Annotated in this window: 94 protein-coding genes, 6 tRNA genes, 1 other RNA gene and 1 pseudogene (2 of these 102 only partly in view); 75 read left to right on the top strand and 27 right to left on the bottom strand. The window is 68.0% G+C overall.

From position 1 onward, the window contains the following. Positions 1–517 carry the 3' portion of an NUDIX hydrolase gene (locus tag KZ686_RS13690; RefSeq protein WP_265632629.1) on the top strand. The gene continues 380 nt to the left of window position 1, outside the view, so only the last 517 of its 897 coding nucleotides appear in the window; its start codon lies off the left edge, out of view; the stop codon is at positions 515–517. Between the two features lie 84 nt (positions 518–601). Then, positions 602–1468, top strand: coding sequence for a formyltetrahydrofolate deformylase (gene purU / locus KZ686_RS13685; RefSeq protein ID WP_149319792.1), 867 nt, complete (start codon positions 602–604; stop codon positions 1466–1468). 61 nt (positions 1469–1529) lie between these two features. Here purU and KZ686_RS13680 read toward each other — a convergent pair whose 3' ends face one another. After that, positions 1530–2297, bottom strand: a complete 768-nt coding sequence (locus KZ686_RS13680) for a DeoR/GlpR family DNA-binding transcription regulator (protein ID WP_149319793.1) — start codon at positions 2295–2297, stop codon at positions 1530–1532. A 207-nt stretch (positions 2298–2504) separates the two neighbouring features. Here KZ686_RS13680 and KZ686_RS13675 point away from each other — a divergent pair, with 207 nt between their 5' ends. The 7 genes from KZ686_RS13675 (at position 2505) to waaC (ending at position 10194) form a co-directional block, all read left to right on the top strand. Then, positions 2505–3716 (top strand): ABC transporter ATP-binding protein, encoded by a 1212-nt coding sequence (locus tag KZ686_RS13675; protein ID WP_150082662.1) that lies wholly within the window; start codon positions 2505–2507, stop codon positions 3714–3716. 4 nt (positions 3717–3720) lie between these two features. Further along, positions 3721–4887, top strand: a complete 1167-nt coding sequence (locus KZ686_RS13670; protein ID WP_265632628.1) for an ABC transporter ATP-binding protein — start codon at positions 3721–3723, stop codon at positions 4885–4887. After that, positions 4884–5765 (top strand): carbohydrate ABC transporter permease, encoded by an 882-nt coding sequence (locus KZ686_RS13665; protein ID WP_023265145.1) that lies wholly within the window; start codon positions 4884–4886, stop codon positions 5763–5765. Before KZ686_RS13670 ends, KZ686_RS13665 begins: the two co-directional genes overlap by 4 nt. Beyond that, positions 5758–6579 carry a carbohydrate ABC transporter permease gene (locus KZ686_RS13660; RefSeq protein ID WP_149319796.1) on the top strand — a complete coding sequence of 274 codons (822 nt, stop codon included), beginning with the start codon at positions 5758–5760 and terminating at the stop codon, positions 6577–6579. Before KZ686_RS13665 ends, KZ686_RS13660 begins: the two co-directional genes overlap by 8 nt. Before the next feature lie 27 nt (positions 6580–6606). Beyond that, positions 6607–6915 carry a DUF2160 domain-containing protein gene (locus KZ686_RS13655; protein ID WP_174107149.1) on the top strand — a complete coding sequence of 103 codons (309 nt, stop codon included), beginning with the start codon at positions 6607–6609 and terminating at the stop codon, positions 6913–6915. Between the two features lie 193 nt (positions 6916–7108). Next, positions 7109–8860 carry an ABC transporter substrate-binding protein gene (locus KZ686_RS13650; protein ID WP_223819522.1) on the top strand — a complete coding sequence of 584 codons (1752 nt, stop codon included), beginning with the start codon at positions 7109–7111 and terminating at the stop codon, positions 8858–8860. 350 nt (positions 8861–9210) lie between these two features. After that, positions 9211–10194, top strand: coding sequence for a lipopolysaccharide heptosyltransferase I (gene waaC / locus KZ686_RS13645; protein ID WP_265632627.1), 984 nt, complete (start codon positions 9211–9213; stop codon positions 10192–10194). A 167-nt stretch (positions 10195–10361) separates the two neighbouring features. Here waaC and KZ686_RS13640 read toward each other — a convergent pair whose 3' ends face one another. Both KZ686_RS13640 and KZ686_RS13635 read right to left on the bottom strand, forming a co-directional pair. Beyond that, positions 10362–10568, bottom strand: coding sequence for a hypothetical protein (locus KZ686_RS13640; RefSeq protein WP_149319798.1), 207 nt, complete (start codon positions 10566–10568; stop codon positions 10362–10364). A 195-nt stretch (positions 10569–10763) separates the two neighbouring features. Further along, a complete protein-coding gene (locus tag KZ686_RS13635; protein ID WP_149319799.1) occupies positions 10764–11510 on the bottom strand; it encodes a hypothetical protein in 747 nt (248 codons plus the stop codon). 216 nt (positions 11511–11726) lie between these two features. Between KZ686_RS13635 and KZ686_RS13630 the strand changes: the two genes are divergently transcribed. Next, positions 11727–12296: a DUF1801 domain-containing protein gene (locus KZ686_RS13630; protein ID WP_322784870.1), complete on the top strand. Its 570-nt coding sequence runs from the start codon at positions 11727–11729 to the stop codon at positions 12294–12296. A gap of 211 nt (positions 12297–12507) precedes the next feature. Here the strand turns inward: KZ686_RS13630 and KZ686_RS13625 are convergent. From KZ686_RS13625 to KZ686_RS13610, 4 genes are all read right to left on the bottom strand, one after another. Continuing rightward, positions 12508–12582, bottom strand: a tRNA-Val gene (locus KZ686_RS13625). A 139-nt stretch (positions 12583–12721) separates the two neighbouring features. Next, positions 12722–13447, bottom strand: coding sequence for a DNA polymerase III subunit epsilon (gene dnaQ / locus KZ686_RS13620; RefSeq protein ID WP_149319817.1), 726 nt, complete (start codon positions 13445–13447; stop codon positions 12722–12724). Positions 13448–13457: 10 nt separating this feature from the next. Then, on the bottom strand, positions 13458–13907 hold the full coding sequence (rnhA, locus tag KZ686_RS13615; RefSeq protein WP_149319818.1) for a ribonuclease HI: 450 nt from the start codon (positions 13905–13907) through the stop codon (positions 13458–13460). A gap of 141 nt (positions 13908–14048) precedes the next feature. Beyond that, the gene (locus KZ686_RS13610) at positions 14049–14852 is read right to left on the bottom strand and encodes a class I SAM-dependent methyltransferase (RefSeq protein WP_149319819.1); all 804 of its coding nucleotides are present in this window, start codon (positions 14850–14852) and stop codon (positions 14049–14051) included. A gap of 10 nt (positions 14853–14862) precedes the next feature. Between KZ686_RS13610 and gloB the strand changes: the two genes are divergently transcribed. The 15 genes and pseudogenes from gloB to KZ686_RS13535 all read left to right on the top strand — a co-directional run bounded on the left by gloB (position 14863) and on the right by KZ686_RS13535 (position 35024). Next, positions 14863–15663 (top strand): hydroxyacylglutathione hydrolase, encoded by an 801-nt coding sequence (gene gloB, locus KZ686_RS13605; protein WP_265632626.1) that lies wholly within the window; start codon positions 14863–14865, stop codon positions 15661–15663. Between the two features lie 127 nt (positions 15664–15790). Further along, positions 15791–17461: a transglycosylase SLT domain-containing protein gene (locus tag KZ686_RS13600; RefSeq protein WP_265632625.1), complete on the top strand. Its 1671-nt coding sequence runs from the start codon at positions 15791–15793 to the stop codon at positions 17459–17461. Between the two features lie 237 nt (positions 17462–17698). Beyond that, entirely contained in the window at positions 17699–19591 is a 1893-nt protein-coding gene (locus KZ686_RS13595) for a propionate--CoA ligase (RefSeq protein ID WP_149319822.1), read from the top strand. Between the two features lie 271 nt (positions 19592–19862). Continuing rightward, complete coding sequence (locus KZ686_RS13590) at positions 19863–22232, top strand: bifunctional salicylyl-CoA 5-hydroxylase/oxidoreductase (protein WP_150082656.1); 2370 nt, start codon at positions 19863–19865, stop codon at positions 22230–22232. Beyond that, positions 22229–23035, top strand: coding sequence for an SDR family NAD(P)-dependent oxidoreductase (locus KZ686_RS13585; protein ID WP_265632624.1), 807 nt, complete (start codon positions 22229–22231; stop codon positions 23033–23035). The genes KZ686_RS13590 and KZ686_RS13585 overlap by 4 nt, the downstream gene beginning before the upstream one ends. 118 nt (positions 23036–23153) lie before the next feature. Further along, a complete protein-coding gene (locus KZ686_RS13580; RefSeq protein WP_226107620.1) occupies positions 23154–24005 on the top strand; it encodes an enoyl-CoA hydratase family protein in 852 nt (283 codons plus the stop codon). A gap of 38 nt (positions 24006–24043) precedes the next feature. Further along, complete coding sequence (locus KZ686_RS13575; protein WP_265632623.1) at positions 24044–25264, top strand: acyl-CoA dehydrogenase family protein; 1221 nt, start codon at positions 24044–24046, stop codon at positions 25262–25264. 44 nt (positions 25265–25308) lie between these two features. After that, positions 25309–26979 carry an AMP-binding protein gene (locus tag KZ686_RS13570; RefSeq protein ID WP_265632622.1) on the top strand — a complete coding sequence of 557 codons (1671 nt, stop codon included), beginning with the start codon at positions 25309–25311 and terminating at the stop codon, positions 26977–26979. Then, positions 26976–27404, top strand: a pseudogene (locus tag KZ686_RS13565) (acyl-CoA thioesterase); the annotation flags it as partial. The gene KZ686_RS13570 and the pseudogene KZ686_RS13565, both read left to right, overlap by 4 nt. Positions 27405–27677: 273 nt before the next feature. Next, the gene (locus KZ686_RS13560) at positions 27678–28100 is read left to right on the top strand and encodes a RidA family protein (RefSeq protein ID WP_149319873.1); all 423 of its coding nucleotides are present in this window, start codon (positions 27678–27680) and stop codon (positions 28098–28100) included. A 351-nt stretch (positions 28101–28451) separates the two neighbouring features. Then, a complete protein-coding gene (gene carA / locus KZ686_RS13555; protein WP_064576072.1) occupies positions 28452–29588 on the top strand; it encodes a glutamine-hydrolyzing carbamoyl-phosphate synthase small subunit in 1137 nt (378 codons plus the stop codon). Positions 29589–29670: 82 nt separating this feature from the next. Further along, on the top strand, positions 29671–30387 hold the full coding sequence (gene leuE, locus KZ686_RS13550; protein ID WP_265632620.1) for a leucine efflux protein LeuE: 717 nt from the start codon (positions 29671–29673) through the stop codon (positions 30385–30387). A 67-nt stretch (positions 30388–30454) separates the two neighbouring features. Next, positions 30455–33703 (top strand): carbamoyl-phosphate synthase large subunit, encoded by a 3249-nt coding sequence (gene carB / locus KZ686_RS13545; RefSeq protein WP_149319830.1) that lies wholly within the window; start codon positions 30455–30457, stop codon positions 33701–33703. Between the two features lie 303 nt (positions 33704–34006). After that, positions 34007–34483, top strand: a complete 477-nt coding sequence (gene greA, locus KZ686_RS13540) for a transcription elongation factor GreA (protein ID WP_149319831.1) — start codon at positions 34007–34009, stop codon at positions 34481–34483. A 67-nt stretch (positions 34484–34550) separates the two neighbouring features. Next, positions 34551–35024: a DUF4149 domain-containing protein gene (locus KZ686_RS13535; RefSeq protein ID WP_149319874.1), complete on the top strand. Its 474-nt coding sequence runs from the start codon at positions 34551–34553 to the stop codon at positions 35022–35024. A 67-nt stretch (positions 35025–35091) separates the two neighbouring features. Here the strand turns inward: KZ686_RS13535 and KZ686_RS13530 are convergent, their stop codons facing one another. Next, the gene (locus KZ686_RS13530; protein ID WP_149319832.1) at positions 35092–35592 is read right to left on the bottom strand and encodes a YhbY family RNA-binding protein; all 501 of its coding nucleotides are present in this window, start codon (positions 35590–35592) and stop codon (positions 35092–35094) included. A gap of 148 nt (positions 35593–35740) precedes the next feature. Here KZ686_RS13530 and KZ686_RS13525 point away from each other — a divergent pair, with 148 nt between their 5' ends. The 11 genes from KZ686_RS13525 (at position 35741) to phoR (ending at position 48360) form a co-directional block, all read left to right on the top strand. After that, entirely contained in the window at positions 35741–36406 is a 666-nt protein-coding gene (locus tag KZ686_RS13525; RefSeq protein WP_149319833.1) for an RlmE family RNA methyltransferase, read from the top strand. A 250-nt stretch (positions 36407–36656) separates the two neighbouring features. Further along, positions 36657–38540 carry an ATP-dependent zinc metalloprotease FtsH gene (gene ftsH, locus KZ686_RS13520; RefSeq protein ID WP_006576612.1) on the top strand — a complete coding sequence of 628 codons (1884 nt, stop codon included), beginning with the start codon at positions 36657–36659 and terminating at the stop codon, positions 38538–38540. A gap of 211 nt (positions 38541–38751) precedes the next feature. Further along, positions 38752–39618: a dihydropteroate synthase gene (gene folP, locus KZ686_RS13515; RefSeq protein ID WP_265632619.1), complete on the top strand. Its 867-nt coding sequence runs from the start codon at positions 38752–38754 to the stop codon at positions 39616–39618. Positions 39619–39703: 85 nt separating this feature from the next. Beyond that, complete coding sequence (glmM, locus tag KZ686_RS13510) at positions 39704–41047, top strand: phosphoglucosamine mutase (RefSeq protein WP_149319835.1); 1344 nt, start codon at positions 39704–39706, stop codon at positions 41045–41047. A 296-nt stretch (positions 41048–41343) separates the two neighbouring features. After that, positions 41344–42375: a phosphate ABC transporter substrate-binding protein PstS gene (gene pstS, locus KZ686_RS13505; protein WP_149319836.1), complete on the top strand. Its 1032-nt coding sequence runs from the start codon at positions 41344–41346 to the stop codon at positions 42373–42375. Positions 42376–42470: 95 nt separating this feature from the next. Beyond that, positions 42471–43436: a phosphate ABC transporter permease PstC gene (gene pstC, locus KZ686_RS13500; protein WP_149319837.1), complete on the top strand. Its 966-nt coding sequence runs from the start codon at positions 42471–42473 to the stop codon at positions 43434–43436. After that, positions 43433–44344: a phosphate ABC transporter permease PstA gene (gene pstA / locus KZ686_RS13495; protein ID WP_149319838.1), complete on the top strand. Its 912-nt coding sequence runs from the start codon at positions 43433–43435 to the stop codon at positions 44342–44344. Before pstC ends, pstA begins: the two co-directional genes overlap by 4 nt. Positions 44345–44393: 49 nt before the next feature. Next, on the top strand, positions 44394–45182 hold the full coding sequence (gene pstB, locus KZ686_RS13490) for a phosphate ABC transporter ATP-binding protein PstB (protein ID WP_006576607.1): 789 nt from the start codon (positions 44394–44396) through the stop codon (positions 45180–45182). 74 nt (positions 45183–45256) lie between these two features. Next, positions 45257–45961 (top strand): phosphate signaling complex protein PhoU, encoded by a 705-nt coding sequence (gene phoU, locus KZ686_RS13485; RefSeq protein WP_006576606.1) that lies wholly within the window; start codon positions 45257–45259, stop codon positions 45959–45961. 180 nt (positions 45962–46141) lie between these two features. Continuing rightward, the gene (gene phoB / locus KZ686_RS13480; protein WP_149319839.1) at positions 46142–46849 is read left to right on the top strand and encodes a phosphate regulon transcriptional regulator PhoB; all 708 of its coding nucleotides are present in this window, start codon (positions 46142–46144) and stop codon (positions 46847–46849) included. Positions 46850–47040: 191 nt separating this feature from the next. Then, positions 47041–48360 (top strand): phosphate regulon sensor histidine kinase PhoR, encoded by a 1320-nt coding sequence (gene phoR / locus KZ686_RS13475; protein WP_149319840.1) that lies wholly within the window; start codon positions 47041–47043, stop codon positions 48358–48360. A 92-nt stretch (positions 48361–48452) separates the two neighbouring features. On the opposite strand, the gene ppk1 is transcribed toward phoR, so the two are convergent. Beyond that, entirely contained in the window at positions 48453–50570 is a 2118-nt protein-coding gene (gene ppk1 / locus KZ686_RS13470) for a polyphosphate kinase 1 (protein ID WP_149319841.1), read from the bottom strand. Positions 50571–50700: 130 nt separating this feature from the next. On the opposite strand from ppk1, the gene ppx reads away from it, so the two are divergent. Beyond that, positions 50701–52233: an exopolyphosphatase gene (gene ppx, locus KZ686_RS13465; RefSeq protein WP_149319842.1), complete on the top strand. Its 1533-nt coding sequence runs from the start codon at positions 50701–50703 to the stop codon at positions 52231–52233. Between the two features lie 169 nt (positions 52234–52402). On the opposite strand, the gene KZ686_RS13460 is transcribed toward ppx, so the two are convergent. From KZ686_RS13460 to fabI, 6 genes are all read right to left on the bottom strand, one after another. Beyond that, positions 52403–53239 carry a GNAT family N-acetyltransferase gene (locus KZ686_RS13460; protein WP_149319843.1) on the bottom strand — a complete coding sequence of 279 codons (837 nt, stop codon included), beginning with the start codon at positions 53237–53239 and terminating at the stop codon, positions 52403–52405. Between the two features lie 335 nt (positions 53240–53574). Beyond that, positions 53575–54051, bottom strand: a complete 477-nt coding sequence (locus KZ686_RS13455) for a SixA phosphatase family protein (protein ID WP_149319844.1) — start codon at positions 54049–54051, stop codon at positions 53575–53577. 677 nt (positions 54052–54728) lie between these two features. Continuing rightward, positions 54729–54950, bottom strand: coding sequence for a translation initiation factor IF-1 (gene infA, locus KZ686_RS13450; RefSeq protein WP_006578938.1), 222 nt, complete (start codon positions 54948–54950; stop codon positions 54729–54731). Positions 54951–55199: 249 nt separating this feature from the next. Beyond that, positions 55200–55276 (bottom strand) — tRNA-Arg (locus KZ686_RS13445). 51 nt (positions 55277–55327) lie between these two features. After that, positions 55328–55404, bottom strand: a tRNA-Pro gene (locus KZ686_RS13440). 107 nt (positions 55405–55511) lie between these two features. After that, entirely contained in the window at positions 55512–56300 is a 789-nt protein-coding gene (fabI, locus tag KZ686_RS13435) for an enoyl-ACP reductase FabI (RefSeq protein ID WP_006578939.1), read from the bottom strand. A 373-nt stretch (positions 56301–56673) separates the two neighbouring features. Between fabI and KZ686_RS13430 the strand changes: the two genes are divergently transcribed. From KZ686_RS13430 to KZ686_RS13410, 5 genes are all read left to right on the top strand, one after another. Further along, positions 56674–58563: an extracellular solute-binding protein gene (locus KZ686_RS13430; RefSeq protein ID WP_322784869.1), complete on the top strand. Its 1890-nt coding sequence runs from the start codon at positions 56674–56676 to the stop codon at positions 58561–58563. A gap of 46 nt (positions 58564–58609) precedes the next feature. Then, positions 58610–59659 carry a microcin C ABC transporter permease YejB gene (locus KZ686_RS13425; RefSeq protein WP_149319846.1) on the top strand — a complete coding sequence of 350 codons (1050 nt, stop codon included), beginning with the start codon at positions 58610–58612 and terminating at the stop codon, positions 59657–59659. Next, positions 59656–60858, top strand: coding sequence for an ABC transporter permease (locus KZ686_RS13420; RefSeq protein ID WP_149319847.1), 1203 nt, complete (start codon positions 59656–59658; stop codon positions 60856–60858). The genes KZ686_RS13425 and KZ686_RS13420 overlap by 4 nt, the downstream gene beginning before the upstream one ends. A 17-nt stretch (positions 60859–60875) precedes the next feature. Then, entirely contained in the window at positions 60876–62573 is a 1698-nt protein-coding gene (locus tag KZ686_RS13415; RefSeq protein WP_226107690.1) for an ABC transporter ATP-binding protein, read from the top strand. Between the two features lie 378 nt (positions 62574–62951). Further along, entirely contained in the window at positions 62952–63632 is a 681-nt protein-coding gene (locus KZ686_RS13410) for a C40 family peptidase (RefSeq protein WP_149319848.1), read from the top strand. A gap of 211 nt (positions 63633–63843) precedes the next feature. On the opposite strand, the gene KZ686_RS13405 is transcribed toward KZ686_RS13410, so the two are convergent. Beyond that, the gene (locus tag KZ686_RS13405; RefSeq protein WP_265632617.1) at positions 63844–64782 is read right to left on the bottom strand and encodes a patatin-like phospholipase family protein; all 939 of its coding nucleotides are present in this window, start codon (positions 64780–64782) and stop codon (positions 63844–63846) included. A 306-nt stretch (positions 64783–65088) separates the two neighbouring features. Between KZ686_RS13405 and gltX the strand changes: the two genes are divergently transcribed. The 4 genes from gltX to KZ686_RS13385 all read left to right on the top strand — a co-directional run bounded on the left by gltX (position 65089) and on the right by KZ686_RS13385 (position 67219). Then, entirely contained in the window at positions 65089–66495 is a 1407-nt protein-coding gene (gltX, locus tag KZ686_RS13400) for a glutamate--tRNA ligase (RefSeq protein WP_226107637.1), read from the top strand. 316 nt (positions 66496–66811) lie between these two features. After that, a tRNA-Ala gene (locus KZ686_RS13395) sits at positions 66812–66887 on the top strand. Between the two features lie 102 nt (positions 66888–66989). Then, positions 66990–67065: transfer RNA gene (locus KZ686_RS13390), tRNA-Glu, on the top strand. A gap of 77 nt (positions 67066–67142) precedes the next feature. Beyond that, positions 67143–67219: transfer RNA gene (locus KZ686_RS13385), tRNA-Asp, on the top strand. 151 nt (positions 67220–67370) lie between these two features. Here the strand turns inward: KZ686_RS13385 and KZ686_RS13380 are convergent. From KZ686_RS13380 to KZ686_RS13350, 7 genes are all read right to left on the bottom strand, one after another. After that, complete coding sequence (locus KZ686_RS13380) at positions 67371–68720, bottom strand: MATE family efflux transporter (protein WP_150082644.1); 1350 nt, start codon at positions 68718–68720, stop codon at positions 67371–67373. 139 nt (positions 68721–68859) lie between these two features. Continuing rightward, a complete protein-coding gene (locus tag KZ686_RS13375; protein ID WP_149319852.1) occupies positions 68860–70641 on the bottom strand; it encodes an ArnT family glycosyltransferase in 1782 nt (593 codons plus the stop codon). A gap of 291 nt (positions 70642–70932) precedes the next feature. Beyond that, a complete protein-coding gene (locus tag KZ686_RS13370; protein ID WP_149319853.1) occupies positions 70933–71196 on the bottom strand; it encodes a type B 50S ribosomal protein L31 in 264 nt (87 codons plus the stop codon). Positions 71197–71389: 193 nt separating this feature from the next. Further along, positions 71390–72241, bottom strand: coding sequence for a M90 family metallopeptidase (locus tag KZ686_RS13365; protein ID WP_149319854.1), 852 nt, complete (start codon positions 72239–72241; stop codon positions 71390–71392). Positions 72242–72400: 159 nt separating this feature from the next. Then, positions 72401–73663 carry a transcription termination factor Rho gene (gene rho, locus KZ686_RS13360; protein ID WP_006578219.1) on the bottom strand — a complete coding sequence of 421 codons (1263 nt, stop codon included), beginning with the start codon at positions 73661–73663 and terminating at the stop codon, positions 72401–72403. A 202-nt stretch (positions 73664–73865) separates the two neighbouring features. Beyond that, positions 73866–74192, bottom strand: a complete 327-nt coding sequence (gene trxA, locus KZ686_RS13355; RefSeq protein ID WP_006578220.1) for a thioredoxin TrxA — start codon at positions 74190–74192, stop codon at positions 73866–73868. 31 nt (positions 74193–74223) lie between these two features. Continuing rightward, positions 74224–74559 (bottom strand): hypothetical protein, encoded by a 336-nt coding sequence (locus KZ686_RS13350; RefSeq protein ID WP_265632615.1) that lies wholly within the window; start codon positions 74557–74559, stop codon positions 74224–74226. A 341-nt stretch (positions 74560–74900) separates the two neighbouring features. Here KZ686_RS13350 and KZ686_RS13345 point away from each other — a divergent pair, with 341 nt between their 5' ends. The 3 genes from KZ686_RS13345 to KZ686_RS13335 all read left to right on the top strand — a co-directional run bounded on the left by KZ686_RS13345 (position 74901) and on the right by KZ686_RS13335 (position 82360). Next, positions 74901–75215 carry a hypothetical protein gene (locus KZ686_RS13345; protein ID WP_370639541.1) on the top strand — a complete coding sequence of 105 codons (315 nt, stop codon included), beginning with the start codon at positions 74901–74903 and terminating at the stop codon, positions 75213–75215. A gap of 144 nt (positions 75216–75359) precedes the next feature. Beyond that, positions 75360–78725: a PD-(D/E)XK nuclease family protein gene (locus KZ686_RS13340; protein WP_265632614.1), complete on the top strand. Its 3366-nt coding sequence runs from the start codon at positions 75360–75362 to the stop codon at positions 78723–78725. Further along, positions 78722–82360: a UvrD-helicase domain-containing protein gene (locus KZ686_RS13335; RefSeq protein ID WP_265632613.1), complete on the top strand. Its 3639-nt coding sequence runs from the start codon at positions 78722–78724 to the stop codon at positions 82358–82360. Before KZ686_RS13340 ends, KZ686_RS13335 begins: the two co-directional genes overlap by 4 nt. A gap of 195 nt (positions 82361–82555) precedes the next feature. Here the strand turns inward: KZ686_RS13335 and ffs are convergent. Beyond that, an RNA gene (gene ffs, locus KZ686_RS13330) (signal recognition particle sRNA small type) lies at positions 82556–82654 on the bottom strand. Positions 82655–82917: 263 nt separating this feature from the next. On the opposite strand from ffs, the gene KZ686_RS13325 reads away from it, so the two are divergent. The 11 genes from KZ686_RS13325 (at position 82918) to KZ686_RS13275 (ending at position 96882) form a co-directional block, all read left to right on the top strand. After that, entirely contained in the window at positions 82918–85440 is a 2523-nt protein-coding gene (locus tag KZ686_RS13325; protein WP_265632612.1) for an adenosylcobalamin-dependent ribonucleoside-diphosphate reductase, read from the top strand. Between the two features lie 99 nt (positions 85441–85539). Next, positions 85540–88080, top strand: coding sequence for a DNA polymerase III subunit gamma/tau (locus tag KZ686_RS13320; protein WP_265632611.1), 2541 nt, complete (start codon positions 85540–85542; stop codon positions 88078–88080). Positions 88081–88179: 99 nt separating this feature from the next. Continuing rightward, complete coding sequence (locus KZ686_RS13315) at positions 88180–88512, top strand: YbaB/EbfC family nucleoid-associated protein (RefSeq protein ID WP_265632610.1); 333 nt, start codon at positions 88180–88182, stop codon at positions 88510–88512. Positions 88513–88540: 28 nt separating this feature from the next. Then, a complete protein-coding gene (gene recR, locus KZ686_RS13310) occupies positions 88541–89155 on the top strand; it encodes a recombination mediator RecR (protein WP_149319859.1) in 615 nt (204 codons plus the stop codon). A 49-nt stretch (positions 89156–89204) separates the two neighbouring features. Further along, on the top strand, positions 89205–90110 hold the full coding sequence (locus tag KZ686_RS13305; protein WP_053822073.1) for a LysR family transcriptional regulator: 906 nt from the start codon (positions 89205–89207) through the stop codon (positions 90108–90110). 227 nt (positions 90111–90337) lie between these two features. Next, positions 90338–91534, top strand: a complete 1197-nt coding sequence (locus KZ686_RS13300) for a CaiB/BaiF CoA transferase family protein (protein WP_149319860.1) — start codon at positions 90338–90340, stop codon at positions 91532–91534. Next, a complete protein-coding gene (locus KZ686_RS13295; RefSeq protein ID WP_265632609.1) occupies positions 91531–92523 on the top strand; it encodes a hydroxymethylglutaryl-CoA lyase in 993 nt (330 codons plus the stop codon). Before KZ686_RS13300 ends, KZ686_RS13295 begins: the two co-directional genes overlap by 4 nt. Before the next feature lie 162 nt (positions 92524–92685). Further along, entirely contained in the window at positions 92686–93714 is a 1029-nt protein-coding gene (locus tag KZ686_RS13290) for a Bug family tripartite tricarboxylate transporter substrate binding protein (protein WP_149319861.1), read from the top strand. Between the two features lie 179 nt (positions 93715–93893). After that, complete coding sequence (locus KZ686_RS13285) at positions 93894–94940, top strand: ABC transporter substrate-binding protein (protein WP_149319862.1); 1047 nt, start codon at positions 93894–93896, stop codon at positions 94938–94940. 195 nt (positions 94941–95135) lie between these two features. Next, positions 95136–95948, top strand: a complete 813-nt coding sequence (locus KZ686_RS13280; protein WP_265632608.1) for an ABC transporter ATP-binding protein — start codon at positions 95136–95138, stop codon at positions 95946–95948. 142 nt (positions 95949–96090) lie between these two features. Continuing rightward, positions 96091–96882, top strand: coding sequence for an ABC transporter permease (locus KZ686_RS13275; protein ID WP_149319864.1), 792 nt, complete (start codon positions 96091–96093; stop codon positions 96880–96882). 60 nt (positions 96883–96942) lie between these two features. Here the strand turns inward: KZ686_RS13275 and KZ686_RS13270 are convergent, their stop codons facing one another. Next, on the bottom strand, positions 96943–97917 hold the full coding sequence (locus KZ686_RS13270) for an NADPH:quinone oxidoreductase family protein (RefSeq protein ID WP_149319865.1): 975 nt from the start codon (positions 97915–97917) through the stop codon (positions 96943–96945). 253 nt (positions 97918–98170) lie between these two features. Here KZ686_RS13270 and surE point away from each other — a divergent pair, with 253 nt between their 5' ends. From surE to KZ686_RS13245, 5 genes are read left to right on the top strand one after another with little or no spacing between them, the layout of a single operon-like run. Next, complete coding sequence (gene surE / locus KZ686_RS13265) at positions 98171–98923, top strand: 5'/3'-nucleotidase SurE (protein ID WP_053822067.1); 753 nt, start codon at positions 98171–98173, stop codon at positions 98921–98923. Between the two features lie 45 nt (positions 98924–98968). Further along, positions 98969–99895 (top strand): protein-L-isoaspartate(D-aspartate) O-methyltransferase, encoded by a 927-nt coding sequence (locus KZ686_RS13260; protein ID WP_265632607.1) that lies wholly within the window; start codon positions 98969–98971, stop codon positions 99893–99895. Positions 99896–99903: 8 nt separating this feature from the next. Then, positions 99904–100764, top strand: a complete 861-nt coding sequence (locus tag KZ686_RS13255) for a peptidoglycan DD-metalloendopeptidase family protein (protein ID WP_149319172.1) — start codon at positions 99904–99906, stop codon at positions 100762–100764. A gap of 6 nt (positions 100765–100770) precedes the next feature. Continuing rightward, positions 100771–101937 carry an RNA polymerase sigma factor RpoS gene (rpoS, locus tag KZ686_RS13250; RefSeq protein ID WP_149319171.1) on the top strand — a complete coding sequence of 389 codons (1167 nt, stop codon included), beginning with the start codon at positions 100771–100773 and terminating at the stop codon, positions 101935–101937. Further along, positions 101934–102776, top strand: a complete 843-nt coding sequence (locus KZ686_RS13245) for a 3'-5' exonuclease (RefSeq protein WP_150084092.1) — start codon at positions 101934–101936, stop codon at positions 102774–102776. Before rpoS ends, KZ686_RS13245 begins: the two co-directional genes overlap by 4 nt. A gap of 69 nt (positions 102777–102845) precedes the next feature. Here KZ686_RS13245 and KZ686_RS13240 read toward each other — a convergent pair whose 3' ends face one another. Further along, positions 102846–103706, bottom strand: coding sequence for an endonuclease/exonuclease/phosphatase family protein (locus tag KZ686_RS13240; RefSeq protein ID WP_149319169.1), 861 nt, complete (start codon positions 103704–103706; stop codon positions 102846–102848). A gap of 70 nt (positions 103707–103776) precedes the next feature. Here KZ686_RS13240 and rlmD point away from each other — a divergent pair, with 70 nt between their 5' ends. Next, on the top strand, positions 103777–105294 hold the full coding sequence (gene rlmD / locus KZ686_RS13235; protein ID WP_370639583.1) for a 23S rRNA (uracil(1939)-C(5))-methyltransferase RlmD: 1518 nt from the start codon (positions 103777–103779) through the stop codon (positions 105292–105294). A gap of 188 nt (positions 105295–105482) precedes the next feature. On the opposite strand, the gene KZ686_RS13230 is transcribed toward rlmD, so the two are convergent. Beyond that, positions 105483–106187, bottom strand: a complete 705-nt coding sequence (locus KZ686_RS13230) for a Bax inhibitor-1/YccA family protein (protein WP_149319167.1) — start codon at positions 106185–106187, stop codon at positions 105483–105485. A gap of 336 nt (positions 106188–106523) precedes the next feature. Here KZ686_RS13230 and ndk point away from each other — a divergent pair, with 336 nt between their 5' ends. From ndk to der, 9 genes are all read left to right on the top strand, one after another. Further along, positions 106524–106949, top strand: a complete 426-nt coding sequence (ndk, locus tag KZ686_RS13225) for a nucleoside-diphosphate kinase (RefSeq protein WP_149319166.1) — start codon at positions 106524–106526, stop codon at positions 106947–106949. A gap of 54 nt (positions 106950–107003) precedes the next feature. After that, positions 107004–108152 (top strand): 23S rRNA (adenine(2503)-C(2))-methyltransferase RlmN, encoded by a 1149-nt coding sequence (gene rlmN / locus KZ686_RS13220; RefSeq protein ID WP_265632606.1) that lies wholly within the window; start codon positions 107004–107006, stop codon positions 108150–108152. Beyond that, on the top strand, positions 108149–109012 hold the full coding sequence (locus KZ686_RS13215; protein ID WP_226108657.1) for a tetratricopeptide repeat protein: 864 nt from the start codon (positions 108149–108151) through the stop codon (positions 109010–109012). Before rlmN ends, KZ686_RS13215 begins: the two co-directional genes overlap by 4 nt. After that, complete coding sequence (locus tag KZ686_RS13210; RefSeq protein WP_265632605.1) at positions 109005–110021, top strand: RodZ domain-containing protein; 1017 nt, start codon at positions 109005–109007, stop codon at positions 110019–110021. The genes KZ686_RS13215 and KZ686_RS13210 overlap by 8 nt, the downstream gene beginning before the upstream one ends. Before the next feature lie 64 nt (positions 110022–110085). Further along, on the top strand, positions 110086–111372 hold the full coding sequence (gene ispG / locus KZ686_RS13205) for a flavodoxin-dependent (E)-4-hydroxy-3-methylbut-2-enyl-diphosphate synthase (protein ID WP_265632604.1): 1287 nt from the start codon (positions 110086–110088) through the stop codon (positions 111370–111372). 64 nt (positions 111373–111436) lie between these two features. Then, positions 111437–112828, top strand: coding sequence for a histidine--tRNA ligase (gene hisS / locus KZ686_RS13200; protein ID WP_149319162.1), 1392 nt, complete (start codon positions 111437–111439; stop codon positions 112826–112828). Between the two features lie 65 nt (positions 112829–112893). Then, positions 112894–113526 carry a YfgM family protein gene (locus KZ686_RS13195; RefSeq protein WP_149319161.1) on the top strand — a complete coding sequence of 211 codons (633 nt, stop codon included), beginning with the start codon at positions 112894–112896 and terminating at the stop codon, positions 113524–113526. Between the two features lie 113 nt (positions 113527–113639). After that, positions 113640–114809: an outer membrane protein assembly factor BamB gene (gene bamB / locus KZ686_RS13190; protein WP_407648548.1), complete on the top strand. Its 1170-nt coding sequence runs from the start codon at positions 113640–113642 to the stop codon at positions 114807–114809. A gap of 275 nt (positions 114810–115084) precedes the next feature. Beyond that, on the top strand, positions 115085–115343 hold the 5' end (the start) of the coding sequence (gene der / locus KZ686_RS13185) for a ribosome biogenesis GTPase Der (RefSeq protein WP_226108660.1). Its footprint extends 1085 nt past the window's final position; only the first 259 of its 1344 coding nucleotides appear in the window; it begins with the start codon at positions 115085–115087; its stop codon lies beyond the right edge, outside the window.

Here is a 115343-nt window from a genome sequence, read left to right as displayed (position 1 = left end):
GGCCTTCGCGACGATCGAACGCGCCGCCGCGCGCTATTTCGGGCTGCTGACCTTCGCCTCGCACATGAACGGCATCGTGGCCGGGCAGCGCGCGCTGTGGATCGCCCGGCGAAGCGAGAGCAAGGCGGTCGATCCCGGCATGTGGGACAACCTGGTCGCCGGCGGCATGCCCCACGGCAGCGACCCGCTGGCGACGCTGGTGCGCGAATGCGACGAGGAATCGGGCATTGCGCCGTGGCTCGCGGCCCAGGCGCAGGCCCATGGCGAGGTGCAGGTGCTGCGCGAAATCGACGAGGGCGTGCAGTGGGAAACGGTCTATCTGTACGACCTGGAACTGCCGGCCGACTTCGTGCCGCACAACCGCGACGGCGAGGTCGCCGAGCACCGGCTGGTGGGGCCGGACGCCGCCCTTGCTATCATGGCGGATGGCGCGATGACGCTCGATGCCACGCTGGTGACGCTCTGTGCGCTGCGCCGGCGCGGCTGGGCGCCGCCGGTACCGGGCTTCGCCGCCTAGCGCGATCTCGCCGTACCGGACCCCGTACGAGGCCCTGCAAGGCGGCCGGCCCGCCGGACGCGCCCCCTCCAGAGAACACCAACGATGAGCAATCCAGGCTTTATTCTGACCATTTCGTGCCCCGATCAGCCGGGCATCGTGCACGCCGTTTCGGGACTGCTGTTCCAGCACGGCTGCAATATCGTCGATTCGGACCAGTACGGTGACGAGTACACCGGCCGCTTCTTCATGCGCGTGCATTTCACCGCGGCCCCGGGCGGTCCGGAGCTGGGCACGCTCAAGAGCGCGTTCGCGCCGGTCGGCGAGCAGTTCTCGATGCAGTGGGAGCTGTTCGATGCCGCGATTAAGCCGCGCGTGATGATCATGGTGTCGCGCATCGGCCATTGCCTGAACGACCTGCTGTTCCGCGCCAAGAGCGGGCAGCTGCCGGTCGAGATCGCCGCGATCGTGTCGAACCACCGCGATTTCTACCAGCTGGCCGCGTCCTACGACATTCCGTTCTTCCATCTGCCGCTGATGAACGCATCGGCCGAACAGAAGGCCGCGCAGGAGGCCAAGGTGTTCGAGGTGGTGCAGGACCAGAAGATCGACCTGGTCGTGCTGGCGCGCTACATGCAGGTGCTGTCGAACGACCTGTGCCGCAAGCTCGAGGGCCGCGCGATCAATATCCATCACTCCTTCCTGCCCAGCTTCAAGGGCGCCAAGCCCTACTACCAGGCGCATGATCGCGGGGTCAAGCTGATCGGCGCGACGGCCCACTACGTGACCGCCGACCTCGACGAGGGCCCGATCATCGAGCAGGAGATCGAGCGCGTGGACCACAGCATGGACCCGGACCAGCTGACCGCGGTCGGCCGCGACGTCGAGTGCGTGGCGCTGGCCCGCGCGGTCAAGTGGCATGCGGAACATCGCATCCTGCTGAACGGGCACAAGACGGTCGTCTTCAAGTAAGCACGGCCCTGCCCCTCTCCCCCGAGCGGAAGAGGGGCAGGGCGCAGGCCGGGCTCCGGCCTTATTCCCCCGCCACCACACACTTCACCCCGCTGTCCGCAACGATCTGCTCGAACGGCGCCCGCAAGGGCTCGTCGGTGAAGAGCCGGTCGATCTGCGACAGGTGCGCCAGCTCGACCATCGCCTGCCGGTTGAATTTGGTCGCGTCGGCGGCCAGCCAGACCTCGCGCGAATGCTCGATGATCGTGCGCGCGACCTTGACCTCGCGGAAATCGAAATCGCGCAGCGTGCCGTCGGCCTCGATCCCCGAGATGCCGATCAGCCCGATATCGACCTTGAACTGGCCGATGAACTCGACCGTGGCCTCGCCGACGATGCCGCGGTCGCGCGAACGCAGCACGCCGCCCGCGACGATGACCTCGCAGTCCTGGTTGTCGGCCAGGATATTGGCGACGTGCAGATTGTTGGTGATCACGCGCAGGCCGCGGTGATGCACCAGCGCGCGTGCGATCTCCTCGACCGTGGTGCCGATGTTCAGGATCAGCGAACAGCCCTCGGGCACCGCGGCGGCCACCGCGCGCGCAATGCGCGCCTTGCCTTCGGCATTGAGCAACTGGCGCTGGCGATAGGCGATGTTCTCGGTGGTCGAGCCATCCATCCGCACGCCGCCGTGAAAGCGCGCCAGCATGCCGTTCTCCGCCAGCAGATTGACGTCGCGCCGGACCGTTTGCAGGGTCACGCCGAACTTGCGTGCTAGCTCTTCGATGGAGGCGAAACCCTGGCTGCGGACTTCTTCCAGAAGAGCGGTCTGGCGGGGATTGAGCGTCATGCCGGGATTCTAGTTCAAACAAAAACGAAAACAAATGACGCATTGCACTATTGTTTTTTGTTCGCTTCTTTACTAAAACGAGCAGGCAAGCAATCGATGCGCGCCGGTGTTCCCTTTTGCGTCCCGTTCTGTGTCCGCTGATCCCGCGACCTTCCTTCGGGCCGAACGATGCCGCGCGCCGGGCAGCAGAACCCTGACGGAGACCGGATGCAGCTCAGACTGGAAGGCATCGCGCAGCAGGCAGGTTCGCAGGTCCATCTCTATCCGATGTCGCTGGCGCCGGTCCCGGGCGCGGTGACGATCCTGCTCGGGGCGACGCAGGCGGGCAAGACATCGCTGATGCGGGTAATGGCCGGGCTCGACCGCCCCAGCGCGGGGCGCGTGCTGGTCGACGACGCAGACGTGACCGGCATGCCGGTACGCCAGCGCAATGTGTCGATGGTCTACCAGCAGTTCATCAATTACCCGTCGCTGACCGTGTTCGACAACATCGCCTCGCCGCTGCGGCTGCGCGGCGCCGCGGAGATCGACCGGCAGGTGCGCGCACTGGCCGCGCGGCTGCACATCGACCATCTGCTCGAGCGCCATCCCGCCGAGCTGTCCGGCGGCCAGCAGCAGCGCGTTGCGCTGGCGCGGGCGCTGGCCAAGGGCGCGCCGCTGATGCTGCTGGACGAGCCGCTGGTCAACCTCGACTACAAGCTGCGCGAGGAACTGCGGGAGGAACTGGCCCAGTTGTTCGCGCAGGGCGACGCCACCGTGATCTACGCGACCACCGAGCCGGCCGAGGCGCTGCTGCTCGGCGGCCATACCGCGGTGCTCGATGCCGGCGAGCTGCTGCAATACGGGCCGACGGCCGAGGTCTTCCACTATCCCGACTCGCTGCGCGTGGCGCGCGCGTTCAGCGATCCGCCGATGAACCTGATCGCGGGCGAATGGCGCGACGGCGCCGTGCATCTGCCGGACGGCATCGAGGTGGCGCTGCGGCCCGATGACGGCGCCATCAGCAGCGCCATTAGCGGCAACGGCGCAGTCGGCGGCCCCGCCGATCGTGCCGGCGATGCGCTGCAAGGCTATGCCGGGCCGGTCACCGTCGGCGTGCGCGCCGGCACGCTGTGGCTCGATGGCGTCTCCGACCGGCACGACGAGCTCGCCGTCGGCGTGCCTCGCGCGCGCGAAGGCGTGCCGCTGCCGGGCCGCGTCGCGCTGGCCGAGCTGTCCGGCTCCGATACCTTCGTGCACGTCGACACCGCGGTCGGCAACCTGGTGGCACAGGTGCCCGGCGTGCTGGAACTGGCGCTCGGCGAGACGGTGACGCTGCGCCTCGATCCGTCCCAGCTCTATCTGTTCGATGCGCAGGGCCGCTGCGTTCGCGCACCGCGCCGCCAGCATCTGCGGCGCGGCAACGGGCAGGGGAACTGAGGCCATGGCCCGCATCGACCTGGACCTGGCCCACGCCTACGGGCCCAATCCGCGCAGCGACGAGGACTATGCGCTGCTGCCGCTGCGCTTTACTTTCGACGACGGCGGCGCCTATGCGTTGCTCGGACCGTCGGGCTGCGGCAAGACCACGCTGCTGAACTGCATCTCGGGACTGCTGCGGCCGTCGCAGGGCACCGTGTCGTTCGACGGGCGCGACGTCACCGGCGACTCGCCGCAGGCGCGCAATATCGCGCAGGTGTTCCAGTTCCCGGTGATCTACGACACCATGACCGTCGGGCAGAACCTGGCCTTCCCGCTGCGCAACCGCGGCGTGCCGGCGGCCCAGGTGCGCGAGCGGGTGGGGCAGGTGGCCGAGATGCTGGACCTGTCGGCCGTGCTCGACCGCCAGGCCAGCGGGCTGTCGGCCGATGCCAAGCAGAAGATCTCGCTGGGGCGCGGGCTGGTGCGGCACGATGTCGCCGCCATCCTGTTCGACGAGCCGTTGACGGTGATCGACCCGCACCTCAAATGGCAGCTGCGGCGCAAGCTCAAGCAGATCCACCGCGAATTCCATCTGACGCTGATCTACGTCACGCACGACCAGACCGAGGCGCTGACCTTCGCCGACCAGGTGGTGGTGATGTCGCGCGGCAAGGCGGTGCAGGTCGGCACCGCGGACGCGCTGTTCGAGCGGCCCGCGCATACGTTCGTGGGGCATTTCATCGGCTCCCCCGGCATGAACTTCCTGCCGGCGCGCTGGCGCGACGGCTGGATCGAACTGGCCGGACGACGCTATGCGCCGCCGGCGGACGAGGCCATCGCGCAGCGGCTGCAGGCGGCCGGCGCGTTCAAGATCGGCGTGCGGCCCGAATACCTGCGCCTCGCCCGGCCCGACGACGAACAGGCGGTGCCCGCGGTGATCGAGCGCGCGCAGGACATCGGCACCTACTGGATCGCGGCCGCGCGGCTGCAGGACCACGCTGGCGGCGCAGGCGTCGAGGGAACCGATGGCATCGTTGGCACCAATGGCATCGTTGGCGCCGATGGTTCCCCGCTGCTGCGCGCCCGGCTCGGCGACGAGGCCGCCGCGCTGCGGCCCGGGGAGACCGCGTGGTTCTCGGTCTTCCACCGCCATACCTGCTATTACGTCGACGAGGAGCTGGTCCGATGAAGCCGATCAACCAGAAGGCGTGGCTGCTGGTGTTGCCGGTGGTCGTCTGCGTCGCGTTCTCGGCGATCCTGCCCTTGATGACCATCGTCAACTACTCGGTGCAGGACATCATCTCGCCGGAGCGGCGCGTGTTCGTCGGCACCGAATGGTTCCGCGCGGTGCTGCGCGATGGCGAACTGCACGACGCGCTGCTGCGGCAGCTGGGGTTCTCGCTGGCGGTGCTGCTGGTCGAGATTCCGCTGGGCATCCTGCTGGCGCTGTCGATGCCGGCGCGCGGCTGGAAGGCGTCGGCCGTGCTGGTGATCGTGGCGCTGTCGCTGCTGATTCCGTGGAACGTGGTCGGCACCATCTGGCAGATCTTCGGCCGCACCGACATCGGCCTGCTCGGCGCCGCGCTGGCGGGTCTGGGCTTCGATTACAACTACACCGGCAACGCGCTGGACGCGTGGCTGACGGTGCTGGTGATGGACGTCTGGCACTGGACGCCGCTGGTCGGGCTGCTGTGCTACGCCGGCCTGCGCGCGATTCCCGACGCCTACTACCAGGCCGCGCAGATCGACGGCGCCTCGCGCTGGGCGGTATTCCGCCATATCCAGCTGCCCAAGCTGCGCGGCGTGCTGATGATCGCGGTGCTGCTGCGCTTCATGGACAGCTTCATGATCTACACCGAGCCCTTCGTGCTGACCGGCGGCGGCCCCGGCAACGCCACCACCTTCCTGTCGCAATACCTGACGCAGAAGGCAGTGGGGCAGTTCGACCTCGGCCCGGCCGCGGCGTTCTCGATCGTCTATTTCCTGATCATCCTGCTGCTGTGTTTCGTGCTCTACAACTGGATGCAGCGCGCGGGCACGGTCGCCGAGGAGGTTCCCCATGCATGACCCGGCCTCGCGCGGCGGCTGGTGGCGCGCCGCCTTCCTGCTGGTCTATCTGCTCTTTGCGATCCTGCCGATCTACTGGATGCTCAACATGTCGTTCAAGACCAACGACGAGATCCTGTCGACGCTGTCGCTGTGGCCGGCGCAGTTCACGCTGGAGCACTACCGCACCATCTTCACCGATTCGTCCTGGTACTCGGGTTATATCAACTCGCTGATCTATGTCGCGCTGAACACCGTGATTTCGGTCACCGTGGCGCTGCCCGCCGCGTATGCGTTCTCGCGCTACCAGTTCATCGGCGACAAGCACGTGTTCTTCTGGCTGCTGACCAACCGGATGACGCCGCCGGCGGTGTTCCTGCTGCCGTTCTTCCAGCTCTATACCAGCGTCGGGCTGATGGACACGCACCTGGGCGTCGCGCTCGCGCACCTGGTGTTCAACGTGCCGCTGGCGGTGTGGATCCTGGAGGGCTTCATGTCCGGCGTGCCGCGCGAGATCGACGAGACCGCCTATGTCGACGGGTATTCGTTCCCGCGCTTCTTCCTGACGATCTTCCTGCCGCTGATCAAGGCCGGCGTCGGCGTCGCGGCGTTCTTCTGCTTCATGTTCAGCTGGGTCGAGCTGCTGCTGGCGCGCACGCTGACCTCGGTCGACGCCAAGCCGATCGTGGCGACGATGACGCGCACGGTGTCCGCCTCCGGCATGGACTGGGGCGTGCTGGCCGCGGCGGGCGTGCTGACCATCGTGCCCGGCGGCATCGTGATCTGGTTCGTGCGGCACTACATCGCGAAGGGCTTCGCGATGGGCCGCGTCTGAGCGGGGGTGGCGATGGAAACGACGGCCATGTTCGGCTGGATGGTGTGGACCACGCCGGTCGCGGTGTTCTTCGTTTGCGTGGTGCTGATGCTGATCGGCATGACGATCTGGGAGCTGCGCTCGCCGACGCGCCTGCGCAAGGGCTGGCTACCGATCGCCACCACGCGCGGCGACCGGCTGTTCATCGGCCTGATGTGCGCAGCGTGGATCAACCTTGCATGGGTGGGCCTGGGCGAGGCGATGATGAACTGGTTCTCGCTGCCGGAGGAGCCGTCGGTGTGGATCAGCTTCGTGCTGTCGATGGCGGTGCTGGCGCTGGTGATGCGCAAGGGGTGAGCCCGCGGGCGGATTTTCCGGGCGGATGTCCGGCTTGTATTGCCGAGGTTCAGAGGTGCATTGGGTGCTTGGGTGATTTGGGTGAATTGGGTGATTTGGGTGATTTTGGTTGGTATTCGCAGGTAGCGCGGCTCAATCCTTCCCCGGCCGCGACCCGCAACGCTATCGGGAAGGACCATTCGAGGAGACATCGATGACAGCGCTGAAGCAACGGGCAAGGCTTGCGGTGAAGCTGGTGGCGGTGGCCGCCGCGCTCGCCTGCGGCCATGCCGCCTGGGCGGGAGAGGCCGAGGCGAAGAAGTGGATCGACAACGAATTCCAGCCCTCGTCGCTGGCGAAGGACAAGCAGCTGGCCGAGATGAAGTGGTTCATCGACGCGGCCGCCAAGCTCAAGGCCAAGGGCGTGACGCAGGTCAACGTGGTGTCCGAGACCATCACCACGCACGAGTACGAGGCCAAGACGCTGGCGCGCGCCTTCGAGGAGATCACCGGCATCAAGGTCAATCACGACCTGATCCAGGAAGGCGACGTGGTCGAGAAGCTGCAGACATCGATGCAGTCGGGCAAGTCAATCTACGACGGCTGGATCTCCGATTCGGACCTGATCGGCACGCACTATCGCTATGGCGCGATCCTGCCGCTGACCGACTACATGAACGGCGCCGGCAAGGAATTCACCAATCCGGATCTCGACATCAAGGACTTCATCGGCACCAAGTTCACCACCGCGCCGGACGGCAAGCTGTATCAGCTGCCGGACCAGCAGTTCGCCAACCTCTACTGGTTCCGCGCCGACTGGTTCGCGCGCAAGGACCTGCAGGAGAAGTTCAAGGCCAAGTACGGCTATGACCTTGGCGTGCCGACCAACTGGTCCGCTTACGAGGACATCGCCAACTTCTTCACCAACGACGTCAAGGAGATCGACGGCAAGAAGGTCTACGGCCATATGGACTATGGCAAGAAGGATCCGTCGCTGGGCTGGCGCTTCACCGATGCGTGGCTGTCGATGGCCGGCACCGCCGACAAGGGACTGCCCAACGGCATGCCGGTCGACGAGTGGGGCATCCGCGTGGCCGCGGACAAGTGCACGCCGGTCGGCGCCTCGGTCGCGCGCGGCGGCGCCACCAACAGCCCGGCGGCGGTCTACGCGCTGACCAAGTACGTCGACTGGATGAAGAAGTACGCGCCGCCGCAGGCGATGGGCATGACCTTCTCCGAGGCCGGCCCGGTGCCGGCGCAGGGGCAGGTCGCGCAGCAGATCTTCTGGTACACCGCCTTCACCGCCGACATGACCAAGAAGGGGCTGCCGGTGGTCAACGCCGACGGCTCGCCGAAGTGGCGCATGGCGCCGTCGCCATATGGCCCGTACTGGAAGCAGGGCATGCAGAACGGCTACCAGGACGTGGGCTCGTGGACCTTCTTCAAGAAGACCGATCCGAACCGCCTGGCGGGCGCGTGGCTCTACGCGCAGTTCGTGACCTCGAAGACGGTGTCGCTGAAGAAGTCGCTGACCGGGCTGACGTTCATCCGCGACAGCGACATCAACCACGAGTACCTGACCAAGAACGCGGCCAAGTATGGGGGGCTGATCGAGTTCTACCGCAGCCCGGCACGCGTGGCGTGGACGCCGACCGGCACCAACGTCCCCGACTATCCGAAGCTCGCGCAGCTGTGGTGGAAGAACGTTGCCACGGCGGTGACCGGCGAGAAGACCCCGCAGGCCGCGATGGACAGCCTGGCCGAGGAGATGGATCAGGTGATGGCGCGGCTGCAGCGCGCGGGCATGGCGACCTGCGCGCCGAAGCTCAACCCCAAGGGCGATGCGGCCAAGTGGCTGTCGGATGAACACGCGCCGTGGAAGAAGCTGGCCAACGAGAAGCCGAAGGGCGAGACGATCGCCTACGAGAAGCTGCTGCAGGCCTGGAAGGAGGGCAAGGTGCGGTGAGATGGCGCCGGACGGGCCGCTTGGCTCATCTGGCCGAACTGTCTCGTCGGATTCGTCTGGCCACCTGGGTGGCGGGCCGGGCTAGCTGGTTTGGGCGGGCTCGGCTCGGGTGGGCTGGGCTTGGGTGGGCTGGGCCTGACCTGGTTGGCCTGGCCGGTTCGGCCCGGTCTTGCCGATGTCGTTCTCCCCTCTCCCGCCCGCGGGAGAGGGGCCTGGGGAGAGGGCAGCCGCTCGCCTTCCCCCCGGTCCAATTTCCCCGTTACGTCCCGAAACGTTGACCCGCCAGCCTCTGGTGCATACTACGGCCTTCGCAAAACTCAGCCCCGCGGCGAAGGCCCGTTCCTGCACCCATGAAGCGCATCCTGGTTATCAAGATCACCTCCCTCGGCGATATGGCACACACGCTGCCGCTGATCTGGGATCTGCGGCACGCCTATCCCGAGGCCAAGATCGACTGGGTCGCCGATGCCTCCTGCGCCGATATTCCCCGCTGGACGGTCGGCGTCGACCGCGTGATTTCGCCCCCGCTGCGCGGCTACAAGAAGTCGAAGCAATGGAAGGACCTGCGCGCGATCTTCGCCGCGGTGCGCGAACTGCGCCGTGAAAAGTACGACGTGGTGCTGGACGTGCATGGCGTCTACAAGAGTGCCATCGTCGGCTGGCTGGCCCGCACGCGCCGCCGCTTCGGCTACGCCGCCAAACACCTGGGCGAAGCCCGCGCCGAGATGTTCTACACCGACATCTTCGCGCCGCACGGCGATGCCACTGCCCGCCACAAGATGCGCCTGGTCGCCGCCAAGGCGCTTGGCTACGAACTCGACCCGAAGGAACACTACGAACTGCGCATCCCGGCTCCGGCCGCGCCGCTCAATACCGACGGCGTACCGCGCGCGATGCTGTTCCACGCGACCTCGCTCGAGATCAAGAAATGGCCGCCCGAACGCTGGATGGCGGTCGGCCGCGAACTGACCGCCCGCGGGTACCGCGTGCAACTGCCCTGGGGCTCGCCGGCGGAAAAGCAGCAATCCGAAGTGCTGGCGCGCGGCATCCCGGACGCCGAGGTACTGCCGAAGATGACGATCACCGAATGCGCGCAGCGCGTCGCCGCCGCGGACCTGGTAATCGGCACCGACACCGGCTTCGTCCACCTCGCCCATGCACTGGGCAAGCCGTCGGTGATGCTGTTCACCGCGACGTCGCGCGAGCACTTCGGCATTTCGGAGCCCGGCCGGGCGGTGTCCATCGGCAATGAAGGCGTGGTGCCGGACGTGCCGGAGGTGATCGGGGCCATCGATCAGGTGACCGGCAGGGTGGGATCACCGGCAGCTGTTTGACGGTAGTGCGGGCCTCCCGGACGGGTTTGCCTCAGCCAGTCCCTAACAGTCTTTCTATCAGTTGTTTGGTCAGGTTACCCGGTCCCATGCCGACAAGGTCGCTGCCATCTTCGACCAGCTTGCCGAACACGTAGCTGTATTGCCCACGCGGGCTTGGCGCTCTCGGGTCAATTTCCGCCACGGCTGGTGTCCTCGTCGACCATGGCTTGCGCCTGTTCAAAGCTCCGGTTGATATCGTGTTCCGTCATGGCGCGGATCGTCCTGACGTAGGGAAGGAGTATTGGCGGAACCGGACTCGATCGATACGACGAGTCTCGGAGCTTTGCATTGACGCGCAGGATCAGCGCTGGAGGGAAATAGCCGGATCTGGTCACGATCGCCTCGTCTTGGTTGAGGTCTGAAACGGTGGCCAGTGTGGCGGTACGGTCGCAATCGGGCTATCGGAAAACCGAGCGGACACTCAAAAAGCGGCGACACAGAGTTTAACGGCGTCCATTTGGGACGGCTTGCGTCCCACGGCGTATGCCATGCCGCCACGGCATATAGCGGCGGCATGGCGTGTCATCACGTTATCGCGTACCCACAAACAGCACGCCCGCCGACCGGTCCGAAGTCGTGCCGGCGGCGATCAGGCCGCGGTCTTCCGCGCTGTAATACGCGACGCCGCTCATTTTCTGCCCCGGGCGGGCACAGGGCGACGGACCGAACGTCACGGTGATGTCGTAGGCGTTGCCACGCGCGCGCGGCTTGGCCACGCCTTCGATGCGGCAGCCGGACGCGCCCGCGCCGCTGATCGTGCCCGAAGTGGCCACCGTAATGGTCGCCGACTCGCCGCCCTCCGGAATCACCGACGTACCGGTGTAGGTGCCGGCCAGCGTCGCCAGCGACGGCGTCAGTTCGTAGTTCTTGTCGTAGGTGCTGGTAAAGGTCGCGGTCTGGCCCGTTGCCGGATAGCGGACGGTGCCGTTCAGGTTCCCCTTGGTCGCGTAGGTGCCGTTGACCGCCACGTCGAAGATGCCGCGCGACGACACGCTGAAATCCTTGCCGTCGTTCGACGTGAAGCTGCCATTGGCGGCATTCAGCTTGCCCTGGACCACGCCGAGCGAGACCGGCGCCAACGAGGTGTAGATCATGTAGTAGGTGCCATCGTCGAGCACGAGGCCGGCGATGTCCTGGTTCGCCGAAGTCTTGCCCGTGTACAGGCCTTCCGCAGGGGAGGTGGCCGGCTGCGGAGCCGGGCCGTCATCGTCTCCGCCGCCACCGCCGCAAGCGGCGAGCGCCAGTGCCAGGGAGGCAATCAGCAGGGTCTTGTTCATGGATTTCTCGAAGGGTGTCTTTGTTTTTTATCGGGATGGCGCCCCGGCATTGCACCGGGGCGCGGCAATCTTAGAGGCAGGCCGCGGTGGCCGCTATTCCCGATTGGTGGGGGGGGCGCTGGACCTTCGAGCGGCGCTGGGTTGTTGGGGGCAGACGTTTGACCTAGGATCGGACCGGTTCAGTGCCGGACGCGCGTCGCGCTGGGAGGGAAGACGATGGCAAACAAGACATCCACGAAAGCGGGGAAGGCCGGGGAGAAAATCGACGTGAAGACCGAGGTGACGGCCGCGGTGAAGACCACGGCGAAGGCCGCGGCGAAGCCGGCCGCGAAACCGGCAGCAAAGGCGGCCGGGAAACCCACAGCAAAATCGCCGCCCGACGGAAAGCCGGTCCTGCTGTCGGGCGGCAATCCTCAAATCCCGAAGGGCGACGGCGATGGCCCGGTGCAGGCCTACATCGCTGCCATGCCCGGCTGGAAGCGCGACCTCGGGCGACGACTCGACGCGCTGATCGTGCGCACCGTGCCGGACGTGCGCAAGGCAGTGAAATGGAATTCGCCGTTCTATGGCGTGGAGGGGCAGGGCTGGTTTCTCAGCTTCCATTGCTTCACGCGATACGTGAAGGTGGCCTTTTTCAAGGGATCGTCGCTGCGCCCGCTGCCGCCCGGCGAATCGAAGGACCCGAATACCCGATATCTCGACATTTACGAAGCCGACGAGATCGACGAGAAGCAGGTAGGCGACTGGATACGGCAGGCGGCGGAATTGCCGGGGTGGGTGCCGTAACCCGGCGATTTGGGCGCTGCGACCGCGCGGTGCCACGGCTTTCGTTGCGTGGCCCATCGGTCAAGTGAGGATCGGAGTCCAGGTCGCAATGGCAAATTGCGGCATCGGACCGATTGCAGGGGAGAGGGTAGAAGGGGGGCAGAAATCGCAGGATCGTGCGCCCCGACCCCGGAAATGAGAAAAGCCAGCGCAAGGCTGGCTTTTCGTATTCTGGTGGGTGGTACAGGGATTGAACCTGTGACCCCTGCCGTGTGAAGGCAGTGCTCTACCGCTGAGCTAACCACCCCTGCCGCTGCGCTTGAACTGCCGTGCAGCAGAGAAAGCGAGATTATGTCAGGACCTTTGTATCTTGTAAAGCCCTTCGGCGAATTTTTTGCGTTGCGGCGCTGCCTCCGACCCTGCCTGCGGCCCGTGGCGGCAGGGCGTCATGCCGCCTCTTCCAGCGGCGGCGCCTCCTGCCATACCGTCTTGCCGCCGCTGGCCTTGTCGAGGTCCTTGAGCACCGCGGCGTGGGCCGCCAGTTCGTCCTCGCTCGGCTCCAGCACCGGCAGGCGCAGCGCGGACAGGTCGGCGGTGGCGACCGCGGCCGGGCCGGCGCCCGCGCTGGCGTCCATCATGTCGATCACCAGCGAGTTCTGGCCGCGCGTCATCGCCAGGTAGACCTCGGCCAGCAGCTCCGCGTCCAGCAGTGCGCCATGCAGGGTGCGGTGCGCGTTGCTGACGCCCAGGCGTTCGCACAGGGCGTCGAGCGAGTTGCGCTTGCCGGGGAACATCTGGCGCGCTTCGAGCAGCGTATCGATCACGCTGCCGACATGCTTGCGGAACGGCGGCAGGCCGAGCCGCTGGAATTCCATGTCGAGGAAGCCCAGGTCGAACGCGGCGTTGTGGATGATCAGCTCGGCGTCCTGGACGAAATCGCGGATCTCGTGGACGACCTCGGCGAACTTGGGTTTGTCCGCCAGGAATTCCACCGTCAGGCCGTGCACCGCAATCGCGCCGGCGTCGATGTCGCGCTCCGGGTTGATATAGAAATGCAGGTTGCGTCCGGTCAGCCGCCGGTTGACCAGCTCGACGCAGCCGATTTCGATCAGCCGGTCGCCGGTGGCGGCGTTCAGGCCCGTGGTTTCGGTGTCCAGTACGATTTGTCGCATGGCGGGCATTCTACTCAACCTGGGCGCCGGTGAGGGAGGCGACACCGCGATTGGCCAGCGCGTCGGCCCGTTCATTGCCCGGGTGACCGTTGTGGCCGCGCACCCAGTGCCAGGTGACGTCGTGCTCGGCGGCAGCGGCGTCGAGCGCCTGCCACAGGTCGGCGTTCTTGACGGGTTTCTTCTCGGCGGTCTTCCAGCCGCGCGCCTTCCAGCCGCGGATCCATTCGGAGATGCCTTTCTGCACGTATTGCGAATCGGTCCAGACCTGCACCTTGCACGGCCGCTTCAGCGCGCGCAGCGCCTCGATGACGGCGGTCAGCTCCATCCGGTTGTTGGTGGTATTGGCCTCGCCGCCGAACAGCTCCTTGACGTGGCCATTGGCGACGAGCACGGCGCCCCAGCCGCCGGGGCCGGGATTGCCTTTGCAGGCGCCATCGGAATAGATCGTGACTTCTTGCATCGATGAAGGTTGGGAACCGGTGCGGCGGGACGGCGCCGCGGGCCGGGCGTCCGCCGGGGCGGACAAGGTTGGATTCAGTGCCGGGCCGGCACGGGCTCGGCAGCGGGCGGGGCGGGGCCGCGGCGCTGGCCCCGACTTTCGTTACTTCTCTTCGCCGGGCGCCTTGCCGTGCGTGCCGTTGGGCGTGGCGACCGGGGCCGCCACCGGCGCCAGTGCGGCCTTGGGCGTCTTCCAGGCCGGCCCGACCAGGCGGATGTTGCGCACGCGCTTGACCGCCGACAGCATATAGACCGCGCCGAAGATTGGCCACCAGCGATCGCCGGCCTTCTCCATGAACGCGGCGCGCTGCAGCCAGCGGTCGGTGCGGTAGGGCGGACAATAGCAGCCGAAGCGGCCGCGGATGATATCGAAGCCGAGCAGCTTGAGCCAGTCCTTGATGCGAACGAAGCCGATCGACTGGGCGTCGGTCGGCAGGAAGGGATCGGCGCCGAGCCGGTTCAGGCCCTGGCGCGCGCCCCACAGGCTCATCGGATTGAAGCAGGACACCACCACGCGCCCCTCGGGCATCAGCACGCGCGAGACCTCGCGCAGTACCTCGTGGGGATCCTCGGAGAATTCGAGCACGTGGGGCAGCGTGACCAGGTCGAGGCTCTGCGTATCGAAGGGCAGCTCGTCGAAGCGGCACAGCACCTGGGCACCGGGGGCGCTGCCCGTCTCCGCGGCGCGCGGGCCGTGCGGGCCGCTGCGGGCGTCCAGCGCCAGGCCGCCGAACGGCATGCGGTTCTCGCGCAGGGTGTCCAGCACCGGCATGCCGAGCTGGATCGCGTGATAGCCGAAGATGTCGGCCACGGTGCGGTCGTACTGGCCTTCCTCCCAGCGCAGCATGTACTGGCCGGGCGGGGAGGCCAGCCAGTTTTCCCAATCTATAATCGGACGCTTGGACATAGGAGCACGCATGTTGAGGGTGGAGCCGATCCCCGCTTTCCAGGATAACTATATCTGGGCGATCGACGACGGTCATGCCGCCGCCGTGGTCGATCCCGGCGAGGCCGCGCCGGTGCTGGCCTATCTGGCGCGGGCGGGGCTGGTCCTGGGCGCCATTGTAATCACCCACCACCACGGCGATCACCAGGGCGGGGTGGCGGACCTGCTGGCGGCCTGGCCGGCGGGACCCGACGGCGAGCCTGTGCCGGTGATCGGACCCGCCGCCGAGCGCATCGGCCATCGTACCCGCGCGGTGCGCGAGGGCGACGAGGTCGAGCTGAAGGCGCCGGCGCTGCGGCTGCGGGTGCTCGAGGTGCCCGGCCATACCGCGGGACATATCGCCTACACCGGCGAGCTGCCCGGCATCGGCCCGGTGGTGTTCTGCGGGGACACGATGTTCGCCAGCGGCTGCGGGCGGCTGTTCGAGGGGACGCCGGCGCAGATGCTGGCGTCGCTGGACAAGCTGGCCGCGCTGCCCGACGCGACCCGCGTCTATTGCGCTCACGAGTATACGCGCAGCAATGTCCGCTTCGCCCGCGCGGTGGAGCCGGACAACGCCGCGCTGGCCGCCTGGGAGGCGCGCGTCGAGGCGCTGCGCGCCGCCGGCGAGCCGACCGTGCCGACCACCGTCGGCCACGAGCGCGCGGTCAATCCCTTCCTGCGCTCGCGCGAGCCCGCCGTGCGCCGGGCACTGGCCGGGCAGGGCGCGCAGGCGGGCGACGATGCCGCGGCGTTCGGCGCGCTGCGGGCCTGGAAGGACGGCTTTCGCTGACCGACATCCCGCCCATCCATCCGCGCCACCGCTGAGCGCCCCCGCGGAATGCGGAAAATCCGATTGACGCACGAGCCGCTTTGTCTTTAGCATCAGCCAATTTTTAGCGTCACGATCCGAGAAATTGATGAGAATTGGTCGATACCTGGCGGCCGTAGCCTGTGCGGCGCTGCTGGCGGCATGTGCCAGCACGCCCGTCCCGCCTGATGAAGCCGGCACGGCCGGCTCGCCGACCGCCCTGGCCTCCGCCACCAAGCCCAAATCCGGCCTTCCCCCCACCGATCCGCTCAATTCGATCCACCTGCCGCCGACCATCGCGCGCGATACCGCGCCGATCAACGTCGACGAGGACAGGATCGACTGGACGCTGGGCCAGTCGCAGGACATCTGGGTGCGCATCCGTCGCGGCTTTTCGATGCCGGACCTGGAAGGCACGCTGGTCGAGGACCGCACGCAGTGGTATGCGGCGCGGCCCGACTATATGGAGCGGATGATCGCGCGGTCGAGCAAATACCTGTACCACATCGTCGCCGAGCTCGAACGCCGCAACATGCCGACCGAGCTGGCGCTGCTGCCGTTCGTCGAGAGCGCGTTCAATCCGGAGGCGGTGTCGAGCGCGAAGGCGGCGGGCATGTGGCAGTTCATTCCGAGTACCGGCAAGAGCTACAACCTGAAGCAGAACATGTTCCGCGACGAGCGCCGCGACGTGCTCGCCTCGACCGAAGCGGCGCTGGACTACCTGAGCCGGCTGCACGACATGTTCGGCGACTGGCATCTGGCGCTGGCGGCGTACAACTGGGGCGAGGGCGCGGTGTCGCGGGCGATCGCGCGCAACGAGGCGCGCGGGCTGCCGACCGACTACGCCAGCCTGACGATGCCCAACGAGACGCGCTACTACGTGCCGAAGCTGCAGGCGGTCAAGAACATCGTCAGCAATCCGGCCTCGTATGGCGTCACGCTGCCGCCGATTCCGGACCACCCGTACTTCGTCACGGTAACCACTTCGCGCGACATCGACGTGACGCTGGCCGCCAAGCTGGCCAACATGCCGCTGGAGGAATTCCGCGCGCTCAATCCGTCGTTCAACAAGCCGGTGATCCTGGGCGCGTCGAACCCGCAGATCCTGCTGCCGTTCGAGAACGCCGAGCGCTTCCAGTACAACCTGAACACCTATCGCGGCGGCCTGTCGAGCTGGACCGCGGTGACGGTGGACGGCCGCGAGCGCGTCGAATCGCTGGCGGCGCGGCTGAACGTCGATCCGGACACGCTGCGCGAGATCAACCGGATTCCGAAGGGGATGCGGCTCAAGCCCGGCTCGACCGTGATGATCCCCCGCTCCGGACGCCATACCCAGGACATCAGCGCCACGCTGGCGGAGAACGCGATCCTGGCGATGGAGCCGGACCTGCCCGAAGCGCGCCGGCTGGTGGTGCGCGCCGGCAAGCGCGATACGGTGGCCTCGGTGGCGCGCCGCTATGGCGTGTCGGTCAGCCAGGTGCGCGCCTGGAACAAGCTGTCCGGCTCCAAGCTGGTGGCCGGGCAGAGCCTGGTGCTCAACGTGCCGGTCAAGCGCGCGCGGGCCATCGCCGAGCGCGACGACGAGGTACGGGTGATCCGCGTGTCGGGCAAGGGCAGCCGCGTGAGCGCCCGCCAGCGGGTGGTGGTCGAACCGCACGGCAAGGCGGTGCGGGCGTCGTCCAGGGCGTCCGCCAAGGCCAGCGCCAAGGCGTCCGGCAGCCGCGCCAGCGCCAAGGCCAGCGCCGCACCGAAGGCCAAGGCGAAGGGCAGGGCGCGCTGAGGCGCGGCACCGCAGCAGGCACCGGCGCAGTCGACAGCGGCGCCGAAGACACGGGAAAGGGCATGCCGAGGGGCGTGCCCTTTTTCTTTGGTGACCCAAGCCGTCCGCATCAGCCGGATCAGTCGGACCAGCCGGCCCCGCGCGTGACCTTGTGGACATTGCGGATGGCGAAGCCGGTGCCGGTGGTGGCAAACTGGCGGTCCAACGATAACCGCCGCCCCAGCGGAGGAGACAGCAATGACCACCACCCGCGCCGTGCACGCGCGCTCCCTCGTCGATCCCGACGCCTTCTGGGCCGAACAGGCCCGCCGCATCGACTGGCAGACCCCCTGCGAACAGGTACTCGACTACAGCCGGCCGCCGTTTGCGCGCTGGTTCGTCGGCGGCCGCACCAATCTCTGCCATAACGCGGTAGACCGGCACCTGGCCAAGCGCGCCGAGCAGCCGGCACTGGTCCATGTCTCCACCGAAACCGACCAGCGCCGCAGCTACAGCTATCGCGAGCTGCACGCCGAGGTCAACCGCATGGCGGCGGTGCTGCTGGCGCTGGGGGTGCGCCAGGGCGACCGCGTGCTGATCTACATGCCGATGATCCCCGAGGCGGTGTTCGCGATGCTGGCCTGCACGCGCATCGGCGCGGTGCACTCGGTGGTGTTCGGCGGCTTTGCCTCGGTCAGCCTGGCGGCCCGCATCGACGACGCGCGGCCGCGCGTGGTGGTCAGCGCCGACGCCGGCTCGCGCGGCGGCAAGGTCGTGCCCTACAAGCCGCTGCTCGACGAGGCGCTGCGCTTGGCGCAGAACCCGCCCGAGAAGGTGCTGCTGGTCGACCGCGGGCTCGCGCCGATGGAGCGCACCCCTGGCCGCGACGAGGACTACCTGGCCTGGCGCGAGCGCGTCGGCGGGACGCAGGTGCCGTGCGAATGGCTGGAGTCGAGCGCGCCGTCGTACATCCTCTACACGTCGGGTACCACCGGCAAGCCCAAGGGCGTGCAGCGCGATACCGGCGGCTATGCCGTCGCGCTGGCCACGTCGATGGAATACATCTTCTGCGGCAAGCCCGGCGACACGATGTTTTGCACCTCGGACATCGGCTGGGTCGTCGGCCACAGCTATATCGTCTACGGCCCGCTGCTGGCCGGCATGACGACGGTGCTGTACGAGGGCACGCCGGTGCGGCCTGATGCCGGCATCCTGTGGCAGCTGGTCGAGCAGTATCGCGTCAACGTGATGTTCAGCGCGCCGACCGCGATCCGCGTGCTGAAGAAGCAGGACCCGGCCTGGCTGACCCGCTACGACCTGTCGAGCCTGCGCATGCTGTTCCTGGCAGGCGAGCCGCTGGACGAGCCGACCGCGAGCTGGATCCAGTCGGCCATCGGCAAGCCGGTGGTCGACAACTACTGGCAGACCGAGACCGGCTGGCCGATCATCGCCCTGCAGCACGGCATCGAGGCGCTGCCCGCCAAGCTGGGTTCGCCGGGGCTGCCGGTGTACGGCTACGACGTGCGCATCGTGGACGAGCAGACCGGCGCCGAATGCGCGCCGGGGCAGAAGGGCGTGGTGGCGATCGAGGGGCCGCTGCCGCCGGGCTGCATGAGCACGGTCTGGGGCGACGACGAGCGTTTCGTCAAGACCTACTGGTCCGGCTTTCCCGATCGCCAGCGCTACTCGACCTTCGACTGGGGCGTGCGCGACGAGGACGGCTACCTGTTCATCCTCGGGCGCACCGACGACGTGCTGAACGTCGCCGGCCACCGACTGGGGACGCGCGAGATCGAGGAAAGCATCGCCTCGCATCCGGCGGTGGCCGAGGTCGCCGTGGTGGGCATCGCCGATCCGCTGAAGGGGCAGGTTGCGCTGGCCGTCTGCATCCTGCGCGATGCGGGACGCGCCGCCACGCCGCAGGACCGCATGGCGCTCGAAGGCGAGATCATGCAGACCGTGGACCGGCAACTCGGCGCGGTCGCGCGGCCGTCTCGCGTGGTGTTCGTCGGCGCCTTGCCGAAGACGCGCTCCGGCAAGCTGCTGCGCCGCGCGATCCAGGCGGTGGCGGAAGGGCGCGATCCCGGCGACCTGACGACCATCGAGGACCCGTCCGCGTTGGCGCAGTTCCGGGAGGCGCTGCAGGGCTGAGCGCCCGCCGGCGAGCGGCGCCCACGGCCATGCCGGTGGTGCCGCTTGCCAAGCGGTCATCCTCGCCCTATTATTTTAGATATAAAATATTTAGGGCTGTATTGATTGCGGCACAGGCGGCACAGGATGACGGCGCCGCGCCGGCACATCCACGGCGGCAGAGGTGATCAGCCGCGACCGGTGGCCATCCATGGCGGTCAGGGGCGAACGGTCGCGATCCGTGGCGAACGGTGGCGAGCGGTAGCGACCCGGCGCCGCGAGGAGACGACAGATGCGAGTACTGTGTATTGGCGGCGGACCGGCCGGCCTCTACTTCGGCCTGCTGATGAAGCGGCAGGATCCGCGCCACGAGGTGGTGGTGGTCGAGCGCAACCGGCCCTACGACACCTTCGGCTGGGGCGTGGTGTTCTCGGACGCCACCATGGACAACCTGCGCGAGGCCGACCCTGAGAGCGCGCGCGAGATCGACGCGGCCTTCAATCACTGGGACGACATCGACATCCACTTCCGCGGCCGCACGATGCGCTCCAGCGGGCACGGCTTCATCGGCATCGGCCGCAAGCGCCTGCTGAACATCCTGCAGGCGCGCTGCGAGGCGCTGGGCGTGGAACTGGTGTTCGAGACCGACGTGCAGGACGACCAGGCGCTGGCCGAGACATACCGCGCCGACCTGGTGATCGCCTCGGACGGCGTCAACAGCCGCGTGCGCACCCGCTACGCCGGGACCTTCGCGCCGGACATCGATACGCGCCAGTGCCGCTTCGTCTGGCTCGGCACCAAAAAGCGCTTCGACGCCTTTACCTTCGCCTTCGAACAGACCGAGCACGGCTGGTTCCAGGCGCACGCCTACCGCTTCGACGACGATACGTCGACCTTTATCGTCGAGACGCCGGAACGCGTCTGGCGCGCCGCCGGCATCGAGCAGATGGACCAGCAGCAGGGCATCGCCTACTGCGAGCGGCTGTTCGCAAAATATCTCGATGGCCAGCCCTTGATCAGCAACGCCACCCACCTGCGCGGCTCGGCCAACTGGATCCGCTTCAACCGCGTGATCTGCAACACCTGGGTCCACTGGAACACGCTGGCCGGCGGCCGCCGCGTGCCGGTGGTGCTGATGGGCGATGCCGCCCACACCGCGCATTTCTCGATCGGCTCGGGCACCAAGCTGGCGCTCGAGGATGCGATCGATCTGGCCAGCAATCTGCGCGGCATGACGGAGCCCGGTCCGGACGCGCTCGACGAGGCGCTGCGCCGCTACGAGGCCACCCGCAGCGTCGAGGTGCTGAAGATCCAGAACGCCGCGCGCAATTCCACCGAATGGTTCGAGCACGTCGAGCGTTATGCGGGCCTGGCGCCCGAGCAGTTCGCCTATTCGCTGCTGACGCGCTCGCAGCGCATCTCGCACGAGAACCTGCGGCTGCGCGATCGCACCTATGTCGAGGACTACGAGCGCTGGCTGGCGCGGCAGGCCGGCGTGCCCGAGGAAAGCCTGCGCGCGCATGACGGTGCGCTGCCGCCGATGTTCACGCCTTACCGCGTGCGCGGCCTGACGCTGAAGAACCGCGTGGTGGTGTCGCCGATGGCGATGTATTGCTGCGTCGACGGCGTGCCCGGCGACTTCCATCTGGTGCATCTGGGCGCGCGCGCCCAGGGCGGCGCCGGCCTGGTGATGGCCGAGATGACCTGCGTCTCGCCCGATGCGCGCATCACGCCGGGATGCCCGGGTTTGTGGAACGACGTGCAGCGCGACGCCTGGCGGCGCATCGTCGAGTTCGTGCATGCAGGCACGGGGCTCGCCGGCGGCGCGCGCATCGGCATGCAGCTCGGCCATGCCGGCCGCAAGGGGTCGACGCAGCTGGGCTGGCAGGCGATGGACCATCCGCTGCCCGAGGGCAACTGGCCGCTGGTCTCGGCCTCGCCGCTGCCCTACCTGCCCGGCATCTCGCAGGTGCCGCGCGCGATGACGCGCGAGGACATGGACCGCGTGCGCGACGATTTCGTTGCCGCGGCGCGGCGCGCGGCGGAGGCGGGCTTCGACTGGCTGGAGCTGCATTGCGCGCACGGCTATCTGCTGTCGTCGTTCATCTCGCCGCTGACCAACCGGCGTGAAGACGAGTACGGCGGATCGCTGGCCAACCGGCTGCGCTATCCGCTCGAGGTGTTCGCCGCGGTGCGCGAGGTATGGCCGTCGCAGCGGCCGATGTCGGTCCGCATTTCCGCGCACGACTGGGTCGAGGGCGGCATCACGCCCGACGACGCGGTCGAGATCGCGCGGGCCTTCAAGGCGGCCGGCGCGGACCTGATCGACTGCTCGTCGGGCCAGGTCAGCCCCGAACAAACGCCGGTCTATGGGCGCATGTACCAGACGCCGTTCGCGGACCGCATCCGCAACGAGGCGGGCATTCCGACGATCGCCGTGGGCGCGATCTCCGAGGCGGATCACGTCGACAGCATCATCGCCGCGGGCCGCGCCGACCTGTGCGCGATCGCCAGGCCGCATCTGGCCGATCCCGCCTGGACGCTGCATCAGGCCGCGCAGCTGGGCTATCGCCCGGTCGACTGGCCGGTGCAGTACCAGGCCGGCAAGCGGCAGCTGGAGACCAACCTCGAACGCGCCGCGGCGCTGGCGGGGGCGCGATGAGCGGCGATCGTTCGTCCTTGCCGCTGCACGGGCGGCACGCGCTGGTCACCGGCGGCGCGCGCGGCATCGGAGCGTCGATTGCCGGTCGGCTGCTGGCCGACGGCGCCAGCGTGACACTGCTGGGCCGCGACGGCGATGCGCTGGCGCGCGCGGTGGAGAGGCTTGGGCAGGACCATCCCGGTGCACGGCTGCATCGAGTCCAGGCGGACGTCGCCGATGCCGACAGCGTGGCGCGGGCGTTCGACGCGGCCGCCCGGGCGCTGGGTCCGATCGGCCTGCTGGTCAACAACGCCGGCCAGGCGCACAGCGCGCCGTTCGCAAAAACCGACGTGGCGCTGTGGCGCCGCATGCTGGACGTGAACCTGACCGGTACCTTCCTGTGCACGCAGGCCGCGCTGCCGGCAATGCGGGACGCGGGCTGGGGCCGCGTGGTCAATGTCGCGAGCACGGCCGCGCTGACCGGCTATGCCTATGTGACGGCCTACTGCGCCGCCAAGCACGGCGTGCTGGGGCTGACGCGCGCGCTGGCGCTCGAGCTGGCGCGCAGCGGCGTCACGGTCAATGCGGTCTGTCCCGGCTATACCGATACCGACATCGTGCGCGAGGCAGTGGCCAATATCGTGAGCAAGACCGGCCGCACGGAAGAGCAGGCGCGCGCCGAACTGGCCGGCCGCAATCCGCAGCGTCGGCTGGTGGATCCCGATGAAGTGGCCGACGCGGTGGCGTGGCTGTGCCGGCCGTCCGCGAGCGCGATCACGGGCCAGGCCATCGCGGTGGCCGGCGGCGAGGTAATGGCGGGGTGAACCGGCTTTCCGCGGCGGCGAGCGACGAACCCAAGCACCGGGACCTCGGCAGCGATACATCGACACACACCGACACACCGACTCACCGACACATCGACACATCGACGAGAGAACGCAGATGAACGAGATCGCACTGGACATGCGCCACCACAAGCGCGGCTTCGCGGACTTCGCGCCGCGCCACTTCCTGTGGTCGGTATCCGATGACGGCAAGGTCGGCACCGTGACGCTGAACCGCCCCGAGCGCAAGAACCCGCTGACCTTCGACGCCTACGCGGAACTGCGCGATCTGTTCCGCGCGCTGGTCTATGCGAACGACATCAAGGCGGTGGTGGTGCAGGGCGCAGGCGGCAATTTCTGCTCGGGCGGCGACGTGCACGAGATCATCGGCCCGCTGACGAAGATGGCGATGCCCGAGCTGCTGGATTTCACGCGCATGACCGGCGACCTCGTCAAGGCGATGCGGGCGTGTCCGCAACCGATCATCGCGGCGGTCGACGGCGTCTGCGCTGGCGCGGGCGCGATGATCGCGCTGGCCTCGGACATGCGGCTGGCGACCGAATCGGCGCGTACCGCCTTCCTGTTCGTGCGCGTGGGCCTGGCCGGTGCCGACATGGGCGCCTGCACGCTGCTGCCGCGCATGATCGGCCAGGGACGCGCCAGCGAGCTGCTGTACACGGGCCGCGCGATGAGCGCGCAGGAAGGGCTGCAGTGGGGCTTCTTCAATGCGCTGCACGCGCCGGAACGCCTGCGCGACGAGGCCGCCGCGCTGGCCGCGCAACTGGCCGCGGGCCCGACCTTCGCGCATGGCGTCACCAAGAAGCTGCTGCACCAGGAATGGAACATGGGGCTGGACGAGGCGATCGAGGCCGAGGCGCAGGCCCAGGCGATCTGCATGCAGACCGGCGACTTCCGCCGCGCCTACGAGGCATTCGTCGCCAAGGCGAAGCCCGTGTTCGAAGGCAACTGAGTGAAGGTGACTCAGTGAAGGCAACCGAGGGAACTGACATGACCGGCTGGCAAGACGATCTGGCGCTGCCTTTCTTCGACGACGCGCACCGCACGCTGGCGCGCGAGCTGGACGCCTGGTGCGCGCGCTCGTTGTCCGCGCAGCCGCATGCGCCCGGCGCCGATGTCGACGCGGACTGCCGCGCGCTCGTGCGCCAGCTCGGCGAAGCCGGCTGGCTGCGCTACTGCGTGCCGCGCGCCCATGGCGGGGCGCTCGACCAGCTCGATTCGCGCGCGCTGTGCCTGCTGCGCGAGACGCTGGCGCGCCATGACGGGCTGGCCGACTTCGCTTTCGCGATGCAGGGCCTGGGCTCGGGCGCGATCACGCTGGCGGGCGACGAGACGCTGCGCCAGCGCTATCTGCCGCGCGTGGCGCGCGGCGAGGCGATCGCGGCCTTCGCGCTGTCCGAACCGGAGGCCGGTTCCGACGTCGCCGCGATGCAGTGCAGCGCGACGCTGGACGGCGACCACTACGTGCTCGACGGCACCAAGACGTGGATCTCGAACGGCGGCATCGCCGATTTCTACTGCGTGTTCGCGCGCACCGGCGAGGCACCCGGCGCGCGCGGCATCACGGCCTTCGTCGTCGATGCCGATACGCCGGGCCTGCGGATCGCCGAGCGCATCGACGTGATGGCGCCGCATCCGTTGGCCACGCTGCGTTTCGAGGGCTGCCGCGTGCCGGTCTCGCAGCGGCTGGGCGAGCCGGGGCAGGGCTTCAAGCTGGCAATGATGACGCTGGACATCTTCCGCGCCTCGGTCGCGGCCGCCGCGCTTGGCTTCGGCCGCGCGGCGCTCGATGAAGCGATCGCGCGGGCCACCGCGCGCCCGATGTTCGGCGGCAAGCTGGCCGACCTGCAGCTGACGCAGGCCGCGCTCGGCGAGATGGCGACCGCGCTCGACGCGGCCGCGCTGCTGACCTGGCGTGCGGCGTGGCTGCGCGATACCGGCGCGGGCCGCAGTCAGGGCGGCACCCAAGGCGGCGCTCCGGTCCGCACGACCCGCGAGGCCGCGATGGCCAAGATGACCGCGACCGAGAACGCGCAGATGGTGATCGATCGCGCGGTGCAGCTGTTCGGCGGACTTGGCGTGCGCATCGGCAGCCGGGTCGAGAGCCTGTACCGTGAGATCCGCTCGCTGCGCATCTACGAGGGCGCCACCGAAGTGCAGAAGCTGATCGTCGCGCGCGAAACGCTGGCCGCGCGGCAACCGCGGTCCTGACCGCGCGCTCCACAGAACGAGCGCCGCCCATCAAGGAGACAGCCATGGCGAGCACAGCCCACATCGATACCTTCGCCCAGGACCGCCTGCCGCCGCGCGAGGCCTGGCCGCAGTTCCTGTTCAACGACGACACGCGCTATCCCGAGCGGTTCAACGCGGCGGTGGAACTGGTCGATCGCCATGTGCGCGAGGGCCGCGGCGAACGGATCGCGATCCGCTATCCCGATGCCGGCAGCGCCGGCGGGTTCGCCACCGTCAGCTATGCCGAGCTGGCCGCGCTGACCAACCGCATCGCGCGCGTGCTGACCGAGGACATGGGACTGGTGCCCGGCAACCGCATCCTGCTGCGTGGGCCCAACAACCTGATGATGGCCGCGAGCCTGCTGGCGACGCTGAAGGCCGGCCTGATCGCGGTGCCGACGATGCCGCTGCTGCGCGCGCGCGAACTGAAGCAGGTGATCGATCGCGCCGAGGTGGGCGCCGCGCTGTGCGATGCGCGGCTGCGCGACGAGCTGGACGCGAACATGCGCGAGGGCGGCGAGTTCCACTGTCCGACGATGCGGCAGGTGCTGTGCTTCAACGGCAGCGGGCCGGGCTCGCTCGAGGCGGCGCTGGAAGGCAAGCCCGACGATTTCGCCGGCTGCGATACCGCCAGCGACGACATCTGCCTGATCGCCTTTACCAGTGGCACCACCGGCCAGCCCAAGGGCACCGTGCATTTCCATCGCGACGTGCTGGCGATGTGCGACCTGTTCCCGCGCCATGTGCTTAAACCCACGGCCGACGACGTGTTCTGTGGCACGCCGCCGCTGGCCTTCACCTTCGGCCTGGGCGGGCTGCTGTGCTTCCCGCTGCGGGCCGGCGCCTCGACGGTGCTGGCCGAGAAGCTGACGCCGGAGACGCTGCTGGCGCTGATCCAGGACGCGCGCGCGACCATCGTCTTCACCGCGCCGACCTTCTATCGCCAGATGGCCGCGGCGGCGGGGCGCTACGACCTGTCGAGCCTGAAGAAAAGCGTGTCGGCCGGCGAGGCGCTGCCCGACGCCACGCGCCAGAGCTGGAAGGCGGCGACCGGCATCGAGATGATCGACGGCATCGGCGGCACCGAGATGATGCACATCTTCATCTCCAGCGCCGGCGACGAGGTGCGCCCGGGGGCGATCGGCAAGGTGGTGCCCGGCTATGTCGCGCGCATCGTCGACGAGAACATGCAGACGCTGCCGCCCGGCGTGCCCGGCAAGCTGGCGGTGCAGGGGCCGACCGGCTGCCGCTATCTGGACGATCCGCGCCAGGCCAACTACGTACGCGACGGCTGGAACCTGCCCGGCGATACCTTCGTGATGGACGCCGACGGCTACTACTTCTACCAGGCGCGTTCGGACGACATGATTGTCTCCGCCGGCTACAACATCGCCGGTCCCGAGGTCGAGGCCGCGCTGATGCAGCACGAAGCGGTGGCCGAGTGCGGCGTGGTCGGCGCGCCCGATGACGGGCGCGGCCAGGTGGTGGCCGCCTATGTAGTGCTGCGACCCGGCTTCCACGGCGACGATGCGATGCGCGTCACGCTGCAGGAGCACGTCAAGCGGCAGATCGCGCCGTACAAGTATCCGCGCCGCATCCACTTCGTCGACGCGCTGCCGCGCACCGAGACCGGCAAGCTGCAGCGTTTCCGGCTGCGGCAGATGGCCGAGCAGAACGGGACGCCGGCGTCATGACGGCAGCCGCGAGCTTTCGCAACACGGTGCGGGTGCGCTTCAAGGACTGCGACGCCGCCGGCATCGTGTTCTTTCCGCGCTATTTCGAGATGCTGAACGATCTGGTCGAAGACTGGTTTCGCGAGGCGCTCGACTGGCCGTTCGAGCGCATGCACGGCGCCGACCATGCCGGCGTGCCGACCGCGGACCTGCAGTGCCGCTTCGTCGCGCCGAGCCGGATGGGCGAGGTGCTGACGCGCGAGCTGGCGGTGACGCGGCTGGGCAGTTCCAGCTGCACGCTGCGGGTGCGTTTTCTCGGCGCGGAACCCGAAGGGCGGGCGGACCTGCGCGTCGAATTCAGTCAGCGCCTGGTCTGCGTCGATACGGCCCGCATGGCGCCGCGGCCCTTTCCCGCGCCGGTGCGCGAGGCGATGGCCCGCTTCGTCGACGAAGCGGCCGAAGCCGCATCGGCCACAGCGACCGCAACGGGCAGCTCGGCCAAATCGGCCACATCGGCTACATCGGCCACATCGGCCGCTTCGACCACAGCGCGCAGTTCGGCCGCAGAGGGCACCTCCGCCGCTTCGGCCATCTCGGCCTCTACTTCATCGAATTCCTGACGAGTCCAAGCTATGAACGATATCGTGGCGCCTGCCGCCAAATCCTCAACCAGTGCGAACACCGCGAAGACCGCCACCGCCGCCGAGCGGGGCGAGCCGATGGCCGTGCTGCAGCCCCCGGGCTGGGCCGCGCCGCGCGGCTATGCCAACGGCATCCTGACCGAATTCCAGGCCGGCAGCCGGCTGATCTTCGTCGGCGGCCAGATCGGCTGGAACGGCCAGTGCGAATTCGAAAGCGACGACTTCGCCGAGCAGACGGCCCAGGCGCTGCGCAATGTGGTCGCGATCCTGGAGCAGGGCGGCGCGCGGCCCGAGCATATCGCCCGAATGACCTGGTATGTGAAGGACAAGGCGGAATATGTCGCCGCCTATCCCGCCATCGGCAAACACTATCGCCAGATCATCGGGCGCCACTTTCCGGCCATGACCGCGGTCGAGGTCGCGGACCTGATCGAACCGCGCGCCCGGGTCGAGATCGAAGTGACAGCCGTGGTGCCGCCGACCGTGCCCGCGACAGCGTGATACTGGCGCTCGCATCACGTAACCGGGGGAGGGAAATCCCTCCCCCGGCATACGCAAGTCCTTGAAAACTTGAGAAATTGGCCGGCGTGAGGTAGAATCCGAAAGTTTCGCTTTCAGAACCCTTCACCCTAGCGCCAACCGCATTCCACCTTCCGCCGCCCTGACCGCTGCCCTGCGGATTCGCCCCGGAGCGCCGTGCCGATCGCCGTCGACACCTTCGCCGCCCCCACGCCGAATCCCGCGCAGCCGGCCCGACAGCCCCGGCTCGCCGCCGGTGCGCTCGCCGTCAGATTCGGGGCACGAGGCGTCGAGAGAGGTCGGTCACGGGGTGAATCCAGCAGGAGCCTACCCGTGTTACCGTCTTTTCCGCCCGCCATCCTTGCGCTAGCAGACGGCACGGTCTTTCGTGGCTATTCCATCGGCGCATCCGGCCATACCATCGGCGAAGTGGTGTTCAACACCGCGCTGACCGGTTACCAGGAAATCCTCACCGACCCGAGCTATTCGCGGCAGATCGTTACGCTGACGTATCCGCATATCGGCAATGTCGGCGTCAATTCCGAGGATGTCGAAGCCACCAAAGTCCATGCCGCCGGCCTGATCATCAAGGATCTGCCGCTGCTCGCCTCGAACTTCCGCAAGCAGCACACGCTGCCGCACTACCTGAAGCAGGAGAAGGTGCCCGCCATTGCCGGCATCGACACCCGCAAGCTGACCCGCATCCTGCGCGAGAAGGGTGCGCAGAACGGCTGCATCCTGGCCGGCGAGGACAACGCGCAGAAGGCCATCGACCTGGCGCGCTCGTTCCCGGGCCTGGCCGGCATGGACCTGGCCAAGGTCGTGTCGGTCAAGGAGCCGTACGAGTGGAACCAGACCGAGTGGGCGCTGGAACGAGGCTACGGCAAGCTGGAGAACCCGCGTTTCCACGTGGTCGCGTTCGACTACGGCGTCAAGTTCAACATCCTGCGGATGCTGGCCCAGCGCGGCTGCCGCATCACGGTGCTGCCGGCCCAGTCGACCGCCGCCGACGCGCTGGCCTACAAGCCGGACGGCATCTTCCTGGCCAATGGCCCGGGCGATCCCGAGCCGTGCGACTACGCGATCCGCGCCACGCAGGAATTCCTGCAGCGCGGCATCCCGACCTTCGGCATCTGCCTGGGCCACCAGATCATGGGCCTGGCCGTCGGTGCGAAGACCGTCAAGATGCCGACCGGCCACCACGGCGCCAACCATCCGGTCAAGGACCTGGATGACGGCCGCGTGGTGATCACCTCGCAGAACCACGGCTTTGCGGTCGACGCCGCGACGCTGCCGGCCAACGCGCGCGTGACCCACGTCTCGCTGTTCGACGGCACGCTGCAGGGCTTCGCGCTGAACGACAAGCCGGCCTTCTGCTTCCAGGGGCACCCGGAAGCGTCGCCCGGCCCGCACGACGTGGCCTATCTGTTCGACCGCTTCACGAAGCTGATGGAGGAGGCCCGCCAGTAAGGCGGACCTCGACATCAAGACCGGACGAGACGCGGACGAGACGCTGACAAGACGCGGACGAGACGACGACAGGATCGCGACCATGAACGCCCTGATGCACGCCACCTTCGGCATTACCGATTTCTGGACCTACCTGCTGGGCACGATCTTCATCGTGCTGCTGCCGGGGCCGAATTCGATGTACGTGCTGTCGGTCGCCGCGCAGCGGGGCGTGCGCGCCGGCTATCGCGGCGCCTGCGGCGTGTTCCTCGGCGACGCCATCCTGATGGTGCTGTCGGCGGCCGGCGTGGCCTCGCTGCTCAAGGCCAGCCCCGGGCTGTTCTACGTGATCAAGTACATCGGCGCCGCCTATCTGGCGTGGATCGGCTTCCAGATGCTGCGCGGCGCGCTGCGCAGCTGGACCGGCCACGGCAAGGGCGCGCAAGCCGCGGCGGCGGAGCAGTGCGAGGCTGCGGGGCAGGGCGAGGGCCAGGGACCGGTGCAGGCCACCGACCCGACCAACCCCTTCCGCAAGGCGCTGCTGATCAGCCTGCTGAACCCCAAGGCCATCCTGTTCTTCGTCTCGTTCTTCATCCAGTTCGTCGATCCGCAGTTCGCCTATCCGGTGCTGTCGTTCGCCGCGCTGGGGCTGGTCTGCCAGGTCTGCAGCTTCGCCTACCTGACCGCCATCATCTTCGTCGGCGCGAAGCTGGCCGAGGCCTTCCGCCGCCGGCGCAGGCTGTCGGCCGGCATGGCGAGCGGCGTGGGCGCGATGTTTATCGGCTTCGGCGCCAAGCTGGCGACGGCCACCCTGAACTGAATATTGATATCCGGCGCGGTGCGCCTGCTCCCAGCGAGCGCGGACCGGCCGACAAAGAGAGCGTGCAATGCCAAAACGCACAGACATCCAGAGCATCCTGATCATCGGCGCGGGCCCCATCATCATCGGCCAGGCCTGCGAGTTCGACTATTCCGGCGCGCAGGCGTGCAAGGCGCTGCGCGAGGAAGGCTTCAAGGTCATCCTGGTCAATTCGAACCCGGCGACCATCATGACCGACCCGAACACCGCCGATGTGACCTACATCGAGCCCATCACGTGGGAAGTGGTCGAGCGCATCATCGCCAAGGAGCGTCCCGATGCGATCCTGCCGACCATGGGCGGCCAGACCGCGCTGAACTGCGCGCTGGATCTGCACCGCCACGGCGTGCTCGACAAGTACAAGGTCGAGCTGATCGGCGCCTCGCCCGAGGCGATCGACAAGGCCGAGGACCGCCAGAAGTTCAAGGACGCGATGACCAGGATCGGTCTTGGTTCGGCCAAGTCCGGCATCGCCCACTCGATGGAAGAGGCGCTGGCCGTGCAGTCGCAGATCGCGCGCGAGACCAACACCAGCGGCTATCCGATCGTGATCCGCCCCTCCTTCACCTTGGGCGGCACCGGCGGCGGCATCGCCTACAACCGCGAGGAATTCGAGGAGATCTGCAAGCGCGGCCTGGACCTGTCGCCGACGCGCGAGCTGCTGATCGAGGAATCGCTGCTGGGTTGGAAAGAGTATGAGATGGAAGTGGTCCGCGACAAGAAGGACAACTGCATCATCGTCTGCTCGATCGAGAACCTGGACCCGATGGGTATCCACACCGGCGACTCGATCACCGTCGCCCCGGCGCAGACCCTGACCGACAAGGAATACCAGCTGCTGCGCAACGCCTCGCTGGCGGTGCTGCGCGAGATCGGCGTCGATACCGGCGGCTCCAACGTGCAGTTCTCGATCAATCCAAAGGATGGCCGGATGATCGTGATCGAGATGAACCCGCGTGTGTCGCGTTCGTCCGCGCTGGCCTCGAAGGCCACCGGCTTCCCGATCGCCAAGGTCGCCGCCAAGCTGGCGGTCGGCTACACGCTGGACGAGCTGAAGAACGAGATCACCGGCGGCCAGACCCCGGCATCGTTCGAGCCGTCGATCGACTACGTGGTCACCAAGGTGCCGCGCTTCGCCTTCGAGAAATTCCCGCAGGCCGACAGCCACCTGACCACGCAGATGAAGTCGGTGGGCGAGGTGATGGCGATGGGCCGCACCTTCCAGGAATCGTTCCAGAAGGCGCTGCGCGGCCTCGAGGTCGGCGTCGACGGGCTGGACGAGAAGTCGACCGACCGCGACGAGATCGTCGAGGAGATCGGCGAGGCGGGCCCGGACCGGATCTGGTACGTCGGCGATGCGTTCCGCCTGGGCATGTCGCTCGAGGAGGTGTACGCCGAGACCGATATCGACCCGTGGTTCCTCGCCCAGATCGAGGACATCGTCAAGACCGAGGCCCAGGTCAAGGCCCGCACGCTGGACAGCCTGTCGGCCGCCGAGCTGCGCTACCTGAAGCAGAAGGGCTTCTCCGACCGGCGCCTGGCCAAGCTGATGAAGACCGACGCCAAGGCCGTGCGCCAGGCGCGCCTGGCCAGCAACGTGCGCCCGGTCTACAAGCGCGTCGACACCTGCGCGGCGGAATTCGCCACCAACACCGCCTACATGTACTCGACCTACGAGGCCGAGCACGGCGAGTGCGAGGCCAACCCGACCGACAAGCGCAAGATCATGGTGCTGGGCGGCGGCCCGAACCGGATCGGCCAGGGCATCGAGTTCGACTACTGCTGCGTGCACGCGGCGCTCGCGCTGCGCGAGGATGGCTACGAGACCATCATGGTCAACTGCAACCCGGAGACCGTGTCGACCGACTACGACACCTCCGACCGCCTGTACTTCGAGCCGCTGACGCTCGAGGACGTGCTGGAGATCGTCGACAAGGAAAAGCCGGTCGGCGTGATCGTGCAGTACGGCGGCCAGACCCCGCTGAAGCTGGCGCTGGATCTGGAGGCCAACGGCGTGCCCATCATCGGCACGAGCCCCGACATGATCGACGCGGCCGAGGATCGCGAGCGCTTCCAGAAGCTGCTGCAGGAACTCGGCCTGCGCCAGCCGCCGAACCGTACCGCACGCGCCGAGGACGAGGCGCTGAAGCTGGCCGAGGAAATCGGCTACCCGCTGGTGGTGCGCCCCTCGTACGTGCTGGGCGGCCGCGCGATGGAGATCGTCCATGAGCCGCGCGACCTCGAGCGCTACATGCGCGAGGCGGTCAAGGTGTCGAACGACTCGCCGGTGCTGCTCGATCGCTTCCTCAACGATGCGATCGAGTGCGACGTCGATGCGCTGTGCGATGGCAAGCGCGTCTTCATCGGCGGCGTGATGGAGCATATCGAGCAGGCGGGCGTCCACTCGGGCGATTCGGCGTGCTCGCTGCCGCCGTACTCGCTGTCGCAGGCGACCGTCGACGAACTGAAGCGCCAGACCGCCGCGATGGCCAAGGCGCTGAACGTGGTCGGCCTGATGAACGTCCAGTTCGCGATCCAGCAGAAGGACGGTCAGGACATCGTCTACGTGCTCGAAGTGAACCCGCGCGCCTCGCGCACGGTGCCGTACGTGTCGAAGGCCACCGGCCTGTCGCTGGCCAAGATCGCCGCGCGCTGCATGGCCGGCCAGTCGCTGGACGAGCAGGGCATTGGCGACGAGGTGGTGCCGCCGTACTACAGCGTCAAGGAAGCGGTGTTCCCCTTCAACAAGTTCCCTGGCGTCGATCCGGTGCTCGGACCCGAGATGCGTTCGACCGGCGAGGTGATGGGCGTGGGCAAGACCTTCGGCGAGGCCCTGTTCAAGAGCCAGCTGGCGGCCGGTTCGCGCCTGCCGGAACGCGGCACCGTGCTGCTGACCGTCAAGGACAGCGACAAGCCGCACGCGGTCAGCGTCGCCCGCATGCTGCACGACATGGGCTACCCGCTGGTGGCGACCCGCGGCACCGCGTCCGCGATCGAGGCGGCCGGCATTCCGGTGCGCGTGGTCAACAAGGTCAAGGACGGCCGTCCGCATATCGTCGACATGCTGAAGAACGGCGAGCTGGCGCTGGTGTTCACCACGGTCGACGAGACCCGCACCGCGATCGCCGATTCGCGCTCGATCCGGATCTCGGCGCTGGCCAACCGCGTGCCGTACTACACGACCATTGCCGGTGCCCGCGCCGCGGTCGAGGGCCTGAAGCAGATGCAGAATCTGGAGGTCTACGACCTGCAGGGCCTGCACGCTTCGCTGGCCTGATCACGGTCCCGGCCGAGCCCAGGTTCAGCTGACGGGACCGGATGCGCCGGACCCCTGCGTCCGCCGGTGTTGATGCCGGCGGACGTCTTGTCCTAAACTAACGGGAATTTCGGCGGCCTGCCGGCCGAAAAAGAAGCAATACGAAGCAATATCCGGTATTGCAACGGTATCGCAACGCATTACCGAATATTCCCTGGTAGTCACCAACGAACCTAAAAGCCGCGGTTGAGCGGAGGTGTGCCGGCAAAACCGCTGCGTACATCGCCCGCTGCGCTGCGGCTCATTTTTTTGCCTGACGAAGACATGAGCACCATTCCGATTACCAAGCGCGGCGCAGAACTCCTGAAAGCGGAGCTGCAACGCCTGAAGGCCGTCGAACGTCCCGCGGTGATCAATGCCATCGCCGAGGCGCGCGCGCAGGGCGATCTGTCGGAAAACGCGGAATACGACGCAGCCAAGGAAAAGCAGGCCTTTATCGAGGGCCGCATCCAGGAAGTGGAGGCCAAGCTGTCGGCCGCGCAGATCATCGATCCCACCCAGCTCGACACCGATGGCCGTATCGTGTTCGGCGCCACCGTCGACCTGGAAGACCTGGAGTCGGGCAAGTCGGTCCGCTATCAGATCGTCGGCGAGGACGAAGCCGATCTCGACAGCGGCAAGATCTCCGTCAGCTCGCCGATCGCGCGGGCGCTGATCGGCAAGTTCGAGGGCGATGTCGCAACCGTGCTGGCCCCCGGGGGCGAGCGCGAGTACGAAGTCATCACCGTCCGCTACATCTGAGGCGGCGCGCGCCGTGGTCTCGCCGTCCTCCCCGCTGCCGGGCCCGGCGTCCGCCGGCCAGCCGCTGCTGCCCCACCGGCTGTTCCTGCTGCTGACGGTGATCTGGGCCGGCAGCCTCTGGACGATCGGCTATCTGGTCGCTCCCACGCTGTTTGCCGTGCTGCCGAGCCGCGAAATGGCCGGCATGCTGGCGGGGCAGCTGTTCCGCACCGAGGCCGTGCTCGGCGTGGTGATCGGCGTGCTGCAGCTGGTGCTGTGCAACGTGATGATCCGGCGCGGCGCCACGCGCTACCGGGCGCTGCGCTGGCTGGTGCTCGGCATGCTGTGCTGCGTGCTGATTGGGTATTTCGGGCTGCAGCCCTTCATGGAGAGCCTGCGGCACAAGGCGCAGGCGATGGGGCTCGGCGTGTCCGAGTCGCCGTTCCGCGCGCGCTTCGGCATGCTGCACGGCATCTCGAGCGCCTTCTATCTGCTGCAGAGCGTGCTGGCGCTGGTGCTGGTCTGGCGTCTCGCCGGCCGGCGCACCGTGGCGGAGGACTGAAGGGACTTCCCCGCTGGGCGGTTTTTTTGCCCCTCTCCGCTTGCGGGAGAGGGGTGCACGGCACCGATCAGCCCAGCGACTTCTTTTTCTGGCTGGCCTGGCGGCTGCGGGCGCGCTTGACGTTGCCGCCGGCGGTCACGCGCTCGTTGCCGAGCACGCGCACCTCGTTGCGGGTCGGGCGGCCGCCCGGCTTGGCGGCGGGCTTGCGAACCGTGACGGTGCGCGGTGCCGCGCCGCGGCGAGCCGGCGCCATGCGGCCGAGGTCCTGCGGCTGGTTCTCCTTGAGCCGCGCGGGGCCGGGACGCCAGACCACCAGCAGCTTGCCGATGTGCTGGATCGGGGCGGCGCCGAGTTCATCGCAAATGGCTTCGTAGATGGCGATGCGGGTGTCGCGCTCGTCGCCGAACACGCGGATCTTGATCAGGTCGTGGGCCGCAAGGCTGCGGTCGATCTCGGCCAGGACGGCACGGGTCAGCCCCTCGGCGCCGATCATCACGACCGGGTTCAGGCCGTGGGCACGGGAGCGGAGTTCGGAGCGCTGGGCGGGATTCAATTGAAGGGCAGGCATAGTCAGGCAGGAATAGGGGCGACGCCGGTAAAGGCGGATGCGAAGTCGGCTGGAAATGCGGCCGGTAGGGCCTCTTACGTCGCAAGGGCGTCGCAACGGCGCGTATTATCCGTCAAACCGTCACGGTCTGGCGGCGAAATCACGAGAAATGGCCAAGAACAAGTTCAGGCAGTCGTGGCTGCACGACCATATCAACGATCCCTACGTCAAGCTGGCGCAGCGCGAGGGCTATCGCGCGCGCGCGGCCTACAAGCTCAAGGAGATCGACGAGCAGGACAAGCTGATCCAGCCGGGGCAGGTCATCGTCGACCTGGGCGCGGCGCCGGGCAGCTGGAGCCAGTATGTGCGCAACAAGCTGGCGGCCTCGCCCCGGGCGCGGGAAGGGCATATCGACGGGGCGGTGGTCGCGATCGACCTGCTGCCGATGGAGCCGGTCGCCGACGTGACCTTCATCCAGGGCGACTTCCGCGAGGAGGCGGTGTTCCGCCAGCTCGAGCAGATCGTGCTGGAGGCCTCCGGCGGCAACAAGATCGACCTTGTTTTGTCCGATATGGCCCCCAATTTGTCCGGTGTGGCCTCGGCCGATGCGGCGCGCATCGAATATCTGTGCGACCTGGCGCTCGAATTCGCCCAGGCCCATCTGAAACCCGATGGCGCGTTGCTGGTAAAGTGCTTCCACGGCAGCGGCTACAGCCAGATCGTCGAAAAGTTCAAGCGCCAGTTCAAGGTGGTCGCCAAGCGCAAGCCGAAGGCCTCGCGGGACAAGTCCTCCGAAACCTTCATTCTGGGGCGCCACCTGAAGTCGCCGGGCTGAAGTCGCCCGGCTGCGTGGCGGAAGCCGCCGGACCGCCCGGCACGGGGGCCGGGCACTGCCCATGGACCCGAAGCCGGGCACCATTTGAGCCGTTGCCGGTCTGAGTGTCGTCCCGCATTGGCCTACGGGCTGTCGGCCGCTGGCGCTATCGCTATCGGTCCGATAGGGACGCTTTTCGCCCCCCGGGGCGGCGCTGCATTACAATGCAATGCAGCTATCGTTGGCAAGGCATTCGCAAAGGAGTTCGGCCTTGAATAACAACCTGTTTCAAAAGGCGGCAATCTGGCTCGTGATCGCGCTGGTGTTGTTTACCGTCTTCAAGCAGTTCGACAAGCCCCGTGCGCAGGAAAGCGTCACCTATTCGCAGTTCATGGATGACGCCAAGAACGGCAAGGTGAGCCGCGTCGACGTACAGGGCCGAAACCTCGTGGTGACGCCCAAGGAAGGGCAGAAATACACCATCATCTCGCCGGGCGACATCTGGATGGTCGGCGACCTGATGAAATACGGCGTCCAGGTGACCGGCAAGGCCGATGACGAGCCCAATGTGCTGGTCCAGGCCCTGTACTACCTCGGACCGACCCTGCTGATCATCGTGTTCTGGTTCTACATGATGCGGCAGATGCAGGGTGGCGGGAAAGGCGGCGCCTTCTCGTTCGGCAAGTCGCGTGCGCGCCTGATCGACGAGAACCAGAACGCGGTCACCTTCCAGGACGTCGCCGGGTGCGACGAGGCCAAGGAAGAAGTGGTCGAGCTGGTCGACTTCCTGAAGGACCCGCAGAAGTTCCAGAAGCTGGGCGGACGCATTCCGCGCGGCGTGCTGCTGGTCGGCCCTCCGGGTACCGGCAAGACGCTGCTGGCGCGCGCCATCGCCGGCGAGGCCAAGGTCCCGTTCTTCAGCATCTCCGGTTCGGACTTCGTCGAAATGTTCGTCGGCGTCGGCGCGGCCCGCGTGCGCGACATGTTCGAGAACGCCAAGAAGCAGGCCCCCTGCATCGTGTTCATCGATGAAATCGACGCGGTCGGCCGCCATCGCGGCGCCGGCATGGGCGGCGGCAACGACGAGCGCGAGCAGACGCTGAACCAGATGCTGGTCGAGATGGACGGCTTCGAGGCCAACTCGGGCGTGATCGTGATCGCCGCGACCAACCGTGCGGACGTGCTGGACAAGGCCCTGCTGCGTCCGGGCCGCTTCGACCGCCAGGTCTTCGTCGGCCTGCCGGACATCCGCGGCCGCGAGCAGATCCTGAAGGTCCATATGCGCAAGGTGCCGATCGGCAACGATGTCGACGCGTCGGTGATCGCGCGCGGCACGCCGGGCTTCTCCGGCGCCGACCTGGCCAACCTGGTCAACGAGGCCGCGCTGTTCGCCGCCCGCCGCAACAAGCGCGTGGTCGACATGCAGGACTTCGAGGACGCGAAGGACAAGATCTACATGGGTCCGGAGCGCAAGTCCACGGTGATGCGCGAAGAGGAACGCAAGGCGACCGCGTACCACGAGTCGGGTCATGCGGTGGTGGCCAAGCTGCTGCCCAAGGCCGACCCGGTGCACAAGGTCACGATCATGCCGCGCGGCTGGGCACTGGGCGTGACCTGGCAGCTGCCGGAGCATGACAAGTACTCGAAGTACAAGGACAACATGCTCGACGAGATCGCCATTCTGTTCGGCGGTCGCGCCGCGGAAGAGGTGTTCCTCAACGCGATGAGCACCGGGGCGTCCAACGACTTCGAGCGCGCCACCAAGATCGCGCGCGACATGGTGACCCGCTTCGGCATGAGCGACACGCTGGGCACGATGGTCTATGTCGACACGGAGCAGGAAGGCCTGTTCGGCAAGATGTCGTCCAAGTCGGTGTCCGAAGTCACGCAGCAGAAGGTCGACGGCGAGATCCGCCGCATCCTCGACGAGCAGTACGCGCTGGCCAAGCGCCTGCTGGAAGAGAATCGCGACAAGGTCGAGGCCATGACCGCCGCGCTGATGGAATGGGAAACCATCGATGCCGACCAGGTCAACGACATCATGGCTGGCAAGCCGCCGCGTCCGCCGCGCGGCATGCCGGGCGCCAGCGGTGGCGGCACGCCGCCGTCGGGCGGCTCGCCGGTGACGCCGTCGAACGCGCCGGCCGCGGCCTGATCCGGGACCGTCCGGGACTGTCCAGTCAAAGGATGATGGCAGCGCTGCGCGTCACGCGCTGAGCCTCGCAAAGCCGGTGCCCCAGGGCACCGGCTTTTTTCGTCCCGACTGTCGTGCCGGCTTTGGTCCCGGCTTTCGTCCCGACTTTCCGCGCCACGTGCCTCGCCCGACGTCCCCGCATATTCCTTCCCCGCTTATTCAGGACCGCAACTTGTCGACCTCGTATTTCCAGTGCGGGCGCTATCGCTTTGCACGCGACCGCCGCCCCCTGGTCATGGGCATTCTCAACGTGACGCCGGACTCGTTCTCCGACGGCGGCCAGCATGCGAGCCGCGACGCGGCGCTGCGGCATGCCGAGCAGATGATCGCCGAGGGCGTGGACATCATCGATATCGGCGGCGAATCGAGCCGGCCCGGCTCGGCGTCGCTTCCGCTGGAGCAGGAGCTGGCGCGCGTGCTGCCCGTCGTCGAGGCGCTGCGCGACTGTGGCAAGCCGCTGTCGATCGATACCTACAAGCCCGAGACCATGCGCGCCGCGCTGGCGGCCGGCGCCGACCTGATCAACGACATCTGGGGCCTGCGCATGCCGGGCGCGCTCGAGGCCGTGGCGGCAGCCGAGGCGGGCAATGCGGGACTATGCGTGATGCACATGCAGCGCGACCCGCAGACGATGCAGGAGGCCCCGCACTACGACGACGTGGTCGGCGAGGTCCGCGATTTCCTGCGCGAGCGGGTCGATGCGCTGCGCGCGGCCGGCATCGACGACAGCCGCATCGTGCTCGACCCGGGCTTTGGCTTCGGCAAGACCGCGGATCATAATCTGCGCCTGCTCGGCGAACTGCCGCAGCTGGCCGTCGATGGCCTGCCGCTGCTGGCAGGGCTGTCGCGCAAATCGACGCTCGGCGCGATCCTTGGCGGACGGCCGCCGCGGGAGCGCGTCGCGGCCAGCATCGCCGCGGCTGTGTGCGCGGCCGAACGCGGCGCCTATATCGTGCGCGTGCACGATGTGCAGGCGTCGGTCGATGCGATCAAGACCTGGTGGGCCGTGCGGCAACAGCGCGTGGATGCCGCGGCCTGAGCCCGGGCACTGCATCGCCGCAACACCGCGAACCCCCTCACAACGCAAACACCTGAACCCGAATCAGAACAGGGAGAACGATCGGATGACACGTAAATATTTCGGCACCGATGGCGTGCGCGGCAGGGTCGGCGAGGCGCCGATCACGCCGGACTTCGTGATGCGGCTCGGCTATGCGGCCGGACGCGTGCTGGCGCTTGGCCAGCCGAGCGCGCAGGGCAAGCCCACGGTGCTGATCGGCAAGGACACGCGGATCTCCGGCTACATGCTGGAGGCCGCGCTGGAGGCGGGCTTTACCGCGGCCGGCGTCCATGTGCTGCTGACCGGTCCGCTGCCGACACCGGGCATCGCCTATCTGACCCGCGCGCTGCGCCTGGCTGCCGGCGTCGTCATTTCGGCCAGCCACAATCCGTATCACGACAACGGCATCAAGTTCTTCTCGGCCACCGGCGACAAGCTGCCCGACGAGGTCGAACTGGCGATCGAGGCCGAGCTCGAGGCGCCGATGCATTGCGTGCCGTCCGACCAGCTGGGCCGCGCCCGCCGGATCGACGATGCGGCAGGCCGCTACATCGAGTTCTGCAAGAGCACCTTCCCGTACGACCGGGACCTGCACGGCCTGAAGCTGGTGGTCGACTGCGCGCATGGCGCCGCGTACCACATCGCGCCCCACGTGTTCCACGAGCTGGGCGCCGACGTGGTGTCGATCGGCAACCAGCCCAATGGCCGCAACATCAATGACGGCTACGGCGCCACCGCGCCCGACAAGCTGGTCGAGGCCGTCAAGGCCCAGGGCGCGGACCTTGGCCTGGCCTTCGACGGCGACGCCGACCGGCTGCAGGTGGTCGACGCCGACGGCCGGCTCTACAACGGCGACGAGCTGCTGTACGCGATCGTGCAGGACCGCATCGCCTGCGGACAAAGCGTCCCCGGCGTGGTCGGCACGCTGATGACCAATATGGCGGTCGAACTGGCCCTGCAACGCCAGGGCGTCCAATTCGTACGGGCCAAGGTTGGCGACCGCTACGTGCTTGAAGAGCTGGGCAAGCGCGGCTGGACGCTGGGCGGCGAGGGCTCCGGCCACTTGTTGTGCCTGGATCGTCACTCGACGGGCGACGGTATCGTGTCGGGGCTGCAGGTGCTGGCGGCGCTGCGCCGCAGCGGCAAGACGCTGGCCCAGCTGCTCGACGGCGTGTCGCTGTTCCCGCAGACGCTGATCAATGTGCGCGTGCAGAAGGGCTTCGACTGGCAGAACCATGCCGGCCTGCAGGCCGCGCGCGCCGAGATCGAGCCGGCGCTGGCCGGCAAGGGCCGGGTGCTGATCCGTGCCTCCGGCACGGAGCCGGTGGTGCGGGTGATGGTCGAGGCCGAGCAGGCCGAGACCGCCGAGCAGGCGGCCCGCAAGCTGGCCGACGCGCTGGCGACCTGACACGGCGCAAGGCAGTCAGCCGCCATGGAACGCCCGGCCTCGGCCGGGCGTTTTCCTTTGGCCCCCAGCCCGCACTCAACCGCCAGCGACCCACCCCCCGGTCACCTCCGCGGTCCTCCCTCCCAGGCACCCCAGTCACCCGCATCCGCTCCAGCTACCCCCAGCCGACGCCCCCTCGCTTGCCTTAAATGTCTCTTCAGAGAAATTTTCGCGATGTCATGGAACTGTCATAGAGGCCGCATACAGTTCGGGATGTCAAAAAACTGACATTCCCAACCATGTTCTCTGGAGGACATATGAAGCTGGTCAAGACTGCCGTTGCGGGCATCGTTTCGATGGTGGTAGCAGGCTCCGCATTCGCGGCAGAAATTACCGGTGCAGGCGCTTCCTTCCCGGCGCCCGTCTATTCCAAGTGGGCCGACGCATACCAAAAAGCTACGGGTAACAAGGTCAACTATCAATCGATCGGCTCGTCCGGCGGCATCAAGCAGATCAACGCCAAGACGGTCGATTTCGGCGCCTCGGACGCCCCGCTGAAGGACGAGGAACTGGCCAAGCAAGGCCTGGTGCAGTTCCCGACGGTGATCGGCGGCGTGGTGCCCGTGGTCAACCTGCAAGGCATCAAGCCGGGCGAACTGACCATCACCGGCGAAGTGCTGGCCAACATCTACCTGGGCAAGATCAAGAAGTGGGACGATCCGGCGATCAAGGCGCTGAACCCCAACGCCAAGCTGCCGAGCCAGGACATCCTGCCGGTGCGCCGCGCCGACGGTTCGGGCACCACCTTCATCTTCACCAACTACCTGTCGAAGGTCAGCGCTGACTGGAAGAGCTCGGTGGGCGAAGGCACCTCGGTCAACTGGCCGGGCGGCGGCACGGGCGGCAAGGGCAACGAGGGCGTGGCCGCCTTCGTGCAGCGCCTGAACGGTGCGATCGGCTATGTCGAGTACGCCTACGCCAAGCAGAACAAGATGACCCACGTGAAGATGAAGAACGTCGCGGGCGCGGTCGTCGAGCCGAGTGACGACGCCTTCAAGGCTGCCGCCGCCGGCGCCGACTGGAGCAAGTCGTACTACCAGATCCTGACCAACCAGCAGGGCAAGGACGCCTGGCCGATCGCCGGCGCGACCTTCATCCTGGTGCACAAGAACCAGGAAAAGCCGGCGCAGGGCGCGGAAGTGCTGAAGTTCTTCGACTGGGCCTACAAGAGCGGCGCCAGCATGGCGAGCGAACTGGACTACGTGCCGATGCCCGAGTCGGTCGTCAACCAGATCCGCGCGACCTGGAAGAGCAGCATCAAGGACGCCTCGGGCAAGGGCCTGTACTGATCGTCTGTCGATGCGAAGGGAGGGCGTAGTCGGCCCTCTCCCCAAGCCCTTCTCCCGCATGCGGGGGAGGGGCGCAAACCGGAATACTCCCTGCCATGGCGACCACGTCCGATCTTCCCGCCGTACGCGCACCCGGCCGCACCGGTGACATCCTGTTCGGTGGCCTGACCCGCGGCGCCGCCATCATCACGCTGATGCTGCTGGGCGGCATCATCGTCTCGCTCGCCATCAGCGCCTGGCCTTCGATCCAGGCCTTCGGCTTCAAATTCCTGTGGACCGCGCAGTGGGATCCCCCCGCGGATATCTACGGCGCGCTGGTGCCGATCTACGGCACGGTGGTGACCTCGCTGATCGCGCTGATCATCGCGGTGCCGGTCAGCTTCGGCATCGCGCTCTTTCTGACCGAGCTCTCGCCCGCATGGCTGCGCCGCCCGCTGGGCACGGCGATCGAGCTGCTGGCCGCGGTGCCGTCGATCGTCTACGGCATGTGGGGCCTGCTGGTATTTGCGCCGCTGTTCGGCGAATACTTCCAGAAGCCGCTGGCCGCCACGGTGGGCCAACTGCCGCTGATCGGGCCGCTGTTCCAGGGCGCGCCGCTGGGCATCGGCCTGCTGTGCGCGGGCGTGATCTTGGCCATCATGATCATTCCGTACATCGCCTCGGTGATGCGCGACGTGTTCGAGGTCACCCCGGTGCTGCTCAAGGAGTCCGCCTACGGCGTGGGCTGCACCACCTGGGAGGTGATGTGGAACGTCGTGCTGCCCTATACCCGCGCCGGCGTGATCGGCGGCGTGATGCTCGGCCTGGGCCGCGCGCTGGGCGAGACCATGGCGGTCACCTTCGTGATCGGCAACACCAACCTGCTGGACAACGCCTCGCTGTTCTCGCCGGGCAACAGCATCACGTCCGCGCTGGCGAACGAGTTCGCCGAGGCCGGTCCCGGCCTGCATACCGCCGCGCTGATGGAGCTCGGCCTGATCCTGTTCTTCATCACCTTCGTGGTGCTGGCGCTGTCCAAACTGCTGCTGCTGCGCCTGTCGCGCAATGAGGGCAAGAAATGAATTCGACCAGCCAAGCGACCATGTCGACCTCGTCGATCCCGGCCGTCCACGCCGATGCCAACGAGGTGCGCGAGCGCCTGCAGGCACGGCGCAAGCGCATGAACGTCTACGCGCTGGCGGCCTCGCTGGCGGCGATGACCTTCGGCCTGTTCTGGCTCGCGTGGATCCTGTGGACCACGATCTCGCTGGGCATCGGCGGCCTGTCGATCGACCTGTTCACGCAGATGACGCCGGCGCCGAACACCGCCGGCGGAGGCCTTGCCAACGCCATCTTCGGCAGTTTCGTGATGGTGGGCCTGGCCACCGTGCTGGGCACGCCGCTGGGCATCCTGGCCGGCATCTATCTGGCCGAGTACGGCCAGAAGTCGGCGCTGGCCAGCTTCATCCGCTTCATCAACGACATCCTGCTGTCGGCGCCGTCGATCGTGATCGGCCTGTTCGTCTACGCGCTGGTGGTGGCCCGGATGGGGCATTTCTCGGCCTGGGCCGGCATCTGCTCGCTGGCGCTGCTGCAGATTCCGATCGTCGTGCGCACCACCGAGAACATGCTGAACCTGGTGCCCAATGCGCTACGCGAGGCCGCCTTCGCGCTCGGCACGCCGAAATGGAAGATGGTGCTGTCGATCACCGTCAAGGCCTCGTACGCGGGCATCATCACCGGCGTGCTGCTGGCGGTGGCCCGGATCGCCGGCGAAACCGCGCCGCTGCTGTTCACCGCGCTGTCGAACCAGTTCTGGAGCACGGACCTGAACAAGCCGATGGCCAACCTGCCGGTGACGATCTTCCGCTTTGCCATGAGCCCGTTCACCGAATGGCAGCAGCTGGCCTGGGCCGGCGTGTTCCTGATCACGATCGGCGTCCTGGCGCTGAACATCCTGGCGCGCGTGCTGTTCAAGAAGAGCCAGTGAGCCAAACCGCGCAGCCTGCGAAACCACGAATCTACCTGCGAGACCCAGCATGACTTCGACCGTCATCGACATCCCCGACAGCGTCCGCGCCAAGATCGACGTGCGCAACCTGAACTTCTACTACGGACAGTTCCACGCGCTGAAGAACATCAACATGTCGATCCCGGACCGCAAGGTCACGGCCTTCATCGGTCCCTCGGGCTGCGGCAAATCGACCCTGCTGCGCACGCTGAACAAGATGTACGCGCTCTATCCCGAGCAGCGTGCCGAGGGCGAGATCAACATGGACGGCGAGAACCTGCTGACCAGCCGCAAGGACATCGCGCTGCTGCGCGCCAAGGTCGGCATGGTGTTCCAGAAGCCGACGCCGTTCCCGATGTCGATCTACGACAATATCGCCTTCGGCGTGCGGCTGTTCGAGAAGCTGTCGCGCTCGGAGATGGACGACCGCGTCGAGTGGGCGCTGTCGAAGGCCGCGCTGTGGAACGAGGCCAAGGACAAGCTGCACCAGTCGGGCTACAGCCTGTCCGGCGGCCAGCAGCAGCGGTTGTGCATCGCGCGCGGCATTGCGATCCGCCCCGAGGTGCTGCTGCTCGACGAGCCGTGCTCGGCGCTGGACCCGATCTCGACCGGCCGCATCGAGGAACTGATCGCCGAACTGAAGGACGAGTACACGGTGGTGATCGTGACCCATAATATGCAGCAGGCCGCGCGTTGCTCGGACTTCACCGCCTATATGTACCTGGGCGAGCTGATCGAGTTCGGCGAGACGGAGAAGATCTTCATCAAGCCGCACCGCAAGGAAACCGAGGACTACATCACCGGCCGTTTCGGCTGAGCACCAAGGCAGCCCGTCCAAGCAACGCCCGCCGTGCCGCGCGACGCGCCAGCATCCGCGGCCAGGAGAACATGATGACCGACAAGCACCTGTCGACCCAATTCGACGCCGACCTCAACGCGATCAATACCAAGCTGCTGCAGATGGGCGGCCTGGTCGAGGCGCAGATCGATACCGCGATGAAGGCGCTGGCCGATTTCGACGCCACGCTGGCCGAGCAGGTCATCGAGCGCGAGAACCAGATCAATGCGCTGGAGATCGAGATCGACGCCGACTGCGGCAATATCATCGCGCGCCGGCAGCCGACCGCGCGCGACCTGCGCCTGGTGATGGCCATCTCGAAGACCATCACCAACCTGGAGCGCGCCGGCGACGAGGCGGAGAAGATCGCCAAGCGCACCAAGCACATCATGGAAGAGACCGGCGCGCAGGGCATCAACTACGCCGAGGTCAAGCTGGCCGGCGACCTGGCGATCGCGCTGCTGCGCAAGTCGCTCGATGCCTTCGCCCGCCTCGATACGGTCGCGGCCGCGCGCATCGTCAAGGAAGACAAGGCGATCGACGACGAATTCCGTGCCTTCGTGCGCAAGCTGATCACCTACATGATGGAAGACCCGCGCACGATCTCGGTCGCGCTGGACTTCCTGTTCATCGCCAAGGCGGTCGAGCGCATCGGCGACCATGCCAAGAACATCGCCGAGTTCATCATCTATATCGTCAAGGGCACCGACGTTCGCCATACCTCGCGCGAGGACATGGAAAAGGAAGCGCTGAGCTGATCGGGCCGCACCGGTCGAACGACGCCGCGGTACCTGCCCGTTGTTCAGCTGCCCGGTCGGTACCTGGCCGTTGCGAGGCGCTTGCCGTACATGGCTCGCTGTATTTCGTCCGCTGTATATCGCCATCTCGCTGTTCCATCTGCCAATACCTGAACCTGCCAGAGAGCGGAGAACTCATTCATGCCTAGCAGTATTCTGGTCGTCGAAGACGAACCGGCCATCGCCGAACTGATCGCCGTCAACCTGCAGCACGCGGGGCACTATCCGATTCGTGCCTACAACGCCGAGCAGGCGCTGTCGCTGATGAGCGATGTGTTGCCTGATCTGGTCCTGCTCGACTGGATGCTGCCGGGCAAGTCGGGCGCGGTGTTCGCCAAGGAGCTGCGCAACAACGAACGCACCAAGCAGATCCCGATCATCATGCTGACCGCGCGCAGCGAGGAGCAGGACAAGGTCATGGGGCTGGAAGCCGGCGCCGACGACTACGTGACCAAGCCGTTCTCGCCGAAGGAGCTGCTGGCGCGCATCAAGGCGGTGCTGCGCCGGCGCGCGCCGCAGCTGACCGACGACGTGGTGGCGATCAACGGCCTGCGGCTGGATCCCGCCACGCATCGCGTCACCGGCGAAGACGAATCCGGCCCGATCAAGCTCGAGCTTGGCCCGACCGAATTCCGCCTGCTGCATTTCCTGATGACGCATCCGGAGCGGGTGCACAGCCGCTCGCAGCTGCTCGACCAGGTCTGGGGCGACCACGTCTTCGTCGAGGAGCGCACCGTCGACGTGCATATCAAGCGCCTGCGCGCGGCGCTGGCCCCCGGGGGCTACAGCGCGATGATCGAGACCGTTCGCGGCAGCGGCTACCGCCTGGCCCGTTCGCCGGGGCAGTGAGCGGCCGGCCTCGCGCGGTTTGCCGCGCGGTTGGCGGCCCGGGCGAGGCGGCTTTTCTGTCGCCGCGCGGTTGCCTCGCCGTTGCGTCGCCGTTCCATTTTTCGTGGCACACTGCGGCCCATCCCGCCTGCGGCGGCCGGACCTGATCTCCACCGACGCCGTTCCCCGCCAGGCTGCCATCGCACGATCTCATGAATGTCATCTGGGCCCGATCCGCGGCCGTCCTGATCCTGCTGGCCATCGCCGCCGCGCTGCTCGCCGTCTTCGTCGGCGTGACCGCCGCGCTGGCGCTGACCACCGGCGCGCTGCTCGCGCTGCTTGTCTTTTATCTGTATCAGATCAACCGGCTGTGGAAGGTGCTCGACGCGCCGGCCTACGGCGAGATTCCGAGCGCGGTCGGGCTGTGGGGCGAGGTCTATTATCGGCTGCACCGGCTGGTCAAGCGCTGGCGCATGCAGGTGCTGCAGGTCGAGCAGCAGCACACGCGCTTCATCCAGGCCATCCAGGCTTCGCCCAACGGCGTGCTGATGCTGGACGACGCCGACCAGATCGAGTGGTGCAACGCCGTGGCCGAGCTGCATTTCGGCCTCAGCGCACGGCGCGACGCGCGCCAGCGCATCACGCACCTGATCCGGCGCCCGGAGTTTGTGCAGTACCTGATGTTGCAACGTTTCGACGAACCCTTGCAGATGCGCGACATGGGCGAACACAAGCAGAGCGTGCTGGCGGTGCAGGTGCTGCCCTATGGCGACAATCGCAAGCTGGTGCTGACGCAGGACATCACCAAGCTCGAGAACACCGAGTCGATGCGGCGCGATTTCGTCGCCAACGTCTCGCATGAACTGAAGACGCCGCTGACGGTGCTGACGGGCTTTCTGGAGACCGTGCGCGACCTGCCGGTCTCGGACGAGGATCGTCGGCGCTATGTCGACATGATGATGACGCAGGCCATGCGCATGCAGCATATCGTCGAGGACCTGCTGGCGCTGGCCAAGCTCGAGAGCGACATGCAGCCGCCCAGCCAGGATCCGGTCGATATCGGCGCGCTGGTGCACCACCTGGTGCATGACGCGCAGGGGCTGTCGCAGGGCCGGCACGAGATCACCGCCGACATCGACCGGGCGGTCGGCATCCGCGGCAACGAAACCGAGTTGCTGTCGGCGCTGGGCAATCTGGTGTCGAACGCGGTGCGCTACACGCCCGACGGCGGCCGCATCGGCATCGGGCTGTGCTATCGCGACGGCCATGCGGTGTTCTCGGTCAGCGATACGGGCCTGGGCATCGCCGCCGAACACATTCCGCGGCTGACCGAGCGCTTCTATCGCGTCGACCGCAGCCGCTCGCGCGATACCGGCGGCACCGGCCTGGGCCTGGCGATCGTCAAGCACGTGCTGTCGCGCCACCACGCCGAACTGCGCATCAGCAGCGAGGTGGGGAAGGGCAGTGTGTTCCGGGTGGTGTTCCCCGTCGATCGCAGCATTCACCAGCCGGGCGCGCGGCACGCGGCGTAGAGGCGGATCTCGGGTTGATTGGCGGACGAGGTACCGCCTTTCCTGCACGCCTTTCTCTTCAGCAGGAACCAGCAGGAAAGGCCGTGTGGCCCTCAGGCGAACATCCCCAGCAACTCCATCTGGCTGACCCGCCGTTCCTTCCCCTTGCCCGTCTGCTGGACATAGCTGCCGTCCGGCTGCATGACCCAGGCCGAGCCGTTGTCGCGCAGATGGACCAGCAGCCCTTCCTGGATCACGCGCGTCTTCAACGTCTTGTCGAGGATCGGGAAGGCGACCTCGACGCGGCGGAACAGGTTGCGGTCCATCCAGTCGGCGCTCGACAGATACAGCAGCTCGGTGCCGCCGGCCAGGAAGTAGTTGACGCGATGGTGTTCGAGGAAGCGGCCGACGATGGATCGCACCGTGATGTTTTCGGACAGTCCCGGCACGCCGGGCCGCAGCGCGCAGACGCCGCGCACGATCAGATCGATCTGCACGCCGGCGCGCGAAGCCTTGTACAGCTCCTCGATCACCGACGGCTCCAGCAGTGCGTTCATCTTGGCGATGATGCGCGCCGGCTTGCCGGCCCGCGCGTTGCGCGCCTCGGCCCGGATATGTTCGACCAGATTGCTCTGCATCGTGAACGGTGACTGCCACAGGTGCTTGAGCTTGATCGAGCCGGCCGTGCCGGTCAGCAGCTGGAACACGTGATGCACGTCCTCGCACACTTCCTCGTTGGCGGTCAGCAGCCCGAAGTCGGTGTACAGCCGCGCGGTGCGCGGATGATAGTTGCCGGTGCCCAGATGCACATAGCGGCGCAGCTTGGTCTGCTTGCTCTTCGGACCGGCAGGCTCGCGCCGCACGATCAGCAGCATCTTGGCGTGGCACTTGTGGCCGACCACGCCGTAGATCACGTGCGCGCCGGCTGATTCGAGGCGCTCGGCCCAGTTGATATTGGTTTCCTCGTCGAAGCGCGCCAGCAGCTCCAGCACGACGGTCACATCCTTGCCGTTGCGCACCGCGGTCATCAGCGCTTCCATCACCAGCGAATCGTTGCCGGTGCGGTAGACGGTCTGCTTGATCGCGACCACGTCCGGATCGTTGGCCGCCAGCTGCAGCAGGTCCAGCACCGAGCTGAAGCTCTCGTACGGATGGTGCAGCAGCACGTCGCGCTGGCGGATCACGTCGAACATCGGCGTGCCGCCGCTGAACGCCTTCACTGCGGCGGGGACGTGCGGCGGATATTTGAGGGCAGGGCGGTCGACCATGTCGGGGATCGACATCAGCCGCACCAGATTGACCGGCCCGCTGACGCGATACAGGTCCTGCTCGCCGAGCGCGAACTCGGTCAGCAGCCGCCGCGTCAGCGCCGGCGGCGTTTCGGCCGCGACCTCCAGCCGCACCGCGTCGCCGTAGTGGCGCGTCGGCAGTTCGCCCTGCAGCGCCTCGCGCAGATCGGTGATCTCGTCTTCGGAGACGAACAGGTCCGAATTGCGCGTGACGCGGAACTGATAGCAGCCGTCGACCTCGATCGCCGGGAACAGCTCGTGCACGAAGCCCTGCATGAACGAGGACAGCAGCACGAAGCCGTACGGATAGCCCGACAGCGACTGCGGCATTCGCACCACGCGCGGCAGCGCGCGCGGGGCCTGCACGATCGCCAGGTCCGCCTCGCGGCCGAATGCGTCCTTGCCGGACAGCTCGACGACGAAGTTCAGGCTCTTGTTCGAAACACGCGGGAAGGGATGGGCCGGATCGAGCGCGATCGGCGTCAGCACCGGACCGATCTCGCGCACGAAGAAGTCGCGCGCCCAGTCGCGCTGCGCGTCGTTCCAGACCGTGGTCATATGGAAGAACACGCCCTCGCGCTCCAGCAGGGGGAAGAGCACGTCCTGCAGCATGGCATACTGCGCTGCAACGAGGCGCTGTGTCCGCTCGGTGATCGACTGGTAGGTCTGCTGGAACGACAGGCCGTCCGGGGTCAGGCCGGACGGGTTGTCGCGCATCTGCTCCTTGAGCCCGGCCATCCGGATCTCGAAGAACTCGTCGAGATTGCTCGACACGATGCAGATGAACTTCAGGCGCTCGAGCAGCGGCACCGCCGGGTCCGCTGCCTGGGCCAACACACGGGAGTTGAATTCCAGGATGCCGAGTTCGCGATTGAGCAGCGTACCGGGCGGGGTCGTCGACATGGGCATGACCTTCTTTGGGCGATGCGGCGACTTTTCCATAGAATCGTGTCAACTTGATGACAACGTGATTTTGTCATGACACCGACACGGCCAGGACATATTCTTCGTGCCTCGCGCGGCCGGCGATGAACGGAATGCCGCCGGTCCGTGTTTCCAGACTGCTATGACGATGAACAATACTCCACGCCTGCTCGCCGCCGTCGATATGGGCTCCAACAGCTTCCGGCTGATGATCGGCCGGGTGGACGAGATCCAGACCGCGACCGGTCCGGTCAGCCAGATCTTCCAGGTCGATGCGCTGCGCGAGCCGGTGCGCCTCGCCGCGGGCCTGACCGCCGACAAGTACCTGGACCAGCCGGCGCGGCGCCGCGGCGTCGAGGCGCTGCGGCGCTTTGGCGACCGCCTGCGCGAATTCTCGCCGGACCAGGTGCGCGCCGTCGCCACCAATACGCTGCGCGTGGCCAAGAACGCATCCGAATTCCTGATCGAGGCGGAGAACGCGCTGGGCTTTCCGATCGAGGTGATCGCCGGCCGCGAGGAAGCCCGGCTGATCTATCTGGGCGCGTCGCACGATGCGCCGGCCTGCGCCGGCAATCGGCTGGTGGTCGATATCGGCGGCGGCTCGACCGAATTCATCATCGGCCATGGCTACTCGGCCAAGCTGATGGAGTCGCTCTATATCGGCTGCGTTTCGCACAGCCGGCAGTTCTTCCCCAGCGGCAATGTCGACGAATACGCGATGAAGCAGGCCGAGCTGGCGGCGCGCCGCGAGATCCAGGTGCTGGTGCGCCAGTACCGCAGCGCGGGCTGGCAGCAGGCGGTCGGCTCGTCGGGCACGGCGCGCGCACTGGCCGAGCTGATCGAGCTGAACGGCATGAACGACAACGCGCAGGAGCACGGCATCACGCGGGAAGGGCTGGAGCGGCTCAAGCGCGCGCTGATCAAGGCGGAGAACACCAACCGCGTGCGGCTGGTCGGATTGAAGCCGGACCGCATCCCCGTGCTGCCCGGCGGGCTGTCGATCATGCTCGGCGTGTTTGCCGAGCTCGATATCGACCGCATGGACGTCACCGACGGCGCGCTGCGCCTGGGCGTGCTGTACGACCTGCTCGGCCGCAGCCATCACGAGGACATGCGCACGGTGACGGTGGATCAGTTCATGCGCCGCTACGGCGTCGACCGTGCCCAGGCCGCGCGCGTGCGCCAGGCCGCGCAGCGGCTGCTGGCCCAGTTTCCCGATCCGGCCAACGAACGGCGCGAGGACAATCTGGCGCTGCTGGGCTGGGCCGCGAGCCTGCACGAAATCGGCATGTCGATCGCGCACAGCAGCTACCACAAGCATTCGGCCTATATCGCCACCCATGCGGACATGCCGGGCTTTTCCAAGACCGACCAGGCGCGGCTCGCCACGCTGCTGCTCGGCCATGCCGGCAAGCTCGGCAAGCTGTCGGGGCGTGGCCGCTTTCTCGACTGGCGCATGCTGTTCAGCCTGCGCCTGGCCTTCGTGCTGTGCCGGCGGCGTGCCGATGTCGAACTGCCGGAGATCAGGGTCAGCCAGCGCGCCGACGCGCTGGAAGAGGGCTTCGAGGTGCGGCTGCCGAAGGCGTGGGTCGAGACCAATCCGCTGGTCGAATACAGCCTCGGCAAGGAAGCCGACGAATGGGAGCGGATCGGGATCCGCTACAAGGTGGTGTACGTCTGAAGGAAGGGGGCCAACCGCCGTCGGCGGACGCGTACAGGCTGCGCCGGTGTTCTACGTCTTCCGCTTGCGGGCGAGGGCCGGACAGTGCCTCTGTTGGCCCATGGCCTGCGGGAGAGGAGGCGAGAGGAGACAGCGCGCGACTGGCGCGCCGCCTCAACCCCTCAACCTCTTAGCGCTGCAGCCCGAGGAAATGCCGCGCGTAACGCGGATTCATGTCCCCGACGCGCAGCAGCGTGAGGAAATCCGCCACGTTGAAGTCCGGATCCCAGGCCGGCATGCCGCAGATGCGTGCGCCCAGGCGCAGATAGCCCTTGATCAGCGCCGGCGGCTCGACTTCCAGGTCCTGGTTCAGCTCGTGCACCGGCAACGGCAGCCGCGGAAACGCGTGGTATTCGATCGGCGCCAGATAATCGCGCGCGAACACGCGGCTCAGGCTCGCGGCGATATGGCCGCCATCGTTGATCGGCACGCTCGCGCAGCCGAGCATCGACTCGATGCCCCAGCGCTGCAGGTACTCGCCCAGCCCGCCCCACAGCGCCATGATGACGCTGCCGGTGCGGTAGTCGCGATGCACGCACGAGCGGCCCAGTTCGACCATCTTCGGCTTCAGATGCGCCAGCCGGACCAGGTCGAATTCCGATTCGGCGTACAGGCAGCCGATGCGCTTGGCCTGGTGCGGCGGCAGCACGCGGTAGGTACCCACGACCTTCAGCGTGGCGAGGTCGCGCACGATCAGGTGGTCGCAGTAGGCATCGAACATGTCGATGTCGAGCTCGGGCGACGAGGTCGACAGGCGCGCGCCCATCTCCTCGGCAAATACCTTGTAGCGCAGGCGCTGCGCTTCGACTACTTCGTCCTGGTGGCGCGCCCACGCCACGCTGAGAGCAGGCGCTGCATCTTGCTGCGCAACGGATTGGCGATGAAGACGCCTCCGGCCCGGATGGCCCGCCAGGCCATTGGGCAAGGAATCGAAGAGCGGCTGGGTAGGCGTCGGGAGGTCTCGCATCAGATGTCCTTTCGATGACAACATGGCTGCGAAACAATGTAGAGGGGAGCGGTGACAGAGCCGTGAACCGGCGATGACGGTTGCGTGACCGTGCTGCCGTGGCAGATGAGGGCGTGGCGGCATGAACCTGTCGCGACAGAGGACGTCGCGGCATGAGGACGTCGCGGCATGAGGGCGTCGCGGCATGAAGGCGTCGCGGCATGAGGGCGTCGCGGCATGAGGGCGTCGCGGCATGAGGGCGTCGCGTCGCGGCATGAAGGCGTCGCGACATGAAGGCGTCGCGACATGACGGCGTGGCGACGATCACCTCGCCACGCAGCGCCGCCGGACGAAGGTCACAGGAATTCGGGATTGATCACCGCGCGCAGCACGACCTGGTCCTCGTGCTCGCGCGTGCGGGCCGTCAGCCACCAGATGCCGCTCTTGCGGATGCTCCAGCTGATCTCCGTGCCGGCGAGCAGCAGAGCCGCGAGCCGGCCGATCCAGGGCTGATGGCCGACCACGACCGTGGTACCGGCCGCATGCGGCCAGTCGATCGCCGCCAGCACGTCGGTGACATCGCTGTCTGGCGCCAGCGCGGGCACCACCAGCGCGTCGGCGCGCAGCGCCGCGGCGGTTTCGCGGCTGCGCTGCGCGGGGCTGCACAACAGCCGCGCATCGGGCGGCAGATGCGCCCGCAGCCAGGCGGCCGAGGCTTCGGCCTGCTTGCGGCCGCGGCGGGTCAGGGCACGTTGCAGGTCCGCGGCGCGGCCCATGCCGGCAACATCGGGGAGCGCTTCCGCTTCGGCGTGGCGCCACAGGATCAGGTTCATTGCTGGAGATCGGCACGGCGCGAATGCCGTGCGGTGGTCGTTCGTGTTGGAACTCCGGAGACCGGTAGCGGCTCCGTCTGGATCGATTCGACTGGGGTGTCGGGCCTGCGTTCGACGCGGCGTCCGGTCCGTGGTGTCGGCGCCGTCTTCCGGTGCGTGGCCGGCCAGTCGATGCCGCGGTCAGTATCGCGCACCGACATGGCGTGGGCAATGCGCCGCCATGCCGGTGACAGGATCATGTCACCGGGCGACGCGGGAGTATCGGCGGCGTCGATGACAGCAAGATGACGGTCCCGCGACGGTCACAATGCGTGTCGTGACGGGACGACCGGCAACGAGACGACCGGCAAGGGGTAAGGGAAGAGCGACGCCGGGGCGACCAGCAATGAAGAGAGCGGCGACGGGGCGACCGGCAAAGGGGCGACCGAAGGCGAGGCCCGTGTCGAACTTCAGGGGGAGGGCGGCGCGGTCGATGCCAGTGCACCGGCACCTCGAAGGGGTGCGGCGAGGCATCTTCCCGCCAGACGCGCGAATGCCACCGTCGCGGTCATTCGGATCGAGTGACCGCGTGCAAGCTGCGCTGGGTGGGAGGCACGACGCGGCCAGGCGACGAGCAGAATCGCGTCGTCGCCGCGACGCCGAACAGGAGCGAAACCGTTGGACCGGGCGGTCCGGTATCAGCTCTTGTGACGGAAGTTGATGCGACCCTTGGTCAGGTCGTAGGGCGACATTTCCAGCGTCACGCGGTCGCCGGCCAGAATACGGATCCGGTGCTTCTGCATCTTGCCCGATGCGTAGGCCCAGATTTCCACGCCGTTTTCCAGCAGCACGCGATAGCGGTTGTCGGGCAGCGCTTCCGAAACGACGCCGCCGAATTCAATGAGTTCTTCCTTAGCCAAGCTTCCTTCCTTTGTGGCTCCATGATGGGCAGCCGGACGGCCGCCTTTGCGGATGCGCGATTATAGCACGAACGCACCTGCAGCATTTTGGGTTCCCGGCGCCTGCCTTTAGTTCCCGTACGCGGGCGGGAACCGGCGAAACGTGGCGTCGGCGCGGCAGGCTTTGTGAACCGGCGGCGATAAAAGCAGAGGGGAAATCGGGCGGAATAGTCTCCGCCTGGGAGTGCCTTTGCCGCCACCAAAGAGGTGTGGCCCGCCCTGCACGATTCGAACGTGCGACCGCTCGCTTAGAAGGCGAGTGCTCTATCCAACTGAGCTAAGGGCGGTCGGAAGAGAAAAAGGGTTAGCCGGCCGTGGCCTGCTAACCCTTGTCGTTCTGGTCGGGGCGACATGATTCGAACATGCGACCCTCTGATCCCAAATCAGATGCGCTACCAGGCTGCGCTACGCCCCGAAGCCGCGCATTGTATCCGTCGGCACTGCGGCGGTCAAACGCGATCGGCGGTGCACAGACAGCCCGGTTATCCGTCCCTGTTCGCCCCTGTTCGGCCCTCTACGACCTTACTCGCCTTCCGGCAGGCTGGCGCCGACGATATTGAAGCCCGCGTCGACGTACGTGATCTCGCCGGTCACGCCGCTCGACAGGTCCGACAGCAGGAAGGCCGCGACGTTGCCGACTTCCTCGATGGTGACGTTGCGGCGCAGCGGGGCGGCTTCCTCGAAGTGGCCGAGCAGCTTGCCGAAGCCCTTGATGCCCGAGGCGGCCAGCGTCTTGATCGGGCCGGCCGAGATGCCGTTGGCGCGGATGCCGCGCGGGCCGACCGAGGCGGCCAGGTAGCGCACGCTGGCTTCCAGCGACGCCTTGGCCAGGCCCATCGTGTTGTAGTTGGGCACCACGCGTTCGCTGCCCAGATAGGTCAGCGTCAGCAGCGAGGCCTTGTCCGACAGCAGCGGCAGCGCGGCCTTGGCGAGCGCCGGGAAGCTGTAGGCCGAGATGTCGTGGGCGACGCGGAACGCCTCGCGCGACAGGCCGTCGAGGAAGTCGCCGGCGATCGCCTCGCGCGGGGCGAAGCCGATCGAATGGACCAGGCCGTCGAGCTTGTCCCAGCGCTGGCCGAGCGCGGCGAAGGTGGCGGCGATCTGCTCGTCGCTCGACACATCGCATTCGAATACCAGATCGCTGCCGAATTCCTTGGCAAAGTCCTGGATACGGTCCTTGAAGCGCTCGCCGACATAGGTGAAGGCCAGTTCCGCGCCTTCGCGCTTGCAGGCCGACGCGATGCCGTAGGCGATCGAGCGGTTCGACAGCAAGCCGGTGATCAGGATCCGCTTACCTGCCAGAAATCCCATAAGTTCTCCATGGTGGTCTTGTGATGCGCGTTCGCGGCGCGCCGGCGTGGGGCACGCTGCCGGGCACGGTTCGTGCTGAGCCTCGCCGGGCCGCAGGGCCGGATGACCGACCCGCTTGCCGTACCGGATCGCCGATGGCGAGCGGGCAGGCCCGTTGCGGCCGCGGCCACGCCGCGTACTGGAATGTCCGGATGGCTGGAACGCCGCCGAACGAAGGTAAAATTGTCGCACAACTTGGCCCGGGCACCGACCGCGGCCGTACTTGGCAAGCGAAGTTCTGGGGGAGGGCATCGACCGGATGCAAAGGCAAGCAGCAGGGCCGTTTTCGGCATGGCATCGTATCCGGGCGCGGACTCGCACCGGCCTGGTCCAGATGCTGGCACGGTCCGCCGCAGCCGCCCTGGTGGCCGCGCTGTTGCCGACGATGCCGACCACGGCATGGGCCGCGCACGGCTTCGCGCTGCACGGCGACCTGAAGTACCCGCCCGACTTCCACCATTTCGACTACGTCAATCCCGATGCCCCCCGCGGCGGCACGCTGACGTTGGCGAATCCGGACCGGCGCACCAGCTTCGACAAGTTCAACCCGTTCACGCTGAAGGGCGTCGCCGCGCCGGGCCTGACCTCGCTGATGTTCGAGTCGCTGCTGATCGGCAGCGCCGACGAGACCGCCAGCGCCTACGGCCTGCTGGCCGAAGACGTCACGGTGGCCCCCGACGAGCTGTCGGTGACCTTCCGCATCCATCCGCAGGCGCGCTTCCACAACGGCGATCCGGTGCTGGCCAGCGACGTCAAGTATTCCTTCGACATGCTGATGAGCAAGGCCTCGAGCCCCGGCTATCGCAGCATGTGCGCCGACGTCAAATCGCTGACCGTGATCGACGACCGGACGGTGCGCTACGACTTCAAGCAGCGCAACGGCGAGCTGCCGCTGATCGTCGGCTCGCTGCCGGTGTTCTCGCGCAAATGGACGGCCAAGGTGCCGTTCGAGAAGCTGACCTTCGAGACGCCCGTCACCAGCGGTCCCTATCTGATCGAGCGCTACGACGCCGGCCGCGGCATCATCTACAAGCGCAATCCGAACTACTGGGGCAAGGACCTGGCGGTGCGGCGCGGCACCTTCAACTTCGACCGCGTGGTGTACCGCCTCTACAAGGACGAGACCGCGCGGTTGGAGGCCTTCAAGGCCGGCGAATTCGACGCCATCGTCGAGTACCGCTCCAAGAGCTGGGCCAAGAGCTATGTCGGCAAGCGCTTCGCCAACGGCGAGCTGATGAAGACCGAATTCCCGCACCGCAATGGCGCGGGCATGCAGGGCTTCGTGATGAACATGCGCAAGCCGCTGTTCCAGGACGTGCGCGTGCGCCAGGCGCTGATCCTCGCGCTGGATTTCGAATGGCTGAACCGGCAGCTGTTCTACGGCGCCTACAAGCGCCTCGACAGCTGGTTCTCCAACAGCGAACTGGCCGCCAGCGCAACCTTCGACGGCCGTCCCGGCCCCGGCGAGCTGGCCTTGCTGGAGCCGCTGCGCGACCAGCTGGCGCCCGAGGTATTCGGTCCCATTGTCACGCAGCCGACCACCGAGCCGCCGCGCTCGCTGCGCGACAACCTGCGCGAAGCGCGCCGGCTACTGGCGCAGGCGGGCTGGACCTACAGCGACGGCGCGCTGCGCAACGCCAGGGGCGAGCCCTTCGTGTTCGAGTTCCTCGACGACGGCGGCGCGATGAGCCGCGTCATCACGACCTATGTACGCAACCTGGAGAAGCTCGGCATCCAGGTCCATCAGCGCACCACCGACTTCGCGCTGTACCAGAAGCGGCTGGAAGACTTCGACTTCGACGTGGTGTCGATCCGCTTCCCCGATTCGCAGAGCCCGGGCAACGAACTGCGCGATCGCTTCACCAGCGAGGCGGCCTCGATGCCGGGCTCGGACAATCTGTTCGGGCTGAAATCGCCCGCGGTCGACAAGCTGGTCGACCAGGTGCTGCGCGCGCATACGCGCAAGGACCTGATCAATGCGTCGCGCGCGCTCGACCGCGTGCTGATGCACGGCTACTACGTGGTGCCGAACTGGTACAGCGCCTCGCATCGCGTGGCCTACCGGCGCGAGCTGGTCTATCCGCAGCGGCTGCCGTACTACTACACGGCCGAGGGCTGGGTGCTGAGCAGCTGGTGGCGCAGCGATGTGCCCGCTGCGCAGGCGAAGGCGGCCCAGGCGACGGCGGCCGAAGCGAAGCCAGGCCCGGCCAAGGCGGCGCGCTGAGCGCGGCGATGGCCGCGACTGGCGCCAAAGGACAACAGGAAACGGCATGCTGGCCTATCTGCTCAAACGCGTTCTGCTGATGATCCCGACGCTGATCGGCGTCATCACGCTGACCTTCGTCGTGATCCAGTTCGTGCCCGGCGGCCCGGTCGAGCAGATGATGATGGAGCTCAAGGGCCGCGGGGGCGGCGGCGAGGCCAGCGGCGGCGGTGCCGAATATCGCGGCCGACGCGGCGTCGACCCCGAGAAGATCAAGGAGATCCAGGCGCTGTACGGCTTCGACAAGCCGCCGCTGGAGCGCTACTGGATGATGCTCAAGCGCTTTGCGCAGTTCGATCTGGGCCAGAGCTACTTCCAGCACCGCAGCGTGTGGGAGCTGGTCAAGTCCAAGCTGCCGGTCTCGGTCAGCCTGGGCCTGTGGACCTTCTTCCTGACCTATCTGATATCGGTGCCGCTCGGCATCGCCAAGGCGATCCGGGCGGGCAGCCGCTTCGACGTGGTGACCAGCATGATCGTGCTGGTCGGCTACGCGATCCCGGGCTTCGTGCTGGGCGTGCTGCTGCTGGTGCTGTTCGGCGGCGGCACCTTCGTGCAGTGGTTCCCGCTGCGCGGCCTGACCTCGGACAACTGGGAGCAGCTGTCATTGATGGGCAAGGTGATGGACTATCTGTGGCACCTGGTGCTGCCGATCACCGCGTCCGTGGTCGGCAGCTTCGCCGTGGTGACGATGCTGACCAAGAACGCGTTCCTGGAAGAGGTGCGCAAGCAGTATGTGCTGACCGCGCGCGCCAAGGGCCTGTCGGAGCGGCGCGTGCTGTGGAAGCATATCTTCCGCAATGCGCTGATCCCGCTGGTGACGGGCTTCCCGGCGGCCTTCATCGGCGCCTTCTTCACCGGCTCGCTGCTGATCGAGACGCTGTTCTCGCTCGACGGGCTGGGCCTGCTGTCCTACGAGGCGGTGCTGCGCCGCGACTATCCGGTCGTGCTGGGCACGCTGTACCTGTTCACGCTGATCGGCCTGGTGACCCGGCTGATCTCCGATGTCTGCTACGTGCTGGTCGACCCCCGCATCCATTTCGAGGCCATGCCGCGATGATCCCGCGTTGGCAAACTCCTTTCCGCTCGACCCCGCGGCCGCCGCGCCTGGACCGGCTGCCGTCCTCGCTGTCGCCGCGCCAGCGCGCCTGGCAGCGCTTCCGCCGCAACCGGCTCGGCTACTGGAGCCTGATCGCCTTCGTCGTGCTGTTCGTGCTCAGCATGTTCGCCGAGGTGCTGTCGAGCGACCGCCCGCTGGTGGTCAAGTACCGCGGCGAGTGGTATTTCCCGATCGTGCAGACCTATGCCGAGACGACCTTCGACGGCGACTTCCCGACCCCGACCGACTATCTCGATCCCTTCATCCGCCAGCGCATCACCAGCAACGGCAACTGGGCCATCTATCCGCCCAACCGCTATTCGTACGACACGCTGAACTACTTCGCCAAGGAGCCGAATCCCGCGCCGCCGTCGTCGGAGAACTGGCTCGGCACCGACGACCGCGGCCGCGACGTGCTGGCGCGGCTGATCTACGGCTTCCGCGTGTCGGTGCTGTTCGGCCTGGCGCTGACCGTGATCGGCGTGGTGATCGGCACCATCACCGGCGCGCTGATGGGCTTCTTCGGCGGGCGCTTCGACCTGATCTCGCAGCGCGCGATCGAGATCTGGAGCTCGATGCCCGAGCTGTATCTGCTGATCATCTTCGCGTCGATCTTCGAGCCGAGCCTGGCGCTGCTGATCATCCTGCTGTCGCTGTTCGGCTGGATGGGTTTGTCGGACTATGTGCGCGCCGAGTTCTACCGCAACCGCTCGCTCGACTACGTCAAGGCGGCGCGCGCGCTGGGCCTGTCCAATGTGCAGATCATGTGGCGCCATATCCTGCCCAACAGCCTGACGCCGGTGATCACCTTCCTGCCGTTCCGCATGAGCGCCGCGATCCTGGCGCTGACGAGCCTGGACTTCCTTGGCCTGGGCGTGCCGCCGACCACGCCGAGCCTGGGCGAGCTGCTGGCGCAGGGCAAGGCCAATCTGGACGCGTGGTGGATCTCGCTGTCGACCTTCGGCGTGCTGGTGGTCACGCTGCTGCTGCTGACCTTCATGGGCGACGCGCTGCGCGATGCCTTCGATACGCGGCTGGGCCTGGCGGCGCTGCGCGGCCGGGTCGAACCCAAGCTGCCCGACCCCTCGGCGGGATCGGCGGGCGGACCGGCGGCGGACGCCGCGGCGGCGGGGCAGTCCGCCGCGGGAGCGCGCCCATGAACGACCTTCCGATCACGATGCCGCCGCAGCCCGTGGGCGCACCGCCGGACGCCGCCGACCCGGCGCTGATCCGCGTCGACCGCCTGTCGGTGACCTTCGGGGACGGCCCGGAGGCGACCCGCGCGGTGCGCGATGTCAGTTTCTCGCTGCGACCCGGCGAACGCTTCGCGCTGGTCGGCGAGTCCGGCTCCGGCAAGACCGTGACCGCGCTGTCGATGCTGCGGCTGGTCGAGGATGCGCGCTACCAGGGCGCGATCCACTTCGAGGGGCGCGACCTGCTGCGCGTGCCCGACCGGGAGATCCGCGCGATCCGCGGCAGCGACATCGCGATGATCTTCCAGGAGCCGATGACCGCGCTGAACCCGCTCTATACCGTCGGCAACCAGATCGTCGAGACGCTGGAGCTGCACGAGGGGCTGGACAAGCGCGCCGCGCGCGATCGCGCGATCGCGCTGCTCGAGCGTACCGGCATCGAAGAGGCCGCGCACCGCTTCGACAGTTTCCCGCACCAGCTGTCGGGCGGCCAGCGCCAGCGCGCGATGATCGCGATGGCGCTGGCCTGCCGGCCGAAGCTGCTGCTGGCCGACGAGCCGACCACCGCGCTCGACGTCACCATCCGCGTGCAGATCCTCGAGTTGCTGCGCGACCTGCAGGCCGAGTTCGGCATGGCGGTGATGCTGATCACGCACGACCTGAACATGGTGCGCGCGTTCGCCCAGCGTATCGGCGTGATGGAGCAGGGCGTGCTGGTCGAGATCGGCGAGACCGCCGAGGTCTTCGCCAACCCGCGCCATCCGTATACGCAGCGGCTGATCGACAGCCGCCCCCGGCGCGACGTGGTGCCGGTGCTGCCGCTGGCGCCGACCCTGCTGAGCGCGCGTGGACTTGACGTCAACTACACGCGCAAGCGGCGCGGGCTGGCGGGCTGGTTCGGGCGCGACGTGGTGCGCGCCGTCAAGGAGGTCGATTTCGATCTGCGCGAGGGCGAGACGCTGGGCATCGTCGGGGAGTCCGGCTCGGGCAAGACCACGCTGGCCCATGCCGTGCTGGCCTTGCAGCGCAAGAGCGGTGGCCAGATCCAGTTCCTCGGCCGCAGCCTGGACCAGGTCAAGCGGGCCGAGCGAGCGTCGCTGCGGGCCCGGCTGCAGGTGGTGTTCCAGGACCCGTTCGGCTCGCTGTCGCCGCGCATGACGATCGAGCAGATCGTCGGCGAAGGCCTGGCGCTGCATCAGCCCGGTCTGTCGCGCGAGGCGATGCGTGAGCGCGTGATCGAGGCGCTGCGCGAAGTCGGGCTGGACCGGACCGCGCTGGGACGCTATCCGCATGAATTCTCCGGCGGACAGCGCCAGCGCATCGCCATCGCGCGCGTGCTGATCCTCAAGCCGCAGGTGGTGGTGCTCGACGAACCGACCTCCGCGCTCGACGTATCGATCCAGCAGCAGGTGCTGGCGCTGCTGGCGCAGCTGCAGCGCAAGTACAACCTCAGCTACCTGTTTATCAGCCACGATCTGGCCGTGATCCGGGCGATGGCGCACCGGGTCATCGTGATGAAGGGCGGCGAGGTGGTCGAGGCGGGCGAAACCGAGGCGGTGCTGGGCGCACCGCAGCATGCCTACACGCGCAAGTTGATGCGGGCCGCCCAGCTCGGCATGGATTCGGTGCTGGGGCGGGGCCTGGAACCGCGTCCTGGAGACGTGGGCGGCTGGCCGGGTTGATCCCGCCGATGTCTCCGCTCCATGTCCGCGCTCATGTCCGATATTGCGGTCAATCGGAAGAATTAGCGTGCAAGTCCCTCGCTATTCCGTTGATTACATGGCGATTTCGGCCGATTTTGTAACGAACTTTGACATCGCTGGCGTGACCTTATACCATCCCGCGAGAACTTGATGTGTGGGTGGTTTGCACGCCGCACGTCTCCTAGCGGATGCATGCACGCCGTGCCCCGACGCCGTTGTCGGGATGATTCGGTGCCGACATCCGCCCTCAGCAGTTTTTCCACATAGTCATCTCCGATCCACACGACGATGGATTGCCGCGTCGCGTGAGGGATCGTGTGATTTGAACCATCCGAACCGGAACCAACGGGAGAACCCATGCAGCGAACGGTGCTTCATTCCCTGGCGCGTGCCGCCATCGGACTGACCCTGGCATGCGGCGCGGCCTTGTCGAATGGAGCCCTGGCTGACACGGTGTTCAAGGAACCCGGCGCGGAGCTGAGCGTCGAGGCCCCGCAGCAGTCCGAGCCGAGGAAGGGCCTGCTGTCGTCGATGATGAATTCGACGAGCCATGTCGCCAACAAGGCCGGCGACCTGGTGATGAACGCGCTGGGCCTGATCGGTGTCCGTTATCGCTTCGGCGGCAACACGCCGGAATCGGGCCTGGACTGCAGCGGCTTCGTCCGCTACGTCTTCAATGACACCTTCGGCTTCATGCTGCCGCGGCGCTCGGTCGAGATCAGCCGCGTCGGCACCAACGTCGCCGCGCACGAGCTGCGCCCGGGCGATCTGGTGTTCTTCAACACGATGCGCCACGCGTTCTCGCATGTGGGCATCTATATTGGCGACAACAAGTTCGTGCACGCGCCGTCGACCGGCAGCAAGATCCGCGTCGACGACATGCGTTCGGCCTACTGGGTCACGCGCTACAACGGCGCGCGCCGCATCGACGATATGCCCGAGCGCGACAACGGCGCGGCAGGCGGCATCGGCGGCATGGTCGAGACGCTCAAGCGCTTCGATCCGAACGCCAGCGGACGCACGTTCTACGGCGGCTGAGCGGCGAGGGCGCCGCGTGGCGCCGATCGGTGCGACACGGTGTCGAATCGGCGCCAATCCGTGCCAATCCGTGCCAATCCGTGCCGATCGCCATGCAACAAAAAGGACTGCCTCGGCAGTCCTTTTTGTTTGCCTCGTTTGTTTGCGCGGTAGTTCCTTGCGCCCGCCTTGTCTACTTCCGCGCCTGCTTCCCGCCGCCTACTTCCGCCGCCTACTTGCCCGCAATCGGAGCGACCGGCTGCAGCCGCGCCTGCGCCAGCTTCTCGCGCAGCGCGGGCAGGGCGGCGACGGCGGCCTTCTCGCCGGCCAGGATCGCGCGGTTGCGCGCGCCGAAGTCGCTGCCGCTCATGTCGGGCAGATCGGGACGGATCACCACGTCGGCGCGCGCCAGCGCGAGCCGGTTGATCGATTGCCCCATGATCGCCGTGGTCTGCAGCAGCACGCCGCTCTGGCCGGCATTGTTCTGGCTGGCCGGATCGGCCGAGATATTGACCGCGATGACGAAGTCCGCGCCCATGCTGCGTGCCGAATCCACCGGCACCGGCTCGACCAGGCCGCCGTCGACATAGTCGTGCCCCTGGATCGACACCGGCTGGAACACGCCCGGCACGCTGCTGGAGGCGCGCACCGCCTGTCCGGTGTTGCCGCGCCGGAACAGGATCGCGCGGCCCGTCTTCAGGTCGGTGGCGACGATGCCCAGCGGGATCTTCATTGCCTCGATCGGCCGGTTGTCCACCAGCCGGTTCACATAGTTCTGCAGCGCCTCGCCCTTGAGCCAGCCGCCGAAGCGCGTGCCGAACGGCAGCGCCCAGTCGGCGATGGTGGCCTCGTCCATCTTCAGCGCATGCTTGTTCAGCTCGAAGCCGTCCATGCCGGAGGCGTACAGCGCGGCGACCACGGCGCCGGCGCTGGTGCCGGTGACCAGGTCGGGGCGGATGCCGTGCGCTTCCAGCGTCTTGATCACGCCGATATGGGCGAAGCCGCGCGCGGCGCCACCGCCCAGCGCCAGGCCGATGCGGATGGGCCGCGGCGGCGGCGTGATCGCGGACGGTTCGGCGGGAGTGTCAGGCTTGGGGCCCAGGCTGCAGGCCGCCAGCAGGGACGCCGCGGTGGCGCCCGCCGCCGCGCTCAGGAAGGTACGTCGTTGCATGCGGGAAATGAAAGGGTCGGGCGGGAGGTCGGTCCGCCGGTCCGCCGGTCCGCCGGTTCGTCGGTTCTTAAGCGAGCCACCGGCGCCATTCGAGGGCGGGCCCGGCGGGGCAGCGGTTCGGACGGGGCGATAGCATAAACGATTCCGCCGCGCGGCCTGCGGAACGGGCAGGGGTGACAGATATGCCTGCCGGGGGTGACAGGGGCCTTTGCTACAATAACCCGCTCCGAATCGTCGGCCCCGCCTGTTGCTGCGCGGGCCTTTTTGTTTGCCGAGTTTCCGCGGTATTCCCCCTGTTTCCCGTCTATGACCACACGCGTCCGCACCCGCTTCGCCCCGAGCCCGACCGGCTTCATCCACCTGGGCAATATCCGCTCCGCGCTGTATCCGTGGGCCTTCGCCCGTCGCATGAAGGGCGATTTCATCCTGCGCATCGAGGACACCGACGTCGAACGCTCGTCGCAGGAAGCGGTCGACGTGATCCTCGAAAGCATGGAGTGGCTGGGCCTGGACATCGACGAGGGCCCGTTCTACCAGATGCAGCGGATGGACCGCTACCGCGAGGTGGTCCGGCAGATGCTCGACGCGGGTCTGGCCTACCACTGCTATATGAGCACCGAGGAGCTGGACGCGCTGCGCGAGGAGCAACGCGCGCGCGGCGAGAAGCCGCGCTACAACGGCTTCTGGCGGCCCGAGCCGGGCAAGGTCCTGCCGACGCCGCCGGCCGGCGTCGATCCGGTGGTCCGCTTCAGGAATCCGATCGGCGGCAGCGTGGTGTGGGACGACGCGGTCAAGGGCCGCATCGAGATCTCGAACGACGAGCTCGACGACCTGGTGATCGCGCGGCCGGACGGCACGCCGACCTACAACTTTTGCGTGGTGATCGACGACCTCGACATGAAGATCACCCATGTGATCCGCGGCGACGACCACGTCAACAACACGCCGCGCCAGATCAACATCATCCGCGCGCTGGGCGGCACGCCGCCGGTCTACGCGCACCTGCCGACCGTGCTGAACGAGCACGGCGAGAAGATGAGCAAGCGCCATGGCGCGATGGCGGTGACCGCCTATCGCGACGAAGGCTATCTGCCCGAGGCGGTGCTGAACTATCTGGCGCGGCTGGGCTGGGCACATGGCGACGCCGAGATCTTCTCGCGCGATCAGTTCGTGGAGTGGTTCGACCTCGAACACCTCGGCAAGTCGCCGGCGCAGTACAACCCCGAGAAGCTGGCCTGGCTGAACAACCACTACATCAAGGTCGGCGACAACGAGCGGCTGGCCGAGCTGACCCGACCCTTCATCGAGCAGCTGGGTGGCAAGGTGGAAGGCGCCGACCTGGTGGGCGTGGTGGCGCTGGTCAAGGATCGCGCCAATACGCTCAAGGAGGTCGCGCAGACCGCGCTGCTGTTCTATCGCGGCGAGCCGCAGCCCGATCCGGCGCTGAAGGCAGAGCACCTGACCGCCGAGATCGTGCCGGCCGTGCGCGCGCTGGCCGAGCGCCTTGCTGGCCTGGCCGAATGGCGCCGCGAGGCGATCTCTGCGGAGTTCAAGGCGGTGCTGGCCGAGTTCGGCCTGAAGATGCCGAAGCTGGCGATGCCGGTGCGGCTGCTGGTAGTCGGCCAGCTGCAGACCCCGAGCATCGACGCGGTGCTGGAACTGATCGGCCGCGATACGGTGCTGCGCCGGCTGCAGGCCGGTGTGGGTGCCTGATTCAGCAAAAAAAGTTGCGGCAGGGGCTTGCGCTTTTGCCGCGACTTGCGCATAATCTCTTTCTCCCTGCAGCGCGGTTCAACACCAAGCGGGCATCACGGCAGTACCGCGGCGGTAACGGCGGCGAATATCCGAAGCGATATCGACGACAAACCGAAGCAGTAAAAAAGTGAAATAGGGGCTTGCAAAAAAGCAAGGCTGTTATATAATCTTGGCTTCGCTGGAAACGACAAGATAATCGCTTCGGTAAAACGAAGGATAATCTGGAAACGAGAGACGAAACGCCGGTGGCAATAACGGCGGCAGCAGTACTTATGGGGCTATAGCTCAGCTGGGAGAGCGCTTGCATGGCATGCAAGAGGTCAGCGGTTCGATCCCGCTTAGCTCCACCAAAATTCCAGCGGTAACATCAGCAGCACGGTGTTATCCGTTTCCGCAAAGCGGCTCGCCGCGATGCGCGAAACAAGACGGAACGTGTTGAAAAACAGGTTTCTGTCCCCTTCGTCTAGAGGCCTAGGACATCACCCTTTCACGGTGAGTACAGGGGTTCGAATCCCCTAGGGGACGCCAGATAATGGGCGTAATCAAACGTCCAGATTATCGGTAAAGCCTGCACCTCGGTGCGGCAATATCGATAAGCCGACTAAGGAGTGGTAGTTCAGTCGGTTAGAATACCGGCCTGTCACGCCGGGGGTCGCGGGTTCGAGTCCCGTCCACTCCGCCAAAACTCAACCCGCATGGTTAACGCCATGCGGGTTTTTCTTTTTGGTTTTCCTTTTTGGCGCGGGATTTTGCCGCCCGATTTGTCCGGGCGGAAGGGCGGAAGGGCGGAGCGCCGCGAGTGCCGTGGGGTTCGACCTCTGGTCTCAACCCCCTCAGCTGCGCTCCTCGCTGATCCGAATGAAATAGAACACCAGCAGCGCCCCGGCAATCGCCAGGCTCAGGCTGTTGGCCAGCCAGAAACCGGCGGCGCCGTGCGTGAACGCCGGCATCCCGTCGATCAGCCCGAAACCCAGCACATAGCCGCCGCCCAGGCCGATTCCCCACAGCGACACCGCGTAGATCACGGTCGGCACCAGCGCGATCTTGTAGGCGCGCAGCACGAAGGCCGTGGTCACCTGCACGGCGTCGAAGGCCTGATAAAGCGCGACGAAGGTCACCAGCGGCAGCGCGGCCTGTACTACCGCCGCATCGCTGGCATAGGCCCGCAGCACCGGCGCGCGCAGCAGCCATAGCGTTGCCCCGACCGCCAGCGCCAGTGCCGCCGCCAGCCGGATGCCGCGCCAGCCGACGCGACGCGCGCCGGCGCGGTCGCGCGCGCCGACCGCCTGCGCCACCAGCGTCGAGGTGGCAATGCCCAGCGACAGCGGCAGCATATAGGCCACCGCGCCGAGGTTGGCGATGATCTGGTGGCCGGCCAGCGTCACCGTGCCCAGCCGCGTGATGAAGACCGACATCAGCGTGAACGAGGTGATCTCGATCAGATAGGTCAGCCCCATCGGCACGCCCAGCCGCAGCAACGCCCACAGATGCGAACGCATCGGCCAGCTCCACGCGGCGAAGATGCCCAGCGGGCGATAGGCGCCGCCATGGCGCAGGATCAGCGCGCCGGACAGGCACCACATCCAGCTGATCAGCGTCGACGCCAGCGCGCAGCCCGGCCCGCCCATCGGCGCCAGGCCCAGCCCGCCATGGATGAACCACGCGTTGAGCGGTATCTTGACCGCCAGCCCCAGCAATTGCAGCAGCGTCACCATGATCGGCCGCGACAGCGCATTGTTCAGCGCCGAATAGATGCGAAAGCCCAGCGCCGCGGGCAGGCCGAACGCCTGCAGATGCAGGTAGGCGGTGGCCTTGTCGACCAGTTCGGGCGGCGCCTTGGCGAACGCCAGCAGCGGGCCCGGAAAACTGAGCAGCAGCATGCCCGGCACGGCCAGCGCCAGCCCCAGCCACGCGGCCTGGCGCACCTCGACGCCGATCTCGGCGTGGCGGCCCGCGCCATAGAGCTGGCCGGCGATCGGCGCCAGCGCCTGCAGCACCCCCATCAGGCTGATGTAGACCGTCACGTAGATCGAGCCGCCCAGCCCGACCGCGGCCAGGTCGGTGGCCGAGGCGCGGCCTGCCATGATGGTGTCGATCACGCTGAAGGCGATCACGGCCAGCTGGCCCACCAGCACGGGGCCGGCCAGCGCGGCGATGCGGCGAAGGTCCTGGGTCAGGGTCATGGTCGTTCGAGGGCGCGGGCCGGGCGATGGCGGGACTGTTGCGCGAGGGCGCCGGGAGAGGCGGAGCAAGGGCAGGCAGCGCAGGCAGGGCTGGCAGGCGAGGAAGCGCCGGCTGCCCCGCGCTGCCAGCAACCGCCGATCAAGGCTGCCGCGGCAGCCGGCGCGTGCTCTTGCGCGGCGGCGGCGCTGGCGGCTTTTCGATCAGCTGGTACATGCGGAAGCGTTCATCGCGGTCCGAGGGGCGGCGGCCTTCCCAGATCAGCCGCCATTCGAAGCGCGAGATGCTGGACGGCTCGCCGTAGTCGACCGGGTCGTGCCGCAGCAGCACGTCGCAGCCGTCCTCCGGGCCGCCGAAGCGGAAATGCCCGAAGAACGCGAACGAGGCCAGCTGCGCGTCGCCCATGCGGATCGGCTGCACGCACTCGTAGGTGGTCGGCAGCGCCATCGAGGCGGCCTCGGCCACATCGCGGTAGGTCTTGCCGTAGTTGATCGACGGCAGCCACAACGTCATCGCCATCACCCACATCAGCGTGGTGCCGGCGGCCGAGATCACCACCGGGCGCCAGATCTGCTTGGGCGCGCGCGACAGCCGCCAGCGCACCACCAGCACCCAGGCCGCGGTCGCCGCGAGCGCGAACAGCACCGCGCTGGCCGAGAACACATGCAGGTAGCCGGGCAGCTGCTTGAAGATGTTGTTGGCGATCCGCGGCGGCCAGCCGGTCGTCTTGGCCAGCCACATGAACCAGACGGTGCCGCCGAAGATCGTGAAGAACAGCAGCGCGAACCAGTCGATCGCGTTGATGGTCGCGCGCGTCAGCGTCGGCAGGCCGAAGGCCGCCAGCACCGCCATCGGCGGCAGCAGCAGGATGAACTGCACGTCGCCGGGCTGGCGCAGCATCAGCAGCAGCACGAACAGCGGCAGCAGCAGCGCCAGCGGCAACGCGACATGGGGACCGCGCCGCATGCCGGCCCAGCTCAGCCAGGACCAGATCGCGATCGGCCACACCGGCCACGAGAACAGGAAGAAGTTGCGGGCGACGAAGCCGATCGCGAAGCCGTTCGGCCAGCTGTAGGTACGCCGGTCGTAGCGCGACCATTCGCGGATGAAGGCGACCGCCTCGTCGCGATGCGCGGCGCCGAAATAGGTCGCCGCCATCCACGCCGCGACCATCGCCAGCGCGATCGGCAGGGCGATCGTCAGCACGCGCCGCAGTGGCAGCGGCTTGCAGACCAGCGCGCCGATCAGGATCGCGGCAAACAGCACCAGCGGCAGGATCGGCCCGCTGGCCAGCGTCAGCGCGCCCAGGCCGGCGCCCAGCCACAGCGCGCCCTGGGTCGGCATGTCGAGGCTGCGCACCAGGCCGTACAGGCTCATCGCGACGAAGCAGACCTGGCCGACCTGCGGCGTGGTCTCGTGGCCGCGCATGGCCAGGCCGACGCAGGCCAGGAAGATCAGCAGCGCGCCATCGGCCAGCGTGCGGCCGTAGTCGCGCGCATTGGGCTGGCCGCCGAAGGCGAAGGCGAAGGGCTGCACCTCGGCACGGCGTCCGAGCAGATAGGTCGCGTACCAGATGAAGGCACAGGTCGCGAAATAGAACAGCGCGGTGGCGAGCCGCGCGGCATCGGGCGCGCCAAGCCACCCGCCGGCCAGGCGGATCATCGTCGCGCCGACCCAGAACACCAGCGGGCCGTCCTGCCCGTAGGGCCGGCCGGCGATATTGGGCATCAGCCAGTCGTGCAGCCCGCCGATGGCCAGCTGCCACATCACGCCGAAGCCGGCGGCGTCCTCGTTCTTCCACGGGTCGCGGCCGAACAGGCCGACGGCGCCGTAGATGATGCAGATCGCCAGCAGCAGGGCGCGGGGCAGAGCCCCGGTGGCGGCGGCGGTCAGGTGGACGCGGGAGGCTTTGACGGGACTCATCGATCGGTCAGCGGACTGGGCGGCGTGGATTGGCGCCGGCTTGGGCGTCGGTTTTGGCGTCGGCTTGAGCGCCGGCCCGGGCGCCGGGCTCGCACCGGACTGGGCGGGCGCGGTCGACGGCGTGCATCGGAAAGACGACCGCGCTGCGCCAGACGCGTTGCAAAAGCAAAGAGGCAGCCTGGGCTGCCTCTTTTAACACAATGTGCACCGGTTCCTGCAGGAAGGCGCGCATCGGACGGCGGCAGAAGGCATGCGGGATGCGCTGCCGGCGCCGTCTCTGGTCCAGCCGGATTACTTCGCGGCCTTGCCCAGCTTGCTGCCGAACTTCTGGCGGAACTTCTCGACGCGGCCAGCCGTGTCCATGATCTTCTGGGTGCCGGTGTAGAACGGGTGCGATTCCGACGACACTTCGATCTTGGCCAGCGGGTATTCCTTGCCATCCTTCCAGGTGATCGTTTCCTTGGTCTGGATGGTCGAGCGGGTCAGGAAGCTGAAGTCGCACGACACGTCGACGAACACGACTTCGCGGTAATTCGGGTGAATGCCTTCTTTCATGGTGTTTCCTTGCAGGTTGGGTAGCCAGTCCGCGGCCGCCATTGCTGTTGCGCTTGCTGTTGCGATCGCTGGCGGCGAGCGAACCACTTGCCGGTGACGGACAAACGCGGATTATGGCAGAGAAACAAGGACTTGGGCAAGGTGCAACAAGCAGCGCGCCGTTGCGCCGTAGTGCTGCTTTATGCCTCATATATCACATCGACGCGGGATCCTGCCGGTAGAACGTCTTCAACAGCCCGTACAGCACCGGCCAATGCCGCGAAAGCCCTGCCGGCTCGACGAAAAACGCCTCGGAAGCGACCGCAAAGAACTCGCCCGGCGTCTCGGCGCCATAGGGATCGATCACACGCATCGGCGCCGGCAGGCGGTCCGGCTCGTCCCAGGCGGCGTCGGGCACCGCGTCGCAGGCGTCGGCAAAGCGCTGGTACTCGGCGTCGAAGGTCTGCCCCCACTGGCTTCGCTGCACGCCGGCATGCAGCGCGCGCGAGAAGGGCGGCACGCCATCGGCCTCGCCATCCAGCATGTCGAGCTTGTGGGCGAACTCGTGGATCACCACGTTGTAGGTGTCGTCGGGCTGGTCCGCGGCGGCGTCCAGTCCCGCGCCCGGCAGACTGGCGTCGGGCCAGGACAGGATCACCGGGCCGTGCTCCCATGCCTCGCCGCTGGCCTCTTCGACCACGCCATGCACCAGGCCGATCTCGTCCTCGACGGTTCGCCGGATGATGAATTCGCCGGGATACAGCACGATGCCGTGCCAGCCGCGATACCACTCCAGGCCCAGCCGCAGGATCGGCACGCAGGCCTGCGCCGCGACGCTGACCACCATCTCGTCGGTCAGCACCAGCTCATGCGCGGTCGAATATTCCTTGTCGGCGATGAACAGCGTGGCCAGCTCGCGCAGCGCCGCCAGATCGTCGCTGCCGTAGCGCTGCAGGAAGGGCAGCGAAGATACGGTCTGCCGCCACAGCGCGTCGTCGATCGCGTAGCGGCGCAGCTTGCGCTGGCGCGAGCGGGCATGCAGCAGTCTGGCGAGGCGGGCGAGCATGGCGGCAATCGGTTCAGTCGGTGAATACGGGCAGCGTGGCTGAATACGGCGAGGTGTGAATACGGGCAGCGTGGCGCGGACGGAAAAAAGGCGCGCCGTGGCGCGCCTTGACATCGAGCGATGCAAGCCATCCGGGCGATGCGCCCGGCGAGGGCGGCCTCAGCCGCCGCGGCGCATCATGTCGAAGAATTCGGCGTTGTTCTTGGTCGCCTTCATCTTGTCGAGGATGAATTCCATCGCCTGCACTTCGTCCATGTCCGAGATGAACTTGCGCAGCACCCAGATCTTTTGCAGGATCTCGGGCTTGATCAGCAGTTCCTCGCGGCGCGTGCCGGACTTGTTCAGGTTGATCGACGGGTAGACGCGCTTCTCGGCCAGCCGGCGTTCGAGGTGCACTTCCATGTTGCCGGTGCCCTTGAACTCTTCGTAGATCACGTCGTCCATGCGGCTGCCGGTCTCGATCAGCGCGGTGGCGATGATGGTCAGCGAACCGCCTTCCTCGAGATTGCGCGCGGCACCGAAGAAACGCTTCGGACGCTGCAGCGCGTTGGCGTCGACACCGCCGGTCAGCACCTTGCCCGAGGCCGGCACCACCGTGTTGTAGGCGCGCGCCAGACGCGTGATCGAGTCCAGCAGGATCACCACGTCGCGCTTCAGTTCGACCAGGCGCTTGGCCTTCTCGATCACCATCTCGGCCACCTGCACGTGGCGGATCGCGGGTTCATCGAAGGTCGACGCCACCACCTCGCCGCGCACCGAGCGCTGCATCTCGGTCACTTCCTCGGGACGCTCGTCGATCAGCAGCACGAACAGGTCGGCTTCGGGATGGTTGTTGGCGATCGCGTGGGCGACGTGCTGCAGCATCACGGTCTTGCCGGACTTCGGCGAGGCCACCAGCAGCGCGCGCTGGCCGCGGCCGATGGGCGCGATCATGTCGATGATGCGGCCGGTGATGTTTTCCTCGGCCTTGATATCGCGTTCGAGCGTCAGCGGCCGGTTCGGATGCAGCGGCGTCAGGTTCTCGAACATGATGCGGTTCTTGACCGCTTCGGGCGGCTGCCCGTTGACCTTGTCGACCTTGACCAGCGCGAAATAGCGCTCGCCATCCTTGGGCGTCCGCACCTCGCCCTCGATCGAATCGCCGGTATGCAGATTGAAACGGCGGATTTGCGAGGGGGAAATATAGATATCGTCCGTGCTGGCCAGATACGACGTTTCGGGCGAGCGCAGGAAGCCGAAGCCGTCAGGCAACACTTCCAGCGTGCCGTCTCCGTAGATGGTTTCGCCCATCTTGGCGCGCTTCTTCAGGATCGCAAACATCAGTTCCTGTTTGCGCATCCGCTGTGCGTTGTCGATCTCGAGGGTCGCGGCCATTTCGAGAAGGGCAGACACGTGAAGCGATTTGAGTTCTGTCAGGTGCATAGACGAGGGGTACAGATGGGGCCCGGACGGGCGGAAGCAAAGGAAGGGGAAAGAAATGAGCGAACGCTCGGGGAAGTTGTAGGGGGGCATCTTAGCACAATCCGACCGGCGCACCAGAGCCGGGGCGCCAGCCGGATCGTGGCCGCCCGGGAGGGCGGCGATGCCTGTCGCGGCGCGCGTTGCGCGGCGCCGCGCGGGGCAATTACAGGTTGCCGTCGAGGAAGGCGGTCAGCTGCGACTTCGACAGCGCGCCGACCTTCTGCGCCGCGACCTGGCCATTCTTGAACAGGATCAGCGTGGGGATGCCGCGGATGCCGAATTTGGCCGGCACCTGCTGGTTCTCGTCGACGTTGATCTTGGCCACCTGCAGCTTGTCGCTGTAGTCCTTGGCGACTTCGTCCAGGATCGGCGCGATCATCTTGCAGGGGCCGCACCATTCGGCCCAGAAGTCGAGCAGCACGGGCTTGTCGGACTGGAGGACGTCGGCGTCGAAGGAGGCGTCGCTCACATACTTGATTTGTTCGCTCATGGCGGAAAACCTCAGGGTTCGCTCGGGGATATCAAAAGGCTGGATTATGCCGAACCGCTACATTACACGACTTTTTCGCGGCTCGTCGGGGCCGGCCATATTGCGCCGGTTGATGCTGCCCGGATTGGCTGCCGGGATTGCCGCCCGGATTCGCAATACGGAAGATGGCGGCGGCGGCCTCGAATTCAACCGTCCCCGCCGTCGCCCGCATGCCTGCGAACCGCGCGGTCCCGGCGTCGTCGGCATGGCCTCGTACCAGGGATGGCGCCATTTTGCCGCGCTCGGCGCCGCGACGCCAATGATGCCTTTCAATCGGCGTCAGAGATTTTGTCAATATCGCCCGCTTGTGCCTCGGTCGCTGTTGCATCGGGTTTTCCCGGTGCGCGGCGGCGGCCGCGCTCGCCCTCGCGCGCTCTCTCGCGCTCGGCCTTGCGTTCGCCCTTGAGTGAGCCCTTCAATGAGCCCTTCAATGAGCCTCTCAGTGAGCCCCTCAGTGAGCCGCTCGGTGAGCCCCTCGGTGAGCCCCTCGGTAAGCCCCTCAGTAAGCCCTTGACTGAGCCGCGCTTGCCGTGGGCCGGCACGGCGCGCGTAGAATGAACACGTGCCGGACAAGGCCCGGCGCAGCCCCTCCCAATCGATCAGGCCACCACCATGACGCCCGAAGACGATCCGACCCGCGATCCGACCCGCGATCCGACCCGCGACCCGATGCGCGATTCCGTACGCGATCCCGTGCGCGATCCCAGGCAGTTGCCCGAGGCGAGTGCCGACACGGATGCCGACGCGCCGACCGATCCCGCCGGCGCCGAGCATCTGGGCGACGCGCTGGCCCATCTGAGTACCGCGGTCGAAGAGAACAGCATTGCGGTGGGCGCGGCCAAGGGCCTCGTCTACAGCATCATCGAAACGCTCGGTACGCTGGTCGGCGATCCGGACCTGCCCGAGCATGCGCGCTCCGGCTACGAAGGGCTGCTCGAGACCGCGCGCGAGATCCGCGCCCGCATCGAAGGCGAGCGCTCCTGATCCCGAGCGCGATCGCCTGACGCCGGCGCGGGGCCGCGCGGCGCCGATGCGGCGCGTCCGCACGGTTCGCGCCGAGCGCTTGCCGATGTCCCCACGATTGCCATTGCTTCCGCCAGCTTCGCCCCTGCCATTCCACCCCGCTACATGACGACGCTGCGTTTCCGCCCCGGCCGCGACTTTCTCGACAATGCCGCGGCCGCGGCCTGGTATTTCCTCGACCGCTGCGAGCAGCACGGCCAGAGCGCGTCCGCCGCGCATCTGGTGGTGCCGACCGCGGCACAGATTCCGGGCGTGCGCCAGGCGCTGGACCGCGCCGCGCGCGCGTCCGGCACCCCGCGCCTGCTGCCGCGCATCCTGACGCTGGGCCATTGGCTGCTCGACTTTCCGCCGGCGATGCTGCATGGCGACAAGGTGCGCAGCCACGCCGCGCGCCTGCTCGCGGTGCAGCAGGCGATCCGCGGCCAGGACTGGCTGCGGCGGGCCTTCGGCGCGCAGACCGAACCGGCGGCCTGGGGGCTCGCGCAGACCGTGCTGACCGTCTGCGACGAGCTGTCGGCGCGATGGCTCGAGGACGCCGCCATCCGCGACGACGACGCGGTGCTCGCCGAGGACCGCGCCAGCCTGTTGCAGGAGGCGCTGCAACGCACCTATGCGCATCTGTCCGAGCGTTTCCTCGGCGAGGAGGCGCGCATCGTGCTGGCGTTCTGGCAGGCGCTGTCCGGGCCCGACGATCCGCTGCCGGCGCGCCGCCGTGCGTTGCAGGCGCTCGCCCAGCAACTGACCGGCCCGGTGGTCTGGCTCGGCCCGACGCCGCCGACGCCGATCGAGGCGGCCTTCCTGCGCGCCGCGGCGGAGATGGTGCCGGTGCTGGAGATCGGCTACGACTGGCGCGGCGAGGCGGCCGAAGGCGAGGCGAGCGACGAGGATCAAGAGAGCGACGAGCGGGAACACCGCGGCGCGCCTGCGGAAGCGGCGATCGACCTTGCGCTCGATGGTGCCGATGGACGCGCCAAGGGACGCGCCAACGGTCGCCCCAACGATCACGCCAACGATGGCGCTCACGATGGCGCTCACGATGGCGCTCACGATGGCGCTCACGATGGCGCCGACGATCCGGATGGCGGACGCGGCAGCTGGTATCGCACCTTGCTCGAGCTCTGGCCCGAATGCCGTCTGCCCGGTGATACCACCGCGGTGCCGTCGCTGCCGGCGCCGCGCCTGCCGGTCGACCGCCCGCGCGTGCGGCTGATCGGCAGCGCCCGCTTCGAGGACGAGGCGGCCGCCGCGGCGGACCAGCTGGTGCGCTGGCTCAACGAGGGCCGCAAGCAACTGGCGCTGGTCGCGCATGACCGCGTGGTCGCGCGCCGCGCCCGCGCGCTGCTGGCGCGCGCCGGGGCGCCGGTGCGCGACGAGACCGGCTGGAAGCTGTCGACCACGCGTGCCGCGGCCGCGCTGATGCGCTGGTTCGACCTGGTGGTCGGCGACGGCGATACCGCGGCGCTGCTCGATCTGCTCAAGAGCCCGTTCTGTCTGCCTCAGCTGCCGCAACGCGGCGCCGCGATCGCGCTGCTGGAGCGGCAGGTGCGCCGCCATGGCATCACGGGCGGATGGCGCCGGCTGTTGCAGCGCTTTCCGGCGGCGCCGCAGCCGCAGTGGACGGCCGACACCGGCCCGCAGGACGACGAGGAAGCGGCCGCGCTGGCCGCCGCCCAGGCCGCCGCTGCCGCGCTGCTGCGCCAGATGGCCGGCGAGGCACAGGCCTGGCCGCGCGGCAACGATGCGCGTCCGGTCGGCTTCTGGCTGCAGCGCCTGCAGACCACCCTGGACGCGCTCGACATGCGCCCGGCGCTGGCCGCCGACGATGCCGGCGCGCAGCTGCTCGATGCGCTGGCGCGGCTCGACGAGCTGCCCGACGACGAGGCCGGCGCCACCGCCACGCTGACGCTGGCCGAATTCCGCGCGATGCTGGCCGCGCTGCTCGAAGCGGTGGCCTACAAGGAGCCGAGCGAGCCCGCCGCCGCGCGCATCACGATCCTGCCGCTGAACGGCGCGCGCATGCGGCGCTTCGACGGCGTCGTGATCGTCGGCTGCGACGACGCACAACTGCCGTCGACCGCCGCCGAGCTGATGTTCTTCTCCAACCAGATGCGGCGCGAGCTCGGCCTCGAGGACCGCGAGGCGCGCTTCGCGCAGCAGGCGCGCGACCTGGCCGAGGTGCTGCTGAACAACGACGACGTCGTGATGACCTGGCAGCGTTTCGGTGGCCGCGGCGAGCCGAAGCATGTGTCGGGCTGGCTCGAACGATTGGCGGTGCATTGCGAAGCCGCCGGCGCGCCGATCGGGGCGAGCGTCGTGCCTTCGCTGCACGAGGCCCGGGCAGAGGTCCGCAATATGCCCGCGCCCTCGGCGCCGGAGCTGGCCCCCGCGCGCTGGACCGCGCAGTCGTACAACATGCTGCGCCGCTGCCCGTACCAGTTCTTCGCCGGCCGCATGCTGGGCCTGGCCGGCCTGGAAACGGTCAGCGACGACCTCGAGAAGCGCGATATCGGCGAGCTGCTGCACCAGATCCTGCTGCGCTATCACCGCGACGTGCAGGCACAGGACGTGCGCGACGACGCGGCCCGCATCGCCCATCTGCAGGCGGTCTCGCGCGAGGTCTTCGACGGCGTGATGGCCGAGGACGGCAATGCGATCGGCTACTACCGCCGCTGGCTCGCGGTGCTGCCTTCGTATGTCGCGTGGCAGGCCGCGCGCGAGCGCGAAGGCTGGTACTGGCATGCAGGCGAGCTCGACGCCGGCGCCGACCTGCCGATGCGCGACGGCCAGCCGATTCGGCTGCATGGCCGCATCGACCGGCTCGACCGCCATCGCGACGGGCGCCATGCGGTGCTCGACTACAAGACGCAGAGCGCCGCGCGCCTGAGGCGCAAGGCGCGCGACGCGCAGGAAGATTGCCAGTTGCCGTTCTACGGCCTGCTGCGCGCCGATGCGCGCGCGGGCAGCTGGATCGCGCTGGAGGACGGCCGCAACGAACCGCGCAGCGCGTCGCCGGCCAGCCGCCGCGAGGTCTCGCTGCCGGACTTCGACGAGGCGGTGGCGTGGCTGCACGAGCAGCTGACGCACGACGCGCTGCGCCTGCGCGAGGGCGCGCCGCTGCCGGCCTTCGGCGACGCCGCGGCGTGCACCTGGTGCAATGCGCGCGGGCTGTGCCGCAAGGGGTATTGGCAGTCGACGGCGCTGCCGGAGGCGGTCGCCTCCGCGCCCAGATACACGCACGAGCGCGCGCCCGCACAGCAGTCCGGCTCGCCGGAAGGGCGAACGGCCAACGAGCCGCCGGGGCGGCAAGGGCACGAGCAGATGAGCGAACAGGCGAACGAACAGGCGAACGAACAGGCGAACGAACCAACGAGCCAACAAGCGACCGAACCAACTACCGAATCAACGACCGAACCAACGACCGAACCAACGACCGCTCCATCGAGCAACAAGCAAGGAGGACCGCTGGCATGACCGTGCACGCCTATCTGCGCGACGGGCAGGACGTCAGCGAAGCCGAATTCACGCGCGCCGCCTGCGATCCCGCGCGCTCCGTGGTGGTCGAGGCCTGCGCCGGCAGCGGCAAGACCTGGCTGCTGGTGGCGCGGCTGCTGCGCCTGCTGCTGGCCGGCGCCGAGCCGAGCCAGATCCTCGCCATCACCTTCACCCGCAAGGCCGCCGAGGAAATGCGCGAGCGCCTGCTGGACGTGCTGGCGCAACTGGCCCGCGGCACCGACGCGCAGGGGCTGGCCGCGCTGGAGCAGCGCGGCCTGTCGCCCGAGGCCGCGCGCGCCGCGCTGCCGCGTGCCCGCACCTTGCATGCGCGCGTGCTGGCCAGCCCGGGCCGCATCGCCATCGACACCTTCCACGGCTGGTTCGGCACCTTGCTGCGCGGCGCGCCGCTGGCCTCCGGCATCGTGCCGGGCGCGGCGCTGCGCGAGGATGCGCTGCGCATGAAGCGCGAGGCGTGGGCGCCGTTCTGGCGCGGGCTGTCCGCGCCCGAGGCGGCGCCGTACCGGGAAGCCTACGAGCGCCTGGTCGATGCGATCGGCGAATTCTCGGCGCGCGCGCTGCTCGACGCGATGTTCCACGCGCGCAGCGAATGGTGGGCGATGCGCGAGGCCGCGCCCGATGAAGATCCCGCCGAGCGGCTGGCGGACGATCTGGGCGACGACGCGCGCATCGACGTGCTGGCACAGGCGATGGCCGACGCGGCGCTGCGCGCCGACTGCGAGGCGCTGGCGGCTTCGCTGTCCCAGGCCGGCAAGACCGAGCAGGGCCATGCCGATCGCATCGGCGCCGCGCTGGCGGCAATGCGGACCTGGGCGGAGGCCGGCGCGCTCAGCGGGCAGCCGGCGCAGGAGGCGTTCGGCTGCTGCTGGGAGGCCTTCTTCACCGGCAAGGGCGAGCCCCGCGCGCTGCGGCGCACCGCGGCGCTGGTCAAGGCCGCAGGAGGAGAGGCCGAGGCCGACGCGCTGCTGGCCAGGCACGCGGCACTGTGCGACGCCTTGCGGCAGGTCGCCGCGCGCCGTTGCGAGGCGGCGGTGCTGGCGCTCAATCGCGATCTCTATCTGCTGGGCGACACGCTGCTGGCGCGCTATCAGGAGCACAAGGGCCAGCAGCGCGCGATGGACTTCGCCGACCTTGAATGGCTGGCGGCGCGGCTGATGCGCGACGAGCAGACCGCGACCTATCTGCAGGTGCGGCTCGACGCGCGCTATCGCCATCTGCTGCTCGACGAATTCCAGGACACCAACCCGCTGCAATGGCGCATCCTGCAGGGCTGGCTGGCCGGCTATCAGGATCTGGCGGAACGACCGACGGTGTTCCTGGTGGGCGATCCGAAGCAATCGATCTATCGCTTCCGGCGTGCCGACGCGCGGCTGTTCGACGTCGCGCGGCAGATGCTGCAGCGCGAGTTCGGCGCGACGGTGCTGCGCACCAACCGCACCCGCCGCAACAGCGGCAGCGTGCTGCGCTGGGTCAATGCGGTGTTCGACCAGGCGCGCGCGGAAGGACGCTATCCGCTGTACGAAACGCAGACCACCGCGCTGGACCAGCAGGGCGGGCCGGTGTGGCTGCTGCCGCTGGTGCCGGCGAACGGCAACGGCGGCAGCGACGGCAATGGCGGCAATGGCGGCAATGGCGAGGACGGCAACGGCAATGGCAACGGCAACGGCGACGCCAACATCCCCCCCGATTCCCGGGACACGCTGACACAGCCGCGCACGCCGCTGGGCGATTCGCCGCGCTTCGAGGAGGGCCGCCGCGTCGCCGCGTGGCTGCGCCATCTGCGCGCGACCGTGCCGGTCCAAGAGGGCGACGGCCAGCGTCCGGCCTGCTGGCGCGACATCACGCTGCTGGTCCGGCGCAAGACCTATCTGGCCGACTACGAGCGCGCCTTCCGCGAGGCCGGCATTCCCTGCCTGAGCCCGCGCCGAGGCGGCCTGCTGGCCACGCTCGAGGCGCTGGACCTGTCGGCGCTGCTGGCCTTCCTGATGACGCCCGAGTCCGACCTCGATCTCGCGCACGTGCTGAAGAGCCCGCTGGTGGGCGCCTGCGACGAAGACCTGATCGCGATCGCGCGGCTGGCAGGCAACCGCCGCTGGTGGCCGACGCTGTTGGCCGGCGAGGTTCCGCAGCACGCGTCTGCGGCCTTGCGCGAAGGACTGGCGCGCCTGCGCGGCTGGCTCGAGATCGCGCCGCATCGGCCGGTGCACGACCTGATCGACCACATCTATCACACCGGCGAGGTGCGCCGCCGCTATGCGCAGGCCGCTCCCGCGGAAATCCGCGAGCAGGTGCTGGCCAATCTCGACGCGTTCCTGAAGCTGTCGCTGGATCTCGACGGCGGCCGCTATCCGAGCCTGCCGAAGTTCATCGACGAGCTGCAGGCGATCCGCCGCGGCGACGAGGACGAGAGCCCCGACGAAGGCGGCATGGGCGATGCGGCGGAAGCCGAGGCCGACGAGCCCGAGGGCGCCGACGACAGCAATGGCACGCTCGACGCGGTGCGCATCCTGACCGTGCACGCGGCCAAGGGGCTGGAGGCGCCGTTCGTGGTGCTGCTCGACACCAATCACAGCGAGCCGGCCGCCGATCGCGCCGGCATCCTGATCGACTGGCCGCCGTCGGCCGCGGCGCCGGTGCATTTCTCCGCGTACGGCAAGCGCTCCGAGCGTGGGCTGGCGCGCGCGGCGCGCTTCGACGAGCAGGCCGCGCTGGCCGAACGCGAGAACTGGAACCTGCTCTATGTCGCGATGACGCGCGCCCGCCAGGGGCTGATCGTCAGCGGCATCCAGCGCAACGGCAAGGGCGCGGGCGACGGCGAACCGGGCAGCGAGATCGCCGGCAGCTGGTATGTGCGCCTGCAGGTCGCGGATGTCGGCGAGCCGGTGCCGCCGCTGCCGGACGATTACGTCGGCGTGCGTGGTGTCGCGTCGGGCGGCGTGGAAGGGCCGATCCGCTTCACCGACTTCCGCGCGCGCTATCGCGATGCGCCGCCCATGGCGCCGCGCGAAGCCATCGGTGCCGAGGGTGAGGAAGAGGACGAAGAGCGCGACGACGAGATCGTCTTCGATGCCGCCGCCGCTCGCCATGGCGAACTGGTGCATGCGCTGCTCGAACGGATCACGCGCTACCCCGGCGCCTACGACGGCGTGCCCGATGCCGAGGCGGTGATGCGCTGGTTTCCGCTGGCCGGAGCCGGCAGCCAGCAGGCGCGCACCGAGTGGCGCGAGCAGGCCGAGGCCGCCGTGCAGGCGGTACGCACCATGCTGAACGCGCCCGCGCTGCGTCCGCTGTTGCTGGCCGAGGGCGCGCTGGGCGCGCGCAACGAGGTCGAACTGTATGGCGCGCAGGGGCGCCTGCTGCGGATCGACCGGCTGGTCGAATACGCCGATCGCGTGGTGGTGGTCGACTACAAGCTGCGCCTGCTGCCGCAGGAGCACGCCGGCTACGCGGCGCAGTTGCGCCGCTACGAGGCCGCGCTGCGGCCGATGTTCCCGGGCCGGCGCATCGAGTCGGGCATCGCCACCGCGGACGGCGAATGGATCGCGCTGGGGCAACTGTCGGCGCCGCCGCCGCCGCGGCAGGCGTCGCTGTTCTGACGGCAGCAGGGCAGCGGCAAACGGCGATAAGATGGCGCGTGAGCTATGGGCGAGGGGATAGGCGAACTACGGGCCAGCGCGGTCCCTCGGCAAGTCGTCGCAACGAAGCGTGGGAACCCGGTGGGAATCGTGGCGTCGCGGCATGCCGCCGTGGCCAGCAGGGAAAAAGAAGGGGAAGGAAAGACAGGAAGGAAGGGGGACGAGCCTGACCCTCGGCACTGGCGGAAAACGGCTGTGGCTGCTTCGTTCCCGACCTGACCAGGTTGACCGCGCCGCCATGCGAGGAGGCCCGTCCGACCGGCATTGTAACCCAGAGTGCGTGCGTCGCGCGAAAAGCCGTCGTCGGCATTGCCAGATGGCATCGCGGGACGGCATGGCGGGGTGGCATCGAGACCCGATATCCGCATGCCGGATGCGGCAGGGGCGAACGGCAAATGACGGCGCAAATGACGGCGCAAATGACGGCGCAAATGACGGCGCAAATGACGGCGCGAATGACGGCGCGAATGACGGTGCGAATCCAACGGTGCCGACAGAGGCGAGAGGTGAGCTGACCGATGAATGCCAACGAACAGATGATGCAGGCCGTACTGCCGCCGCAGGAAATCTCGGTCGAGGTGCTGCGCGAGAAGTACGCCAAGGGCGAGGAACGCAGCGCGGCCGATGTGCGCGCCCGCGTGGCGCGCGCGCTGGCCGAGGCCGAGCCCGAGGCGCAGCGCGAACGCTGGGCCCAGCGTTTTCTTGCCGCGCTCGAAGGCGGCTTCGTGCCGGCCGGGCGCATCCATTCCGCGGCGGGCACGCGCATCGAGGCCACGCTGATCAACTGCTTCGTGCAGCCGGTCGGCGACGCGGTGTCCGAGACAGTAGACGGCAAGCCCGGCATCTACGCCGCGGTGGCGCAGGCCGCCGAGACCATGCGCCGCGGCGGCGGAGTCGGCTACGACTTCTCGGCGATCCGTCCCTCGGGCGCGCTGGTGCGCGGCACCCATTCGCGCGCCTCGGGCCCGGTCTCGTTCATGAAGGTGTTCGATGCCTCGTGCGCCACCGTCGAATCGGCCGGCGCGCGGCGCGGCGCGCAGATGGGCGTGCTGCGCGCCGATCATCCCGATATCGAGGCTTTCATCCACGCCAAGGACCGCGGCGAGCTGACCAACTTCAATCTGTCGATCGGCGTGGACGATGCCTTCATGCAGGCGGTCGAGGACGATGGCGAGATCGACCTGGTCCACGTCGCCGAGCCGGCGCCCGAGACGATCGCCGCCGGCGCCTGGCGCCGCGATGACGGCATGTGGGTGTACCGGCGCGTGCCGGCGCGGCAGCTGTGGGATCAGGTCATGCAGGCGACCTACGATCACGCCGAGCCGGGCATCCTGTTCCTGTCGCACATCAACGACGACAACAACCTCCATTACTGCGAACGCATCGAGGCCACCAATCCGTGCGCCGAGCAGCCGCTGCCGGCCTACGGCTGCTGCGACCTGGGTTCGATCGACCTGACCCGTTTCGTGCGCGGTCCGTTCAGCGAGGCCGCGTCCTTCGACTTCGACGGCTTCCGCGCGCTGGTCGCGGTGGCGGTGCGGATGCTGGACAACGTGCTCGACGTCACCTATTGGCCCCTGCCGGAACAGCGCGCCGAGGCGATGGCCAAGCGCCGCATCGGCCTCGGTTTTCTGGGCCTGGGCAGCGCGCTGGTGATGCTGGGCGTGCGCTACGACAGCGAGGCGGGCCGCGCGCTGGCAGCGCGCATCGCGCAGACGCTGCGCGATGCCGCCTATCTGGCCTCGACCGAACTGGCGCGCGAGAAGGGCGCCTTCCCGCTGTTCGATGCCGACGCCTATCTGCAGAGCGGCTTCGCCAGCCGGCTGCCCGAGCCGGTGCGGGCCGCGATCCGCGCGCATGGCATCCGCAATTCGCATCTGCTGTCGATCGCGCCGACCGGCACCATCACGCTGGCCTTTGCCGACAACGCCTCCAACGGCATCGAGCCGGCGTTCTCGTGGACCTACCAGCGGCGCAAGCGGATGGGCGACGACAGCTACAAGGTCTACGAGGTCGCCGACCATGCCTGGCGCCTGTACCGTCATCTGGGCGGCGATGTCGAGCAGCTGCCGGACAGCTTCGTCACCGCGCTGCAGATGTCCGCGCTCGATCATATGAAGATGCTGGAGGCGGTGCAGCCCTATATCGACACCAGCATCAGCAAGACCGTCAACGTGCCGGAGGACTATCCGTACGAAGCCTTCCGCAACCTGTATCTGGAGGCGTGGAAGGCCGGGCTGAAGGGCCTGGCCACCTATCGGCCCAATCGCGTGCTGGGCGCGGTGCTGTCGGTCGCGGAGGCGGCGGGGCAGGGCACGGCGGGCACGGCCGGCGCAGCGGCCGCAACAGGCGCCAATGGCGACGATCCGCTGCGCAAGCCCTTCGAGAGCCGGCCGGTGGGCGATCTGGAGGGCGTGACGTCCAAGGTCGAGTACCTGACCTACGAGGGCCACAAGACCGTCTACCTGACCGTCAACTTCATGCGCGTCAACGGCGTGGTCGATGGCAGGCCCGTGACGATCGAGCGGCCGGTCGAGTTCTTCATGCCGGCCGGCCAGCGCAGCGAAGGCCAGCAATGGATTACCTCGACGATGCGGCTGCTGTCGATGGTGGCGCGCTCGGGCGGCTCGATCGCCAAGGCGCTGGCCGACATGCGCAACGTGGTGTGGGACAAGGGCACGGTGCGCTATGGCACGCTGACGCGGCAGGACGGCACCGAGGTGCCGCGCTTCCACGATTCCGAGGTGGCGGCGCTCGGCTACGCGCTGCAGCGCATCCTGGTCAAGCGCGGCTTTCTCGATGCGGAGGGGCAACAGGTGCCCGTCGCCGCGCTGGCCGAGCGGCTGGCGCAGCGCGAGGCCGGGCTCGCGCAGGACGCGATGCCGCTGCGGGGTGCCGCGGCGCCCGGCGCCGGCCTGCCCGTCGGCGCGCCGGGCGTCGGCACCGGCAAGCCGTGCCCGGAATGCGGTGCGCATGCGCTGCACAAGGTCGATGGCTGCGCCAAATGCGCCAATTGCGGCTACGTCGGCGAGTGCGGCTGATGGCCCGCTGAATCCCCGATCGACCTCGCGCCCGTTCCCCTTGCCGGGCCCCGCGACAGGCCGCCGGCCGGCGGGTCGCCATTTGCTACAATCGCCGCCATGAGTTACCAAGTTCTAGCGCGCAAATGGCGCCCCAGGGATTTCACCACGCTGGTCGGCCAGGAGCACGTGGTGCGCGCGCTCACGCATGCGCTGGAACAGCAGAGGCTGCATCACGCCTACCTGTTTACCGGTACGCGCGGCGTCGGCAAGACCACGCTGTCGCGCATCCTGGCCAAGGCCCTGAATTGCACGGGGGCTGACGGCAACGGCGGCATCACCGCGCAGCCCTGCGGGGTCTGCAAGGCCTGCACCGAGATCGATTCGGGCCGCTTCGTCGACTACATCGAGATGGACGCCGCGTCGAACCGCGGCGTCGACGAGATGGCCCAGCTGCTCGACAAGGCGGTCTACGCGCCGACGGTCGGACGCTTCAAGGTCTACATGATCGACGAAGTGCATATGCTGACCAACCACGCCTTCAACGCGATGTTGAAGACGCTGGAAGAGCCGCCCGGCCACGTGAAGTTCATCCTCGCCACCACCGACCCGCAGAAGATCCCCGTCACGGTGCTGTCGCGCTGCCTGCAGTTCAATCTGAAGCAGATGCCGCCTGGCCATATCGTCAACCACCTCGACCGCATCCTGGCCGAGGAGGGCATCGCGCACGACGGCAATGCGCTGCGGCTGCTCGCGCAGGCCGCGCACGGCTCGATGCGCGACGCGCTGTCGCTGACCGACCAGGCCATCGCCTACAGCGCGGGCGAGGTGTCCGAGGCCTCGGTGCGCGGCATGCTCGGTGCGATCGACCAGAGCTACCTGGTGCAGCTGCTCGACGCGCTGGCCGCCGAGGACGGCGCCGCGATGCTGGCGGTGGCCGACAGCATGGCCGACCGCAGCCTGTCGTTCGCCGGCGCGCTGCAGGACCTCGGTTCGCTGCTGCACAAGATCGCGCTGGCGCAGGCGGTGCCGGCGTCGGTGCAGGAGGAATGGCCCGAGGCCGGCGAAGTGCGCCGCCTGGCGGCCGCCTTCGATCCGCAGGAAGTGCAGCTGTTCTACCAGATCGCCAATCTCGGCCGCAGCGAGCTGGCGCTTGCGCCGGACGAGTATGCCGGCTTCACGATGACGATGCTGCGGATGCTGGCGTTCCGGCCCTCGGCGATGCCGTCGGCGCCGACGCCGGCAGGCCCGGCGACGGCCGGTGCGCGCAGGATGTCCGGCTCCGCGATGGCCGGTGTGGCCGGCGCCGCGGCGGCATCGGCATCGGCAGCATCGACGGCATCGGCTTCGGCAGCATCGGCTTCGCCGGTTCCGCACGGTTCGCCGGTTTCGCCGTCCGGCGCGGGTCCTGCCAGGTCCGCCGCCGGCACCGCACCGAATACCGCTGTCGCCGCCGCTGCCGGCCCGGCTGCCGCGCCCGGCGCCACGCCCGCTGCCGCCGCCGCAAGCGCTGCGGCCAGGCCCGTTGCCGCGCCCGCCGCTCACGTAGCACCGGTAGCGCCCGTCGCGACGCCGGGTCCGCGCCCGGCCGCGTCAAGCCCGATGGCTTCGGGCGCCGCGGCGCCCGTATCGGCGCCTGCCGCGGCACCCGTCTCAGCGCCGTCCGCGGCGGCCCCCGCGGCGCCCGACGCTGCGCCGGCGGCTGCCGCCAGGCCCGCCAACGACGGCAAGCCGCTGTCGCCCGCTCGGGCGGCGCTGGCGGCGGCGCGCCAGGCGTCGGCAGGGCGGGGCGGCGGTGCCGCGCGACCTGTGGCCGCGCCTCCTGCGGCCGCACCGGCGCCTGCGCCGGCCGCCGCGCCGACGCAATCGCTGCGCCCGGCCGCGCCGCAACGCCGGCCGGAGCCGCCGCGTCCCTCGGCTGCACCGCAGGCTCCGGCTCAATCTCAAGCCCGGTCGCAAGGCCCAGCCCAAGCCCCGGCGCAGGCGGCACCGTCCGCGAGCGCGCCCGCCGAGCCCCCGCCATGGGAACTGGCCGGCGGCAGCGACGTACCGCCGTGGGAGGAGCTGCCGCCCGACCTGCCGCTGATCGGCCCGTACGACAGCGAACCCGAGCCGCAGCGTGCCGCGCCGCTGCGCCGCCCCGAGCCGCCGCGCACGGCCATGCCCGTGTCCTCCGTGCCGGCCGCGGCCGATGCGGCCGCATCGGACGAAGCCTTCGCCGCGAGCCCGAGCAAGACCCCGCCGCCCGCCGCGCCGCTGCCGCCCGACGACGGCACGCCCGCGATCTTCAGCGGCGACTGGCCCGCGCTGGCCGCCAGCCTGCCGCTGAAGGGCCTGGCCCAGCAGCTCGCCTATCAGAGCGAACTGGCGCGCGTGCGGGGCCGCACCTTCGTGCTGCGCGCGCCCGTCGCCGCGATCGCCGAAGGCAACGCGGTCGAGCGCCTGGCGCAGGCGCTGTCGGACCATTTCGGCGAAGCGGTGCGCGTGCACTGCGAGGTCGGCGCGGTCAGCGAGACCGCCGCGGCGGCCGATGCGCAGGCGCGCGCCGAGCGCCAGCGCGCGGCGGAGGCGGCGATCGAGAACGATCCCTTCGTGCAGGGCCTGTTGCGGGAGTTCGGCGGCCAGATCGTGCCGGGCTCGATCCAGCCGCGCGCGCTCTGACGACGGCACGCTGCCCATACGCACGATCGAAGCCGCGCGGCGTACCGACCCAAGCAATCCCCCGAATCCACCGAATCCATCGATATCAGGAGAAGCATCATGATGAAGGGCCAACTCGCCGGGCTGATGAAGCAAGCCCAGCAGATGCAGGAAAACATGAAGAGGATGCAGGAGCAGCTCGCCCTGATCGAGGTCGAGGGCCAGTCGGGCGCCGGCCTGGTCAAGGTGGTGATGACCTGCAAGAACGACGTCAAGCGCGTGACCATCGATCCGAGCCTGCTCGCGGAAGGCGAGGACAAGGAGCTGCTGGAAGACCTGGTCGCCGCGGCCTTCAACGACGCGGTGCGCAAGGCCGAAGCCACCACGCAGGAGAAGATGGGTTCGATGACCTCGGGCCTGCCGCTGCCCCCGGGCTTCAAGCTGCCGTTCTGAGCGCCGGCTTGCCGAACGCGGACTCACGATGAAGGCATCCACTCCCACCTCGCTGCAGGCGCTGGTCGAGGCACTGAAGGTGCTGCCCGGCGTCGGCCCGAAGTCGGCGCAGCGGATCGCCTATCACCTGCTGCAGCATGACCGCGAGGGCGCGCGCCGGCTCGGCGACGCGCTGCGCGGCGCAGCGGATGGCGTGCGCCACTGCGCGCGCTGCAACACCTTCACCGAGGCCGAGGTCTGCGAGACCTGCCTGGACCCGCGCCGCGATGCCTCGCTGCTGTGCGTGGTCGAGACGCCGGCCGACCAGGTGATGATCGAGCAGACGCTGACCTATCGCGGCCAGTATTTCGTGCTGATGGGCCGGCTGTCGCCGCTGGACGGCGTCGGTCCGCGCGAGATCCATCTGGACCGGCTGCTGGCGCGCGCCACCGATCCCGCGCTGGGCGGCCCGGTGGCCGAGGTCATCGTGGCCACCAATTTCACCAGCGAGGGCGAGGCCACCGCGCACTATATCGGCGAGATGCTGAAGGCGCGCGGGCTCAAGGTCTCGCGGCTGGCGCGCGGCGTGCCGGTCGGCGGCGAGCTCGAATACGTCGACGCCGGCACCATCGCGCGCGCGGTCATGGACCGCCGCACGCTGTGAAGCGCGGCGCCGTATCGCTTCGCATCGACCGGCATGGTCTGATCGCCCGATGAACCTGGCCCGCTTCGATCTGGTCACGCTGGGACTGTTCGTCGCCGTCGCGCGGCAGGGCAGCATCTCGGCCGGCGCGCGCCAGTCGCATCTGGCCGTCGCCGCGGCCAGCAAACGGATCTCCGATCTCGAGGCCGCCGTCGGTGCGCCGCTGTTCTTCCGCCATGCGGCGGGCGTGCAGCTGACCGAGGCGGGGCAGGCGTGCTTCCATCATGCGCTGACCGTGCTGCAGGACGTCGAGCGCATGGCGGGCGTGATGTCCGACTATGCGTCGGGCGTGCGCGGGCAGGTGCGCGTCTGCGCCAACACCTCGGCGATCACGCAGTTCCTGCCCGACGACCTGGCCGGCTTCATGCGGCTGCATCCGACCATCCGCATCGAGCTGGAAGAGCAGAACAGCGGCGATATCGTCGCGGCGCTGGTCGAGAACCGCGCCGACGTCGGCATCTTTGCCGACCGCACGCCCAGCGCGGGCCTGGTCACCGTCGAATACCGCCAGGACGAACTGGTGCTGGTCACGCCGCCGGGGCATCCGCTGTCGCAGCGCGGGCCGGTGCGCTACGCCGATACCCTCGAATACGACTTCGTCAGCCTGCCGCAGGTGACCTCGCTGGCCGCGCGCCTGCTCGAGGAGAGCAGCCGGCTGGAGCGGCCGTTCCGATTGCGCATCCAGGTGCGCAGCTTCGATGCGATGTGCCGCATGGTGATGGCCGGCCTCGGCGTCGGCGTGCTGCCGCGCATCGCGGCCGAGCCGCACGTCAAGTCGATGGGCCTGTCGCTCGTCAAGCTGCAGGACGCCTGGGCGCAGCGCTCGCTGCTGATCGGCATGCGCGATCCCGCCGCGCTGACGGTGTCGGCCCGGCTCCTGATCACCCATCTGTGCGGCGATCGCGCGCCGTTCTGAGCCCCGGGCTCCGGCCGACCGTCTCCGCTTCATCTCCCGCGTCATCTCCCTCCGGCTTTCGCGTTCGGTGAAAGCCCGCTTCACCGATTGACTCCTTCCGCGCCCGCCGGGGCTGCGGCACACTGCGGCCAAATTCGATCGCACGGTCCGGCGTCCGCCGCAAGGGAGCGCCACCGACCGACCGCCAGACGGCGATCGCCACACACCGATCCCCGGAGACAATCCGCATGCCGCGACAGATTCTGGATGGCATCCGCGTGCTCGAACTCGGGCAGCTGATCGCCGGCCCCTTCGCCGCCAAGACGCTGGCCGATTTCGGCGCCCACGTGATCAAGGTCGAACCGCCCGGACAGGGCGATCCGCTGCGCAAATGGCGCATGCTGTATCAGGACACCTCGGTCTGGTGGGAGGCGCAGTCGCGCAACAAGGAATCGATCTGCATCGACCTGCGCAGCGCTGACGGGCAGGCGCTGGTGCGCAAGCTGGCCGCCGAGGCCGACGTGCTGATCGAGAACTTCCGCCCGGGCACGATGGAGAAGTGGGGCCTGGGCTGGGACGTACTGCACGCCGCCAATCCGAAGCTGATCATGCTGCGTGTATCGGGCTACGGCCAGACCGGGCCGAAGCGCGACGAGCCCGGCTTTGCCGCGGTCGCGGAGGCGATGAGCGGGCTGCGCCATCTGACCGGCGAGCCGGGCCGCCCGCCGGTGCGCGCGGGCCTGTCGCTGGGCGACACCATCGCCGGCTTGCATGGCGCGCTGGGCGTGCTGCTGGCGCTGTACGAGCGCGATGCGCGCGGCGGCACCGGCCAGGTCATCGACGTGGCGCTGTACGAGGCGCTGTTCAACCTGAGCGAGAGCCTGCTGCCCGAGTATTCGGCCTTCGGCGCGGTGCGCCAGCCGGCCGGCGGCGCGCTGCCCGGCATTGCGCCGTCCAACGCCTATCCGTGCGCCAGCGGCGAATACGTGCTGGTGGCCGCCAACGGCGATGCCATCTTCAAGCGGCTGATGCAGGCGATCGGCCGCGCCGACCTCGCCGACGATCCGGCGCTGGCGCGCAACGACGGCCGCGTGGCACGAGTGGAGGAACTCGACGCCGCGATCGCCGCGTGGACCCGCACGCAGGATATCGACAGCGCGCTGGCCGTGCTGCGCGAGGCCCAGGTGCCGTCCGGCCGCATCTACACGGTCAAGGACATCGCCGAGGATCCGCATTACCGCGCTCGCGGCGTGATCGAGCAGGTCACCGCGGCCAGCGGCCTGACCGTCGAGGTGCCGGGCATCGTGCCGAAGCTGTCGGGCAGTCCCGGCGCGATCCACGATCGCGCGCCGACGCTGGGCGAGCATACCGACGCGGTGCTGGCGCAGGCCGGCTTCGATGCCGCGACCATCGCCGACCTGCGCGCACGCGGGGTGGTGGCATGAACACGACCGCATCGAGCGTGCATTCGACGACAAACTTCCCGCTGCGCGGCCCGGCCCGCATCGAGGTCAACGAGGTCGCGCCGCGCGACGGCCTGCAGATCGAACCGGTGGTGGTGCCGACCGATGCCAAGGTCGCGCTGCTGGAGGCGCTGTCCGCCTGCGGCTTCGCCCGCATCGAGGCGACCTCGTTCACCTCCGCCAAGGCGATCCCCGCGCTGGCCGACGCCGAGGCGGTGATGCACCGCATGCGCCGTGCCGAGGGCGTGCGCTACACGGTGCTGGTGCCGAACCTGCGCGGGCTCGAGCGCGCGCTGTCGTGCCGGCCCGACGAGGTCAATCTGGTGATGTCGGCCAGCGAGACGCACAACCGCGCCAATCTGCGCATGACGCGCGCGCAATCGCAGGCGCAGCTGCTGGCGATGATCGAGGTCGCGCGCGCGGCCGGCGTGCCGGTCAATATCTCGCTGTCGACGGTATTCGGCTGCCCGTTCGAGGGCGAGGTCGCGATCGACGCGGTGATGGCGCTGGCGCGCAGCTTTGCCGAGGCCGGCGCGGACGGCATCACGCTGTGCGATACCACCGGCATGGCCTATCCGAACCAGGTGCGCGCGGTGTGCGAGACCTTCCGGCGCGAACTGCCGGCGACCGGCCTGACCATCCATCTGCACAACACCCGTGGCATGGGACTGGCCAATGCGCTGGCCGCCTGGGAGACCGGCGTGTCGCGCTTCGATGCGGCGGCCGGCGGGCTGGGCGGCTGCCCCTATGCGCCCGGTGCCAGCGGCAACGTCGCCACCGAGGAACTCGTGCACATGTTCGCGTCGATGGGCGTGGACACTGGCGTCGACCTGCAGCGCCTGCTCGGCATCATCGGCGAGCTGCCCACCGTGGTCGAGCGCGAGGTCTGCAGCCAGCTGCTGCGCGCCGGTCCGCGGCTGCGCACGCATCAGCCGCCGGCCTGGCTGGCCGAGCATTTCGCGGCGCAGTAAGACCCGATAACGGCAAGCCCAGGGCACAGCACGCACAGCACGCACAGCACGCACAGCACGCATAACACGCACAACCCCATCAGCAAGCCCGCGGACCTGGTCCGCACCTACGAATCACAACCCACAACCCGAACAACAACATCGATTCCTGGAGGAGACAGCATGTCGATCCGTACGTCCCAACCGTTTCATTCCCTCGATGCGGCCAGGCCTGGCCGCCGTCGTCTGCTTGCCGCGGCCGTCGCTGCCGCCGCGGCCTGCCTGAGCGCCGGCGCGCAGGCGCAGGATGGCGCCTATCCGAACCGCCCGGTCACGCTGATCGTGTCCGCGGCGCCGGGCGGCACCACCGACCTCGCCGCGCGCATGATTTCCGAGCCGCTGGCCAAGGCGCTCGGCCAGCCGGTGGTGGTCGAGAACCGCCCCGGCGGCGCCGGCGGCATCGCCGCGCAACTGGTGGCGCGCGCCAAGCCCGACGGCTACACGCTGCTGGTGCAGTACTCTGGCTTCCACGTGATCACGCCGCTGCTGATGAAGGGCCTGTCGTGGGATCCGGTCAAGGATTTCGCGCCGGTCGCCAACCTGCTGTCCGCGCCGCAGGTGCTGGTGGTGCGCCCGAGCCTGCCGGTCAAGTCGCTGGCGGAACTGGTGGCCTATGCCAAGGCCAATCCGAACAAGCTGAACTACGCCTCGTCGGGCAACGGCTCGCTGCAGCATGTGTCCACCGAGCTGCTGAACCAGATGGCAGGCATCCGCATCACGCACGTGCCGTACAAGGGCACCGGTCCGGCGATGACCGACCTGCTGGGCGGCTCGGTCGACCTGACCATCACCACGCCGCCGCCGCTGATTCCGCATATCCAGGCCGGCAAGCTGCGCCCGCTGGTGGTCACCAGCAAGAATCGCCTGCCCAGCCTGAAGGACGTGCCGTCCGCGCCCGAGGCGGGCTACGCCGATCTCGACGTGTCGTCGTGGTTCGCGATGTACGCGCCGGCCGGCACGCCCAAGCCGGTGGTCGACAAGCTGACCGGCGAGATCGACAAGATCATGAAGACCGAGGCCTTCCGCAAGAAGGCCGAGGAGCTGGGCGCCGAGGCGAAGTACATGAACCCGACGCAGCTGGGCCAGTACCAGCGCGCCGAGCTGACGCGCTGGGGCAAGGTCATCCAGTCGGCCAATATCCAGGCGGAATGATGCGCTGGTCCTCCCCGCGCTAGGTAGTGTTCCCGATTGGGGCGACCCGCCGGCCTCGGATAGCATCGCACGGAGCCGCGCGGCGGCCCCGGCATGCCGTCAGGCCGTCCGGCGGGTCGCTTCGGCGTCGTGCGTGGCGTCATCACACCGCGCGGGAACACAATAAGCAGGAGACACAGATGTACAACCGCAAATTCTGGAAACAGGTGCTGATCGCGCTGGTGCTGTTCCTGGCCGGCTGGTTCACCTTCGGCGGCTTCGCGCATGCGCAGGGCAAGCCGGAGAAGGCCAAGGTCACGATCGCGGTCGGCGGCAAGAACCTGTTCTACTACCTGCCGCTGACGATCGCAGAGCGCCAGGGCTACTTCAAGGACGAAGGGCTCGACGTCGAGATCGTCGACTTCGCCGGCGGCGCCAAGGCGCTGCAGGCCGTGGTCGGCGGCAGCGCCGACGTGGTTTCGGGCGCCTACGAGCACACCATCAACCTGCAGGCCAAGGGCCAGAACTACCGCGAGTTCGTGCTGCAGGGCCGCGCGCCGCAAATCGTGCTGGTGACTTCCAACAAGACGATGCCGGACTTCAAGTCGGTCGCCGACCTGAAGGGCAAGAAGATCGGCGTCACCGCGCCCGGTTCGTCGACCAACATGATGGCCAACTTCGTGCTGGCCAAGGCCGGGCTGAAGCCGTCGGACGTGTCCTTCATCGGCGTGGGCGCCAGCAACGGCGCCGTGGCGGCGATGCGCTCGGGCCAGATCGACGCGATGGCGAACCTGGACCCGGTGATCTCGATGCTGACGCAGAAGAACGAGGTGCGCGTGGTGGCCGATACCCGCACGCTGAAGGACACGCAGGCGGTGTTCGGCGGCAACATGCCGTCGGGCTGCCTCTATGCGTCGGCCTCGTTCATCGAGCAGAACCCCAACACCACGCAGGCGCTGACCAATGCGATGGTGCGCGCGCTGAAGTGGCTGCAGAAGGCGGGCCCGTCGGACATCGTCAAGACGGTGCCGGAGAGCTATCTGCTGGGCGACCGCGCGCTGTATCTGTCGGCGTGGGAAAAGGTCAAGGAAGCGATCTCGCCGGACGGCATGATGCCGGCCGACGGCCCGCGCACGGCGCTGGCGACGCTGCAGCAGTTCGATCCGGCGCTCAAGGGCAAGGCGATCAAGCTGGACCAGACCTTCACCAACAGCTTCGTGCAGAAGGCCAACGCCAAGTACAAGTAAGCCGCACCGCGGCGCGCATCGGCGGCCGCGGCAAGCCTGGCCCGCTGCCCGCAGCGGGCCTTTGCTTTCGCGGGGCCGGCCTTGTATCAGACAAAGGGCGCCGCCGCGTCATCGACGCCCGGTCATCGTCGATCCGTCATCGAACACCACGCCGCCGCCGGCCCGGCCGACGGCGGCGCAAGCACAGCGAAACGCATGAGCATTCCGGCCCTTTCCCTCGACAACGTCACCTGTACCTTCATCTCGCGCGAGGACCGCAGCCAGCGCTACACCGCCGTCAAGGACGTCTCGCTGGCGATCGCGCCCGGCGAGTTCGTCTCGGTGGTCGGGCCGACCGGTTGCGGCAAGTCGACCTTGCTCAATGTCGGCGCGGGCCTGCTGGCGCCGTCGTCCGGCCAGGTGCGCGTGTTCGGCGAGCCGCTGACGGGCATCAATGCGCGTGCCGGCTACATGTTCCAGACCGAGGCGCTGATGCCCTGGCGCAGCGCGCTGGACAACGTGATCGCGGGCCTCGAATTTCGCGGCGTGCCGCGCGCGCAGGCGGTGGCGGAAGGGGAGGAATGGCTGCGCCGCGTGGGCCTGGGCGGCTTCGGCGACCGCTATCCGCACCAGCTGTCGGGCGGCATGCGCAAGCGCGTCGCGCTGGCGCAGACGCTGGTGCTCGACCCCGACATCATCCTGATGGACGAACCGTTCTCGGCGCTCGATGTGCAGACGCGCCAGCTGATGGAGAACGAGGTGCTCGACCTGTGGGCCGCCAAGCGCAAGGCGGTGCTGTTCATCACGCACGACCTGGACGAGGCGATCGCGATGAGCGATCGCGTGGTGGTGCTGTCGGCGGGACCCGCCACGCATCCGATCGGCGAATTCGACATCGATCTGCCGCGGCCGCGCGACGTGGCCGAGATCCGCAACCATCTGCGCTTCGTCGAGCTGCACGCGGCGATCTGGGACGTGTTGCGCGAGGAAGTGCTCAAGGGCTATGCGCAGCAGCGCAAGGTTGCCTGAGGCTGACCTCACCAACCTGCACCAGCCCGCACTGGCCCGCACTGGCCCGCACCAGTCCGCACCAGTCCGCACCAGTCCGCACCAGTCCGCACCAGTCCGCACTGATACCGACGATCCTGGAACTCACAAGCAAAAACGATCCATGGCATTCCGTACCGATTCCCCCAGCATGCTGCGCGTCTGGCAGCTGCTCGTCCTCGTGGTCATTCTCGGCGCCTGGCACCTGGCCACGCGCTCGCAACAGGTGGCGTTCTTCTTCGGCGAGCCGTGGCTGGTGGCGCAGCGCGTCTGGAGCTGGTTCTTCGTCGAGCGCGACATCTACCTGCACCTGGGCGTGACGCTGCTCGAGACGGTGCTGGCCTTCGGCATCGGCACCGTCGCCGGCCTGGGCGTGGGCCTGTGGCTGGCGCTGAGCCCGGTCGCCTCGGCCATTCTCGACCCATATATCAAGGCGATGAACTCGATGCCCCGCGTGATCCTGGCGCCGATCTTCGCGGTGTGGTTCGGGCTCGGGATCTGGTCCAAGGTCGCGCTGGCGGTGACGCTGGTGTTCTTCATCGTCTTCTTCAACGTCTACCAGGGCGTCAAGGAAGTCAGCCCCGTGGTGCTGGCCAACGCGCGCATGCTGGGCGCGAACCGGCAGCAGCTGCTGCGCCATGTCTATCTGCCGAGCGCGACCAGCTGGGTGTTCTCGTCGCTGCATACCTCGGTGGGCCTGGCCTTCGTCGGCGCTGTCGTCGGCGAATATCTGGGCTCGGCGCGCGGCGTCGGCTACCTGATCCTGCAGGCGGAGGGGACCTTCGACATCAACACGGTGTTCGCGGGCATCGTGGTGCTGACCGCGTTCGCGCTGGTGCTGGACTGGATGGTGGGGGTGGTGGAGCGCCGGCTGATGAAGTGGCAGCCGAAGAGCGGGGAGACGGAGAAGCTGTAGGAGGGATTTTTCCCTCTCCCGTGCGCGGGAGAGGGATGGTCCTGGGGATTCGGCGGGACCTTAGGGCGTGATCACGATCTTGCCGGTGACCTTGCGCGCCTCCATGTCCTTGAGCGCCTGCGGGGCCTGTTCCAGCGGATAGCGCGCCGAGATGTGCGGGCGGATCTTGCCTTCCTTCATCCAGCCCAGCATCTGCGCCATGTTGGCCTGGTTCGCGCGCGGCTCGCGGCGCGTGAATTCGCCCCAGAACACGCCGACCAGCGAGGCGCCCTTGAGCAGCGCCAGGTTCAGCGGCATCTTGGGAATCTCGCCGTTGGCGAAGCCCACCACCAGATAGCGGCCGCGCCAGCCGATCGAGCGGAATGCGGGTTCCGCATAGATGCCGCCGACCGGGTCATAGATGACGTCCGGACCCTTGCCGTCGGTCAGCGCCTTGATGCGCTCGCGCAGGTCCTCGGTGCTGTAGTTGATCAGCGCGTCGGCGCCATGTTCCTTGCAGACAGCCAGCTTCTCGTCGGTCGACGCGGCCGCGATCACGCGCGCGCCGATCGCCTTGCCGATCTCGATCGCGGCCAGGCCGACGCCGCCGGCCGCGCCTAGCACCAGCATGGTCTCGCCCGCCTTCAGTTCGCCACGATCGACCACCGCGTGGTGCGAGGTGCCATAGGTCAGCGTGAAGGCGGCGGCGGTCTCGAAATCGATGCCGGGCGGCATCGGCACGACCGCGGCGGCGGGCGCCTTGGCCTGCGTCGCGAAGGCGCCGTTGCCCAGATAGGCGATCACCTTGTCGCCGGGCTTGACGTGGCTGACGCCTTCGCCGACCGAGTTCACGATGCCGGCCAGTTCCGATCCCGGCGAGAAGGGCAGCTGCGGCTTGGCCTGGTACTTGTTCTGGATGATCAGCACGTCCGGGAAATTGACGCCGGCGGCCTTGACGTCGATCACCACTTCGCCGGGACCGGCGACCAGGTCGGGCAGGGTTTCGAGCACCAGCGAATCGGGCGGGCCCCAGGCTTTGCACAGTACGGCTTTCATCGTGTCTCCATTGAATGTCTTGATGCCTCGATCTGGACCGCGCGGCCACGCGGCCCGGGCTAGTGTAGCGCAGAAATAGTACGGTCGTTCAGTTCGGCGGGGCCGGTGGTGGTCGCAGTGATGGTCACGGTGGTGGCTGCGGTATTGGCCCTGGCGTTGGCGGGGGCTGTGGCTCCGATTTGGGTGCAAATCGCTCGGCGAAGCGGCCCCGCGACGCGACGCCATCGCAATCGCCTCGGGTACAATCGCGGCCATGCACATCCTTCTCGCCAACGACGACGGTTACCTCGCGCCGGGACTTGCCATGCTGCATGCCGCGCTGGCGCCGCTGGGCCGTATCACCGTGATCGCCCCCGAGCAGAATCATAGCGGCGCATCGAATTCGCTGACGCTGCAGCGCCCGCTGACGGTGTTCGAGGCGCGCGAGGGCGTGCAGAAGGGATTTCGCTTCGTCAATGGCACCCCGACCGACTGCGTGCATATCGCGCTGACCGGCCTGCTCGACGAAAAGCCTGACCTGGTGGTGTCGGGCATCAACCAGGGCCAGAACATGGGCGAGGACGTGCTGTACTCCGGCACCGTCGCCGCCGCGATCGAGGGTTTTCTGCTCGGCATCCCGTCGATCGCCTTCTCGCAGGTCGACAAGGGCTGGGAACATCTGGATGCCGCGGCCCGCATCGCGCGCGGCATCGTCGAGCGCGCCATCGCGACGCCGCCGCGCGAACCGTTCCTGCTCAACGTCAATATCCCCAATCTGCCGTACGAACATATCCGCGGGCTGCGCGCCACGCGGCTGGGCAAGCGCCATCCTTCGCAGCCGGTGATCTCGCAGGTCAATCCGCGCGGCGAGACCAACTACTGGATCGGCCCGGCCGGCGATGCGCTCGATGCCAGCGAAGGCACCGATTTCCACGCGACCGCGGAGGGCTTCGTTTCGCTGACGCCGCTGCAGCTGGATCTGACCCATCGCGCCCAGCTCGATACGCTGCGGCAATGGCTCGCATGAGGCCAGCCGCGTGCCGGCCGCAGGGACCCTGGGCGCGTTGAGGCCATGAGTTCGAGCCCGCGCCGTCCGAAGTTTCCGCTGACGCTCGACTCCGTGGTCGAGCGCAAGCCCGCGCCCGCGCGGACCGCCGGCCTGCCGGCGATCGTCGGCAAGCGCGCGGCCACGCCGGCCCCGGCGCCGACGCCGGCGCGCCGGGTGCCGCCCGCCGCCGCACCGGTGCCCGCGCCGGCGCCGCCGGGCAGCGCGGTGCAGGCGCGCACCATCGCGGCCAGCGTGGGCGGCGGCGGCATGGCCTCGGACCGCGCGCGCGCCGCGCTGGCCGCGCGGCTGCGCAGCGGCGGCATTCGCGACGAGCGCGTGCTGCAGGCGATCGCCACGGTGCCGCGCCATCTGTTCCTGGAGCCGGGGCTGGCCTCGCAGGCCTACGAGGACGCGGCGCTGCCGATCGGCCATCAGCAGACCATCTCCAAGCCGTCGGTGGTGGCCCGCATGATCGAACTGCTGCGCCATGGCCTGGCGCCCGCGCAGCCGCTCGAGCGCGTGCTGGAGATCGGCACCGGTTGCGGCTATCAGGCCGCGGTGCTGAGCCTGATCGCGCGCGACGTGTTTTCGATCGAGCGGATCCGGCCGCTGCACGAACAGGCCAAGGCCAACCTGCGGGCACTGCGGCTGCCCAATCTGCGCCTGCACTATGGCGACGGCATGCTCGGCCTGCCGCAGGCCGCGCCGTTCTCCTCGATCATCCTGGCCGCGGCCGGCATGGAGGTGCCGGAGGCGCTTCTGGAGCAGCTGGAGGTCGGCGGCAGGCTGATCGCGCCGGTCGCGGTCGCGTCCGCCGGCGCGGACGGGCACAAGCAGGGGCAGGCCGTGACGCAGCAACTGCTGCTGATCGAGCGCCGGAGCCGGCATCGCTTTCACCGCACCGCGCTTGAAGCCGTTTTCTTTGTGCCATTAAAATCGGGCACCACCTGAGTCGAACTATGCACAACACCGTGACTTCGCAACGTCTTATCCGCGCGGGCCAGCTCGCCACCGCCTCGCTGCTGGCAGCCCTGCTGGCCGCCTGCGCTTCCTCGCCGATGCCCGCGCCCGTGATCGACCGCACCGCCGGCGGTACCGGGACCACGATCGCACCGGTCGAGCCCGCGCCCCCCGGCTACTATCGGGTCAAGCGCGGCGATACGCTGTATCGCATCGCCCTCGAGAACGGCCAGTCGTATCGCGATGTCGCGGCCTGGAACAATATCGTCAACGCCAATCAGATCGAGGTCGGCCAATTGCTGCGCATCGTGCCGCCGGGCGCGGACGTCAACGCGGCGACCGGCGTCGCGACGATGCCGGTCGCGCCTGCCGCGGTGCAAGGCCAGCCGCTCGAGCAGGCGGGGCTGCCGCCGGCCACCACGCCGGGCGCGACCGCGCCCTCGGCCGCGTCGGCGCCCGCAGCCGCTGCGCCGATCCCCGGCGCGCCCGCCGACGGCAACATCCAGCTGGCCTGGCCCGCGCGCGGTTCGCTGCTCGGACGCTTCGACGAAAAGGGCAACAAGGGCATCGATATCAGCGGTCAGCGCGGCGATGCGGTGCTCGCCGCGGACGACGGTCGGGTGATTCACGTAGGCCCCTTGCGCGGCTACGGGAATCTTGTCATCATCAAACACAACGAGACTTTTCTTACTGCCTACGGCCACAACGACAAGGTCGTCGTGACCGAACAGGCAACGGTCCGCCGGGGTCAGAAAATTGCAGAGATGGGCAATACCGATGCCGATCGCGTGAAACTGCATTTCGAAGTTCGCAGGAACGGGAAACCGGTCGATCCGATGCGGTATTTGCCGCCACAGTGAGGGTTCATGCCACGCCAGAAAACAGTCTCCTCCGGAACCGTCAGCCGCACCCGTCGTGCCAAGCAACCGGAAGCACGTTCTGGTGTGGCACATCGTGACGGTCAAGCCGATGGCTACGATCACGATCTGGCGGCCGAGCTGATTCCCCTGACCGACGAACCGATCGCACCCGGCGCGGGCTCGGTCGGTTTGCGCGAGACCGATTTGATGGCCGACGACGGCGACGCGGTCGCGCGCGACGATGACGAAGGCGAGCGCGAGAGCGACGAGGAAGAGGGCGCGACCGAAGCGGTCGCCACCGAGCAGGACGAATTCCGCAGCGCCCTGCATACCGAACTCGCCGCCGATACCGTTCAGCACTATCTGAACCGCATCAGCATCAAGCCGCTGCTGTCGGCTCCCGAAGAACTCCATTTCTCGACGCTGGCCAAGGACGGCGATTTCTCCGCGCGTCAGGTCATGATCGAGCGCAACCTGCGGCTGGTGGTCAGCATCGCCAAGGGCTATCTGAATCGCGGCGTGCCGCTGCTCGATCTGATCGAGGAGGGCAACCTCGGCCTGATGCATGCGATCGAGAAGTTCGATCCCTCGCGCGGCTTCCGTTTCTCGACCTATGCCACCTGGTGGATCCGCCAGAGCATCGAGCGCGCGATCATGAACCAGGCGCGCACGGTCCGCCTGCCGGTGCACGTGATCCGCGAACTCAATCAGGTGCTGCGCGCCAAGCGGCATCTGGAGAAGGGCGGTACCGACGGACGCGATGCCAGTCTCGAGGACATCGCGCATCTGCTCGGCAAGACCCCCGACGAAGTGCAGGACGTCCTCGCACTGAACGAACACACGACCTCGCTCGATACGCCGTTCGATCTCGATCCAGGCTCGAGCCTGCTCGACTTCCTGTCGGACGAACACAATGCCGCGCCGGATCAGGAGGTTGCGCACCGCGAGCTCGAGAACCTGATGAAGCTGTGGCTGGCGCGGCTGTCCGAAAAGCACCGCTATGTCGTCGAGCGCCGCTTCGGCCTGAACCATATCGAGCCGGCCACGCTGGAAGAGCTGGCCGAGGAAATGGGCCTGACGCGCGAACGCGTGCGCCAGATCCAGCAGGAAGCGCTGGTCAAGCTCAAGCGGCATTTCGCTTCGCAAGGGGTGCGCAAGGACGCGGTTCTATGACGCCTGTGCTGGTATTCGACATCGAGACGGTTCCCGATGTCGCCGGCCTGCGCCGTCTGCACGACCATCCGCCGGGCCTCACCGATGCCGAGGTTGCGGAGCTGGCCTTCGCCGCCCGCCGCGAAAAGACCGGCAGCGATTTTCTCCCCCTGCATCTGCAACGCGTGGTCGCGATCTCCTGCGTGCTGCGCCGCACGCAGCGCGACGGCACCGCGCTGTTCCACGTCGGCTCGCTCGGCAGCGAGGACGATGGCGAAGCGACGCTGATCCAGCGCTTCTACGAACTGATCGCGCGCTACAGTCCGCAACTGGTGTCGTGGAACGGCGGCGGCTTCGACCTGCCGGTGCTGCACTATCGCGGGCTGGTCCACGGCGTCACTGCGCCCCGCTATTGGGAAATGGGCGAGGGCCGCGACGACGACAGCCGCGACTTCAAGTGGAACAACTACATCAGCCGCTACCACATGCGGCATCTGGATCTGATGGATCTGCTGGCGATGTACCAGCCGCGTGCCAGCGCCCCGCTGGACGACCTCGCCAAGCTGTGCGGCTTCCCCGGCAAGATGGGGATGGACGGCAGCAAGGTGTGGGAAGCGTTCCAGCAGGGGCAGATCGGCGCGATCCGGGCCTATTGCGAGACCGACGTCGTCAACACGTATCTGATGTACTGCCGCTTCCAGATGATGCGCGGCGGCCTGACGCCGCGCGAGTTCGATGCCGAGGTCGAACTGGTGCAGGAATCGCTGGCGGAACTGCCCGGGCCGCAATGGATGGAATATCTGCGCGCCTTCCAGCTGCAGCCGTCCAGCCGCGTGGCCGACGACGAAGAGATCGACTGAACGGTCCGCGTCGCCGCCAGTTTCTTGCCCCTCGGTTCGTTTCGATTCCGCGTTACTCCCGGTTGTCCCTTATTCAAAGTCCCGCAGCGACAGGAGCACCGGCTGGTGGTCCGATGCCTGCGTGCTGCCGTCGACTTCGCAACGAACCACCCGTTCCAGCAGATCCTCGGTCACCAGCATGAAGTCGCAAGCGAAGGGCGGCTCGTCCCACTGCGCCTTGTCGTAGAGCGCGCAGGTCGGCGCGTGCGGCCGGCCCGGATGCAGATGCAGCCAGGCATCGCGCCACGCCGGCGTGCCGTCGTCGAAGGGCGCGGTCAGGCGCAGGTAGGCGGTGTCACCGGGTTTGCTGTTGAAGTCGCCGCACAGGATGGCGCTGGGTGGACGTGCCTCCGGCGTGAACGGGCCGAAGCGCTGTTCCGCCGGTCCCGGCCTTGCCGCATGCCCGCAGGCCTCGGCATGCCAGGCGCGCAACGCTTCGGCCTGTGCGTTGCGTTGCAGGGCCGAGTAATACTCCAGATGCGTGCAGATGATGCGCAGCCGTTGGGTGCCGGCGATCACGGTCGCTTCCAGCGCAACGCGCGGCATCGATGCGACGGTCGGATCGGCGGGCCACGGCAGCGCATGGCGGAATACCTCGCATACCGGCAGGCGCGTCGCGATCACGTTGCCGAACTGGCGCGGCACGCCATCGGGCCCGAAACGGTCGACGCCTGGCGCGAACAGCAGATGGTAGCCGGGCAGCAGCGCGGCCAGCTCGGCCACCTGGTCCGCGCCCGGGTTGCCCGGCATCTCGCCGAAGCCGCGTGTCACCTCCTGCAGGCACAGCACGTCGAAGTCGGCGAGCGCCCGCAGCGTCGATACGGTGCGGGCGAGATCGACCTCGCCGTCGCAGCCGCGTCCCCACTGGATGTTCCAACTGATCAGTTCCATCGCTTGCCTCTGCCCGGGCGGTTCTGCGCACGATGGCGGCATCGCTGCCGTTCCGTTCGTGCCGGTTCCGATCGCGGCGACTGGTCTACAATCGCGCTTTCGCAAAACAATACGTCAGGTCCCGCTGGTGTCTCAAGCCGTGTCTTCCCCGCAATCCGCCCCTGAGCCGGTGCAGCAACCGGCCGCCTCGCCCGCTCCCAACCGCAAGCGTGGCGGCGCCGCCGCATCGGCCGCCGGCGCCGAGGCCCAGGCCCATCCGACCGTGAAGATCGACAGCCTCGACATGGAGGCGCGCGGCGTGGGACGGCTGGTCAACGAGGACGGGACGCCGGGCAAGGTGATCTTCGTCGAGGGTGCGCTGCCGGGCGAAACGGTGGCCTACCAGAGCTATCGGCGCAAGCCCAGCTACGAGCAGGCGCATCTGGTCGAGGTCCGTGAACCGTCGGTAATGCGGGTGCAGCCCGGTTGCCCGAATTTCGGCGTCTGCGGCGGCTGTTCGATGCAGCACCTCGACGCGCGCGCCCAGCTCGCGATCAAGCAGCGCGTGCTGGAAGACAACCTGTGGCACCTCGCCAAGATACGGCCCGAGATGGTGTTCCGGCCGATTGCCGGACCGGATTGGGGCTATCGCTACCGCGCCCGCCTGACGGTGCGCCACGTGGTCAAGAAGGGCGGGGTGCTGGTCGGTTTTCACGAGCGCAAGAGCAGCTATGTCGCCGACATGACGTCGTGCGAGGTGCTGCCGCCGCATGTGTCGGCGATGCTGGTGCCGCTGCGCGAGCTGGTCGCCGGGCTGTCGATCCGCGACCGCATGCCGCAGATCGAGCTGGCCGTCGGTCAGGATGTCACCGCGCTGGTGCTGCGGATCCTCGAGCCGCTGAACGATGCCGACCGCGACCTGCTGCGGGCCTTCGCCGACCGCCACAACGTGCAGTTCTGGCTGCAGCCCAAGGGCCCGGATACGGTGGTGCCGTTCTATCCGCTCGATCGTGAACTGGCCTATACGCTGCCGGAATTCGGCATCCGCATGCCGTTCAAGCCGACCGATTTCACCCAGGTCAACCATCAGATCAACCGCGTGCTGATCAAGCGGGCCCTGCGGCTGCTCGACGCCCAGCCGGGCGACCGGCTGCTGGACCTCTTCTGCGGCATCGGCAATTTCACGCTGCCACTGGCGACGCAGGGGCGGGAGGTGATGGGCATCGAGGGCAGCGAGGCGCTGACGGCGCGGGCGCTGGCCAACGCCGAATACAACGGGCTGGCGCACAAGGTCGGCTTTGCCTGCCGCAACCTGTTCGAGGTCAGCGCCGAGGACATTTCGGCGCTGGGCCGTTTCGACCGCTGGCTGGTCGATCCGCCGCGGGAAGGCGCGCTGGCCGTCAGCAAGGCGCTGGCCGAGCTGGCGCAGGCTGGCAGCGACGTGCTGCCGGGCCGTATCGTCTATGTGTCATGCAATCCGGCGACGCTGGCGCGCGACGCCGGCCTGCTGGTGCACGAGGCCGGCTACCGGCTGCGCGGCGCCGGCGTGGTCAACATGTTCCCGCACACCTCGCACGTGGAGTCGATCGCGGTGTTCGAGCGGGCCTGATCGGGCGATCCTCCGGGGCGGTTGTCCGGGGCGATGGGGGCGGGCGATGGGGGCGAGCGATGGGCGGCGGGATTGGCCGGGACCATCGGCCCGAACCGCCGGCCCGGGGCCAGCGACAGGGCAACCGCGTGGGGCAATAAAAAAGGGCCGGCATTGCCGGCCCTTCGTCATGGCGGTGAGGCGGTCGCTTATTCGCGGCTGCCGCCGAAGATGCCCAGCAGCGCCAGCAGGTTGACGAAGACGTTGTAGACGTCCAGGTAGATCGCCAGCGTCGCCGTGATGTAGTTGGTCTCGCCGCCGTTCACCACGCGCTGCACGTCGTACAGCATGTAGGCCGAGAAGATGCCGATCGCGATCACGGAGACGGTGATCATCAGCGAGGGCAGCTGCAGCCAGATGTTGGCCACGCTGGCCAGGATCAGCAGGATCACGCCGACGAACAGGAACTTGCCCAGGCCGGAGAAATCGCGCTTGCTGACCGTGGCGACGGTCGCCATCGTGGCAAAGACCGCCGCGGTGCCGCCGAACGCATACATGATCAGCGCCGGTCCGTTCGAGAACTGCAGCACCGAGCCGATGATCCGCGACAGCATCAGGCCCATGAAGAAGGTGAAGGCCAGCAGCAGCACGACCCCCATGGCGCTGTTCTTGGTCTTCTCGATCGCGAAGAAGAAGCCGAAGGCGATCGCGAGGAACAGGATCAGCGACAGGCCCGGGCTGGCGGCCATGAAGCTGAAGCCCGTCGCCACGCCGATCCAGGCGCCGAGCACGGTCGGCACCATCGAGAGCGCCAGCAGCCAATAGGTATTGCGCAGGACCCGATTGCGGACGGTGACGGCTCCCGCCGTCGCGCCGGCATTGCCAAAACCATAGGTATTCAGCTTGTCGTTCATGATGACTCCTCATTCAAAGGGCGGTGCCGGAAGCGCCGGCGGACACCTCGCCAATGTGGCATCGTCCTTGCACGATTGCAAGTGCAGAGTGATTTACCGGGCACTAAAAATCGCGAAACCGTCGAGGAACGGATGAGGCGCTTACGTTGCCTTGGATCGGCCGGGCGGCCCGGTGTTCCCGTCCCTTTGTCCCATATCGCGGCGACCGTGCGCCGCGATAATCTGCCGGACGCCGCCCCGATCGTTTCGCCGCCGCCGGCTCTCGAAACGATTGGGGTCTCGTGCTAGAATCTTGTGTTTCCCAATTTGGTAACCCCTTCATTTTTCGGAGTTTTTATGGCGATCGAACGCACCCTGTCGATTATCAAGCCGGATGCCGTGGCCAAGAACGTCATCGGTCAGATCTACGCCCGTTTCGAGGCCGCCGGCCTGAAGATCGTAGCCGCCAAGATGGCGCACCTGTCGCGCGGCGAAGCCGAGCAGTTCTACGCCGTCCACAAGGAGCGTCCGTTCTTCAAGGATCTGGTCGACTTCATGATCTCGGGCCCCGTGATGATCCAGGTTCTGGAAGGCGAGAACGCGATCGCCAAGAACCGTGAGCTGATGGGCGCCACCGATCCGAAGAAGGCCGAGAAGGGCACGATCCGCGCCGATTTCGCCGACAGCATCGACGCCAACGCCGTGCACGGCTCCGACGCGCCGGAAACCGCGGCCGTCGAAGTGTCGTTCTTCTTCCCCGGCATGAACGTTTACTCGCGCTGATTGTCTGGCCTGAACCCGGACACTAGACTGCTACCCGAAGCCCCCGCTGCCGTCATGAACGCTCTCGTCAACCTGCTCGATCTGGATGCGGACGGGCTCGCCAAGTATTGCGGCGAGCTCGGCGAGAAGCCGTTTCGCGCGCGGCAGCTGCAGCGCTGGATCCACCAGTTCGGCGCCAGCCAGTTCGACGAGATGTCGGACCTGGCCAAGTCGCTGCGCCAGAAGCTGGCCACGCGCGCCGAAATCCGCGCGCCGTCCGTGATCACCGACCACGTGTCGGCGGACGGCACGCGCAAGTGGCTGCTCGACGTGGGCAACGGCAATGCGGTCGAAACGGTCTACATCCCCGAGGAAACGCGCGGCACGCTGTGCGTTTCCTCGCAGGCCGGCTGCGCGGTCAATTGCCGGTTTTGTTCGACCGGCAAGCAGGGCTTTTCGCGCAATCTGACCACCGGCGAGATCATCGGCCAGCTGTGGATGGCCGAATTCGCGATGCGCACCCAGCTGGGGCGCGGCCCGAAGGACGATCGCGTGATCTCCAACGTGGTGATGATGGGCATGGGCGAGCCGCTGCTGAACTACGACCAGGTCGTGCCGGCGATGCGGCTGATGCTTGACGACAACGCCTACGGGCTGTCGCGCCGCCGGGTCACGCTGTCCACGTCCGGCGTGGTGCCGATGATGGACCGCCTGGCCAAGGACCTGCCGGTCGCGCTGGCGGTGTCGCTGCACGCATCGAACGATGCCCTGCGCGACGGGCTGGTGCCGCTGAACCGCAAGTACCCGCTGGCCGAGCTGATGGCGGCCTGCCGCCGCTATCTGGAGTTCGCCCCGCGCGACTTCATCACCTTCGAATACTGCATGCTGGACGGCGTCAACGACGGCGTCGAGCATGCGCGGGAATTGTTGAAGCTGGTGGCCGACGTGCCATGCAAGTTCAACCTGATTCCGTTCAATCCCTTCCCCGAATCGGGGCTCAAGCGCTCGAACAACGAGCAGATCCGGCGTTTCGCCCAGGTGCTGATGGACGCCGGCATCGTGACGACGATCCGCAAGACGCGCGGCGACGATATCGACGCCGCCTGCGGCCAGCTCGCCGCCGAGGGCCGCGTGCAGGATCGCACCCGGCTTGCCGAGCGCGGCCGCTTCGGCAAGATTCCGCCGGTAGTGGCGGCGCCGGGCGGGGAGGCGCGATCTGCATGAGGCGTCTGCCTGCCGGTCTGCCCGCCGTGGTTCTGGCCGGGCTGGCACTGCTGACGGCGTGCCAGTCGACGGGCACATCCGGCACCCGGGCCACCCCGGGACAACAGGCGCCGCAGGCACGGGACGCCAGCCCGACACCGGCGGATGCGCGCGAGCGCGCCGCGCTGCGGCTGCAGCTGGCCACGCAATATCTGCAGGCCGGCCAGGGCGCGATCGCGCTCGATGAGGCCCGACAGGCGATCGCGCTCGATCCGGCCCTGACCGATGCCTATCACGTCCAGGCGCTGGCGCAGATGGCGCTGCGGCGGCCCGCCGAGGCCGAGCAGAGCTTTCGTGCCGCCCTGTCGCGCCGCCAGGACGACGGCGATCTGCTGAACAACTATGGCTGGCTGCTGTGCGAGCAGGGGCGCTACGCCGAAGGCCTGGCCCAGCTGCAGCGCGCGGTGACGGCCGCGGTGACGGCTTCTTCGTCCGGCGGTGCAGCCAGGATGCTGACCAGCCTGGGCGCCTGCCAGCTGCGCCAGGGCGATCTGGAGTCGGCGCACCGCAGCCTGACCTCGGCGCTGGCCCGGCCGGACACGACGGCCGCCGCGGATTCCGCGGACGCCGCGACCCGGGCCGCCGCGCACACGCAACTCGGGCTGCTGTATTGGAAACAAGGCGATCTGCCGCGGGCCCGCGCCGAGGTGGCGCAGGTCAATGCAGGACGCTTCGCCACTCCGGCATCGCTTTGGCTGGGCGCGCGCATTGCGCACCGCGAGGGAGACGCGGCCGCACAGCAGGCATTGCTGGCGCAATTACATAAGCGCTTCCCGGACTCGCGGGAAAGCGCATACCAACAAGGAGCACGGGATGAATGAGCACGAGCGCGCCGAGGGCCAGGCCGTCTCGACCAATGCGAGCGGCAGCGCCAACGCGGTCGCACAGGAGATCGGCGCGAGCCTGGCGAAGGCACGCGCGGCCCAGGGGCTGTCGATACACGACGTCGGTGCGCGGCTGAAGGTGCCGGCGCAGAAGGTCGATGCGATCGAGTCCGGCAATGTCGACGCCTTGCCCGATCTGACGTTCGCAAAGGGTCTGATGCGCGCCTACGCGCGCCTGCTGCAGGTCGACATCGACGCCTTGCTGGCCCGTTTCCATGCCCAGGCCGCGCCGCCGGCGCCCGAGGTGGCGATCCGCCGCCAGGGCAGCCTGAACGCGAGCTTCGACGACCGCCGGCGCTTTCGCAGCAGCGGCACGTCGGGTACCGGCGGGCGCTGGGTCTGGCTCGCGCTGGTCGCGGCCGTGGTCTGTGCCGGCGCCCTGTTCGGCGTCGACCATGTCAAGCAATGGCTCGATGCACGCGAGCAGCAGTTCACGCAATCCGGCGCGGAAACGGCGGTCGAGACCGAATCGGGCACCTCGGGCACCGTGACCGCGGTGCTGCCGCATGTGATGGGCGGCGCCGCCAGCGAGGCGCCGGGCGCGATGACCGGCGCGGAAGGCGCCACCGGCGGCACCGCCAGTGCATCCGCCACGCTGGCGACCCCGCTGGCTCCGGTGACCGGTGCGCCGGTCGCGTCCAATGAGTCGGCTGCCACGGCAGCAGCGGCAGCGCCTGCCGCCGCAGCAGCCACGGCTGCGTCGGCCTCCGGCGAACTGCAGCTGCGTTTCAGCGCCCCGACCTGGTATGAGGTTCGCGACGCCAGCGGCAAGGTCGTGCTGGGCGGCACCGCCAAGGCGGGCGATGAGGTCGCCGGCGGCGGCACGGCGCCGTACAAGGTGGTGATCGGCAACGTCAAGGGCGTCGCGGCGATGACCCGCAACGGCGAGCCGGTCGATCTGCAGGCGGCCAACCGCAACAACGTGGCGCGCCTGACGCTGCCCTGATTTATCCGTCGGTCCCCGATCGTTTCCATTCGTCGACCGCACGCCAATGCAACGAGGTAACCCCATGAACGCACAGGCCTGTCTGCCCGTACTGCCCGGATCGCTGCCGCGCCGCCGCACCCGGCAGGCGCGCGTGGTCTGGGGCGACAACGTGGTGACGATCGGCGGCGACGCGCCGGTGCGCGTGCAGTCGATGACCAATACCGACACCGTCGATGCGGTCGGCACCGCGATCCAGATCAAGGAACTGGCGCGCGCCGGCTCGGAGATCGTCCGCATCACGGTCAATACGCCCGAAGCCGCTGCGGCGGTGCCCGCCATCCGCGACCAGCTCGATCGGATGGGCATCGACGTGCCGCTGGTCGGCGACTTCCACTACAACGGCCACAAGCTGCTGCAGGACCATCCGGCCTGCGCGCAGGCGCTGTCGAAGTACCGCATCAACCCGGGCAACGTCGGCCAGGGCGCCAAGCGCGACACGCAGTTCGCGCAGATGATCGAGATGGCATGCCGGCACGGCAAGCCGGTGCGCATCGGCGTCAACTGGGGCAGCCTGGATCAGGATCTGCTGGCGCGCATCATGGACGAGAACGGCCAGCGCGCCGAACCGTGGCCGGCGCAGAGCGTGATGATCGAGGCGCTGATCACGTCGGCGATCGACTCCGCGCGGCGCGCCGAGGAAATCGGCCTGCCGGGCGACCAGATCATCCTGTCGTGCAAGGTGTCGCAGGTGCAGGAGCTGATCGCGGTCTACCGCGAACTGGCGCGCCGCTGCGACTATCCGCTGCATCTCGGCCTGACCGAGGCGGGCATGGGCAGCAAGGGCATCGTCGCCTCGACGGCCGCGCTGTCGGTGCTGCTGCAGGAAGGCATCGGCGACACGATCCGCATCTCGCTGACGCCGGAGCCGGGCGCGTCGCGCGACAAGGAAGTGCATGTCGCGCAGGAGATCCTGCAGACCATGGGCCTGCGCAACTTCACGCCGATGGTGATCGCGTGCCCGGGCTGCGGCCGCACCACCAGCACGGTGTTCCAGGAACTGGCCGCCAGCATCCAGTCGTACCTGCGCGCGCAGATGCCGGTATGGAAGACCGAGTATCCCGGCGTCGAGGAAATGGACGTGGCCGTGATGGGCTGCATCGTCAACGGCCCGGGCGAGAGCAAGCACGCGAATATCGGCATCTCGCTGCCGGGCTCCGGCGAGTCGCCGGCGGCGCCGGTGTTCGTCGACGGCGTCAAGGTGAAGACGCTGCGCGGCGAGCGGATTGCCGAGGAGTTCCAGGCGATGGTCGACGAATATGTGCGCATGCACTACGGGAAGGGCAGCACGGCGGCCAATGTGGGCCGATGATCGGCGACAGATCGGCCGCTGACCGGCAACGGACCGCCCGCGACCCAGCAACAGAATGACAACCATGAACGCATCCGAGAATCCGGCGCCGGCCAACGGCGGCGCCCAGAACCAGGGCAAGGCCCGCGCACTGCAGGGCGTCAAGGGCATGAACGACATGCTGCCCGCCGACGCCCCGCTGTGGGAGCAGTTCGACCAGGCGGCCCGCGCGATGCTGCGCGCCTACGGCTACCAGCAGATCCGCACGCCGATCGTCGAGCCGACCCAGCTGTTCGTGCGCGGCATCGGCGAGGTCACCGACATCGTCGAGAAGGAGATGTATTCCTTCACCGATTCGCTGAACGGCGAGCAACTGACGCTGCGTCCCGAAGGCACGGCGGCGGTGGTGCGCGCGACCATCGAGCACAACCTGCTGTACGACGGTCCCAAGCGCCTGTGGTACACCGGCCCGATGTTCCGCCACGAGCGCCCGCAGCGCGGCCGCTATCGCCAGTTCCACCAGCTCGGCGCCGAGGCGCTCGGCTTTGCCGGTCCGGATGTCGACGCCGAGATCATCCTGATGTGCCAGCGCCTGTGGGACGACCTGGGCCTGACCGGTGTGCGGCTGGAGATCAATTCGCTGGGCCAGGCCGACGAGCGCGCGGCCCATCGCCAGGAACTGATCAAGTATCTGGAAGGCTTCCAGGACATCCTGGACGAGGACGGCAAGCGGCGCCTGTACACCAACCCGCTGCGCGTGCTCGACACCAAGAATCCCGCGCTGCAGGAGATGGCGGCGAACGCGCCCAAGCTGATCGACTTCCTCGGCGAGGCCTCGCTGGCCCACTTCGAGGGCGTGCAGCGTCTGCTGAAGGCCAACAATATTCCGTTCACGATCAATCCGCGCCTGGTGCGCGGGCTGGACTACTACAACCTGACCGTGTTCGAGTGGATCACCGACAAGCTCGGCGCGCAGGGCACCATCGCCGGCGGCGGCCGCTACGATCCGCTGATCGCGCAGATGGGCGGCAAGTCGGCGCCGGCCTGCGGCTGGGCGATGGGGATCGAGCGGATCATCGAACTGATGCGCGAGGAAGGGCTGGCACGCCAGGCCGACGCGTGCGACGTCTATGTCGTGCACCAGGGCGAGGCCGCGGCGCAGCAGGCGATGATCGCGGCGGAGCGCATGCGCGATGCCGGTTTCGATGTGGTCGTGCACGCCACCGCGGATGGCAAGAGCGGCAGCTTCAAATCGCAGATGAAGCGGGCCGACGCGAGCGGGGCTTCCCATGCCGTTATCATTGGCGAGGATGAACTGGCCGCTGGCGTGGTGCAGGTCAAGGCCCTGCGGGCGGCGGACGGGCAAACCGAGAACAACGGCCAGCAGGCCACGGTGCCCGCCGAGGACCTGGTCGACTATCTGGTCGAATCGATGGTCGCCGGCATGGGTGGCGAGTCCGGCGAAGACCTTCAATGATGACGCAGGCGCGCTGCACGATGCGCGCTTGCCTGACGACAAACCAACGCGGTTGAAACCACGAGATGGCTTACGATCTGGAAGAGCAGGAACAGCTTGAAAACATCAAGGCATGGTGGCGCCAGTACGGCAACTTCCTGACCTGGCTGCTGATTGCCTGCCTGCTGGCCTTCGCGGCCTGGAATGGCTGGAACTGGTGGCAGCGCAAGCAGGCCGGCGAGGCCGCGGTGCTGTACGAGCAGGTGCTGAAGGCCGCCGAGGCGCGCGATGTCGAGCGTACCAAGCGCGCGGCCGGCGACCTCGAGGACAAGTACGGCAAGACGGCCTATGGCCAGATGACGGCGCTGGTCGCCGCCAAGGTGTTGTACGAGGCCGGCGATCTGGCCGGCGCCAAGAGCCAGCTGCAATGGGCGGTCGATCATGGCGACGGTGAGTACCAGCACCTCGCGCGTATCCGCCTGGCCGGCGTGCTGCTCGACGAGAAGGCCTACGACCAGGGGCTGGCGCTGCTCAAGGCCGAGCCGCCGAGCCCGTTCGTCGCGCTGTATGCGGATCGCCGCGGCGACCTGCTGGCGGCGCAGGACAAGCGTGACGAGGCGCGCGCGGCCTACCGCCAGGCGCTCGACAAGCTCGGCGTCGACGAGGCCGGCATGCGCCAGATCATCCAGTTCAAGCTGGACGCCCTGGGCACCGCATAAGCGAGGATGCTGCAGTCGATGCGCCGGCCCGGTCGGTGCATCGACTGCCAGCGAATTTGCCCCGACCCGCTCCCACTTCGCTTCCCACCTTTTTTCAGGAACGCAACCAGATGATGTCGATGCCTAACGGCGCTGCCCGGATCTTTCGCCCTGTTCGCTTGACCCAGGCGCTCGTCGTTGCCTGTGCCACCGCCCTGGCTGGCTGCTCGCTGTTCGGCAAGGCCGACAAGAATCCGCCGGCCCAGCTGCAGCCGGTCACGCAGACGCTGACGGTCAAGGAGGCCTGGCGCGCCAGCGTCGGCAAGAGCGGCCCGTATTCGCTGCAGCCGGTCGCGGTCGGCGACAAGGTCTATGTGTCGTCGCACGGCGGCAACGTGATGGCGCTCGACGGCACCAGCGGTCGCACGCTGTGGAAGGTCGACACCGACGTCGACCTGACCACCGGCCCCGGCAGCGACGGCAATGTGACCGCGGTCGCCGGCGAGAAGGGCGTGGTGTTCGCCTTCGACGCCAGCGGCAAGCAGTTGTGGAAGAAGCAGATCAATGGCGAGATCCTGTCCTCGCCGCTGGTTGGCCACGACCTCGTGGTGGTGCGCACTACCGATACGCGCGTGCTGGGCCTCGATGCACAGACCGGCGAACGCCGCTGGATCTACCAGCGCGCGCAGACGCCGCTGAACCTGCGCGCCGCGATGGGCATGGTGTTCGCCGGCGACGGCATCGTGATGGGCTTCCCCGGCGGCAAGCTGGGCGTGCTGGCACCGTCCAATGGCGTGCTGCGGTGGGAAAGCACGATCTCGTATCCGAAGGGCGTGTCCGAGATCGAGCGGCTCAACGACGTGACGGGCCTGCCGATGATCAACGGCCGCCAGGTCTGCGCGACCACCTTCCAGGGCCGCATCGCCTGCCTGGAGCTCGCCAATGGCCAGCCGCAGTGGGGCAAGGACTTCTCGTCGCCGGTCGGCCCGACCCAGGACGACGTGTCGCTGTTCGCCGCCAACGAGCATTCGGTGGTGTATGCCTTCGATCGCCAGAACGGCAACGAGCGCTGGCGCAACGAGCAGCTGCGCAACCGGCCGCTTGGCATGCCGCTGGCGCTGGGCCGCTCGGTGGTGATCGGCGACTTCGAGGGCTACCTGCATTTCCTGTCGCGCGAGGACGGCAAGTTCGTCGCGCGCGTGCGGGCCGGCAGCAGCCCGATCACCGCCGCACCGGTGGTGGCGGGCCAGACCCTGGTGGTGCAGACCCGAGGGGGCGACGTCTACGGCTATATTCCGGATTGAAGCGCTGACCCAAACAGGGACGGCCGCCACCGCGGGCGTCCCACCGGCGACCGCGCGCTCACCTGTCGGTGCGCGCGACCGCCGGGACCCGACAGCATGGCCGGCCCGCCGCGATGGCGGTGCCGGCCACATGCGTCATGCGGGCCAGTGGCCCGCGGCTTGATTTCACCCGACAGGATTGCCGGCCCGGCGCGTTGCGCCAGGCTGTCGGACCAACCTGATTCTTCGGAGGCATGCCTGGCGCACCGCGCCCGGCGTGGCCCTCCACGATTTGCATGAAACCAGTGATCGCACTCGTCGGCCGCCCCAATGTGGGCAAGTCGACGTTATTCAACCGCCTGACCCGCTCGCGCGACGCGCTCGTCGCGGACCTGCCGGGCCTGACCCGCGACCGCCACTACGGCGAGGGGCGCGGCGCCGACCGTCCGTACATCGTCATCGATACCGGCGGCTTCGAACCGGTGGCCAAGGAAGGCATCGTCGCCGAAATGGCCAAGCAGACCCGGCAGGCCGTGGTCGAGGCCGACGTCGTCA

It is taken from the genome of Cupriavidus cauae, assembly GCF_026210475.1.
In the GTDB taxonomy this organism is placed as follows: domain Bacteria; phylum Pseudomonadota; class Gammaproteobacteria; order Burkholderiales; family Burkholderiaceae; genus Cupriavidus; species Cupriavidus cauae.
The sequence above is the reverse complement of the archived record's forward strand: the minus strand, read 5'-3'. Positions and strand labels throughout refer to the sequence as shown.

What these genes read in the sequence shown, in the direction of transcription:
- KZ686_RS13525 (WP_149319833.1), top strand. Translation starts at nt 35,741, where the DNA reads ATGGCCAAGAACAAGTTCAGGCAGTCGTGGCTGCACGACCATATCAAC.
- KZ686_RS13610 (WP_149319819.1), bottom strand. Translation starts at nt 14,852, where the DNA reads ATGTCCAAGCGTCCGATTATAGATTGGGAAAACTGGCTGGCCTCCCCG.
- KZ686_RS13660 (WP_149319796.1), top strand. Translation starts at nt 5,758, where the DNA reads ATGCATGACCCGGCCTCGCGCGGCGGCTGGTGGCGCGCCGCCTTCCTG.
- phoR (WP_149319840.1), top strand. Translation starts at nt 47,041, where the DNA reads ATGAATGTCATCTGGGCCCGATCCGCGGCCGTCCTGATCCTGCTGGCC.
- ndk (WP_149319166.1), top strand. Translation starts at nt 106,524, where the DNA reads ATGGCGATCGAACGCACCCTGTCGATTATCAAGCCGGATGCCGTGGCC.
- greA (WP_149319831.1), top strand. Translation starts at nt 34,007, where the DNA reads ATGAGCACCATTCCGATTACCAAGCGCGGCGCAGAACTCCTGAAAGCG.
- KZ686_RS13585 (WP_265632624.1), top strand. Translation starts at nt 22,229, where the DNA reads ATGAGCGGCGATCGTTCGTCCTTGCCGCTGCACGGGCGGCACGCGCTG.
- KZ686_RS13570 (WP_265632622.1), top strand. Translation starts at nt 25,309, where the DNA reads ATGGCGAGCACAGCCCACATCGATACCTTCGCCCAGGACCGCCTGCCG.
- KZ686_RS13380 (WP_150082644.1), bottom strand. Translation starts at nt 68,720, where the DNA reads ATGACCCTGACCCAGGACCTTCGCCGCATCGCCGCGCTGGCCGGCCCC.
- KZ686_RS13275 (WP_149319864.1), top strand. Translation starts at nt 96,091, where the DNA reads ATGGCATTCCGTACCGATTCCCCCAGCATGCTGCGCGTCTGGCAGCTG.
- ppx (WP_149319842.1), top strand. Translation starts at nt 50,701, where the DNA reads ATGAACAATACTCCACGCCTGCTCGCCGCCGTCGATATGGGCTCCAAC.
- pstB (WP_006576607.1), top strand. Translation starts at nt 44,394, where the DNA reads ATGACTTCGACCGTCATCGACATCCCCGACAGCGTCCGCGCCAAGATC.
- rlmN (WP_265632606.1), top strand. Translation starts at nt 107,004, where the DNA reads ATGAACGCTCTCGTCAACCTGCTCGATCTGGATGCGGACGGGCTCGCC.
- ispG (WP_265632604.1), top strand. Translation starts at nt 110,086, where the DNA reads ATGAACGCACAGGCCTGTCTGCCCGTACTGCCCGGATCGCTGCCGCGC.
- KZ686_RS13370 (WP_149319853.1), bottom strand. Translation starts at nt 71,196, where the DNA reads ATGAAAGAAGGCATTCACCCGAATTACCGCGAAGTCGTGTTCGTCGAC.
- KZ686_RS13270 (WP_149319865.1), bottom strand. Translation starts at nt 97,917, where the DNA reads ATGAAAGCCGTACTGTGCAAAGCCTGGGGCCCGCCCGATTCGCTGGTG.
- KZ686_RS13350 (WP_265632615.1), bottom strand. Translation starts at nt 74,559, where the DNA reads ATGCAACAGCGACCGAGGCACAAGCGGGCGATATTGACAAAATCTCTG.
- gloB (WP_265632626.1), top strand. Translation starts at nt 14,863, where the DNA reads ATGTTGAGGGTGGAGCCGATCCCCGCTTTCCAGGATAACTATATCTGG.
- KZ686_RS13365 (WP_149319854.1), bottom strand. Translation starts at nt 72,241, where the DNA reads ATGCTCGCCCGCCTCGCCAGACTGCTGCATGCCCGCTCGCGCCAGCGC.
- KZ686_RS13630 (WP_322784870.1), top strand. Translation starts at nt 11,727, where the DNA reads ATGGCAAACAAGACATCCACGAAAGCGGGGAAGGCCGGGGAGAAAATC.
- KZ686_RS13340 (WP_265632614.1), top strand. Translation starts at nt 75,360, where the DNA reads ATGACGACGCTGCGTTTCCGCCCCGGCCGCGACTTTCTCGACAATGCC.
- carB (WP_149319830.1), top strand. Translation starts at nt 30,455, where the DNA reads ATGCCAAAACGCACAGACATCCAGAGCATCCTGATCATCGGCGCGGGC.
- KZ686_RS13320 (WP_265632611.1), top strand. Translation starts at nt 85,540, where the DNA reads ATGAGTTACCAAGTTCTAGCGCGCAAATGGCGCCCCAGGGATTTCACC.
- KZ686_RS13345 (WP_370639541.1), top strand. Translation starts at nt 74,901, where the DNA reads ATGCGCGATTCCGTACGCGATCCCGTGCGCGATCCCAGGCAGTTGCCC.
- KZ686_RS13420 (WP_149319847.1), top strand. Translation starts at nt 59,656, where the DNA reads ATGATCCCGCGTTGGCAAACTCCTTTCCGCTCGACCCCGCGGCCGCCG.
- rho (WP_006578219.1), bottom strand. Translation starts at nt 73,663, where the DNA reads ATGCACCTGACAGAACTCAAATCGCTTCACGTGTCTGCCCTTCTCGAA.
- KZ686_RS13425 (WP_149319846.1), top strand. Translation starts at nt 58,610, where the DNA reads ATGCTGGCCTATCTGCTCAAACGCGTTCTGCTGATGATCCCGACGCTG.
- KZ686_RS13215 (WP_226108657.1), top strand. Translation starts at nt 108,149, where the DNA reads ATGAGGCGTCTGCCTGCCGGTCTGCCCGCCGTGGTTCTGGCCGGGCTG.
- KZ686_RS13665 (WP_023265145.1), top strand. Translation starts at nt 4,884, where the DNA reads ATGAAGCCGATCAACCAGAAGGCGTGGCTGCTGGTGTTGCCGGTGGTC.
- KZ686_RS13675 (WP_150082662.1), top strand. Translation starts at nt 2,505, where the DNA reads ATGCAGCTCAGACTGGAAGGCATCGCGCAGCAGGCAGGTTCGCAGGTC.
- KZ686_RS13315 (WP_265632610.1), top strand. Translation starts at nt 88,180, where the DNA reads ATGATGAAGGGCCAACTCGCCGGGCTGATGAAGCAAGCCCAGCAGATG.
- KZ686_RS13655 (WP_174107149.1), top strand. Translation starts at nt 6,607, where the DNA reads ATGTTCGGCTGGATGGTGTGGACCACGCCGGTCGCGGTGTTCTTCGTT.
- KZ686_RS13305 (WP_053822073.1), top strand. Translation starts at nt 89,205, where the DNA reads ATGAACCTGGCCCGCTTCGATCTGGTCACGCTGGGACTGTTCGTCGCC.
- fabI (WP_006578939.1), bottom strand. Translation starts at nt 56,300, where the DNA reads ATGGGATTTCTGGCAGGTAAGCGGATCCTGATCACCGGCTTGCTGTCG.
- KZ686_RS13575 (WP_265632623.1), top strand. Translation starts at nt 24,044, where the DNA reads ATGACCGGCTGGCAAGACGATCTGGCGCTGCCTTTCTTCGACGACGCG.
- KZ686_RS13415 (WP_226107690.1), top strand. Translation starts at nt 60,876, where the DNA reads ATGCCGCCGCAGCCCGTGGGCGCACCGCCGGACGCCGCCGACCCGGCG.
- KZ686_RS13560 (WP_149319873.1), top strand. Translation starts at nt 27,678, where the DNA reads ATGGCCGTGCTGCAGCCCCCGGGCTGGGCCGCGCCGCGCGGCTATGCC.
- KZ686_RS13255 (WP_149319172.1), top strand. Translation starts at nt 99,904, where the DNA reads ATGCACAACACCGTGACTTCGCAACGTCTTATCCGCGCGGGCCAGCTC.
- hisS (WP_149319162.1), top strand. Translation starts at nt 111,437, where the DNA reads ATGAACGCATCCGAGAATCCGGCGCCGGCCAACGGCGGCGCCCAGAAC.
- leuE (WP_265632620.1), top strand. Translation starts at nt 29,671, where the DNA reads ATGAACGCCCTGATGCACGCCACCTTCGGCATTACCGATTTCTGGACC.
- pstS (WP_149319836.1), top strand. Translation starts at nt 41,344, where the DNA reads ATGAAGCTGGTCAAGACTGCCGTTGCGGGCATCGTTTCGATGGTGGTA.
- purU (WP_149319792.1), top strand. Translation starts at nt 602, where the DNA reads ATGAGCAATCCAGGCTTTATTCTGACCATTTCGTGCCCCGATCAGCCG.
- trxA (WP_006578220.1), bottom strand. Translation starts at nt 74,192, where the DNA reads ATGAGCGAACAAATCAAGTATGTGAGCGACGCCTCCTTCGACGCCGAC.
- KZ686_RS13455 (WP_149319844.1), bottom strand. Translation starts at nt 54,051, where the DNA reads ATGAACCTGATCCTGTGGCGCCACGCCGAAGCGGAAGCGCTCCCCGAT.
- recR (WP_149319859.1), top strand. Translation starts at nt 88,541, where the DNA reads ATGAAGGCATCCACTCCCACCTCGCTGCAGGCGCTGGTCGAGGCACTG.
- dnaQ (WP_149319817.1), bottom strand. Translation starts at nt 13,447, where the DNA reads ATGCGACAAATCGTACTGGACACCGAAACCACGGGCCTGAACGCCGCC.
- KZ686_RS13240 (WP_149319169.1), bottom strand. Translation starts at nt 103,706, where the DNA reads ATGGAACTGATCAGTTGGAACATCCAGTGGGGACGCGGCTGCGACGGC.
- KZ686_RS13680 (WP_149319793.1), bottom strand. Translation starts at nt 2,297, where the DNA reads ATGACGCTCAATCCCCGCCAGACCGCTCTTCTGGAAGAAGTCCGCAGC.
- KZ686_RS13600 (WP_265632625.1), top strand. Translation starts at nt 15,791, where the DNA reads ATGAGAATTGGTCGATACCTGGCGGCCGTAGCCTGTGCGGCGCTGCTG.
- waaC (WP_265632627.1), top strand. Translation starts at nt 9,211, where the DNA reads ATGAAGCGCATCCTGGTTATCAAGATCACCTCCCTCGGCGATATGGCA.
- pstA (WP_149319838.1), top strand. Translation starts at nt 43,433, where the DNA reads ATGAATTCGACCAGCCAAGCGACCATGTCGACCTCGTCGATCCCGGCC.
- KZ686_RS13410 (WP_149319848.1), top strand. Translation starts at nt 62,952, where the DNA reads ATGCAGCGAACGGTGCTTCATTCCCTGGCGCGTGCCGCCATCGGACTG.
- rpoS (WP_149319171.1), top strand. Translation starts at nt 100,771, where the DNA reads ATGCCACGCCAGAAAACAGTCTCCTCCGGAACCGTCAGCCGCACCCGT.
- KZ686_RS13260 (WP_265632607.1), top strand. Translation starts at nt 98,969, where the DNA reads ATGAGTTCGAGCCCGCGCCGTCCGAAGTTTCCGCTGACGCTCGACTCC.
- KZ686_RS13280 (WP_265632608.1), top strand. Translation starts at nt 95,136, where the DNA reads ATGAGCATTCCGGCCCTTTCCCTCGACAACGTCACCTGTACCTTCATC.
- KZ686_RS13650 (WP_223819522.1), top strand. Translation starts at nt 7,109, where the DNA reads ATGACAGCGCTGAAGCAACGGGCAAGGCTTGCGGTGAAGCTGGTGGCG.
- KZ686_RS13430 (WP_322784869.1), top strand. Translation starts at nt 56,674, where the DNA reads ATGCTGGCACGGTCCGCCGCAGCCGCCCTGGTGGCCGCGCTGTTGCCG.
- KZ686_RS13245 (WP_150084092.1), top strand. Translation starts at nt 101,934, where the DNA reads ATGACGCCTGTGCTGGTATTCGACATCGAGACGGTTCCCGATGTCGCC.
- KZ686_RS13195 (WP_149319161.1), top strand. Translation starts at nt 112,894, where the DNA reads ATGGCTTACGATCTGGAAGAGCAGGAACAGCTTGAAAACATCAAGGCA.
- KZ686_RS13290 (WP_149319861.1), top strand. Translation starts at nt 92,686, where the DNA reads ATGTCGATCCGTACGTCCCAACCGTTTCATTCCCTCGATGCGGCCAGG.
- pstC (WP_149319837.1), top strand. Translation starts at nt 42,471, where the DNA reads ATGGCGACCACGTCCGATCTTCCCGCCGTACGCGCACCCGGCCGCACC.
- surE (WP_053822067.1), top strand. Translation starts at nt 98,171, where the DNA reads ATGCACATCCTTCTCGCCAACGACGACGGTTACCTCGCGCCGGGACTT.
- KZ686_RS13375 (WP_149319852.1), bottom strand. Translation starts at nt 70,641, where the DNA reads ATGAGTCCCGTCAAAGCCTCCCGCGTCCACCTGACCGCCGCCGCCACC.
- KZ686_RS13670 (WP_265632628.1), top strand. Translation starts at nt 3,721, where the DNA reads ATGGCCCGCATCGACCTGGACCTGGCCCACGCCTACGGGCCCAATCCG.
- gltX (WP_226107637.1), top strand. Translation starts at nt 65,089, where the DNA reads ATGACCACACGCGTCCGCACCCGCTTCGCCCCGAGCCCGACCGGCTTC.
- KZ686_RS13285 (WP_149319862.1), top strand. Translation starts at nt 93,894, where the DNA reads ATGTACAACCGCAAATTCTGGAAACAGGTGCTGATCGCGCTGGTGCTG.
- KZ686_RS13405 (WP_265632617.1), bottom strand. Translation starts at nt 64,782, where the DNA reads ATGCAACGACGTACCTTCCTGAGCGCGGCGGCGGGCGCCACCGCGGCG.
- KZ686_RS13230 (WP_149319167.1), bottom strand. Translation starts at nt 106,187, where the DNA reads ATGAACGACAAGCTGAATACCTATGGTTTTGGCAATGCCGGCGCGACG.
- rnhA (WP_149319818.1), bottom strand. Translation starts at nt 13,907, where the DNA reads ATGCAAGAAGTCACGATCTATTCCGATGGCGCCTGCAAAGGCAATCCC.
- KZ686_RS13635 (WP_149319799.1), bottom strand. Translation starts at nt 11,510, where the DNA reads ATGAACAAGACCCTGCTGATTGCCTCCCTGGCACTGGCGCTCGCCGCT.
- KZ686_RS13460 (WP_149319843.1), bottom strand. Translation starts at nt 53,239, where the DNA reads ATGCGAGACCTCCCGACGCCTACCCAGCCGCTCTTCGATTCCTTGCCC.
- phoB (WP_149319839.1), top strand. Translation starts at nt 46,142, where the DNA reads ATGCCTAGCAGTATTCTGGTCGTCGAAGACGAACCGGCCATCGCCGAA.
- glmM (WP_149319835.1), top strand. Translation starts at nt 39,704, where the DNA reads ATGACACGTAAATATTTCGGCACCGATGGCGTGCGCGGCAGGGTCGGC.
- KZ686_RS13590 (WP_150082656.1), top strand. Translation starts at nt 19,863, where the DNA reads ATGCGAGTACTGTGTATTGGCGGCGGACCGGCCGGCCTCTACTTCGGC.
- KZ686_RS13210 (WP_265632605.1), top strand. Translation starts at nt 109,005, where the DNA reads ATGAATGAGCACGAGCGCGCCGAGGGCCAGGCCGTCTCGACCAATGCG.
- KZ686_RS13295 (WP_265632609.1), top strand. Translation starts at nt 91,531, where the DNA reads ATGAACACGACCGCATCGAGCGTGCATTCGACGACAAACTTCCCGCTG.
- KZ686_RS13595 (WP_149319822.1), top strand. Translation starts at nt 17,699, where the DNA reads ATGACCACCACCCGCGCCGTGCACGCGCGCTCCCTCGTCGATCCCGAC.
- KZ686_RS13530 (WP_149319832.1), bottom strand. Translation starts at nt 35,592, where the DNA reads ATGCCTGCCCTTCAATTGAATCCCGCCCAGCGCTCCGAACTCCGCTCC.
- phoU (WP_006576606.1), top strand. Translation starts at nt 45,257, where the DNA reads ATGACCGACAAGCACCTGTCGACCCAATTCGACGCCGACCTCAACGCG.
- bamB (WP_407648548.1), top strand. Translation starts at nt 113,640, where the DNA reads ATGTCGATGCCTAACGGCGCTGCCCGGATCTTTCGCCCTGTTCGCTTG.
- KZ686_RS13580 (WP_226107620.1), top strand. Translation starts at nt 23,154, where the DNA reads ATGAACGAGATCGCACTGGACATGCGCCACCACAAGCGCGGCTTCGCG.
- KZ686_RS13335 (WP_265632613.1), top strand. Translation starts at nt 78,722, where the DNA reads ATGACCGTGCACGCCTATCTGCGCGACGGGCAGGACGTCAGCGAAGCC.
- ppk1 (WP_149319841.1), bottom strand. Translation starts at nt 50,570, where the DNA reads ATGGAAAAGTCGCCGCATCGCCCAAAGAAGGTCATGCCCATGTCGACG.
- KZ686_RS13325 (WP_265632612.1), top strand. Translation starts at nt 82,918, where the DNA reads ATGAATGCCAACGAACAGATGATGCAGGCCGTACTGCCGCCGCAGGAA.
- KZ686_RS13300 (WP_149319860.1), top strand. Translation starts at nt 90,338, where the DNA reads ATGCCGCGACAGATTCTGGATGGCATCCGCGTGCTCGAACTCGGGCAG.